Below are 115343 nucleotides of genomic sequence, written 5' to 3'. Positions count from 1 at the left end.
CGGGTTACACCATGAGCGACAGCATCGGCTCCAAGGCGGCAGGCATGGCCGAGCTGTACCGCGTGAGCGGCGTGGGGCAGTATTGCCCGCTCGACCTGCTGCCGCTGTACGTGCCGCCCGCCGCGTTCGCGATCCCGTTCTCGCACTACATGGATCATTTCGAGGCGAGCGGCGCGGCGGAGCTCCTGGCCGAGCTCGAGCAGGATCCCGAGTTCCGCGCCGATCCGCACGCGCACGCCGAGGGCCTGGCCGAGGTGCGGGCGCGGATGCTGGCGCACCCGGTGGACCCCGCGATCTTGAGCGAGGTCACGGGCGCGATCGAGCAGCGCTTCGGCGGCGACCGCGTGCGCCTGCGCAGCAGCAGCAACACCGAGGATCTCGCGACCTTCAACGGCGCGGGCCTGCACACGTCGACGAGCGGCGACCTGGACGCCGAGTCGAGCTCCATCGAGGACGCGCTGCGCACCGTCTGGGCGAGCCTGTGGAACACGCGCGCTTACGACGAGCGCGAGTTCGGCCACGTCGAGCAGGCGCGCGCGGCCATGGCCGTGCTGGTGCACCAGGCCTGGCAATCCGAGCGCGCGCAGGGCGTGGCGATCAGCCGCAACGCGCTCGACGCGACCCGCGACAGCCAGTACTACATCAACGCGCAGATCGGGGAGGCCTCGGTCACCAACCCCGCGCCCGGCGTGACCAGCGACGAGATCGTGTACACGCCGCCGCCTCGCACGATCAAGGCGGAGTACCACACGCGCTCGAGCCTGTCGCGCGGGCGCGACGTGCTGTCGTTCCCGGAGGTCCAGCGGCTCGGGTGCGTGCTCGAGGCCGTCCACGCGCATTACCGGCCGCTGGTGGACCCGGAGGGGGAGAACCGGCTGTACGCGATGCAGATCGAATGGAAGCTGATCGGCCCGGAGCGCCGGCTGCTGGTCAAGCAGGCGCGGCCCTACAGCTTCGGCACGCTGGAGGCGCCCGGCGACTGCCGCGAATACTAGAGCGACGGTCACCCGCTTCGGATACGGGCCCACCTCGACGTTTTCGGTGCTCAGCGCACCGGAGTGCGCTTGCGCGCCGAAAACGCCGATCTGGGCCCGTCTCCTGTGCGGGAGACCGCCGCTCTGCTCTGCATCTTGCAGAGGTGGGCGGAAACCGCTGTAGATCCTCTCATTCGAGGAACACCGTGATCGGCTGCAAGCTCATGGTGGCCGAGCGGTTCGCCGGATCCGTGAAGCAGGAAGGGTGATAGATGCCGTTCTTGGGGGCGATGGGGTCGCAATAGGTGTCACACGGGCCAAGGAGCTGGATCGCCCCGCACGGCTCGATGGAGCCAGTCGTCTCGTCGATGTGCCCGGCGGCGCAGTCACGAAGCGCCGCGCGTGAGCTCGCATCGTTCTCTGGAACATGGCAGGCATAGAGCGCCGGCGAGCTCCCGTAGATGTTGCCCCAGAACGCACCCTCCTCCCTCGTGAACGTGGACAGCTCCGGCGAGTTTTGTTTGTTGAGCGCCTTGGTGGGTCCACGCGAAGAGAGCACGACGGGGACCCTGTAGTAGTTGGTGCGCGCCGCCAGGCACGCCGAGATCCAGCGCTGTCCGTTACCATCCAGCGGGACCCACGCCCAGCTCCTCACGAGTCCGAGCACGCCTGTGTAGATCTCGTCGTGATAGACGCCAGAGGCGTCGATCCAGCCGAAACGGAACGATTGCGAGCTTTCGAGCGCGCACTCGACGACGTACCTCAGGTGCTCGCGTGAGAGGGCGCCGTCCGGCCCAGGGTCCAGGATCGCGGTCAGCGCCTGCGGGCCAAGGGCGATGAGGCTCAAGGCGCCGACCGCCAGCGCGTTGGGGTTCAGCGCGTTGGGATTGAGCGCGTTGGGGTTCAGCGCGTTGGGGTTCAGCGCATTGCCGGCCTCGAGCGCGCTCTGCGCTTCGCCCAAGGGCGCTTCCAGCCACTCTCCGTCCTCGCCGCATCCGGTTCCGGCCAGAACGATGAGCGGTATCAGACCTGCCATGGTATTTCGAGCCATATCAGTCCCCCACTGAAAGGCTGCAATTCTGGTAATAATGGCAGAGTTTACTGAGGGTGTCGAGCGAGCGGGTCGAAGTCGTGGCGTGACGTCCGATGGACAGACGTCTGGAGCGTGAGGGGGACTTCGATGGCGTGCTCTGTCCCGCCTGTTCCGCCCCCTGGTCGATCTCGGGTGCGTCATTGGCGGCGAGGAGATCGCGGGGCGCTCGGCGCCTCGGCGGTTCCGCCGGTGCTTGCCGAGCGTTTACAGGCGCGCCGTCGACCGTTAGTTTCGCGAGCAGCGAGGTGCCCATGTCCACATCTGCCGAAGGTCCGACGTCCGACGAATCCCTCACCCCCGTGCGCTGGGGCGTCCTCGGGGCGAGCAACTTCGCGTTGACGGTCAGCCTGCCCGGCATGAAGCGGGGGCCGCTGACCGAGCTCGCCGCGCTGGCGTCGCGCGACATCGACAAGGCGCGCGAGGCCGCGCGGTCGCTCGGGATCCCGAAGGCGTACGGCAGCTACGATGAGCTGCTCGAGGATCCGGAGATCGATGCCGTCTACAACCCGCTGCCCAACCACCTGCACGTGACGTGGACGGCGCGCGCTGCCCGCGCCGGCAAGCACGTCCTGTGCGAGAAGCCGATCGCGCTCAGCGCGAAGGACGCCGAGGCGCTCGTCGACGTCCAGCGCGAGACGGGCAAGCTGATCGCCGAAGCGTTCATGATCCGCAACCACCCGCAGTGGCAGCAGGCCAGGGACTGGGTGCGAGGCGGCCAGATCGGCGATCTGGTCAGCGTCCAGGCGGCGTTCTCGTATTTCAACCGCGACGCCACCAACATCCGCAACAAGAAGGAAGTCGGGGGCGGCGCGCTCTATGACATCGGCTGCTACGCGGTGAACACGTCGCGCTTCCTGTTCGGACGCGAGCCCGTGCGGGCGATCGCGCTCGTCGAGCGCGATCCCGAGTTCGGCACCGATCGCTTGACCTCGGGCCTTGTCGACTACGGCGGCGCGCACCTGACGTTCACGTGCAGCACGCAGGCGGTGGCCTACCAGCGCGTGAACGCGCTCGGTACCAGGGGCCGCCTCGAGATCGAGATCCCGTTCAACGCCCCCGCCGACCAGCCGTGCAAGGTCTTCCTTGATGACGGCTCGACGCTGAACGGCAGCTCGGCCAGGGTCACCTCGTTCCCCGCCGTCGACCAGTACCACCTGCAGAGCGAGGCGTTCTCGCGCGCCATCCGCACGGGGAGCCCGGTCGAGAATTCGATCGAGGTCGCGGTGGGCAACATGCGGGTCATCGACGCGCTCTTCCGTTCCGTCGAGAGCGGGCGCTGGGAGAGGGTCTAGCGGCGCGTCAGCGCGTGACGGCGCCGAGCTCCACGAAGGCTCCGTCGGTCATGACCACGAAGGGGCGCTCGTCGAAGGTCAGACCGCCCTTGCCGTCGTGGTCGACGATCTGCAGCTTGCCCATGCCGTAGCCCATCGGGCCGCGCGCGTAGTAGTGCGCCTGCAGGGTGTACCGGCTGGCCCGGTGCTCCCGGGGCGCGCGGATGGTGAAGCACTCGGGCCCGTAGCCGGTGGTCACGTCGGCGTAGAGGCGCCCGCCGCCTGGCAGCGTCGGGTCGCCGTAATAGGCGTGGCCGCCGCGGTCGTCCCGGATGTGGAAGTCGACGTCGTTGGCGTCGGTCTCCCAGTTCAGCACGAAGCGGAGCGAGGGCGCGCTCTCGAGCGCGGCGCCGGCCTTCGCGAGCCGGGCCAGGATGGCCGCCCGGCGCGCGGGCTCCACCTTGAGCCACGCCGCGGCGACCAGGCCGAGATCCTCGCGCAGGATGCCCTCCACGCCGGCGAAGCGCCCCGGCGGGTAGCGGCGCGCGACGCCCGCCGCGAGCGCGTCGAAAGCGGCGGCGTGCTCGCCCCGCTTGAGGCGGGCGAACGCGAGCAAGCGGTGGCTCGCGGGGTGGTCGGGGCGCTGCTCGCGCGCCTTCTCGTACGTGTCGACCGCCAGCTCGAGGCCGGCGCCGCCCGCGAGCCGCTCGAGGCGCGCGCCGGTGAAGCGGCGGAGGTCCGCGCGCGCCGGGAACAGATCGATGAGCGAGCCGTACGCGCGGGCGGCGCCCGGCGTGTCGCTCGCCGCCTCGAGCGCCTCGCCGAGCGCGACGAGCGCGAGCACGTCGCCGGGGGCCTCCGCGTGCCAGGCCCGGGCGTCGCGCACGGCGGCCGGCGCGTCGCCCCGGGCGAGGGTGTCGTGGATCTGCTTGAAGCGGCCGGTGTACGGCTCCGATCGAGGGGGCGCGGGGGCGTCGGGGACATCGGGGGCGTCGGGGACATCGGGGGCGGCCGGCGCGGGCGCGCCGCTCGGGGGCGGCGAGAACAGGAGCGGGTACACCACGTCGACGCTGCCGCCCTCGGGCGCGGGGAAGGTGAGGTCGCGGAAGGCGCGGACCACGCAGGAGACCGCGGCGCTGTCGGGCAGATCGGAGCCGCCGTCGCGCGCGTTGACGAGCGCGCCGCGCGGGTCGATGGTGAAGCGCACGATGACGCGGCCTTGCAAGCCCGCGTCGCGCTGTAGCCCGCGCTCGTAGCAGAGGCGGAAGCGGCCGAAGCTCTGGCGGACGATGCGCTGGATCACCTCCGGCGGGAGGCGGCCGCTCACCTGGGTGGCGCCCATGCGGACCAACGGCGCCCCGGTCCGGTGGCTGCCAGCGAGGCGGCCGTGCCCGCTGCCGAAGCCCTGGCCGGTGCCCGTGGCGGCCGACGCGGCGCTCGGCGCGGGCGCCGCGGCCCCGGCCGCGGCCCCGCTGCCGTGGCCAAGGGTGCCGATCTCGCCGAGGCCGATTCCCTCGCCGCGGCCGCCGCCGCCCTCGCTGACGCCCGACAGCCCGAGCCCGCCGGCGCCCCCGCTGACGACCGACAGCGCGACCCCGGCCGCGCCGGAGGAGTGCTTGCTGTCCGCGCCAGGAGGAGGCGCCGGCGGCGCGGGGGGAGGGCGCAGGGCGGCGCTCCCGCCAGGGGAAACGTCGGCGCTCTGCGCAGCGGAAACCTCGGCGCGCTTGCCAGGCGAACCGCCGGCGATCGGGCTTTGGGCCGGCGCGGGGGCCGGCGGCTTCCCGGCCTGCGACCGCGAGCGCCTCTGCACGGCGACGCGGCCGCCCTCCACGGTCAGGATGTCGGAGAGCCCTCGCCGGGCGATGTCGAAGCGCGCGTAGTCGTGCTCGGTCTCCAGCACGAGCAGCGCGGTGTACGGGCTCAGCACCCGGTGCGCGATCGAGAGATCGATGATCTGCTTGCGGATCGCGTCCTTGTCGCCCCCGGCGCCCTCTCGGGCGAGGAGGCCGTCGATCTTCGCCCGGGCCCACGAGCGCTCGAGCAGCGGGCGCTCCACGCCGCGGAGGTCGGGCGTCGTGGTGCGGCCGTCGACCGTGAGCCGGACGGGCAGCTCGGCCGGCACCTCGGCGTAGACGAGCGCCTCGTCGCCGGGCTGCACGCCGTTCAGGGTGCGGGGCCAGACCCAGCGCGCGCCCTCGATGTTCACCGCGATCCCCGAGCGCGTGGCCGAGCCGAGGCGCCGCTCGATCTCGGCGGCGCCGCGCGCGCCGTCGACCACGGCGCCGTCGCGGGGCAGGCCCGCCGCGACGAGCTGCCGCAGCGCGGCCTCGTCGCGGAGGCCGCCGAGCGCGACCGCGTCGAGCCGCTCGATCCCCGCGCCCCGCAGCGCCGCCGCGGCGCCGCGCAGCGCGCCCGGCGCGACCTCGCCCGCCGTGGCGATGCCGTCGGAGAGCAGCACGACGCGGCGCTGGCCGCGGGCGCGCGCGCGTTCGCCTGCCCAGCGGAGCGCGCGACCGAGATCCGAGGCGCCGAGCGCCTGCCGCTCGCGGATGCGCGCGAGCTCCGCCTCGCCGAACGCCGCGGCCGCGCCGTCGAAGACGGGGGTGACGGCCTGATCGTAGCAGGCGACGGTGAGCGGCGCGCCCGGGCCGCCTGCCTGGGCGACCGCCCGCGCGAGGGCCGCGAGCGCGCCGAGCTGCTCCTCGAGCCCGAGCGCGCGTGATGCGCTCGTGTCCACGAGGATCACCGCGGAGGCGAGCGGATCGGGCCGCGCGTCCACCGGAGCGCTCACGCGGGCGAGCACGAGCTCGCCGCTGCGCAGGCCGCCGCGCGCCTCGGTCGACGTGAGCCGCGCGGGATCCACCACGAAATCGGCCTCGGGCGCGGCGTCGTTCCGGCGCAGCGCGTGGACGGGCGCGGCGGCGCCGGCGACGGTGGCCTCGATGTCGAGGCGGCTCACCGTGGGCAGGCCGCGCAACGGGACGGCGAAGGGCGCGTCCGGGCGGAGCTCCTGGGAGTACGACAGGACGATGTGCTTCACGCCGCGCGCCGGGATGGGGAAGACCCGCGCGCTCACCTCGTTGCCCGCCGCCTGCTCGAGCAGCGCAGGGTCCTGCTTGCGGTGGAGGAAATCCTCGTACGCCTCGCGCGCGCGCTGGCGCTCGACGACCTCGCCCTCCTGCCACCGGTCGTCGATCTTCATGGCGAGGCGCCCGACGCTCGCGCCGGGCGGCAGCGTCACGCTGAAGGTGCCCTCGAGCACGCGATCCTCCGGGTTCTCGAAGGTGAGGTGCAGCTCGGCGAGCGCGAGCGGCGCCTCGATCACCGCGCGGCCGGTGAGCGCGACGAGGCGCAGCCCGGTGCCGTCCGCGGCGGTGAGCCGGAACGGCGCGGCCTCGGCGCGGCGCGCCGCGACGGCGACGGCCGGCGCGGCGGGCAGGGGGCGCGGCGCGGCAGGCCCGGGCGCGCGCGAGAGCGAGGCGGGGGTCGCTGGCGGCGAGGGGCTGTCCGCGCAGCTGAGGAGGGCAGGGACGAGGGCGGCGATCGCGGCGAGCGCAGCGCGGCTGCGGAGGAGGGCTCTAGGCACGGGGGATCTCCGGTCGTTGCGCGGTGGGCCGAGCCTGAGCGCGGGCCCGCCAGCGGTGGGGCAGGGCGATCGACAACCCGGGCGGGCCCGAGGTTCCCGCCTCGGCGAGCGCGGCCGAGCGGCGAATCCCACGGCGTGGTCGGTGCGGCGTGGAGACGCAGGGGACTTGCATCCTCTCGACGGACAGCATCACCGCGGGGGCGCGACAGGGGCGCCAGCGCCGGCATCGAGACATGTGTGCAGCGTGCGCTTGCACTAGATTGCTGCGCACCTCATGCAGCTCCTGAACCTCCCTCCCGCCGAGCGCAGCTCGCTGCGTGTGCCGGGCGCGCCGTCGAGGCGCTGCCGGCTCCTCCCCGTCTTCCTGCTGGCGCTCGCGGCAGCCGCGTGCGGTGGCGAGCGCGGGGGCCACGACCGTACGCGTGATGGCGGCGCCGGCGGCGACGGCGGCGCCGGTGGCAACGGCGCCGCCGGCGATCAGGGCGGAGGCGCCGGGAGCGCGGGCCAGGGCGGCGCGCTTTGCCACGACTACACGCGCTTCGACGCCGGGCGCCCCGTGGGTTTCCGGACGGAGGTGCTGCCGCTCCTGCAACGCTCCTGCGCGACCGGCGCTGCTTGTCACGCCGACACGCGCGGCGACCCGACGCGGCCCTACCTGGGACCGACCGCGAGCACGCCGCCGGCGCAGGTCAGCGCGGAGGAGCTCGCCGCCATCCGCGAGCAGAACGTGAACGTCGACTCCGGAGAGGCCTCCGGGATGAAGCGCGTGGCGCCGGGGGACCCGGAGCACAGTTACGTCATGCACAAGATCGATGGAACGCTCGAATGCGAGCTCGTCTTGTGCGACGAGGGCTGTGGCCTCGCGATGCCGCCGACGCTGAAGCCGCTCTCGGCCGACGAGAAAGACACCGTTCGCCGCTGGATCGCTCATGGCGCCGCGATCGATTGAGGAGGAGGCCGCCGGCGGTCGATGGCTTCACTGAAAAGGAGATCCGTCACGATGTCTCACAGGAACGGTTCGCTGTGGTTCACACGGTGCATGCTCGCCGCGGCGAGCGCTCTGGCAGTCCTGGGTTGCGGCGATGGCGATCACGAGCAGCTGCGGCCGGTCCCGACGCCCTCAGCGTTCCGCACGCTCCCCACGGTCCCCACGGGGGAGGCCCGGGAGCTCGATCTGCCGCGGGCTCAGCCCCCGCGCCGCTATCCCGACCTGCCCGAGGCCGTCAGCTCCTTCGGCGCCGCCCTCGCCGACGACACGATCTATACCTACGGGGGGAACCTCGGAGGAGGCTTTGCGGCCGAGCACCAGTCGACAGGGTTCCGGCGGCTCTCCCTCGCGCAAGGCGGCGCCTGGGAGGACCTCGGGGCCGTGGAGCACCTGGAGAGCATCGCGCTCGTGGCGCACGGCGGCTTCATCTACCGTATCGGCGGCCTCCGCGTGGACAGCGCCATCGACGAGCCGGAGGTCCTCACCTCGGTGGCGACGGTCCAGCGCTACGATCCGCGCGAAGGGACGTGGCAGGCCATGCCGGACCTGCCCGAGGGGCGCTCCGGGCACGGGGCCGTGGTGGTGGGGGACCGGCTGTACGTCGTGGGGGGCTGGACGCTCGCGGGGCCCGGCGAGCTGCTGACCCGGGGCGTCGTGCTCGACCTCTCGACGCCCGACGCGGCGTGGGTCCCCCTGCCCGAGGCGCCGTTCACGCTCCGCTCGCTGGGCGTCGCGAGGCGCGGTGACACGATCTACGCGCTCGGCGGCGTCGGCGAGGGGATGGCGTTCTCGGGCGAGGTCTACCGGTTCGACACGAAGACCGAGGCCTGGTCGCCGGGCCCGGCGCTCCCCTCGGAGGTCCCGATTGCGGGCTTCGGCGCGACGGCGTGCAACGACGAACAGGACCTCTACATCAACATCGCCGACGGCCTCTTCCGGCTCAACGCGGCGGGCGACGGCTGGGAGCCCGCGGGAGCCCTGGAGTTCACGCGGTATTTCAGCCCCCTCATCTGTCCTGGCGACGGCGAGGTGATCGTCCTCGGCGGGCGATCCGCGGCGGACAACGAGCTGACCGCATCCGTCGAGTCCGTCGACGTGGCGCAGTAACGGCCGCGCGCCGAGCGCAGGAGCGCCGGCTCATAAAGTGGAGCTGGCTCCAGTTTGCTGGAGTCGTGCAACCCGTCGGGCGTGCGTGAGGAGCGGGTTGGCCTCCCTGGCTTCAGCGCGTGACCGGGATCGTGCAGGAGAACGTCGTCCCCGCGCCGAGCTCGCTATCGACCGAGATCTGCCCCCCGTGCGCCTCGACGATGCCCTTGACGATGTACAGCCCGAGCCCCGCGCCCGCGCAGCGCGCCGCCCGCCCTTGCCAGTAGCGATCGAACAGGCGCGGGATGTCTTCGGGCCGGATCCCCGTGCCCGTGTCGCTGACGGACAGGCGCACATCGGGCCCCTGGCGCTCCGCGCCGATCGTGATCTCCCGTCCTTCGGCGGTGAACTTCAGGGCGTTGCCCACGAGGTTCGACAGCACCTGGAGCATGCGGCCACGGTCGCAGCTGAGCTCCAGGCCGCTCCCCGGAAGGAGGGTGTGGAGCTGGATCCGCTTCTGCTCGGCGAGCGGCGCGAGCATCTCGGTGACCTCGCGCACGAGCGAGCCCACCTCGCACGGCTGGATGTCCAGCTTCAGGCCCTTCGCCTCGATGATCGCGGCGTCGAGCAGCTCGCCGAGCATCTCGACGGTGCGCTCCGCGGCGCGCTTGATCTGCCGCGCCCGATTGCGGATCGCCTGCCCCGCCGCGTCCGCCGGGGCCGATCGCTCGAGCAGGGACGCGGCCAGGATGATCGACGACAGCGGGTTCCGGAGGTCGTGCGCCGCGATGGCCAGCGCCTCCTCGCGGAGCCGCCGCGCCTGCTGCTCGGCCTCGTAGAGGCGCGCGCGCTCCAGGGCCTGCGCGCACTGCAGGGCGAGCGTCGTCATGAAGCGCCGGTCGTCCTCGCTGATCCGGCAGGTGTCGCGGTACGTGACCCCGAGCACCCCGATGGTCACGTCGCCCAGCGTCATGGGGACGCAGATCAGGGTCTTGGCCCAGTCGCCTACCGGCGTGTCCGGATAGGCAGCCTGATACGCCGCGAGCGACTCGAAGATCAGCAGCTGGCCCGTGCGGATGCAGTCGACGACAGCCATGCGCGCGGACATCGGAATGCGGCGCAGGCGCGCGACCACGTCCTCGGGGTAGCCGGGCGCGCGGAGGACCTCGATCACGTCGTCCTCCGCGAGGAGCGCGACGTACCCCGCGTCGGCGTAGAGCGCGGCGAGCCCGAGCGAGAGGACCACCTCGGCCACCTGCGCGGGCGTCACCGCGCGCGAGAGCTCGGACGTGAACGTCTGGAGGCGCGCGACGCGCGCCTCCGCCAGCTCGACCCGGATGCGCGCGACGCGCTCGCAGGCGAGCGCCCGCTCCCGCGCCTCCTCGGCCCGCTTGCGGCGCTCGATCTCGTTCACGACCTCGACGACGTACAGCGGCGCCCCCGCGCGATCGCGGGCGAGCGAGCGCGTGACCGCGACCCAGAGCATCGACCCGTCCCGCCGCACGCAGCGCTCTTCGGTGGTGGAAGAGGGGATCTCCCCATCGCCCAGCGCATGGACGTGCCGGAGCGCTCCCTCCGCGTGGTCCGGGTGCCGGAGATCCCGGGCGCGGAGCGCAAGCAGCTCCTCGACCGTGTATCCGAGCAGCTCACAGAGCTTCGGGTTCACGCGGAGCAAGCGGTCGTCGAGGGAGACGTGGGCCATCCCCACCGCCGCCTGATCGAAGGCCGCGCGGAACCGCTCGTCGCTCGAGGCGCGCGCGACGTTCGCCGCGCGCGCCTCAAGCAGAGCGCGGACGGCCGTCATCAGGAGCCGGCTCTCGGTCGGCCATGCGCGCGAGCCGGCACGACAGCAATCGTACGCGGAACCGTACGCGGAGCCGCACGTCGAACCGAGCGTCGAATTCGACGTCGATGGCTGACCGACGGCCGCGTTGGGCCGGCTGGCGTGCAACACCGGAGTGGCCGCCGCGCCCAGCGCCGCCTGGAGGCGCTGGCAGAGCTCGCACCGCTCGCCGTCCGGCAGATCGACGCCGATGAGCACCAGGTCCGGCGGTCGATGGGCTCTTCGCAGGCTCTCCGCGACCGTCGCTGCAAGCTCGACCCGCAGCCCAGCGGCCTCGAGCGTGCGGCGGATCTCCTCTCGTTGGGCCTCGTCATGATCGACGATCAGGACGGTAGGTGCCTGCATACGGTCCGCGCTCTTCCTTGGGAGAATGGAGAATTGAAATAGCTCACTTCCTCGCGGCTCGCCTCTCGAGGAGGCGTGTCGAGGGTACGAACTGTGCAAGATCCCGGAGCAGAATCGCGGACGATGGCGGACGCAACCGCGCGCTCGAACGAGGGGTGGGCTCATGGCAGCGTGGCTGGAATCAGCGCTCGAGGCGGGGCGCCTCTATCGCTCGATCGGCGTCCTGGAGGCGGAGCAGCTGCGTCCTCACGTGCACCGCGCCTGGGTGCGCTCTCACGGGGGAGGGGCCGATCCGCGCCGCCCCAAGGCCGAGTTCCTGAGCGCGCTCGACACCGAGCGCCTGCGCGAGCGGCACCAGGACCTCATCCTCGCTTCCGAACCCTACCTTCACGCGCTCAGCCAGGCCTCGGGCGACGAGCGCCATGCGGTCATGGTGGGGGACGCGCGGGCGGTTCTCCTGGATGTCCGCGGTGACGAGCAGACGATTCACGGCCCCGAACGGGTGCCCGGTCCGGGCGCGTTGCTCGAGGAGAGCGTCTGTGGCGCGAACGGCGTCGGTACGGCGCTCGCCGAAGATGGCTATACGGAGCTCGTGGGGCCGGAGCATTTCATTCAGGGATTCCATGTCTTCACGTGCCATGGGCTCCCGCTCCGGGACGGCGATGGGGCGGCCATCGGCGTGCTCAGCGTCTCGGTCAGGAGACCCGAGATTGGCTGGCGTCTCCGCGAAATTATGCTCTGCGCCGCGCGCGCCATCGAGATGGATCTCCTCGCCATGCGGCTCGAGCGGGACATGGATCGTCTGCTCACTGCGCGGGACGTGCCCATAGAGGAGCTGCGGCGGTTGCTGCAGGACATCCTCCAGGCACGGGCCGCCGCGCGGCTCAGGATCGATCTCGCCGCGGATCAGCTCGCCGGGAGCGTCCTCGCCCAGACGCGCGATCTGCTCCACCTCGCCGCCAGCGTGCTGCGCCGCTTCCAGCGCTCCGCTGCGCTGTGGCGGGCGCTCGCGCTGGGCGAGGCGGCGGCGCCGCGCCCGGTGGCGCTCGACGCGCTGATCCGCGATCTCACAGAGCTGCTGGAGGTCGAGTCGGCTGTCTGCGACGTCACGACCAGCATCCAGGAGCTCGAGCCCGTGGTGGTCCAGGCGGACCACGACACCCTGGCGCGCGGGCTCTTTCGCGTGCTGGTGAGCGCCATCCGGGCTGCGCGCCGCGGCGCCGTGCACCTCGCGCTCCGGGCGAGGCCGACGGGCGGAGAGCTGTGCCTCACGCTCTCACCCGGCGCGGGGGTCGCCCCGCGCGCGCCGCGCCCCGTGCGGGTGCTGGTGCCGGCACACCCGGGAGCTCCGGAGCGCGCGGCGAGCGATCTCTCGGCGTGCATGGCCTGAGCCGGCACCATCGCCGATCGAACGGCGTCGTCCCGGCGATCCGATTCTTGCTCCGCGCGCCGCGAGCGTATCGACGCGCGTTATGCTCGCCCGTCTTTTCGCTTGGAGGAGGTCCAGCATGAGTCGATCAGCGCTTGTCAACGTCGGGTTCGCGGCAATGTTCCTTGCGGCGGCGCCGCTGCTCCCGGCGTGCGCCGTCGGTCCGGACGGCACGGAAGAAGCGGAGTCCACCGGCCGCGCGAGCATCGCCCTGGTGGCGCAGACCAACGGGCACGTGTACCGGCTGAGCAACGCGATCTTCAGGATCGAGGGGCCGATCGTCACGTACCTCGGCACCTCGGATGATCCGGGCGAGACGGTGCTCAGCGCGGCATTGCCCACCGGCGATTACGCGAGCACCCTGGAGCAGGGCTGGGTCTTGCAGCGCGATGACGGGGGCACGTTTGTGCCCGTGCAGGCGACGCTGCTCACCCCTCCCACCGTCTCATTCGCTATTTACGATGGGGCCGTCACGCCGCTGGTCTATCAATTCCAGACGGACGGCACGATCATCACCATCGGGGATGGGCAGCTGGACATTTCCATCGAGGTGACCGAGGTCGGCGGTGGCGGCGCGTGCACGCCGTTCGGCGCCGGCTGTAGCGGTGGCGAGTGGTGCGCCCCAGGAGCGCTGCTGGGAGGGGTTCCGGCCTGCCTCCCGGGAGGCACCATCCCCGTAGGAGGCACCTGTGGAGGCGTCGAGGGGTGTGTGTCCAACGCCGCGTGCGGCGACCTGACCGGGGAGGGCCTCACCTTCACCTGCATCGAGCTCTGCCCGGGGAGCAGCTTCGGCGCGCCGTGCGCCAGCGGCGGGAGCTGCGTCGACATCGGGTACCCGGAGTTCGGGATCTGCTTCTGAGCGGGGTTCGCGGCGATCGTCGCCGGGAGCGCGCGGGCAGCTTCCGGCGACGATCGCATCGGGCGGCGACCCTCCGTCGGGTCAGCGCGGAATGAGGTTGCGGCAGCCGCTGCCGCAGGCGTCCCCGTCGCGGTTGTTGCCGTCGTCGCACTCCTCCACGGCCTGGACGACGCCATCGCCGCAGTACTCGCCGAGCTTGCAGTCCTGCGCGCACTCGCCGTAGCCGCCGTCGTTCACGCCGTCGTCGCACTCCTCGCCCAGGCTGACGACGCTGTCGCCGCAGACGGGCTTGCACTCGCTGCGCGCCGTCGCGAAGCCCTGCAGCGTGAGCTTGAACGTCGATGCCGCGGTCTGGCGCTCGGCGTGGAACACGGCGATCTGGTAGACGCCGCCGTCCGTCAGGCCGAGGTCGACGTTCCGCGGCTGGATGACATCGTCTTCCTCCGTCGCGTAGGTCACCCTGCCTCCCCCGTTGGCGTTGATGACGAGGCGCCCGTTGACGGCGCTATGGATGCCGCCGACGTCGACCGCGAGGCGATCGTTGATGAACACCCACACATCGTCGTCGCCGGTGAAGTCGAGCTCGTACTGCTCGCCCGCGTTGTACTGGAACCAGTAGCGGATCTCGCTCGTGAAATGGAAGTTGTGCTTCGGGCTGCCCTGCTCCTTCAGCCAGTCGCCGCCGCCGTAGCTCGGGAAGATGTCGGCCGCGACGCGCTCGGCCGCCGGGGTGAACGGATCGTCGTCGACCGGGAAGAAAAGGGGGCTACCGTCGTAGGTCTCCTCGATATACCGCGCCCAGTAGACCCCGTCGCGCACGTTGCAGCTGTGGAACTGCTCGCTGTGGATGTCGCCGCACTGCGGGGTGGCCTGGGCCGACGAGGTGCACTCCTCGTCGTTCACCTCGTTGCCCACGTTGCCGCAATAGTGCTCGCTCTCCTGGGACAGCAGGGTCCACTGCTCGCCGTCCTCGCCCCAGCGGTTCACGAAGCGGCCGTCGCCGGTGTCCCAGAGCGTGAGGGTGGTGACCGTGGTGCTGTTGGTGCCGGGCACGTCGTGGTACCACTGGGCGAAGGTCTGCGCGCTATTGACCAGGCTGTTTGCGGTGGTCATGTACGTCGGCTTCTTCTCGGCGTCGAGCCGGGGCGCGACCATGTTGAAGACCGGCGTGCTGCGGCCGGGACCATCCGGCTCGAAGTCGGGGTGTGCCTCCTTGAAGTCGCGGAAGACGACAGGCACGGCCATCGATCCCGAGGGCTGGGGGACGGCGCAGGTGTAGCCCGGCTCCTCCGTGCACGTCGCGGAGCAGCCGTCGCCGTCGATGTTGTTGCCGTCGTCGCACTCCTCGCCCAGCACGAGGCCATCGCCGCAGAGGGACGCGCAGGAGCCCGAGGAGCAATCGGGCTCGGCCTGGCAGCTCGAGGAGCAGCCGTCGAAGGGCATCGTGTTGCCGTCTTCGCAGCTCTCCGCGCCCTCTTGCGTCTTGTCGCCGCAGGTCGTCGGCGTGCAGGCGCTCGGGCTGCCGCTGCACTTGAAGCCGACCTCCACCTTGCAGGTCGGCGAGCAGCCGTCGGCCGCCTCGGTGTTGCCGTCGTCGCAGAGCTCCGGGAACACCACGGAGCCGTCACCGCAACGCGCGATGCGCGTGCAAGCGACCCCGGGCAGCGGGCACGACCAGCCGAGCTCGACCGAGTGACAGTCCGCCGCACAGCCGTCATCCCCCACGGCGTTTCCGTCGTCGCACGCCTCGTCGTTGGTCAGGCCCCCGTCGCCGCAACGGAACGCGCTATCGCCGTCGCCGATGTCCGATCCGCTCCCCGTGGTGTCGCCGTCGCCGAGATCGCCGCCGGTGGTGGTGGTGGGATTGTCCCCGCCGCCACCGGGGCCACCGCCTCCGGAAGGGCGGTCGGCGCTCGCAGAGCAGCTCGCCACCAGGGCGGCGCAGCTCGTGATGAAAATGGTTGAACCAAACCACGAAGATCGAGGACGCATGACCTGCTCCTTCCGGTTGCCCGGGACCTCTCGGGATGCGTGAATTGGCGACAGTCTCCCACGCGGGTGCCCTGAATTCGAGCCCTTCCTGCGCGCGTCGCCGCCTCCAGGTCTGTTGGATAAGGCGACTCCCCCTGTGCGCGGACAAATCCTGAACCAGCGTCTCTTTCGCCCGAGGGCGGACCGCGTGAGGGACGTATACTCGCGCGCCGGCCGGCTCGCTCCTCCTCGCAGGGCGGCCCGCCCGTCACCGGACCTGGAGCGCTGCATGTCGCGATCGTCTGACTCGACCCGTCCTCCGGGGAGCGCACGCCTCCCCGGCGCGACCGCGCGCCCCCGGCGCTCCTGGCCCGGGTGGGCCGGCTTCTCCGGCCTGCTCCTCCTGGTCATCCTCGTGCCGTTCTTCCTCTTCGCCGACAGCCTCGAGGCCGCGGCGCGAAGGCTGCTCGCGGCGCCTCCTTCGCCCATTGCGACGGCGCTCGTCCTCGGCGGATTGCTCGCTGGCGATATCGTCCTGCCGGTGCCATCGAGCCTGGTGAGCACGGCGGCGGGCGGGCTTCTCGGCTTCTGGCGCGGGACGGCGGTCTCCTGGGCGGGCATGATGGTGGGCTCGGGGCTGGGTTATCTGGTCGGCGCGCGCGCGGGCGCGCCGGCCTTGCAGCGGATGGTGGGTGAGGCGGAGCTCGCGCGCCTGAAGCGGGCCGCCGAGCGGCACGGCCGCTGGTTCCTGCTCCTCTTCCGCGGCGTGCCCGTGCTCGCGGAGGCGTCTCTCGTCTTCGCGGGCGCGGGCCGCATGCCCTGGCGCGCGTTCGTCACGGTGACGGCCCTGGCCAACCTGGGCATCTCCGCGACCTATGCCGCGGTGGGCGCCTCGGCCGCGCGGCTCACGTCCTCCCTGCTGCTGCTCGCTGGGATGGTGCTCCTGCCGGGGCTCGCGCTGCTCCTCGTGCGCCTGCCGGAGCGCTGGCGGCGACCGCGAGGGGAGGGCGAGGGCCGCGGAAGAGGAGGGGAGTAGCGTTACCCGCTCAGCCGCCGGCACACCCGCCGCCGTCAGGATCGATGAAGGCCGGAGCAGCGCGTCGACGCGCCGACGCGCCGCGTGCCCCCGTGACAGGCATCGTGGCGAGTCGTGGTCTTTCAGCGTGTCTTTCCCATTGACGAGCTCTGCCGATGTCTCCTTCCGACGAATTTGACGCTGTGCGCAGGATGGATGACGCCGCGCACCTATCGAATGACGCTGTGCACCTGGCGAATGACGCTGCGCGCCCTGCGGGAGCGCAGGGCGCCCAGGTGGTTCGACAATTCATGTGCAATTTGAAAGTCAAGCGCCTCGTGGCGCTCGCCCCCTCGTGCAGCGCTCCTGCAGGATCCCGTTGGAGGAGAGCGCCTCCTGCGATCCGCCGTCGTGGGAAAACACCGCCCTATCGATAATTGGCCTCGGCATCGGGGGTGCGTCTCGTCTTGACCCTCTGTTTGGTGGCGGGTAACATGCGAGCCCGGTTGGCAACCCGTCGGTGTTGCTTGATTGCGAATTCTGCGCAGGGTCGACTGTAGAGCGCGACCAACCGTTGATCTGGCTGAGATTGTCTTACGGACGAGCCTTGGGGGTTGTCGCTCGAAGCAGTGCGCCGTGCTCTGAATTTGTGCTTAACGAAAGAACGAACCTATGAGAATCCGAAGAAGCCATATCTTCTTGTGTTCCTTCGCCGCCCTTGCTCTGATGGGCATCGCCTGCGGTGGTGATGGATCGACCGCGGCGACCGGGGGAGGGCTGACGGGCTCCGGCGGCGCGGGCAGCGGCAACGGCTCGGGTGCGGGCAGCTCGGTGGGCAACGGCAGCGGCGCGGGCACCACGGTGGGCAACGGCAGCGGCGCGGGCAGCTCGGTGGGCAACGGCAGCGGCGCGGGCAGCTCGACGAGCAGCGGCGACACCAGCGGCGCCGGCGCTGGAATCCCGAGCGGCAGCGGCAGCGGCAACCCGGACGCGAAGCCGACGCCGGACACCGACGACTCACCGAACGGGAGATTCCGCGTCAACCTCGACAACGGCCGCCTGACGCAGGACGGCACGGAGATCCAGGTTCGCGGCGGCAACTGGTTCGGGCTCGAGGGACAGGACGATCTCGAGCGCCCCGGCGCCATGGAGCTCTTCATCGGGTCGATGTGGTGGGCGGAGAACAACGCCCCGCGCACGATCGCGGACACGATGAAGGAGCTCACCAGCTCCAACCTCAAGTTCAACACGATCCGGCTCCCCATCGCGCCGCAGACCCTGGTCGCCAACCACCCGGACGGCAACTACAGCACCACCTCGCCCCGGATCAAGAACAACGACCCGGACGTCTACCCGTACGCCAACGCGTACGAGGCGCTCGAGGACTTCCTCAAGCAGGCCAGCGCGAACAATCTGAACGTCATCATCGGCATCCACTCCTGCTCGAACCACCTCGGGTGGCGCGCGGGCAGGCTCGACGATAACAAGCCCTACGTGGACAGCGATCGCGAGAACTACGATTACAAGGCGGACGACTACACCTGCCTTACGGGCGAGGACGCCTACAACTACGACAAGTGGCTCGCGGACATCCGTAAGATTGCGCAGCTGCCCAAGAAGCTCAACATCAAGAACATCATCGGCATCGATTGCTTCAACGAGCCGTGGAAGTACAGCTGGCCCGAGTGGGCGGACATGGCCAAGGCGTGCTACGACGTCATCGCCGAAGAGAACGACGACATGATCGCGGTGGTCCAGGGCGTGTCCGGCAGCCACCAGCCCGCGGGCGCCAGCGGCCTGACGCTGGAGCCGGAGCCCCACGGCGACGAGAACCTCAACCCGAACTGGGGTGAGAACTTCTACGGACAGACGGCCTACCCGATCCAGATCCCCAGGAATCGGCTCTGCTTCTCGCCCCACACCTACGGGCCTGCAGTGTTCGTTCAGAAGCAGCACGTCGATCAGTCCAAGCCCGAGTGCGTCGGGCTCGAGGACGAGGCGGCCGCCAAGGCCGGGTGCGGGCTCATCCTGGAGCGGAGCAACGCAGAGGCCGTCGCGAAGCTGGAAAAGCAGTGGGACGAGCACTTCGGGTTCCTGCACGACCAGAAGTTCTGCGTGATCACCGGCGAGTTCGGCGGCGTGAAGGACTGGCCGAAGAACGAGATGGACCCGGCGCTGGCCCAGCAGTGGGCGCACCTGCCTGCCGGCAAGCGCTACGACTGGGAGTGGCAGAACATGTACGTGGATTACCTCATCAAGAAGAAGATGACGGACTTCACCTACTGGTCCATCAACCCCGAGTCGGGTGATACGGGTGGTATCTACAACCACAAGTACACCGATGCGGACAAGTCGGGCTGGGGCACCTGGACGGGGCTGGACACCGAGAAGGTCGAGATGCTGGCCCGCCTCAAGTAGGCCGAGCCGCTGACGAAGAAGACCGCCCGCAGGCCTGGACCTGCGGGCGGTTCTCTTTTGTGACTTCAGCCCACCTCTGCACCATGCCGAGCAGAGCGGCGGTCTCCCGCACAGGAGACGGGCCCAGATCGGCGTTTTCGGCGCGCAAGCGTACGAAGGTGCGCTGAGCACCGAAAACGTCGAGGTGGGCCCGTATCCGAAGCGGGTGACCGCCGCTCTAATCGCAGCTGTTGTCGCGGGCGTTTGCCAGCGTGAGGTTGCGGAAGGTGCTGTTCTCGGCGCAGGGGTTCTCGTTGACGGCCGTGTCCGTGATCGTGAGGTTCTGGATCGTGATGTCCGAGGAGTTCGCGAACTCGGTGCGTGCGGCCAGGCGGATGTCGCCGCCGCCGTCGACGGTCCCGGACTCGGCGGCGATGTTCACGTTGTGGCAGTTCTCGATCAGGATCGCGTTGTTGCCTGTGTCGGCGAGATCGATCCGGTCGATCGTGACGCCTCCGCTCTCGGACACGCAGAAGATCCCGCGCCCGCCGCCGCGGGCGATGACCTGGCCGACGTGGATGTTGGTGGGGTAGCCGCTGCCGATGCGCCCCGCGCGGTTGGCGAGCCGGAACGCCGCGTAGCCGGTGCCCGCGCCCGCGTTCATGGCGTCGACCTTCCCGACCTCGGCGTTGGTCGTGTCGTTCAGGAGGAGGCCGCATTCCCCGGTGTCGCGCGCGATGACGGTGCCGATGCGGATGTCGTCGACGCCGTAGGTCTCGACGCCGTGAGAGCTGGTCCCCTCGGCGTAGACATGGTCGATCTCGATGTTCTTCACCTTGTTGGCGCGGTCCGAGCGCCCATGGTTGTCGATGCGGACGCCGAGCCCGCTCGAGACGCGCAGCTCGACATGGCCGAGGCGCAGGTTCTCGACGTCGCGGAAGAACATGGCGTAGAGCGGGGTGCCGCTGATCGTGACGTTCGGGATCTCGATGTCGGTCCGGCCGCGCGCGTAGATGGGCGCGTTGTCGCCGGAGCCGCTGCCGGTGACGTCGATCGTGCCGCAGACGTTGAGCACGGTGTAGCTGGGCACGTTCAGCCGCGAGCTGGCGGCGACGGTCCCGGAGCCCTGGACGAGGACGCTCTGCTTGCTGGTGCGGCCGGAGCTCAAGCTGTCGAGCGCCGCCTGCATCGCGGCCCGCATGTCGCCCCCGCTGTAGACGTTGCGGGCGCCGTTCTGCGCGATCCAGTCGGATCCGGATCGGGTCACCACGGCGTTGTAGCCGCTCGTGTCTCCGTCGCATGGATACGCCGCGTCACCACCTCCGCTGCCGCCCGTCCCCGCCCCTCCGGCGCCGCTCCCGCCTGTGCCGGCCGCGCTGGAGTCCGCGCCTCCGGTGCCGTTTCCGCCGGTGCTCGCCGCGCCGGAGTCTGCGCCTCCGCTGCCGGTGCTGCTCGTGGCGGCGGAGCCTCCCGAGCCAGCCGCGCCGGCGCCCGACGTCCCGCCGCTCGCGACGCCGCCGCCCGCGCCAGAGCCACCGCTGGCGGGCGAGCCCCCCGTCGCCGAGCTGCCGCTTTCGGGCGAGCCCCCCGTCGCCGAGCCGCCGCCGCTGCTCTCCGGGTCGCTGCCGGCGTCCGAGCCGCAGGCCGCTGCCATGAGCAATCCGATGAGTGTTGCGGGTATCGCTGAGAGGGTGCGCAATCGAGTCTTCATTCCAAGCTCCGAACGGTGAAAGAGACCTGGCGCCCCCTGGTCCGCGCTCGCGCTCGGGGCCCGGCGCCCAGGCCCCTGAGGGGCAGCGTCGAGCGTTGACAGGACCGCCGTCGCCAGGAGGGTGTCCACGTGGGGGCAAGACCAATCACCGCTCTCGACCGGCGACGAGTCGTTCGCGTGCGAGCGCACGATTGCAGTGTTGCGCGTCGCCGGATCGATGCTCGAGGCTTCCCCAGCCGCCCCGCCGCGATGCCGCCCGAAGCAGTCGGCGAGCCTGACGGTTCGAACGACTGATCCCCATCTCTCACCTCCCAGGGCGGATCGGGCGGCGCGCTCGCCGATCGGCGGCAGCGGCCCGCTGCCGTGTTCCGCGGCGCTCCCGGCTTGGATACGCTACTTCACGAGCTCCCCCGTCTCGTGTGTGCATCCGGGGCCGAGCGCGCTGCTCTTCGAAGCCCCGCACCCGCCATGTACCGTACCGCCGCTCCCCTGCCTCCCGAGCCGCCCCGCGAGTGGCAGCTCATCGTCGAGGCCTTCCTGTACGAGCACCTCTCCGTGCCCGAGGCATGGCTCGCGCGCGCCGGGGGCACCGTCGCGCTGCTCGTCGGCGCGCGGATGCTCGCGCCCGAGCACCACGGGGAGAACCGCGCCTGGCTGTTCGGCGATCTGCGGCGGATGGAGGGCCAGCGGCCGCCGCTCCTCGCCCCCGCCTCGTTCGGGCTGGAGCGCGTATGTGCGCCGGGCGAGGCGGAGGCTCTCCCGCGGCACGTCGCCGTGTGCCCCTGGCCCGACGCGGCGGGGATGACGCTGGCGGGCATCGCGCGCCACCTTCCGGGCTCGCGCTTCGAGATCGGCGCGGCGGTGGAGGTCGCGGCGCAGCTCGCGCGCGTGCGGCTCGCCGTGCCGCACGCGCGCTTCACGTACGCGCGCGTCATCGTGTTCGAGAGCGGCGAGGTGCGGGTCGCGCCGCCCCTGCCGGAGACGGAGCGCTCGGCCGCGCTGAGCGATTCCGGGTTCGAGTACCTCGACGACCTGGGAATCAGGGGCTCCCCGCTCCACAACCCGAGCGACCTCGAGCCGGCCTCCGGCGTCGCGTCGGCGCTCTTCGAGCTCGTCGCGGGCTTCGGCGAGGCGGGCGGCGTCGCGAAGCGCCAGTTCCTCCACGCCGCGAGCACGGCGCAGCCCGCGCACCCGCTGCCGTCGGACTTCGGGGTGCGCAGCCGCGAGGTCGACGCCCTCGTCGCGCGGGGCACCTCGGGCGAGGCGTCGCTCCCCGAGATCGCGCAGGCGCTCGCGGCGCTCAGCCAGGCGCTCGACGGCGCAGCCGCGCTCGGGCGCGCGGTGCGCGCGAGCGTCGCCGCGGCCGCGCCCTCGCCGCCCCACGGGCAGACGTGGAATGGAAAGCGTATTTACATGCTCTTCCCCGACGTGCAGGCGCTCCCTGTCGGCGCTGGCTGGCCGGGGCCCGAGCCCTGAAGAGATCGCGCCGCCGCGGCGTCTCGTGCGCCTCTCACATGCCTCTCGTGTGGCAGCCGCGGCTAGCCGCGGCCCGGCACCTCGTCGAAGCTGAAGAAGACCTGCTTGCCCATGGAGCGGGACAGCTCGACCATCTCGTCGGCTCCCTTCGAGGGGCCGCCGATCCGCAGGCAAGCGTCGCAGCGCGCGACGAGCCGGCGCGCGACGGGATGGAAGATCTCATTGAAAATCTCGTCGCCGATCTGCCGCGACCCGGCGTGCTCGATGAGCGGCAGCGCGAACCATTCGCCGAGGACGGGGAGGTGGCCCGCCCGGAAGAGGCGCACGGCCATGTCGTTCATCGCGCGAACGTTGGCCGCGATCAGGACCGGATCATCGCCCGTGCCGGAGCGATAGGGCCCGGCGACGAGGATCATGAGGGGCTGGGTGGGTTGCATCGTTGACCGTCAGGGGGCCTGCAGGTCGCGATCGGCGCTCGGGAACCAGCGCGTCGCGGCGCGGACCGCGTTGGTGGCCGCGCCGAGCCGAAGGTTGTCCCCGACCACGGTCAGGCACACGCTCTTCCGGTCGCGGTCCCGGTGATCGGGGCGGATCCGCCCGACCAGCGCGAGGTCTCGGTCCTGCACGCAGTGGAGCGCGCTCAGGCCCTCGCCGGCAGCGCCGGGGAGGTGCTTCACGAAGGGCGACTTCGCCGGATCGCTCAGGATGCTCGCGACCCGATCGAGATCCACCGGGCGATCGAACGTGACCCACGCGTTCTCGTAGTGGCCGACCGCGACGCCGACCCGACAGCACTGCGCGGAGACGCCGAGCTCCGGCATGCTCAGGATCTTGCGGCTCTCGAAGATGAGCTTCCGCTCTTCCGAGGAGTAGCCGCTCTCGTCGGTGCCGCCGTTGTGCGGGACGGTGTTGCCGGCGTAGCCCGACGGCTTGAACGGCAGGCCCAGGCGATCGAGGGCCTGGAAGCCGTCGCGCGCGTCCGCGAGGAACGAGTCCAGGGCGGCGATGCCGGCGCCGCTGACCGCCTGGTACGTGCTCACCGTGACCGCGCTCAGCCCGAACTCCCGGCGCAGGGGCGAGAGCGCGAGCATCAGCGGGATGGTGGTGCAGTTCGGGTTGGCCACGAGCCGGACCGAGTCGTCGACGATGCTCGAGTTCACCCCGGCGACGACGAGCGGCACCTTCGGGTCGGCGCGGTACGTGTTGCTCTTGTCGATCACGCGGTACCCGAGCTCCACGAGCCGCGGGACGTACCGCTTGCTGTGATCGTCATCCAGGGCCACGAACGCGAGGTCTCCGCGGGGGGCGTCCTGCGCCTCGAGGCGCGACGCACTGAGCACCTCGTACGACTTGCCGTCGAGGGTGAGCTCCTGGTCCCGGCTCGCGAACAGGGCGAGCGTCGCGCCGGGCCAGGCCCGCGCGATGAGGGTGATGGTTTCGCGGCCGACAAGGCCCGTGGCGCCGAGGATGCAGATTCGCATAAGTGCGCTCTTTACCAGACCGGGGCCCAGCCGACGAGGGGCGAGTGGCCGGGCGCAGCGGCGGCGTTCTGCCTACCTACCTACCCGGCCTACCCGCGCGGCGCGCCCCTTCCGCCCGCGCGCCCAGCCGCCGTCCCCTCGGCGGCCGGGGCGCGGTCCGCGCTCAGATGACCGTGCCCGGCGGGACGACGGCGTTCTTCGGGACGACGACGATGCCCTCCCGGGCCGCGTAGTACGGGGCGTCGGTGTCCGGCCGATCGGGGATGTTGCGGATCACCACCCCGTCGCCGATGCGCGCGTTCTTGTCGATGATCGCGCCGTCGATCGTGCACCCCCGGCCGATGCCGATGGGCGGCAGACCCCTCGTGCTCTCGGGGCCGTGGGCCTGGAACAGGGACTCGTAGTCCGCGCCCATCATGACCGTGTTCGACATGGAGACGTGGGGCCCGATGGAGGAGAGCTGCCCGACGACCGACCGGGAGATCTTCGACTCGATGATCCGGCTCCCCTCGGCGAGGAGCACCTGGTCGAGGACCGAGCCGGCGGTGACGTGGGCCGGGGGGAAGAACTGCGGGCGCGTGTAGATCGGCCGCTGCGGGTCGTAGAACGAGAACGGAGGATCGGAGTCCGTGAGCGCGAGGCTGGCCTCGTAGTAGCTGCGGATCGTGCCGATGTCCTCCCAGTACCCGTCGAACGTGTAGGTCATCATCCGATGGGTGTCGAGCGCCCGGGGGAGGATGTGGCTGCCGAAGTCGGAGGCGTTGTCGTGCTCGAGCATCTCGTAGAGCGCCTTCGCGCTGAAGATGTAGACGCCCATCGAGGCGAGCCACGGGTTCGCCGGATCGGGCACCTGCCGCACGTTGTCGAGCAGCTTCATGTCCTTCGGCTTCTCGACGAACTTGACCACACGCCCGGTGTCGTCGGTGTCCACGATGCCGAGGCGCGACACCTCGGCCGTCGGGACGGGGCGGACGGCGAGCGTGACGTCGGCCCGGGTCTCGCGGTGGTGCTCGAGGAAGGGCTCGTAGTCCATGCGGTAGAGGTGATCGCCCGAGAGGATCATGACGTCCCGCGGGTTCGGCGATTTCACCTCGACGAGCTGCTTGCGGACGGCGTCGGCGGTGCCCTGGTACCAGTCGCTGTGGGTCGGCGTCTGCTCGGCCGCGAGGATCTGCACCGCGCCGGCGGAGAAGACGTCGAATCGGTACGTCTGCGTGATGTGGTTGTGGAGCGAGACCGAGTTGAACTGCGTGAGGATGTGGATGCGGTTGAAGCCCGAGTTGAGGCAGTTGCTGATCGGGATGTCGACCAGCCGGTACTTGCCGCCGGTCGGGACCGCTGGCTTCGAGCGCAGCTTGGTGAGCGGGTAGAGGCGGCTTCCTACGCCTCCGCCGAGGATCAAAACCACCACGTCGTTGTGCTTCAAGCGGGTCTCCGCGAGGTGAGGGGGACGGTTCGACGCCCGGGACGATGGGCGCGGTTACACTATCAGGTGTGGCGCTACAATCGGGCTGCAGATCGCTCAGCGGCAGCGGGCTGGGCGGTCGCTCGGGCCGGGGGCTTCCCGGGCGATCGCCCCGGTCTGCTCCTCCACGCTGAGCGACGTGATCCGCGCGTCCGGCGAGGTGTCCACACGCACGGCCAGCGAGAGCGCGCCGCGCTCGCAGCGCAGGCCGAAGCGCGCCGCCGTGGCGCTCTCCACCACGGCGGAGCCGTCGAGCGCGCACGCCCCCACCCGCGCGCCGGCGTCGCGCAGCGCCTTTCGCAGGGAGGCGAGGTGAGCCTCCGGGAACCAGCCGGGCCTGAGCCTGCGATCGAGCGCCCCCGTGCGCGCGCGGCCGATGACCGAGGCGACGGCCTGGGCGGCGCGGCGCACGGGCGGGGAGGGCGGGACGACGCGCGCCTCCATGGCGCCGGTCGCCGCGAGCTGGCCGAGCACGTCCGCGTTGAGCGACTCGAGATCGGCGCCGGCGACGTTGGCGAGCGCGACGACGCCGACGCCCCGCTGCGGGAGGAGCGTCACCGACGCGGAGAAGCCGTCGATCAGGCCGTTGTGGAAGACCACGTGGCCGAGGTCGCAGTCCTCGCGCACGTGCCAGCCGAGCCCGGGGCCGTCGTCGCCGCCGGCGGCCGGGAACGCCGAGCCGTTGCGCGCCATCAGGTGCGACTCGCGCACCGTGCTCCGCCGCAGGGCCCCTGCCTCGGGCGCGTCGCGCGCGGGCCAGGCGGCGAGCTCGAACCCGACGAAGCGACCCATGTCGGCGAGGCTCGCGTAGAGCCCCGCGGTCGCCTCGGAGGCCCCGAGCCGCCAGGGCTGGATCGGCGCGACCGCGCCGTCGTCGACGCCGCGCGCGTGGGGCGACGCGAGCTCGCCGGGCGGCACCTGCGACGGGTCCCAGGCGGCGTCGCGCATGCCGAGCGGCCCGAGCACCGCGTCGCTCATGTAGCGCCGGTACGGCACGCCGGCGGCGCGCGCGACGACCAGCCCGAGGAGCGAATAGCCGAGGTTCGAGTAGGAGGTCGCGGTGCCCGGCGCGCTCTCGAGCCCGAAGCCGTCGAGCGTGGCCAGGATCTCCCGCTCGGTGACGTCGCGCGACGTCGACGCCGGGGGGAACACGCCGAGCCGCGGCAGGCCGGAGCTGTGCGTGAGCAGGTCGCGGACGGTGATCTGCCGCGCGTCGCGCGTCGGGTAGACGACGCCGGTGAGCGCCGGCAGGTAGCGCGCCGCCGGGGCGTCGATCGACAGCCGCCCTTCGTCGCGGAGCCGCAGTATCGCCGTCGCGGTCAGCGGCTTGGTGACGGAGCCGATGCGGAAGCGCGTGTGCTCGTCGACCGCTCCGCCCGCCGCGGCGTTCCGCACGCCGAGCACCGCCTGGATCGCGAGCTCCCCGTCGATGACGACGCCGAGCGCGAGCGCCGGCAAGCGCTCCCTCTCCGCGGCGCGCCGCGCGAGCGCCTGCACGTCGGCCGCCGCCGCGCGGAGCTTCCGCCCGCGCTCCGGATCGGGGAAGCGCGGCGTCGGCGCGGGCTCGCTGGCGAAGCGCTGGTCGAGCGGCGCCGCGGTCCCCTGCGCGACGGCCCGCGGCGCGGGCGCGGCCTGTGTGCACCCGCAGAGGAGCAGGGGTGACGCGGAGAAGACGGCCGCGGCGAGGAGCGCGGCGAGCCTGTCGTCGATCGTCCTCAAGTCGGAGCCATGACTCTCGCTCTTCGATCGCGACCCGACAATTCGAAACGGACCCGGTGGAAGGGGTCAGTCCTCGATTGTAGCGGTGGAGGTAGGCGGGGAGCACGACGTCCACGCAGCTCTGGGGTGGGGATCCCACGGTGTGATCCGCGCGGGGCCGTGACGGCGCGCGCGGGATCGGAGGCGCCGGCGGCAGTACGCGCCTACGCCCGCGCGAACCGCTCCTGGAAGGCCCGGTAGTTCGGCCGATCGGCGCTCCGGTCGTACACCGCGAACACCACGCGCGAGAACGCGCCGCGGAAGCGCGGGCGCTCGAGGCACCGGGCGAAGACGTCGGCGACCTCGCGCGGATCGTTGCGGAAGACGCCGCACCCCCACGCCCCGAGGACCAGGCACCGGTGCCCGTGCGCGCCCGCCGCGGCGAGCACCATGTCCGCGCGGCGCTCCAGGGCGGCCCGGATCTCCTGATCCGTGGCGTCGTCGCGCTGGAACGCCTCGCCGGCGTTCGGCGCCGGCGCCGTGATGATCGACAGCGCGAACGGCCGGTCGAGGAGGGCGTGCTGCTCGTCGCGGAAGAACGGCACGTCCGGCGAGTAGATGATGTGGTCGGTATAGAGAAAGCTCCCGCAGGCCCGGTTCTGGTCGTAATACTCGCGCTGCTCGACAAGGGACGCGTACAGCGCCGAGCACCTGGCGAGGTCCTCCTCCTGGGCCTTGGCCCCGCGCAGGAACCCGCCCCCGGGGTTCTTGGCGGAAGCGAAGTTGAGGGCCATGACGCGGGCCTCGCCCTCCTGCTCGATGAGCCGCCGCCCCGCCGCCCCCGTGGTCTCGCCGGTGACCTCGATCACCGCCGGGCCATCGCGGCGCTCCTTCGGCTCCCAGGCGTCGAGTGATCCGGGCCGGTAAAGCACGGTCCCCTTCACCGCGGCGAGCACGCGGTCGCGGATGCGAACGGTCGCGCCCGAGGGCGCGATGTACTCGCCACGACTCGCGATCTGCACGGTCTCAGCGGCGATGCCGGTCAGCTTCATGCGCCCAAGGATTGGCGAGCCGCGGCCGCTCGTCCAGCGAAACGCGCGGCGCGGGCGCGGCGGGGCGCGCAGCTCCCTCTGCCGGAGGCGCAGGCGGGCCGGCGATTTCCTCCAGTCAGCGTTCGCCCGCGCTCCCCTCCCTGCGCCGCGTCAGCGCCGCACGGAGAAGAGCGCCCACTGTCCGTCGCGCGCGGCGAGCTCGAGCCGCTCGTGGGCGAGCAGCGCGGGCGAGGGCGAGCGCAGCAGGACGTAGTCGAACCTCGTGAGCTCCGGGTGGCGGAGCCAGCTCGGGCCGAGCCCTGGCATCGGGTTCTTGCCGTCCACGTACTGAATGAAGTTCATCCCGTAGCCTGCATAGGAGCTGTTCGGCAGGCCGCCGTGGCGCACCGTGGCGATCTCCTGGATCGCGCGGAGCGGCTTGACGGGGAACGCCTCCGTCGCCCCCCACGCGTCGAGGGGCGCCAGCAGCGTTTGGCCGTGAGATAGCCTGTCGATGAGCCGGGAGGCGCCGACCGTCTCTCGGTGGAAGTCGACGAAGCGCCCGCAGAGGTGGAGGAGCAGGGCGCCGCCGCCGATCGCCATCGAGGCGAGGAGGCCCGCTCTCGGCGCGGGGCGCGCCGGCAGGCTCCAGGCGAAGGTGAAGAGCAGCGCGGCCATCCAGGGGTGCCGGTTGTTGATCCCCTCGACCCCGAGGCAATACGACGGGAGGACCAGGTGACAGACCACGCTGGCGAGCGCGAGCACGGCGAACGCGTTCGGGACCCGGTACCGGGCGGTCGGGGACTCGGGTGACGCGTGGGGCGCGGCGAGCTCAGCGGTGGCGCCGGCGACGATGAGCAGCGCGAAGAGGAGCACGTAGCCGACCGAGATCGGGAGGAGGACCCCGACGAACTCGGGGAGCTGCGCTGCGTTCTCGAAGAAGGGCGGCCACGCCGCGACAGGGCCGGGGACCGGGGCGCCGGAGGGCCTCGTGAGCACCGACATGCCCACCCAGACCGCGAACAGGGCGAGCGACGGCGTGAGCGGGAGCAGCGCCCGCCATCGCTCCCGCGGCCCCGGCGCCCTCCAGAGCGCCCAGAGCAGCGCGACGTCGAGGAGGAGCTGGGCCAGCGCGAGCGCGTGCCACAGGAGCAGGGCGACAGCGATCGCGGCGAGGCCGACGCCGAGGCGCGGGGTCGGGCGATCGAGCCATCGCACCGCGACGGCCAGGCCCAGCACGACGAGCGGAGGGGCCGTCGCGAACGCGAAGAAGCCGCCGCTCACCCAGTACGAGTGCACGAGGGGGAAGACGAGCAGCACGCACCAGCGATCCCGCCGGAGCACGCGGAGGAGGAGCATCGAGGCGGCGGGCAGGGCGACGGTGTACGCGGTGAGGAGGACCTTGCCCGCGATCTCGATGGAGCTCACGGCCGCGATCGCCCGCGCGAGGAGGATCGGCAGGACGAGCGGCGCGATGGGCCATCCTGTCGTGTAGGTGCCGTGAAAGGGCGAGGCGGGATCCCCGTGGTCCTGGAACGCTCGGACGAACGTCAGGAACGGTGGGTAATCCATCATCGGCAGGAGGTCGGTCAGCCAGAAAGGCACCGCCGCGAGGAGCGTCAGCGTGAAGACCGTCACTCCATGGGCCCAATGAGCCCAGGGGAGTCGTGCGCCGGGACGTTCCATGGCCTGGTCGAGGTGAGGGGATTACTCAGCGGGGCGCCGTCGAACTGCTCGGGCGCCATGTAGAGAAGAGCGTCGGGTGCATGATCTTGAGCGCGCGCCGCCGGTTCGTCTCGATGTGTGCGGCCTCGTACACGGCGCCCATGCCGCCGACGCCGATGACGGGCCCGAGGCGGTAGCGCCCCGCGAACACGGTGCCCTCCGCGAACGCGAACGTCATCGGCGGCCGCCTCCATCGGCGCGCGCGCCCCGCGGGGGTCGCCGCCGCGCGCGGGCGCGCCGCCATGTCCCTCTCCCCGGCATGGATGCCACGATTTTCTGTTCGCGCCGTGCCGTCAAGCCCTCGATCGCAGGCCGTCGCGCCGTACGCCACCCCGGCAGCGCGCAGCGCACGATCACGACGCCCGACGCTGCTCGCGCGATGGAACCAGCACGACGGCGGGACGAAGCCCCATCGATCGACCGCCTCGATCCGGTCCCGGCGGCGCGCGCTGCGCGCTCTGCTTCGATCTCGATACGCAAGTCCTTGCACAGGTGCGCAAGCACCCGCTCCACACGTGTGGACTCCTTCGCTCCGCGCTTGACCTCTGGACCGCAAAGTCACGCCATCGCGCGTGCGGCACGTCGCTTGCCAATATCGGACAGCGAAACCGGACGCCATCCGCGTCAGTACCAGCAGTCGAGTCGGCCCGGACCGCCGTGGGGGTCCCGTGGCGCCGTCCGGCGGAGCTCACTGCGGCGCTGCGCGCCCTCGCCTGACCCGAGAGGGAAAGGCATGAACGAGAGGTACTTGTATGATGAGTCATCTGTCTACGAAGTCTCTTGGTCTCCTCGTCTTGTCGCTCGCGTCGGTCGGGTGCGCCGCCGGCGCGCCTGGGGGAGCGGAGATCTCCGAGCAGGTCGGCGATACGGAGGTGAGCTTCGACGAGTTCGAGGCTCGCACCTACCGTGAGCCGGAGAGCGGCATCTACATCGTCGACGGCGACATTCCCGTCGAGGGCCTCGACGGGCTCGAGCGGTTCTATGAGCGCCACGTCCAGCGCGGAGCGCTCATCGTCGATCAGAGCCGTGGAAGGGACGTGAGGTGGAGCGACAGGGAGAAGCGGAACCTCAGCTACTGCGTGAGCGAGGCGTTCGGTGACGACCATGGCGCGGTGGTCTCCGCGATGGAGAGCGCCGCCGCGGCGTGGGAGGAGGTGGCGGGCGTCCGCTTCGTTCACAGCGCAGACCAGGACGACGCGTGTGATGCGCGCAACAAGAGGGTCGTCTTCGACGTGCGCCCGGTCGAGGGGCAGCCGTACTACGCGCGCGCGTTCTTCCCCGACAGCTCGCGCCGCGCGCGCAATCTCCTCATCGACTCGACCGCCCTCGGCCCGCTGGATCTCTGGACGCTCACGGGCGTCCTGCGGCACGAGCTCGGCCACGCGCTCGGGTTCCGGCACGAGCACACGCGGCCCGAGGCGGGCGCCTGCTTCGAGGACGACGGCTGGCGCGCCCTGACGTCGTACGACGCGGGCTCGGTGATGCACTATCCGTGGTGCAACGGCACGAACTGGGGCGACCTCGACCTGACGGAGCACGACGCGCGCGGCGCCGCAGCCCTGTACGGCCCGCCCTGCCGGTGAGCTCCGCCCCGCGGCGCGCGCTGCGTCCCGCGCGCGCTGCGTGCCGCGCGCCGCGCCGGCGGGAGCGCTGGCGAGGTAGGGAGCCCGAGGGGCCATGGCGCGCGCGCGCCGCGCGTGAGATCATGGCGCGTCATGGATGAGGTCGAGCTCGGCGTCCGGCGATACTCGGCCGAGGTGGTCGCGCACCGCCACGCGCACCACCAGCTGGTCTTGCCTCTGGAAGGCGCGATAGCGCTCTCGATGGACGGTCGAGAGCTCATGGCATCCGGGCTCTCGGGTGCTCTCGTCCCGTGCGGCACCCGCCACGCTTTCGCGGCGCCGGACCGGAATCGCTTCCTCGTCATCGATGTGCCGCCCGCCTCCGCGGAAGCCCTCGGCGCCGCGCCGTGGTTCGAGCGGATCGCCGGCGGGTCGATCGCCCTCGACGCCGCTGCCGCGCACCTGGTCCGGACCGCGGCGGACGAGCTCGACCGGGGCGGCTCGGTCGCGCTGCGCCGGCAGTGGGCGGGGCTGCTCGTGCTCACGCTGGCCGAGCGCGGGGCGCGCGGCGCGCTCGGCCCGATGCGCGCCCCGGAGAAGCTGCGCCGCGCGCTGCGCTTCCTCGAGGACCACGCGCACGAGCCGCTCACCGTCGCGGACGTGGCTGCCCGGGCTGAGCTGAGCCCGGGGCACCTCCACCATCTGTTCCGCACGGTCCTCGGGACGACGGTGCAGGAGCGCATCGCGGATCTGCGCCTCGCGCGCGCGACCGACCTCCTGTCCCGCACCGAGCTCGGGATCGCGGAGATCGCGATCCGCTGCGGCTATGCCGACCAGAGCTGCCTGACCCGCAGCCTGCGGCGCCGCCGCGGCGTGACCCCGGCGGCCCTGCGTCGCGCGGTCCGGGCCGAGAGTCGGGGCGAGCCGCGGCGCAGGCGAGCGTAGTCGCGCTGCAGGCGCGCAGCCCAGGCACAGCGAGCCGTGGCGCGGGCGAATGTCGCTGGGGCGCGAGCCCGTAGCCCCGGCACAGGACGGCGGAGCCTGAGCCAAGACGGCGGCCGGCCGGCGCGCCATGCTCGGCGCCATGTCGGACACGACGCACGGCGCCGCCCTAACGGACGCGGCGATGGCAGCGACGCCAGCGGCGCGCCCCTCGCGGCGAGCCGCCACCCTGGCGGGCGTCGCGGCGATCGGGCTCTGGGGCAGCCTCGCCCTGCTCTCGACCTCGGTGCGCAGGTTGCCGCCGCTCCAGGTGCTCTCGTCGACGTTCGCGGTCGCGGCGCTCCTCGGCGCGGCGCGGCTCGCCCGGCGCGGCGGGGGCGGCCTCGGCGCGCTGCGCCAGCCGCTCGGCAGCTGGATCCTCGGCGTGGGCGGGCTGTTCGGTTATCACGCCCTCTATTTCTATGCGCTCTCCGCGGCGCCGCCCGTGCAGGTCAGCATCATCTCGTACCTGTGGCCGCTGCTCATCGTCCTGCTCTCGGCGGCGCTCCCCGGCGGGCGCCTGCGCGGCAGGCACGTGGTTGGGGCGCTGCTCGGGCTCGCGGGCGTCTGGACGCTCGTCGCCGGCGGGGGCACCGTCCGCCTGAGCGCCACACACACGCCCGGTTACCTGGCCGCGCTCGGCTGCGCGCTCCTCTGGTCGACGTACTCGGTGCTCCAGCGCCGCTTCGCCGAGGTCCCTGCCGACGCCATCGCAGGCTCCTGCGCCGCGACGGCCGCCCTGGGCCTGGCCGGGCACCTCGCGTTCGAGCGCACGGTCGTGCCCACGGCCGGAGAGGCGCTCGGCCTGCTCGCGCTCGGGCTCGGCCCCGTGGGGGTCGCGTTCTTCGCGTGGGATCACGCGACGAAGCACGGCGACGTGCCGCAGCTCGGGGTGCTGTCCTACGGCGCGCCGATCCTCTCGACGCTGCTGCTCTGCGTCGCCGGCCACGCCGAGGCGAGCGCCCAGCTGCTCGCCGCCTGCGCCCTCGTGGCTCTAGGCGGCCTCGTGTCGACCGCGCCCGCGGCGAACGTCGGCACCGGCACCCGCGGGCCGTCGACGTTCGCACGCTGGATCACCCGCCCTCGATCGCGGCGCTGACGCGCCCGCGATCGAGGGCGCTCTCTTTCGTTGCGGCTCGTGGCTACGCGCGGCGTGTGGGGGTCGGCTCGTCGTCCAGCAGGCCCACGTTCGCGCTCGGCGTCGCGAACACCCCCTGCACGTCGTCGGCCGGAGCCCAGTGCCCCGCGCACATGAGCGCGCCCCCGGTGATCTCGGGCTGCGGCGAGAGGCGGGCCTGCACGTCGTCCGCGTGCACGCACACGTTGACGTGCACGCGCGGGTCCGCTTCCGGTCGCTGGGCCAGCGCCCGGTGCACGGCGGTCGCGAGCTCGATCGCTGCGCGCCGCTCCCGTAGCTCCCCGGCGGCGTTTGCCGGGAGGAGGCGAACGCCGAGCACCTCGTTGCCGGTGATCGACGCGAGGATGAAGCCTGCGCGCGAGAGCTGCGACTCGGCGATGTCGAGCACCCGACCGATGTCGAAGGTCAGCGCGTCGTCCAGCTCGCCGGCGTCGCCGCGGGTCCGGACCTCCAGGTAGACCGCCACCGCGGGGTGCGTCGGGTCGGGCCCGCTCGGCATGCCCGACGCGGGCCCGCCGATGGCGTCCCTGAGCGCGCGCATCAGCTCCTCGACCGAGCCAAAGCGCCGCTCCCGCCGCTTCTCCATGCACCGCAGCACCACCGCGTCGAGCTCGATGGGCAGCGGGACCCGCAGGCTCGGGGGCAGCGGCTGCTCCTCCAGGTGCTTCCGCACCATCTCGTCCATGTCGTGTGTGTGGAACGGCAACCGGCCCACCAGCATACGATGAAGGAGGACGCCAAGCGCATAGACGTCCACCCGCGCATCGATAGGACCGCCGAGGATCTGCTCTGGAGCCATGATGGATGGTGTCCCGGGCATACGTCCGGCGGTGGTGAGCCATGTCGACCCCTCCTCGGGCGCCATCATCTTTGCGATACCGAAATCGAGCAGCTTCACGGTACGTGGCGGGCTCGAGCAGATGAAGATGTTGCTCGCCTTCACATCCCTGTGAACGATGCCCGCTGTGTGCGCGGCTGCTAGCGCTGCGCACACAGGTTCCATCAGCTCCAGGGTCTCGCGTGGTGTGAGCCGTGTCTGGGACCGGATCAGCGCGTCGAGCGTCTGGCCCTCGAGGCGCTCCATGACATAGAATGGCTGATAGTTGTTCAGCTCACCAACTCCGTAGATTTCCACAATATTGGGGTGGGATATCGACCGCAGCACCTCGATCTCGCGTGCGAACCGATCGACCACGCGGCGAGAGTGGGCCACCGCCTCGCTCAGCACCTTGACCGCGGCGGGTCTGCCCGATTGGACGTGCCTCGCTCCGTAGACCACACCGCAGCCGCCACGCGCGATGAATCCTTCGAGGATGTACTCGCCCGCCAGGGTGCCCGGCGGGAACTCGCCGCGCGCGGTCGACCTCTCGAAATCCGAAAACGGCCTGGTCTCGTCTTCTTCGTCGCTCATCTGCTCCTCCGCGCCGTGCGTCGCGATGCGTCGCGGTGCGTTACAGCCCTGCTGCCAGCGAGCGCTCTGGATCGAACGCATCCTTTACTAAAGCGCTATGCAGAAGCATTTCGAAATGGTAACTTAAACTTTGCGGCTACTCGACCTTAAACGCCAAATCGCGGCGATGAAAAGGGGGACCGTCATGGTTCTTTGCTGTGCACGAAGTGTCGCGGTCTTCGCATTACCTCTGCTTACCGCTGCCTGCATCGGAGCCGAGATCGACGAGCAGGCGGAGGAGCTCGTCGGGGAGGCCGAGAGCGAGCTCATTACCGCGAACGGCGCCCTCCCGAACGCGATGATCCCGAACGCGATGATCCCGAACGCGCTGGTCCCGAACGCGCTGGTCCCGAACGCGCTGGTCCCGAACGCGCTGGTCCCGAACGCGCTGGTCCCGAACGCGCTGTCGGCCATCAAGAATTCAGGAGCCGCCGGCGTCGTGTCGAGGGAGCTCCTGCGCTACATCGTGAGCTGTTCGCTGCGCGCCGACCAGACGTTCTCGTTCTCGTGGACCGACAGCAGCGGGGTCGCCCACCCAGAGGTGTTCCGCGGCGACCTCGGCTACGCGCACTGGTGGGCGAGCGGTGGCATCAGCAACGATACCTATGTCCAGCATCAGATCTCGGCGTGCATCGCCGCGCGGGTAAACTGGTACGGCGTTTCGGTGAACATCTCCATGCGCAACAACGAGATGTCGTCGACTCCGGCGGAGCGTGCGGCCTATCCGGTGAGAGAGGGCGCGTTCTGGGGCAACATCTTCGCCGCGACACCCTATCTGGGGGCCTGCTACGATTCGGTGGGCTACGTTCGTGCGCGCCAGGTGCAACGCGACTGCGCGGCCGGCCACGTCGAGACCAACCCGACGACCGGGGAGGTCACTTGGCAGCAGTGTGGATCCATGGTGATCTGGGGCTCGTGCAATCAGCTGTGCAACGGGATCGACACCAACGCCGGCTTCTTCAGGGGGTGTGTCACGAACTATTTCGTCAACCCTTACGCTCGCACGGACCAGGTGGTGACCACATTCTTGACGGCCGGCCCCTAGGAGAGTGAATGGGCTCGGAAGCCCTGCGAGACGAGCAGCCGGAACGCGTGACCCAGGAAGCGGGGCGCTGTCCGGCTTGCGGGCGGCGGAATCAGGGCGCGTGCCCCGAGTGCGCGCAGTCCGCTCGGCCGCCGTCTGGCCAGTCGTCGATTCCTCCGGAGATCACGGAGGTCGTCCCCGTCGCTTTGCCTCGTTTCCCCGGCTACTGGACCCGCAGGACGCTGGGGCAGGGCGGCTTCGGCCTCGTCTTCGAGGCCGAGCCGGAGGGCGGTGGCGCGCGCGTGGCCATCAAGCTCGCGCGCGCCGATCGCCGCGGCACAGGCCAGCGCCTCCGGGATGAGGTCGAGGCGCTCTCGGCCATCGGTGCCCCCCACGTGCCGGCCGTGCACGCGTGGGGGGCGCTGGACGACGGCTCGCCTTACGCGGTGATCGAGCACATCGCCGCGCCCACGCTCGCCTCCCGTCTCGCGACGCGCCCTGCGCCGCAGATCGAGGAGGCCGCTCGGCTCGGGCTCGCCACGCTCGCGACCCTCGAGGCCGTGCACGCGCGCGGCTACGTGCACTGCGACCTCAAGCCCGAGAACATCCTCGTCGATGAGGCGAAGGCGACGCTCATCGACCTCGGCATCGCCCGCGTCGTGGGGTGGCGCTACGACGGGCAGGACGAGGACCTCGCCGTGGGGACGGCCGAGTACATGGCGCCGGAGCAGTCGGCCGGGTGGCCCGATCTCGACGCGCGCGCCGACATCTACGCGATGGGCGTCATCCTGTACGAGCTCTTCGCGGGCCGGCCACCGTTCTGGGGGCCGCGCGCGGCGGTGCTGGAGGACCATCGGAGCCGCAGACCGCCGCGCCTGTCGGCCAGCGCGGCCGTGCCGCGGGCGGTCGAGGAGGTGGTGCACCGCTGCCTGGCCAAGGAACGGAGCGAGCGGTTCGCGAGCGCGAGCGAGCTCCGCGTGGCGCTGGAGCGCGCGCTCCGGGACGAGGTCGCAGCGAGCGCGCCGGAGGGGTCGCGCTCCGCGGCCGGCATCGAGCGCCGCGTGATGGGGCTCCTGTTCTTCGAGAGCGCGGCCGATCGCATCGCGGTGCAGCGCAGGCTCCTGGCGCTCGGCGGCGAGCTCGCGCACGCCTCCGGCGCTCGTTACGTCGGCGTCTTCGGCCAGGAGGGGACGGCGAGCCCCGCGCGCCGCGCGCAGCGGGCGGCCGACGAGCTCCTGCGACGCGGGCTGTGCACGCGGGTCCTCATCGATCTCGCGCCTGTGTCGATCCAGGCGCGCCCGGATGGGACGCGGCGGTTCCTGAGCCCGCTCTTCTCGCGCGCCGAGCGGTGGCCGTCCGCCGCCGGGCCGCTGGGGCCTTTCCTCACGCCCGAGGCGTCGGCCGCGCTCCCCGAGCCGTCGCACGCCGCAGCGGGCGACGAGCTCCCGCCGGGCATCGAGGATCAGTCGCGGGACGCGACGCGCCCCGGCGGGTTCGTCGGCCGTCGCGACCTCCTCGAGCAGCTCACGCAGAGCGCCGAGGAGGCGCTCTGCATGAAGAAGCCCACGGTCGTCTCGGTGACGGGCGGGCCCGGCCACGGGAAGAGCCGCCTGTTCGTCGAGCTCGGCAAGCAGCTCCGGGAGCGCCAGCCGCACGCCCGGATCATCGAGCTGCGCGGGCAGGAGCCCACGAGCGGCGCCTCGGACGAGACGCTGCACGAGCTCGTGCGCAAGGCGCTCTGCGTGCCCGAGCAGCCCCCGGAGGGCGGTGTCCGCGGGGCGCTCCCGGAGTCGCTCGGTGCCGTGCTCGGCGAGGAGCTCCGCTTGGGGCTGGCGATGGCGCTCGGATGGGTGGACGAGCAGACGGGCGTCGACATCTTCCCCGAGCTCGAGGCGCTCCGGGCCGCGCCCGGCGCGCTTCGCTCGGCGCGCGTGCGGGCGGCGGGCGAGTGCCTGCGCCAGTGCGCGGCCGCGTCGCCCGTGATCATCCTCCTCGACGACGCGCACTTCGCCCACGACGCGACGCTCGCTGCGCTCGAGTACGCTGCGCTCGCGGACGAGGCTACGCCGCTGTGGATCTGCGCGATGGGGCGCCCGGCGTTCGCCGAGGCGCACCCCTCGTGGGGCGAGCGCGCCGCGCGACACGAGGCCCTGCGGCTCGAACCGCTGGACGACGAGAGCGCGCGGGCGCTCTGCAGGCGGCTGCTCCTGCCCGCGCGCGACGTGCCGGAGCCGGCGATCGATCGCCTGCTCGAGCGCTCGCAGCGGGTACCGCTCTTGCTCGTGGAGCTCGTGCACGGGCTCAAGCGCGAGGGGATCCTGCGCCGGCACCGGCGGGGCGACGCGTGGTACCTGGCGACCGACGAGCTCGAGCGCCTCCCTGTGCTGCCGTCGCTCGATCCGCTGGCACAGGCGGAGATCGCGGCGCTCGGGCCGGCGCTCGGGGCGCACGCGCGGCTCGTCTCGCTGCTTGGCGCAGAGGTGTCGATCGACGAGATCGCGGGCGTGCTGCGCCAGCTGGATCTCCGCGGCGACGGCGCGGCCTTCCCGCTCGATGCGCGCGTCGGGACCGAGCGGTTGCTGAAGGTGGGCGTGCTGGTCGGCGACCGGAAGGACCGGCTGCGCTTCCGCCACGCGCTGGTGCGGGAGGCGGTCGCGCAGGACGTCGCCGAGGCCGAGCGGCGGCGGATCCACCTGGCGGCGTACGAGCATCACCGCGAGGCGGCCCACGAGAGCCGGGAGCAGCGGCGGCTCAGGATCGCGCACCACGCGGCCGAGGCGGGGCTCGCGACGGTCGCGGAGGACGCGTACCTGGAGCTCGCCGAGCGGTCGCGGGCGCGGCACGCCTACGTGGAGGCGGAGCTCTACTACAGCCGGGCGCTCGCGCAGCCTGTCGAGGCGCCTGGGGTGCGGCGGAGGAAGGCGTATCGGGGCCGGGGGCTGATGCGTTACCGGCTGGGCCGCTACCACGACGCGCTCGGGGATCTCGATCGCGGGCGCACGATGGCGACCCTGGAGGGCGACGTGATCGAGCAGATCGAGATCCTGCTCGACGAGGCCACGGCGCTCGACTGGATGAACGACTACGGCCGATCGAAGCAGCGCGTGGAGGAGGCGAGGGCGCTCGCGCGCGGCGATCTGCCGCCCGCGCTGGCGGCGCGGCTCTCGATGGCGGTGGCGCGCTCGCTGAAGCGTGAGAGCCGGGAGGAGGAGTCGGCGCAGGAGTTCGAGCGTGCGGCGGCGCAGGCAGAGGGGCTGGGCGACGAGGGCTACGAGACGCTCGTGGTGTCGCTGCTCGTCCTGGGCTCGATCTACCCGGGGTTGGGAAAGCTGGACGAAGCAGGCGCGGTGCTGGATCGGGCGATCCGAATGTGCGAGGAGCGCGGCGATCTCCTGCACCTCGCATCGGTGATCAACGTCCGGGCGCTCCTGCGGGCCTGTCTCGGGGACAGCGCGGGGATGATCCTGGACTTTTGCCGACTGGTCACCGTCTCGCGCGAGCTGGGTCTCGGGATGATGGAACTCGTGAGCGAGTTTAACCTGGGAGAGTACCTTTACCTGATGGGCAATCTGGACGCGGCGACACCGCACGTCGAGCGGGCCGTATCGCTGGAATGCCAGCAGCGCGGGGAGGAGGCGCGCCCGGTGGTGCATCTCCTCCTGGCGAGGATGCTCCTCTACCGCGGCGAGGGGAGCAGGGCGCGGGAGATCATCGAGGCGATCCGGGTGCAGCAGGCGAAGGCCGTCGTAGCGGGGCGCGACGACACGGCGATGGCTCCCGCGGAAGAGGTGCTGTGGTCGATGGTCGATCTGGCGACGCGGGACGCGAGCGCAGAGGAGTGGGACGAGCTGGAGGAGCGATCTGCCCGGTTCTCGGTGGGGCAGGAGCAGATCGAGGTCATCGAGGCGCGCGCACGGGCCCTCTCGCGAGGAGACCGCCACGAGGAGGCGAAGGCGGCGCTCGAGCGAGCGATCGAGGTAGCCGGGCGGATCCCCAACGTCATGCGGGAGCGGCTCGAGCGGCAGCGAGGGAGCTAGCCCGGATGCTCCATGAGCCGCTCACGCCGGCTCGTGACCCACGGATTCAGCACCACGCGTACGAGAAACAGGCCTCCAGGTGGCTCGTTGCTTCGCGCAGCGCTCGCAGAAATTGACGCGATTCATTCGCCGACTCACCGCGGGACAGCCGCCGCGGCGCGGCGCGGTGGGTCCTCGCGGTGGGAGACGCCCGTGACGGCGCCCTTTGCGCCCGGATGCGCAGCGGGATCGCCCGTCGCGTCGAACAGGGCGAGCGCCCTCGAATAATCGAGCGCCGCCCCGGCGGTGTCGCCCCGCTCGCAGCGCAGATCGGCGCGCGCGTGGAGCACCGCGGCCTGGCCCGCGCTGTCCCCGAGCTCCTCGAAGAGCCGCAGCGCATCCTCGTAGTCGCGCTGCGCGCCCGGGAGCGCGCCCCGCTGGCGGCGCAGGTCGCCGCGGGCCTTGAGCGCGGCGGCCTCGCCGCGGCGATCTCCGCTGTCCCGGTACAGCAGGATCGCATTGCCATAGTCGCGCGCCGCGAGCGCCGTCTGCCGCTCTCGCAGGCGCAGGTCGCCGCGGGCCTGCCACGTGCGCGCATGGGTCTGCTCGCACCCGAGCGCCCGGAGGAGATCGGGCTGCGGGAGCACCTCGCGCGCGGCGCGGGCGCGTGAGCTCCCCCCGCGACGCTCATCGCGGCTGCTCGGCGGGGGCGAACGCAGCTGGCTGAGGACGCGCTCCTCCACGCCCTCGAGGATGTAGAGCGCGCGGTCGTAGGCGCGCGCGGCGCCCGCGAGGTCCCCCTCCCTGAAGCACAGATCACCCTGCGCCTTCAGCACGTTGGCCTCGCCCAGGCGATCACGGCAAGCCCTGAGGAGCGTGAGCGCGCACCCGTAGTCGCTCGCCGCCCCCGCCAGCTCGTCCTGGTCGAGCCGGAGGTTGCCGCGCGCGAGCAACCCCATCGCCTCTCCGGCCCGGTCGGACGCCGCCTTGAACAGCGACAGCGACCGCTCATGATCGCGCGAGGCGGCCGCGAGGTCCCCCTGCCGCCGGTGCACGTCGCCGCGGAGCAGGAGCGCCGTCGCCTGGCCACGCCCGTGCATGGCCGCCTCGAACCCGGCGAGCGCTTCGCCGTAGTCCGCCACGGCGGCCTCGAGCGCGCCCTCGGCGAGGCGCCGGTTGCCGCGCGCGAGCAGCTCCTTTGCGCTGCGGAAGACCTCGTCGTCGGCCGGCGGCGAGCTCCGCGCCGCCGCGCGCTGCGCGTTCGCGCGCACCGCCTTGCGGAGGACGTCGCGGTGACCCGGGCGGCCGCGCTCGCGAGCGGCCGGCGTCGCACGGAGCGTCCCGAAGGTGCCGCGCCGCTTGCTCGCGAGCTCGGCGCGACGCGCGCTCTCGAGCGCCGCGAGCGCGCGCTCGCGCAGCTCGGGGAGCGCGTCGCCTGAGAGCCGCGCCGCCTCGTCGAGCAAGCGCTGCTGGAGCTCGGCCGGGAGCCCGAGCTCGACCACCGTGCAGGCGTCGACGAGCGCCCGCGCCAGCACCTCGGCGCCGCGCTCGCCGTCCCGGAACGGCGCGAGGTCGAGGGCCGCGAAGAGCTCGCAGGCGACGCGCCGGCGCGACGCCGCCTCCGGCCGCCCCTCGGCCGCGGCCGTCCAGAAGAGCAGCGCCTGCATCGCGTCCGCCGACCCCCGGTGGAGCGCGTCCCAGCGCCTCGCGTCGGCCGCCGCGTCCTCGCGGGCCGCGGCGCGCACGGGGGGCGTCATCGTGAAGGTCTGCGGGCCCTGCTCGAGCGACACCACCCGCCCATGCACGAGCAGCTGGAGCGGCCGCGCAGCGGAGGGCGCCGGCTTCCCCGCCGCGGCGGCGACCACCTCCAGCGGAATGCCCGCCGCAGGCAGCACGGCGAGCGCATGCACCACCCGGCGCGCCTCCTCGCCGAGCGACTCCAGCGCGTCGCCGAGCACCAGACCCACGATCTCCCCCTCGGGTCCCCCCGGGTCCAGCTGCGCCGCGTTCTTCCGCAAATACGCCTCGACCGACATTCCCGTCCGCCGCAGCGTGGCTGCGGCGATCTCGATCGCGGCCGGCAGATACCCGAGCGCAGCGACGAGCGCATAGGCCCACTGGGCCTCCGCAGCGGGCGGCGCGTCCGTCCCCCATGCACCCTGGGAGAGGACGGACATCGCAGCGGATACGGAGAGCGCCGAGGCGCTGAGCTCGGCCATCTTCCGATCTCCGGACGTGGAGCGGAACCTCAACATATCGCCTCTGTCATTCCAGAAGAGCTGGTTGTCCGAGCAGGCGCCGTCCGGCTCTCGGCCCGCGGCGACATGCCTGCTGGCCCCCAATCAGCCTGGAGATTGATGTCTCGAAGCCTGTGTCGAGGAGCTTAGCGCGGCGCGCGACAGGCTCAACGGCCTTCCAGGTTTTCATGCGATCCCCGCGGCGGATTCGCGGCGAACCAGCCCGCGCTGGCACGCGTCCGGCAACGGCTCGCCGATCATGGGAAAGCGCGTTCGACGAAGCGGAACGACGGGATCCTGCGCCGGACGCTCGCTCCTTGTCGCCGGCTCGTATGTCCCCCGGTCGGGTCGAGGAGAGAAGATCCTGCCCATCTCCGCGGGCCCCGCGGCGAGGCGGGGGGCTCGGGCGGAAGGCCGTGGGCGGGAGATCCGGGTCGGAGACGAGATCCTTTATGTGACCGAGACGGGCACCGGCAAGCCCGCGGTGCTTCTGCCCAGCATGCTGATCGACGGCGCGACCTACCAGCCAGCGGTCGAGGCGATGGCGCGCCACGCGCGGGTGCTCGTCCTGGAGCTGCCCGGCTCGGGCCGCGCCTCGCGGCTCCGCGCGCCGTGGACCCTGGAGCGGTATGCGCGCTGCGTCGCCGAGGCCTTGCGGGCTTTGCGCCTCGAGCGCGTCACGCTGATCGGCCACTCGCTGTCTGGCGCCGTGGCGCTGATCGTCGCGGCGCTGTACCCCGAGCGGCTAACCGGGGTCGTGCTCGTCGATTCCATCGGATTCAACCCGCCGGGCTCGGTCCTTTCGCTCGTCCTCGCGCGCGCGGCCGAGGCGCTGCTGGCGCCTCGCTTCGTCGCGCGGGGGACGCCTGCTCTCCTCCACAACCTGCTCTTCCACGCGCGGAGCGCGCTGAGCCTGCTGCGGATCGCCGCGACCGCGGATCTGAGCGGCCACGCGGCGCGCGTGCGCGTGAGGGCGCTGCTCGCCTGGGGCGCGCGCGATCTCACGGTGCCGATCGGCTCGGCCCTCGCCATCCAACGCTTGATCCCCGACTCGACCCTTGTCGTCTCCTCGAAGGGAAGCCACGACTGGATCGTGGAGCGACCAGCCGAGTTCGCGGACGCGGTGGCGAGGTTCATGGCGTGCAGCGGCGGAGCAGCCTGAGCAGGGGGGTATCGTGGAGCGCCGCCATGCGCTACCCTTGTCGCGGCGGTCTTCGGCGTGAACCTCAGGGAGCATGGCGCGCGGCGCGAGCCGAGCCGCCATAGCAGGGAGCGGGGCTTGACTGGTTTGTGGCGCCTGCTGGAACAGGCCGCGAGGTGGGCGCGGCGCGCGACCCCGCTCCTCGCGCTCCTCGCGACGATGGCGCTGTGCCTCCCCGCCCGCGGCGAGGCGGCGGCGCCCGCCGCGGGCCCGGGCGGCGCGGCCGGAGCCCCCGCGCCGCCGGGTCCGCGGCCGCTCCCGCCGATCCCCGGCGCGGGCAAGGTCACCGTGATCGCGATCTCCGGGACGATCGATCTCGGCCTCTCGCCCTTCCTGGAGCGCGTCGTCGCCGCCCAGGGGGAGGGCGACCTCCTCGTGCTCGACATCAGCACGCTCGGCGGCCGCATCGACGCCGCGCTCGCCATCCGGGACGCGCTGCTCCGGGCGCGCGTCCGCACGGTGTGCTGGGTCAACCCGCGCGCGATCTCGGCCGGAGCGCTCATCTCGCTCGCCTGCGATGTCATCGCGGTCGCCCCCGGCGCCACCCTCGGCGCGGCGACGCCCGTGCAGATCGGCGAGGGCGGCGAGATGAAGCCTGTCGCCGAGAAGGTCGTTTCCTACATGCGGAAGGAGATGCGCGCGACCGCGGAGGCGAAGGGGCGGCGCGGCGACATCGCCGAGGCCATGGTCGACGCCGACGTGGAGGTCCCCGGCCTCGACGAGAAGGGGAAGCTGCTCACGCTGGACGGCGCGCAGGCGCTCGCGTGGGGCGTCGCCGAGGTGCAGGCCGGCACCGAGGCAGATCTCTTCGGCGCCCTGGGCCGCCCCCAGCCGGCGGAGATCATCCGCCCGCGCCCCAGCTTCGCCGAGGAGCTCGCGCGCTTCCTCTCGGATCCCACGCTCTCCGGGGTCCTCATGACCCTCGGGATGCTCGGTATCCTCCTCGAGCTCTATGCGCCGGGCCACGGCGTCCCGCTCGCCGTCGGGCTCTCGTGCCTCGCGCTGTTCTTCTTCGGGCACCACGTCGTGAAGCTCGCCGGCTGGGAGGAGCTCGCGCTCTTCGCCGTCGGCGCGATCCTGATCGCGGTGGAGATCTTGGTCCCGGGGCACATCGTCCCTGGGGTCGCGGGCGCCGCGTGCGTGGCGAGCGCCCTCCTCCTTTCGCTGCTCGATCTCGAGCGCGTGCCGGTCGACGTCGCCTGGCACGCCGGTTGGCTGCCGCGCGCCCTCGCCTCGGTGTGCGGCTCGCTCGCGGCGACGGCGGCGCTCGCCGTGGGCGCCGCCCGCATCGCGCCGAGGACGCGCTTCGGGCGGCGGTTCGTTCTGGACGCGGCGATCCGCGGCGTCGCCGTCGGAGGGCCTCCCGAGGGCTCCGCGGCGCCCGCGTCGCTCGTGGGCCGGCTCGGCACGGCCGCGACCGATCTGCGCCCCTCGGGCAAGGTCGCGCTCGACGGCCGCCGCGTGGAGGCGCTCTCGGAGCTCGGCTACGTCGAGGCCGGCGCCCGCGTGCGGGTGATCCGCGCGGAGGGGGGCCGGGTCGTCGTGAGGGCGGTAGCGCGCAGCGCGGACGAGGAGCGCGGAGCGTGACGCCCGCGCTGCTCGTGGTCGCGCTGCTCGTGGCGGGGCTCGTGCTGCTCGCCATCGAGGTGCTGGTCATCCCCGGCGTCGGCCTCGTCGGGCTCCTCGGCGGCGCCGCCGTGCTCGGCGCGGTCGCGCTCGCATGGGCGGCCCTCGGGATCGGCTACGGCCTGCTCGCCCTGGGCGCCGGCGTCTGCGTGACGGGGCTCCTGTTCTGGGCTGTCCCGAGGACGCCGGTGGGCCGCAAGATGGTGCTGCTCGAGACCCAGCGGAGCGGGCGTGGCCCGGACGCGCGGCTCGCCGCGCTGGCCGGCAAGGAGGGCAGGGCGCTCACGCCGCTCCGCCCCGCCGGCACGGTCGAGATCGAGGATCGCGCGGTCGATGTCGTGACCGACGGCCTCTACGTGGAGGCTGGCACGCCTGTGCGGGTCGCGAGCGTGGAGGGGAATCGGGTCGTCGTCGAGCCGCGCAAGCCCTAGAGAGCGCGCGAGAGGCGGCCCTTCACGGACAGGGACGGGTGGAGAGGGATATGGAGATCATCTCGGTCATCGTGATCGGCGGGCTCGTGCTCGTCGCCATCGTCGCGACGCTGTACATGGTGCCGCTCCGGCTGTGGGTCGCCGCGCAGGCGTCGGGCGCCGGAGTCTCGATGCTCACGCTCATCGCGATGCGCCTGCGCCGGGTGCCGCCCGATCAGATCGTCAACGCGCGGATCAGCGCCGTGAAGGCGGGCCTCGAGGGGGTGTCCGTCGACATGCTCGAGGCCCACTACCTGGCCCGCGGCAGGGTGGAGGCGGTCGTCAACGCGCTCATCTCGGCCGGCAAGGCGGGGATGGAGCTCGATTTCTCGCGCGCGGCCGCGATCGATCTCGCCGGCCGCAACGTGCTCGAGGCGGTGGCGATGTCGGTGAACCCGCGCGTCATCGAGACCCCGAAGGTCTCGGCCGTGGCCAAGGACGGTATCCAGCTCCTCGCGATCGCGCGCGTGACCGTGCGCGCCAACATCGAGCGCCTCGTCGGCGGCGCGGGCGAGCAGACGGTGCTGGCCCGCGTCGGCGAGGGCGTCGTCTCGACCATCGGCTCGGCCGACGACTACAAACACGTCCTCGAGAACCCGGATACCATCTCGAAGAACGTGCTCAAGAAGGGCCTCGACGCGGGGACGGCGTTCGAGATCCTCTCCATCGACATCGCCGACGTCGACGTCGGCTCCAACATCGGCGCGAAGCTCCAGACGGAGCAGGCCGAGGCGGACAAGCAGGTGGCGCAGGCCAGGGCGGAGTCGCGCCGCGCGCTGGCGGTCGCGCAGGAGCAGGAGATGAAGGCCAAGACGCAGGAGATGCGGGCGAAGCTCGTCGAGGCGGAGTCGACGATCCCGCTCGCCGTCGCGGAGGCGCTCCGCACGGGCAAGCTCGGCGTCATGGACTACTACAACATGCGCAACATCATCGCCGACACCGAGATGCGCCAGGGCATCGCCGGCACCACGGGGGGCAAGCCCGATCCCGCCGGGGAGTCGTGAGGTGCCGCCGCGCGACCCACCGAGCCCGCTCCTCGCGTGGCTCGGCCGCCGCGGCGCGCTCGTGCGGCGCTTCGTCCTGGCCGAGGTGCTCGGCCCGCCCCGGGCGTTATCGCCGCGCTCTGCGCGGCCAGAGAGCCGCGCGGTCTGCGAGCCGCTCCCCGACGACGCTGGACGGGCGCCATGCGTGACCTCGACCTCGAGAAATACGTCGGCGCCCTCATCGGAGTGATCTGGGCGATCGTCAAGCTAGCGAGCCTGTACGGGAGCCTGCAAGCCAGGCGCGCCGAGCGCGCTGCGCGTGCCGCCGCGCGGCCCGGCGGCGAGGACACCCCGCGGAGCGAACCAGCGCTCGTCGACGTCGCGCCGGGGAGCGATGCGGGGCCCGTTGATGTCGCGCCGCCGAGCGCTGCGCCGTGGGCGGGGATGCCGTTCGGCGCCCCGCGCGCGCCCGACGCCGACCGGCTGCGCGTGGTGCTCCTGCGGCTCGCCGAGCTCGAGCAGAGCGCCGCGGCGCTCGGCGACGTGGTGCGTCACGAACGGGCGAACCGGCGCTTCACGGACGTGCTCCTCGGGGCCGTCCCGCACGAGATCGGGAGCCTGCGCGCCGCCGTCGACGCGGGCCTCGCGGCGCGCGAGGCGGAGGCCGCGGCGGACACCATCGAGCTCGTCGTCGGCGAGATCGCGGTGCTCGTGCGCCAGCGCCGCGACCCGTCGCTCCTGCCCGATCTCGGCGACGCGGACGCCCTCGCCGACGCCTGCTACGCCCCCGTGATCGCGTTCGCGCGGGCGGAGGGGCTGCCGCTCCGGAGCGGAGCGCCGGCCACGCAGCTCACGGAGTTCGATCTCGCGATCTGGACGGGCTTCATCCCGACGTCGATCGCGCCCATCTTCCTCCCTGTCGACTTCTTCTCGACCCCGCTGCGCTGGCCGGCGCTCGCGCACGAGATAGGCCACGATTTCCTGGCCTCGGTCGACGGCCTCGAGCCGGCCCTGCGCCGCGAGCTCGGCCTGGGGGGTGAGCGGGTGCGCCCGCTCGCCCCGGACGGCGATCGCATCGGGGCTCCCGCGCTCAGGCGGGTGTTCGGCGTGTGGTTCGAGGAGATCTTCTGTGACGTCTTCGGCACGCTCATGTTCGGCCCCGCCTACGTGCTCACGATGAGCGAGCTGTTCTTCCAGGAAAACGAGCCGTACGCGTCCATCGCCGTCCAGACGGACGTGACCGGCGCGCGTTATGACGAGCACCCTCCGCCGCACCTGCGCGTGCTGATCGGGTGCATGGTCCTCGAGCGGGGCGGGCTCAACGAGGACGCGCGCGCCCTGCGGGAGGCGTGGGCGCGCCGCCACGTCGAGGTGAGCCTCGATGACCTGCTCTTGCCCGTGAGGGGCGCCTTTCGCCCCGTCCCGCTGGCGCCCTTCGCCACCATGGCCGCGTGGATCGTGGAGCGCCTCTATGCCGGCCCGCTCACCGCCCTGTCCGGCTTCGGTCTGCAGGACATCAGCGGGCTCGACTACGGCCCGCACGAGCGGAAGGAGGCGTCGCGCGCGCGCGACGCGCTGCTCGCCGGCCGGGTCCCCGCCGTCCTCGACGCCCGGGCGCTCCTCGCGGGCGCGGTCCTGGCGGCGCATCGGGCGCCCGCGCAGTCGCTGTCGATCCTCATCAGCGCGCGCGCCGCGATCCCGGCGCTCGGCACGAGCGAGCGACGGCCCGACGCGTTCGGGTCGCGCCTCGACGCGTCCAGCGTCGCGCTGGACCGCCGCACCGTGGCGGAGGCGCTGCTCTTCCGAGAGGTCCTGCTGCCGCCGCGAGCGCTTCGCACCCGCCGCCGCGCGCGCCTCTAGAGAGAGCGACGGTCACCCGCTTCGGATACGGGCCCACCTCGGCGTTTTCGGTGCTCAGCGCACCGGAGTGCGCTTGCGCGCCGAAAACGCCGATCTGGGCCCGTCTCCTGTGCGGGTGACCGCCGCTCTGCTGCCGCTCTGCTGCCGCTCTGCTGCCGCTCTGCTTGGTGCAGAGGGGGGCGGATACCGCCGTGGAGCGGGGCGCGGCGCGGATCAGATGGCGTCGAGCTCGGCCGCGCCCTGCGTGGGGTGAGCCGCCTGGATCGTGGGCGCCCGCGGCGCGGCGAGGCTGCCCGCCGCGATCAGGGGCAACGACGCCCGCGGCGGGGGGATGCTCTCCGAGCGGAGCTTCATGAGCTCCTCGCGCTGATGCTTCCACACGGTCCGGTAGCGGAAGAACGGCACGGCCGGGTAGAGGTGGTGGATCAGGTGATACGTCTGCCCGAAGAGCAGCACGTTGAACAGCGCGCTGTCGACCGCGCGCGTCGCGCTGTACCGGTCCTGCGTCGCGGTGATCGCGTGGGGGTAGTGAGGCAGGTAGTCGAAGGCGAACGCGAGGAAGAAGATCGCCAGCCGCGCCGGCAAGATCCAGTAGAGGAGCGCGAGCTGGCCATAGCCGAGCCCGAAGGCCAGCGCCACGAGCGCGAGCATGGCCGCGAGCGACGCGACCGTCTCGATCCGCTCCGCGCGCTTCTGCGCGTGGTAGGAGCGCAAAAATAGATAGTAGTAGTGGAGATCCTGTGTCGCCCAGCGGAGCGGCAGGAGGTACCACGGGCCGCGCCCACTCCAGTAGTCGGGATCCCGGTCCGCCTCGTTCGTGTGTTTGTGATGCTCGAGGTGGAAGTGACGCACCGCCAGGAACGGCGCCATGAGCAGCAGCCCGGACAGCCGCCCGATCACGCCGTTCAGCAGCGCGGAGCGCGCCAGCGACCGATGCGACGCCTCGTGCATCGGCGTGAAGGCGGCATACGCGGCGACCGCCGCCGCGAGCACGGCCGGAACGGTCGACACCGAGCCCGCGATGCCCGCGCAGACGGCCGTCGCCCAGAGGGCGTACGACCCGGCGAAGAGCGCCACCGTCGGCCACTCGATCGTCCGGGTCTGCAGCAAGCCGCTGTCGAGCGGCAGGACGCTCCAGAGCGCCGGCCGCCCGGAAGGTCTCCCCGACGGCCTGCCAGAGGGCCGCCCCGACGGCCTGCCCAAGGGCCGCCCCGACGGCCTGCCCGAGGGTCGGCTCGGGCCCTTCTCGTCGTTGTTCCTCGTGAAACTCCAGACGGCTGGCCGCCCCGATGGACGACTGAGTCGGTTCTCGTCGTTGTTCATGGCGCTCAAAACTCCCCGGGGAAGCTTCGGATCTTCACGTTGGTGACAGCGAACGGTGGACACCGGATCAAGCGCAAACGAACGTTCGACCACTCGGGACCGCGTTCCAGGGATGGCACCGAGAGGTCGTCAGGGGTTAGCGACCTCCAGAGCGAGGCCGTCCACGGCCATTCCCTCGGACGAACAGAGGATCGCCATGGGCGGTCCCACTGCGAGAGAAGGCGGGAGACGCTCGCAGACGAGCACGAATCCAATCTAGCAGCCTAGCAACAGGAGCACAACGGGACTTTCGGAGCGTTGCGTTGGGCTTTCTGGTTGGCTGGATTCCAGAAGCAGCGTCGTTTGTTTCGGTTTGCGACGGTTGCGTCGGTTGCGACGCTTACGACGCTTACGATCGTTGCGACCGTTGCGACCGACGCAACCGTTGCGTCGGTTTGCGATGACGTCGTCCGCCTGCGTCAGCTTGCGTTGGCTCGTAGCCGCGTTCGCGGCGGCGTGGGTTGGCGCCGCTGCCGTTGTCCGAGGAACAGGCCCGGAGCGCCGCGTTGACGCTGACGCTGACATCATGGCACGCGTCAAAACAGTGCGCTCGGCACATTCCGCTAGACATGGCCGTGTGTCGACGCGTTGCCGTCCCGCAGAATTGCGCTCACCTCGTGGGCACAACCCCATGCCAGCGTGTATCCCGAACCGCCGTGGCCGTAGTTGTGGATCACACGGCCTTCTCGCTCGACCCGCACGGTGCTCCGGTAAGGGCGCAGCCCGGCGCGTGAGCCGAGCAAGCGGCCTGGCTTGAGCCCGGCCGCGCGCACCCGCTGGAGCATTGCGTCAGCGAGCTCGGGATCAGGCGTCAACGGGCGATCATCGGGCGACGGGATGAAACAACCGCCAATCACGATCTCGCGACGCCTTGGGATGACATAAACGAGCGCCGACTCGTCCCTTTCATCACCCAGTGCGACATCTGGGGGGATCTCGCCTGGTTCGACGATCGCCACCTGGCCATAGATACCGATGAGCTCGCCGTCGCCGGTGAGCGCGCGCGCCCCGAGCCCGGTGCAATTCACGATGCAGTCGCCCTCGACCTCGGCGAGCGATCGCACGTGCTCGGTGCGCACTGGACAGTCGAGCTGCGCCTCCAGCCAGGGCAGGTGCAACGATGGCTCGATGCGCGGCGCCGTGAATCGCAGGCTGTACGGCGCGCCCAGCGGGTGGGGTCCAGGCTCGAGCGCGAGGTCCGGGGCGCTCGGAGCCCACCACGGCAGGCGCGTGTCGTCCGCCGCCTCGCGCGCGGTCAGGAGATCCACGCCCGCCTCCGGGTGTTCGTTCGCGATGCGCGTGAGTTCATCGAGGCTCCTCGAGGACCACGCGTTGACGCGCTCGGGCGGGTTCGCCAGGAAAGGATGCCACAGCGCCGCCGCGACCGCGGACGTCGTTCGCTCGCCGCGCGCCGCAGCGATCACCTGTACCCGGTGGCCGTCCCGCTGGAGGACGACCGCCGTGGTCAACCCGATCACCCCTGCGCCCACGACGGTGATCTGCTGCCCTTGAGCCTGGCCCCGCGATGACGCCACGATCGCGCGCTCTAGCACGCCTCGCCTCAGCGTCGACATCGCACACCACGCCCGGCGTCGAATCCGGTCTCGTGGACGTCCAGCGACGTCCCGTGATGTCCCGCGACGTCCCGCTGTGTCCCGCGACGCCCCGTGATGTCCCGCGACGCCCCGTGATGTCCCGCGACGTCCCGCTGTGTCCCGCGACGTCCGATCCACAACGGTTTCCGCCCACCTCAGCTACATGCCGAGCAGAGCGGCGGTCTCCCGCACAGGAGACGGGCCCAGATCGGCGTTTTCGGCGCGCAAGCGCACTCCGGTGCGCTGAGCACCGAAAACGCCGAGGTGGGCCCGTATCCGAAGCGGGTGACCGTCGCTCTAGATGTCTCGTGCGCAGCGGGCGCCGATGTTGTTGACGCGGTCGATGGGATAACTGAAGTCGCGGTTGCCTGCGCGCACGTCCGTCGCCGGCGCGCGGTAGCTCCCGCCGCGGGTGACCCGCGTCGCGTCGCGATCGCCGTCCACGCGATGCACGCAGTCGATGCACGGCGTGGGGAGCGCATCCCGCCACCAGTCCATCGTCCACTCCCACAGATTCCCGGCCAGATCCGAGTGCCCCCATCGCCCGTCGCCACGCGGCTTCGACCCGACCGGCAGGATGTCGCTCAGCGCGCAAGCCCCCGCGGCGCTCCCATCCCCCGTGCAGTTGTAGGAGGCGCGATCGCCGTCGATCCCGGAGCCCCAGGGGTAAGGTCGATGCTCGTCGCCACCGGCAGCCGCATAGTTCCACTCCGCCTCGGAGGGCAGGCGGCCGCCGTCCCACGCGCAGAACGCGAACGCCTCGAACCAGGTGATGCAATTGATCGGCAGCTCCTCGTTCGACCCGGGGGCGTCGGTCCACGTCCAGAGGCGATCGCCATTGCACTGCAGCGCCGCCCGGAGCCCCGCGGTGTTCGGCGCGAGCCGCGTGTTCCACCCCGCGATCCACCCGCTGCCGTTGACGTGGGGGTGCCGGCCAGCCCCGATGGCCGGCGGGCTCTCCTGCACGCCCTGCCCGGCATCCACGAACGCTCGGAATCGCCCGACCGTGATCTCGTACTTGTCCAGGCGGAAGTCGCTGACGGCCGCGGGGAACGCGTCGTCAGTGCTCGGCGTCCCGTCGTAGCCCCTCAGGAAAGTGCCACAGGGGACCATCCTGTTGCCGCAGCAGCTCGCGTCGCCCGGCCCGCAGCTGTCCCCGGCGCCCGGCCTGCCCCCCGCGCAGCTCGCAGGCATGACCATCACGTCCGTCGATCCGCACGTGTTCGGGCAACCCGGCTCCCCGCACTCGCATTGCATGCCGCCCGCGCACGTCACGCAGTCCCCGGTTCCATCACACTCCGCGCTGCCGTCTGCCCCGCAGGGGGTCCGCGCCGGCCTCGGCCGCTCTGCACACTCCCCCTCGCTGCACACCGCTTCCATGCAGGCGCTCTGCGCTGGCGGGCAGTCCTCCACCGGGTCGACGCAGCTATCCGTCGCACCGCCGCTGCTGCTGCTGCTGGCGCCGCTGGTGGTGGTGGTGGTGGTGGTGTCACTGCTGCTGGCGGTGGCGCTGCTGCCGCCACCGGCCCCGCTTCCACCGCTCCCGACGTCGTGGTCACCAGGGAAATCACGCACCTTCGGGCTGCAACCCGAGACGAGAGAGGTGGCCACGATGAGCGCCAATTTTCTCATGTACGGCATCCTACGCGACCGGGCGCACCCCCGTCGTGGTGGATGCCGTACCGGCCCGGAGCGTTGCAGCGCCCGACCTGCGCCGGGCGCCGAGGCGCGCCGGGTGGCCGGGGCGGTGGCCACCGTTCCACCGACGGCGGCCGCCGCGCTGCGGGCGCTGTGTCCTCGTCCGCGCCTCGTTCGCGCCTCGCCTGCGCGGCTCGGCGGCTGGACGGCGGCTGGAGCTCCGCTACTTGCGCTGCGCGGGGGCGGTCACGGTCGCGCCGTCCCCGGCGCGCCGGCTCGGCTCGATCTGGCCGACGTCGCGGACAGCGCCGTTGGCGGCGCTCGTGGCCATCAGCGCGTAAGCCCGCAGGGCAGGGGAGACCTTCCGGTCGCGGTTCGGCCTGAACGCATCGGCGCCGCGCGCCTCGGCGGCGCGGCGGCGGCGATCGAGCTCCGCCTCGCTGACGAGGACATCGATCGTCCGGGCGGGGATGTCGATCCGGATGCGGTCGCCCTCCTCGATGAGCCCGATGGTCCCGCCTTCGGCCGCCTCGGGCGAGACGTGCCCGATGCTCAGGCCCGAGGTCCCGCCGCTGAACCGGCCGTCGGTGATGAGGGCGCACGCCTTCCCGAGGCCCTTCCCCTTCAGGAACGACGTCGGATAGAGCATCTCCTGCATGCCGGGGCCGCCCTTCGGCCCCTCGTAGACGATCACGACCACGTCGCCCGAGCGGATCTGGTTGTCCCAGATCGCGTCGCACGCCGCCTCCTGCGAGTGGAACACCCGCGCGGGCCCCTCGAACTTCCAGATCTCGGGATCGACGCCGGCGGTCTTCACGATGCAGCCGTCCATCGCGATGTTGCCGTAGAGCACGGCGAGCCCGCCTTCGCGGCTGTACGCGTGGTCGACGTCGCGGATGCAGCCCTTCTGGGCGTCATCGTCGGTGTCGGCGAAGTACTTGTCTTGCGAGAACGCGACCGTGGTCGGCACGCCGCCCGGCGCGGCGAGCGAGCGCTTCTTCGCGGCGGCCGTCGCCGTGGGGCGGCGGATGTCGTTCTCGTCGATGGCCTCGCCCAGCGTGCCCGCGTGGACCGTGCCCGCCTGCCGGTGGATGAGCCCCGCGCGGTCGAGCTCGCCGAGGATCGTCAGCACGCCGCCCGCGCGGTGCACGTCCTCGACGTGGTGATGCGACGACGGCGCGACCTTGCAGATGTTGGGCACCTTGCGCGACATCCGGTCGATGTCCGCCATCTTGAAGTCCACCTGCGCCTCGCGGGCGACCGCCAGGATGTGGAGCACCGTGTTCGTCGAGCCGCCCATCGCGATGTCGAGCGCCATCGCGTTCTCGAACGCCTCGAACGTCGCGATGCTCCGCGGCAGCACCGAGGCGTCGCCGTCGACGTAGTGCCGCTGCGCGAGCGCGACGACGCGCTTCGCCGCCGCCTCGAAGAGCTCCCAGCGCGCCGCGTGCGTCGCGAGCAGCGTGCCGTTGCCGGGCAGCGCGAGGCCGAGCGCCTCGTTGAGGCAGTTCATGCTGTTGGCCGTGAACATGCCGGAGCACGAGCCGCAGGTCGGGCACGCGGACCGCTCCATCGCGGCGAGATCCGCGTCGGTCACCTTGTCGTCGCTCGCGGCGATCATCGGATCGATGAGGTCGAGCTTCCGGATGAGCGGCTTGCCGTCGCGGTCGTGGGTCCCGACGAGCTTGCCCGCCTCCATCGGACCGCCCGACACGAAGACGGTCGGGATGTTGAGCCGCATGGCGGCGAGGAGCATGCCGGGCGTGATCTTGTCGCAGTTCGAGATGCACAGCAGCGCGTCCGCGCAGTGCGCGTTCACCATGTACTCGACGCTGTCGGCGATGAGCTCCCGGCTCGGCAGCGAGTACAGCATGCCGGCGTGGCCCATCGCGATGCCGTCGTCGATGGCGATCGTGTTGAACTCGACGCCCCAGCCGCCCGCGGCGTCGATGACCTTCTTCGCCCGCTGGCCGACGTCGTGGAGGTGGACGTGCCCCGGAACGAACTGCGTGAAGCTGTTGGCGATGGCGACGATCGGCTTCTCGAAGTCCGCGTCCTTCATGCCGGTGGCGCGCCACAACGCGCGCGCCCCTGCCATGTTGCGCCCCTGGGTGGATGTACGACTGCGGTATCCGGCCATGCCAGGAACCTACTCCGTTCCGGCCTTCGCGCCTAGCCGGCAGGCGGGGCCGACGCCAGGGTACCGCCGCGCCCGCTGCGTCCACCGCCGCGCGCTGCGTGCGCTGCGTCCACAGCCGGCGAGGTCGTTCGAGCGGCCAAGGCGGCGCGCACCAGGTCTCTCGGGGCCTGGGCCGCGACTCCGGGCGTCACCGCAGCCCGGGGCCGGCCCTTCGATCATCGGCCTCGTGGCTTGGACCACCGATCCACGGCGACCATCGCGGCGCCCAGCCCGTCGATGTAGGTGCCGTGCCGGAACGTCGCGCGCTTGAGCGCCACGACCAGCGTGGCCAGGAGCTGGCGCGCCTCGTCTCGTTCTCGCCGCAGGTCCTGGACCTCATCCCGCGACGGCCGGTTGACGACCGCAGCTTGCCCGGCGTCGTTCGTGCCTGTCTGACTCGCTCTCTCGGACATGGGTCTCATCCTCCCATATCAAGTTAGCGCCGCGTCGCCCGCGCCATCAACCTCCATAGGAGGTATTTGAATCGGTGTTCGTATCCCGGCCCACGTCAGCTCAGGAGCGCGCGACGAGGGTGACGAGGCCGCGCGCGATCTCGCGATGGATGACGCGGAGTCCGGCCGCGTCGAGCCTGTCGCAGACCCAATCGGGGGCGAGGCGCAGCTTGCGATAGAAGCTCGCTGACAGCGTCCACCGGCCGTCCTCTCGGCCGCGCGTGTGAACGAGGTCGTGCACCTTGACGGTCTCGGGTTCGTACTCGAGGAAACAGGTCATGATCACATCCGCGGAGTCGTGGACTGGGATGAACCGGTCGGCGCCTACGAGCTCGCGGGTGAGGTCACGGAACGTGAGCGCGAGATGGCCGCCGGGCGCGAGTCGCCGGGCGCAGCCGGCGAACATCCGCTCCACGTCCGACTTGCTGCCGAGGTGGGGGAGCGTGTCGCCCATGCACACGGCGAGCGCGCAGGGGGGCCCCGAGCGCTCCAGCGCGTCGAGGAGATCCCCTCTCACGATCTCGACGGCGAGCGGCCCGCGGCGCGCCTCGAGCTCGGCGAGCAGCCTGTCCGACGTGTCCACGGCGGTCACCCTGAACCCGAGCTGCGCCAGCGCGAGGGACTGAAAGCCGGAGCCGCACCCGAGGTCGATGGCCTCGGGCGAGCCGCCGGACGAGCCTTCCGGGCGCAGGCCGAGGCGCTCGAACAGCGCCCGCTGCTCGGCGACCTTGGCGTCGTACTCCCCGAACATCCTTGAATAGTGCTCGGCGAGGAGCTTGTCGTAGTGATCGGCGACCGTGGGCATGGGCTCTGTTCCTCCGCGGCCATCCTACAGCGGCAGGTCCCGCCGGCGCACGCCTGCGCCGGCACGCGTCACACATGCACGCACGGGGGCTCACCAGAATCGACTGCGTCCGAAAATTTCTGCTCTGCTTTGACGAAGACATGATATCTTGGTTGAAACGCGACTCTTACTCCGACATCGATTTTCGGGTCGGCGGTGTTGGAAGGCACCGGGAAGGTTCCCGGAGCGAGGTTGGAGAGGGAGAGATCGCGTTGCTGTGCGCAGCTGGTTTCGTCGGACGGGTGGGAATGAGGTACGGCGGGCTTGGACCGAGCCAGCCTGTCGCTCGCGCGGGTGTTTCGCTCTTCGAGAGCGCGCCTCGCGAAGCGCGCTGATGGACCCGTCGGAGAACCAGCGAGGCGAGCCGGAGAGCCCAGGCAGGCGGTCACGCCGGGCGACCAGGCAGCCGGAACGACGGGCGAGCCAGAACGACAGGCAAGCCAGATGACCAGGTGAGCTCGGGCGAGCCGCGCCGCGCTCCTCGTGCGCCGCGCAGCCGGAGCCCGGTCGGCCTCGCCGACGCGGCCAGCACCTGAATCTGAGCGAGGCGCGCCCAAGCGCTCAGGTCGGCGAGAAGCTGACGAGACTGACGAGACTGACGAGACTGACGAAGCTCACGAGCCGCCGACAAGCGTGACGAACGGCTCATGACCGCAAACCCTGTCGAGATCGAGAAATGAGTTGCGGAAGGTGTCAGTCTGCGTCACGATGAGAAGTTTTGTGACTGCGGTGTTTGCGATCTTGCGGAGTTCACGCGGGTCGTGGGATCACGTCGAAGTAGCGAAGGAGCGTGGTGCATGAAGACGGTTGGTGATTGGCTCTCCAGGTGCTCGCGATCGCTCGTCGCCGCGGGCGCGGCAGCGCTCCTCTCCGCCGCGCCGACCGCGGCCTCGGCAGAGCACCCCGCCACGCCGCGGCAGGCTGCACCAACGGTAGCCGGCGCGGAGAGCGCGCCTACGGCAGAGCCCGCCTCGGCCCCCGGCGCGGGCGAGTGGGACACCTTCTCCGTGGAGGTCTATGGCAGGCTGGTCTCGCGCGCGGGAAAGGTCGCGACCCTGCTGCCGCTCGTCTCCACGACCGAGAAGCCGGTCGCCGCGGGGACCAAGGCGGTGCTCTTCCGCAAGGTCGAGGACCCCGACGGGCCGAGATCCACGAAATGGGTCGAGATCGCCAGGGTGACCATGAAGAAGATCGAGTCGACCGGCAACATGCAGCTCACCATCGACTCGGAGCCGCAGGCGCCGCCCGGCGAGAAGGGCAAGACGCCTGGCCACTTCGTGAAGGGCGCTCGGCTCAAGCTCGCGATCCAGTAGCCCGGCGCCGCGCGCGGCGGAGCACGCCGCGGGCGTGAGCCGGGTCGCACCGCTCCAAGGAGGACCGCGCGGTCGCCGCGAGCGGGGACGGTGGGAGGGAGTCGGCGCGGGGGGCCGCGGCCGAATGTCGCCGCCGTCGCACGACATTTTGGAACGCGGCGCCTCATCGTTGATAGAGTCGGCTTGCGGAGACGCGCGACGACGATGAACGCCCTTCGATCCTGGCTCTCGCAACTGAACCGCCCCGAGGTGACGGAGTTCGCCGTGGCCACCGGGCGCATGCCCAGCGTCAAGGTCTCGGGCGCCTTCCAGGCCGTCGATCCCGGCGCCCTCACCACGGAGGACATCCTCATGCTCCTCAGCGCGCTCGGCGGCGGCCGCCACATCGAGGCCCTCGGCGCGAAGCCGTCGCAGTGGCACATCCGCATCGAGGGCATCGGCGCCATCTCGGTCGTCGCCGCGCGCCAGGGCGACCTCGTGCACGCCCGCATGACGCGGATGCAGTCGTCCGGCGCGTCGGGGACCGCGGCCGCCGCGCCTCCCGCGCGCCCTTCGCAGCAGCTCTCCATGCGGGAGCACCTCGCGCCCGAGGAGGGGCAGCGCCCACCGCCGCGCGAGCAGGACGCGAAGCGCACGAGCTCCTCGGAGGTCGCGCTCGACCTCCGCTCTCCGCCGCCGCCTGCAGAGCCCCGCGCCAGCCGGCCCTCGGTGGCCCGCTTCGAGGCGCGCGCCGACGATGCGCCGGCCGCCGAGCGCGCCGCGCCGGCCGCCCGCCCGTCGGCGCCGTCCCCGGAGCCCCGCGCCGCCGCGCGCGTGGCCGCCGCGGGCGGGCGCGCGCGGCCCTCCTCCGCCGAAGTGCCGGCGGCCGCCCTCGACGGGTTGCTCGCCATGGCGCGCGATCAGGGCGCGAGCGATCTGCACCTCGTCGCCGGCCGCCCGCCGCTCCTGCGCGTGGCGGGCGAGCTGATGCCGCACGGCGAGCCGCTCGACCCGGCGGCCGTCGAGTCCCTCCTCTTGCCGCGCGTCCCGGCGCGCCTCTCGCAGGTGCTCGAGGTCGAGGGCTCCTGCGATTTCGCCCTGGAGCTCGGCGCGCTCGGCCGCTTCCGGGTGAACATCTCGCGCCACCGGCAGGGGTACAAGGGCTCGTTCCGGCTGATAGCGCGCACCATCCCGACCCTCGCGTCGCTCGGCCTGCCCGACGCCATCGGGCTCGCCACCCGCCACCACCAGGGCCTCATCGTGATCACCGGGCCGACGGGCCACGGCAAGACCACGACGCTCACCGCGATCGTCGACATCCTGAACCGCGAGACCAGCCATCACATCATCACGGTCGAGGATCCCGTCGAGTTCGTCCATGCGCGCGGCAAGGCGATGATCAGCCAGCGCGAGGTCGGCACGCACACCCGCTCCTTCGAGAACGCCCTCAAGGCCTCGCTGCGCGAGGATCCCGACGTCATCGTCGTCGGCGAGCTCAGGGACACGGCGACGGTCCGCATGGCGCTGGCCGCGAGCGAGACTGGCCACCTCGTCCTCGGCACCATGAACACCCCGAGCGCGGCGAAGACCATCGATCGGCTGATAGATCTCTTCCCGCCCGGCGATCAGCAGCAGGTGCGCGTCACCCTCGCGGGCGGCCTCCGGCTCATCGTCAGCCAGCGGCTCCTGCCGAGCGAGGGCGGCAGGCGCATGGTCGCCGCCGCCGAGGTCCTGCCCGGCTCCGTCCCGCTCTGGAACCTCATCCGCGACTCCAAGACGTTCCAGATACCGAGCCTCCAGCAGCGGGGGAAGGGCCTCGGGATCATCCGCCTGGACGACTCGCTGGCCGAGCTCGTCCGCGCCGGCAAGACCACGCTCGAGGCCGCGCTCAAGGTGGCGGAGGCCCCCGACGAGCTCGAGGCCGTCCTCGCCGGCAGGCGGCAGCCCATGCTCACGCCGGACAGGAGGCCGCCCGCCCCCGCGCCCGACGCGTCCAGGTCCGCGCCCATCGAGGCGGGCAAGGGCCTCTTCGAGCGCGCGGGCGCGCTCTTCGGAAAGAAGGGAGCGTAACGTGGCCCGGATCGACCGCCTCTTCGACGAGCTGCTCTCGAGGAAGGGCAGCGACCTGCACCTCGGCATCGGCTATCCGCCGCTCGTGCGCGCCCGAGGCGAGCTCATCGCCCTGCGCGACACGCCCCTCGACACGGCCGAGATGGAGGCGCTCCTCTTCGAGATCACGACCCCCGAGGAGACGCGGCGGATCGTCGACGAGCTCGATCTCGACTTCGCCTATTCTTACGCGGACAGGGCCCGTTTCCGCGCGAACTACTTCTACAAGACCACCGGGCTCGCGGCCGTCTTCCGCACCATCCCGAGCAAGATCCTCTCGCTCGACGATCTCGGCTGCCCCGAGATCGCCCGCCGGCTGTCCGAGCGGACGAGCGGGCTCATCTTGATCACCGGGCCGACCGGCTCCGGCAAGTCCACGACGCTCGCGGCGATGATCGATCACATCAACCGCTCGCGCGCCTGCCATGTCCTCACGATCGAGGATCCGGTCGAGTTCGTGCACAGCCCCATCAAGGCCCAGATCACGCACCGCGAGGTCGGCCCCGACGCGGGCAGCTTCGCGAGCGCGATCCGCAGCGCCGGGCGCGAGGACGCCGACGTGATCCTGATCGGCGAGCTCCGGACCAACGAGACCATGAAGCTCGCCTTGCAGCTCGCGAGCTTCGGTGTCCTCGTCTTCGGCACCGTCCACACGAACAGCGCCGCCGCGACGATCGACCGTATCATCAACGCGTTTCCCGCCGACGAGCAGCTCCAGGTCCGCGGCATGCTCGCCGAGAGCCTCGCCGCGATCATCGCCCAGCAGCTGCTCCGCACGAAGGACGGCACGAGCCGCGTCGCCGCCCACGAGATCCTCGTCGGCTCGAGCGCGCTCTCCGCGATGATCCGCGAGGGCAAGACGTTCCAGATCACGAACCTGATGCAGGCGGGCCGCTCCGCCGGCATGCAGACGATGGACATGGCGCTGGAGCGGCTCGTCAAGAAGGAAACCATCTCGGTCCAGGCGGCGCTGGAGAAGGCGATCGACAAGGACAGCTTCCAGAAGCTCTTCCCCGACGCGCAGGGGGCGTGACGCAGAATCGAGCCGCGGACGCGGAAGGGGGAGAGCGAATCGCTCGTCGTCTTCTCTGGGCGTCCTGGCGCTCTGTCTCGCTAGGACGCGACAGCCCCGCTCCTCGGCGGGCCTCCCGAGGCAGATGACGGTGCGACGTTCCGCGGCAGATCCACGGTGAAGCAGGCGCCCTTGCCCTTCTCGCTCGACACCTGGAGCGTGCCCCCGTGCGCCCGGACGATCTCGTTCGCGATGTAGAGCCCGAGCCCGAGCCCGCCGTAGGACCTCGACGAGACCGCCCGCTCGAACCGCTTGAAGATGCGCTCCATGTCCTCCGGCGCGATGCCGGGCCCGTGATCGCGCACGACGACCCGCGCCGTGTCGCCGCGCTCGGCGACGGTCACCTCGATGGGCCCGCCCTTGCCGAACTTGATCGCGTTGTTGAGCAGGCTCCTCAGGACCTGCGCGACGCGGAGCCGATCGAAGCGGCCGAGCACCGGGCGCCCCGCCGCGATCTCGATCCGGCAGCCCGCCCGCGACGAGGGCTCGCGGAGCTCGCTCACGACGTCGCAGGTCAGCGCGGAGAGGTCGACCTCCGAGAGATCGAGGTCGAGCTCATGGCGCGCAATCTGGTTCACGTCGAGGAGGCTCTCGATGAGCCGCTCGATCCGCTCGACCTGCCCCAGGCTCACCGCGACCATGCGCTCGAGCGAGGGGTTCACGATCTCGGTCGTCAGCTTCTTCTGCATCAGCGCGAGCTTCAGCCTGAGCGGCGTGAGCGGCGTGCGGAGCTCGTGGGACGCGACGGCGAGGAACTCCTCGCGGATCTGGACGGCCTGCTGCGCCTCGCGGTAAAGGCGCGCGTTGTCGAGCGCCATCGCGGCCCTGCGCGCGAGCTCCTCGACGAGCGGGGCGTCGGCCCCGGTATAATGCGGCGTCGCTCCGGTCCGCATCAGCGAGAGCACGCCGAGGCAGCGGCCGCGCGTCACGAGCGGCGCGTTCATGTACGCCGCGGGCGCGAGCTCGAAGAGCGCCTCCGGGCGCGCCGCGCCCGCGGCCCAGCGCCGCATCAGGCCGTCGCTCACGCGGCAGAGCTCGGCACGATCCGCGCCGAGGACACGGTGGGGATCCCCGGGCGCGCCCGGGGACGCGGCGGCGTCCCCGGAGGGCGCGGCGAGCTCACGCAGGCGCGCGGCCTTGGCCGGGGAGTCCGCCGCGACGGCCGCCTGCTGGAGCGCACCCGCGTCGTCGAGCACGTAGAGCGCGGCGCCCTCGGCGAGCTCGGGCACCGCGACCCCCGCGATCGCGTCCAGCGTCGCCTCGTAGCCGAGATCGGCCGCGAGCCGCCTGCTCGCCTCCGCCAGGAAGCGCTCGGCCATCTCCGCTCGCTTGCGCTCGGTGATGTCCGTCGAGATGCCGCAGACGGCATAGATGGCTCCAGCGGCGTCGTGCAGGGTGAACTTGAGGGACAGGTACGTGCGCGGCTCGTCGTCCACGAGGACGACCTCCTCCAGGTCGATCGGCCTGTCCGCATCGATCGCCCTGCGGTCGTACGCGGCGAACGCGTCCGCCGCCTCCGGCGCGAAGATCTCGTGATCTTTCTTGCCGAGTATCCGCGCTCTCGGCAGACGAACGAGCTGCTCGTACTGCCGGTTGATCAGGAGCAGGCGGCCTTCCAGATCCTTGACGTAGATGGCGGCCGGCGAGCTGTCGACGATGCTCTGGAGCAACGCCTCGCTCTTCTTCAGCGCCGCGTAGAGCGACGCGTTCTCGAGCGAGATGGCGGCCTGCGACGCGAGCAGCTCGAGCACCGCGAGCGTGTCCTGGGTGAACGCGCCTCGCATCAGGGCGTTCTCCAGGTAGAGGATCGCGTGGTGCCCCGAGCGCCGCGCGATCGGCATGCACAGGACCGATCTCGGCCGCGCCTGCGCGATGTACTCGTCCGCCGAGAACCGCGTCTCCGCCGCGTCGTCGAGGATGACCGGCTCGCCCGTCCGGACGACGTAGTGGACGACCGACAGCGGCAGCGCGGCGGAGGACGCGGGCGTGCGCGCCTCCCCGGCGACCACCTCCACGAAAGGCTTTCCTCCCTCGATCCTCGCCCTCGCCCGGATCGACGCTGTGCCGCGGCCGGCCTCCAGCAGGTAGCCCTTCTCCGCGCCCGCGTGCGCAAGGACGACCCTGAGCAGCGCCTCTTCGAGCCGGGGCATCAGGATCTCGCCCGAGAGGCTCTGAGACGCCCTCACGACGGCCAGCCGGTCGAGCTCCTCGGCCGGCATCGTGACCGTGCTCGTCGCGGCGAGCGGGCGCGCCGCGAGGTGCGGGAAGAGCCTGTCGAGCTGCTTCACCTTCCCGTCGGCGCCCCAGCGGGCATAGCAGCTGCGGGCCGCGCGGAGGTAGGCGTCGGCGATCAGGTCGAAGCCGCGATCACGGTAGAACGCGGCGGCGAGCTCCTGGCCCAGCGCCTCGCCATGGACGAAGCCGCTCGCGCGCGCGGCCCGGATGGCCTGCTCGTAGAGGCGCATCGCGGAGAGCTCGTCGCCCGCGACGCGCGCGATCTCGGCCGACACGAGCGCGTGGCGGTCTGCCTGGTTCGCGGGCTGGACCTCCGCCCAGCGGCGGAGATCCGCCTCGTGCGCCCTCAGGGCGGGGAGGAGCTCTCTTCGCTGCTCCTCTGGCAGGGCGCGGGCATGGCACGAGAGCGCGAGCGCGGCGACGTAGGCTTGCGTGCTGACGTGGAACTGGTCTGTCACGGTACCCAGCAGCTCGCCCGCCGCGCGCGACGCGGCCACGGCTTCGCCATGGCGACCGAACAGGAGCGCCGCCTGGGCGGCGTAGAGGCGCGCGTGGAAGCGCGTGATCCGCTCCGCCGCCCCGCGCGGCGGTCCCTCGATGTCATCGGCGCCCTCGCTGCCCCAGCCCGAATCGCGCCCGCGCAGGCGCTCCACGAACCGATGCACGACGGCCAAGGAATCGTGGACGACGTCGTACCGGGCCCGGCGCGCGAGGTCCATGTGGCGCTCGGCCTCGGCGACGACGTCCGCCAGCGGATCGCCCGCGGCGAGGCGCAGCGTCACGCCCTGAAACGAGCAATACGACGCGTAGAGCAGCGCACCGGTCTCGACGGCCTCGTCAAACGCCTTGTAGAGGAGGCCGACCACGTCCTGCAAGGGGCGGATCCAGGGGTCGATGAAGGTGCTGATCATATGGAGGATCTGCGCCCGGTTCCCGGCCCGGCCGCTGGTCTCCAGCAGCGCGCGGGCGAGCTCGCCGAAGCGGTAGCTCTCCCGGTAAAGGCCGAGGACGCGGCCGATGGTCCCGCCGAACGCGACGTATCCGGGTGGAGAAGCGTCCGAGTTGCCCGCGCGGAGGCTGAGCTGGACGATGCGGCACGCGATGAGGCTGTAGAGGTGCGGATCCGAGAAATAGGCTGACGGGAGCGCCGTCGACAGGGTGGCCGCCACGGCCAGCATGTCCGGATCGACCATGCGCGGCAGGCTGACGAGCTCCTCGATGCGGCGGTCGCACACCTCGCCCCAGACCTCGCGCGCCGCGCGCTCCACCGCGTCGCGCGTCGGGTGGAGCGGGATGTCGACGTCGAAGCGGCGCACGCAGGAGAGGGCGCTCTGCGCCGCTCGCTCGAAATCGGCGCGGGTCGTGTGGAGAACGATCTCGATGCCGTGGACCTCCGCAAGCTCGATCCGGCCACGAGCGCGCAGAAGGAGCACGTCGACGAGCCGCTCGGAGGCGGCGAAGTCGCCGCACAGGAAGGCGCAGCGCGCGCCCTCGCAGTGGAGATCGAACGCGAGCGCGCGCTCCTTGTCCCAGGCGTCGTCCCCGAGCAGCGCGATGCCCGCCGCGAGGTAGCTGGCCGCGGCTGCGTAGGCTGCAGAGGCCTTGGCTCGCCGGCCCGCCACCAGGTTGAGCCTGGCGATCCGGTCCTTCTCGCGCCGGTCGGTCACGAGGGCAGCGCCCAGGTTCAGGTGGCCGGCGATCTCGAAGACGCGCGCCTCGGCCGCGTCGGGAGGCGCGTGGGCGGCGAGCAGCCGCCCGATGCGGAGGTGCACCGCCCCGAGCTCCGCCTCCGGAATGAGCGCGTGAGCCGCCTGCTGGACACGGTCGTGGAGGAACCGGTACGTGTCGCCGGACCTGAGGAGCAGCCCCTCGCGCACGAGCTCCCGGTGGTCCTCGTGAATGGCGTCCTCGGACCGATCGCGGATGACGGCGAGGGTGCCGGCATCGACGGTATTCCCCACGCAGGCGGCCAGCGTGAGCGCCTTCTGGGCCGACGGGGAGAGGCGCTTGATCTTCGCGATCATGAGATCGACCACGTTGTCGGCGAGGCCCTTGCCGCGGATCGCGTCGATGTCCCACCTGAAGGCGCCTGCGCGCAGATCGACCTCGAACAGGCCCTCTTTGTGGAGCATGGTCAAGAACTGGGTGGCGAAGAACGGATTGCCGGCGGTCTTCTCGTAGACGAGGCGCGCGAGCGGGGCGGCGTCCTCTCCGCTCGTATGGACCGTATCGGCGACGAGCCGCTGCACATCCCGCTCGGACAGCCGAGCGAGCTCGATCTCGAGGAGCCTTATGCCGGCGCCCCGCGCGCGCTCGAGCATGCACGTCAGCGGGTGGAGCGGGCTCACCTCTTCATCGCGGTAGGCGCCGATCGCGAGCAGGCATTGCGTCTCGGGGTGGGTGATGAGGTGTTCGAGGAGCGCGAGGCTCGCCGGGTCTGCCCACTGGAGGTCGTCGAGGAAGAGGCAGAGTGGGCGCTCCTCCCGGCAGAAGGCGCCGACGAAGCGCCGGAACACCATCGCGAACCGGCTCTCCGTCTCGGTCAGCGGCAGCTCGGGGACGGGCGGCTGCTTGCCGAGGATGAGCTCCACCTCCGGGAGGACGTCGACGATGAGCTGCGCGTTCTTGCCGAGGGCCGCGGAGAGCCGCCTCCGCCACGCGTCCATGACGGGCTCGCTCCCGCTCAGGATCTCGCGCACGAGCTCGCGGAGCGCCTGGACGATCGTCGCGTAGGGCGCGTGTCGGCGCTGCTGGTCGAATTTGCCCGCCGCGAAGAGGCCCCGCTCCCGGACCGCCTTCCGGTAGAGCTCCTGGACCAGCGAGGTCTTGCCGACGCCGGCGTTGCCGGAGAGGAGGAGGAGCTCCGGAGCCCCGAGCCGCGCCACGCGCTCGAAGGCGGCGACGAGCGCGCCGAGCTCGCGCTCGCGGCCGTAGAGCTCCTTCGGGATCTCGAAGAGACCAGAGAAATCGTGCTCTCCGAGCGGGAATGGGTCGATGCGCGCGCGCGTCGTGAGCCCCTCGAGACATCGCTCGAGATCGAGCGTGAGGCCGCGCGCGCTCTGGTACCGATCCTCGGGCGCCTTGGCGAGGAGCTTCATGACGAGATCGGACACCGGCGAAGGGAGACCCGGGACGAGCTCCGATGGAGGCCGGGGGAGCACCGCGGCGTGACGGTGGACCCACTCCAGGGCATCGCCGGCCGAGAAGGGCAGGACGCCCGTGAGCATCTCGTAGAGCGTGACGCCCAGCGAATAGAGGTCGGTACGGAGATCGACCGCCCGGCTCGTGCGCCCTGTCTGCTCGGGCGCCATGTAGGCGAGGGTCCCCTCGATGACGCTCGGGCTCCGCGCGTCGCCGTGGTCCTCGGGGAGCAGGGAGGCAAGATCGAAGTCCGCGATCTTCACCTCTCCAGACATGGAATCGACGAGGATGTTCTGCGGCTTGATGTCCTTGTGGACGACCCCCTTTGCGTGGATGTCCGCGAGGGCTGTCGAGATGCTGGAGGCGATCGTCAAGAAACGTTTGAGATCCATCGGCGCCCCGAGCTCCCGATCGAGCGAGCGACCCCTGAAGTCTTCCAGGACGAGCGCCGGCCGGCTCCGGTAGGTGGTGAGCTCACAGGGCCTGATCGCGGACCGGCCGCTGAGCCTTCGCCCGATCTCGAGCTCGTGGCGCAGCCGCGCGGCGTCCCGGCCGTCGAGGGGCTCTGCCCGGGGGATCTTGAGCAGGACCGGACAACCGTCCTCGTTCCGGAGGCCGCGATGGACGACGAACCTGGTCCCCTCGCGGAGGATCTCCGTCACGGTATAGCGGTCGGGCGCGGGCATGTCGTTCGACCGGCGGCGACCAGGCCGCGCCGGGCGCGCTGCCCAGCCCGCCGCCGCGCGGTGTGATGATCATCCCGGCGCTCCACGGACCGACGTTTCGCAGAGAGCCATCGAGCGCTCTCCGCAGCGAAGCCACGGAGCGGCCCAGCGCAGCCTGCATGGGTTCGATGGTCCTGCTCCACCGCCGTCAATGTGCTGACCGGCGCGTTGACGGTCAAGCGAGGGGCCGCGTATCCTCGCTGCACCGATCCAATGCAACCTTCGACACAGGACAGCGCATCGCTCGACCTCGACGCCTATCTCGCCCGCATCGGCTACCGCGGCGCGCTCGCCGCCACGCGGGAGGTCCTCGACGCGCTTCACGCAGCGCACGTCTACTCCATCCCTTTCGAGAACCTCGACGTCCTGCTCGGCCGACCGATCCGCCTCGACCTGGCCAGCGTCCAGGCGAAGCTCGTCGGGGCGCGCCGCGGCGGCTATTGCTTCGAGCACAACACGCTGTTCGCCGCGGCGCTGCGCCGGCTCGGATTCAAGCTCACGACGCTCATCGCGCGGGTGCGGTTCCAGCGCAGCGATACGGGCCCTCGATCTCACATGCTGTCGCTGGTCGATCTGCCCGAGGGGCCGTTCATCGCGGACGTCGGCTTCGGCGGTCCGGGGCTCTTGCAGCCGCTCCCGCTCGTCGAGGGCGAGGGGCATGCGCGGGTGCTCGACGTGATCGGCTTGCGCCGGGAGGGCTCGTCCTGGGTGCTCGCCTCCAGGGCGGGCGAGGCGTGTCAGGACATCTACGCGTTCACGCTCGAGGAGCACCTCCCGATCGACTACGAGGTGGCGAACCATTACACATCCACGCACCCGAACTCGCTGTTCGTGAACAACCTCATCGTGGCGCTCCCGTCGCCGGAAGGCCGGGTGACGCTGCGCAACCGCGAGCTGGGGTTTTGGCGGGTGGACGGCGTCGAGCGCGTCTCGGTGCGCGACGACGCGCTCCTCGACGTCTTGAAAGAGCGCTTCGGGCTGGAGCTCCCGGCCGGGACGCGGCTCTCCTGCGCGGGCCTCGACAGCTGAAGGGACGGCGCGCCCTCCCCGGGGCCTGCCCGGGAGGCCGGGCGGGCGCGGCTCGCCGGCCGCGCCCGCCGCCCCTCGCGCCGGGGCGCTACCGGATCAGTGGACGCGCCCGATGCCGCGGCGGATGAACGCCGAGCGGCTCGCGGCCGCGCCGGCCGCCGCGCCGCCTGTCGGCGCGGCCCTGAGCGCCGCGAAGGTCGGGGCAGGCTCGCAGACCAGCGCCGACAGATCCTGATTCCGGCGCCTCAGATCGTTCAAGGTGCGCGGCTCACCGCTCACCGGGTCACTGACCGTGATCCCCGTCATGAAACCCGACAGCGACGCCTCGTTCCCGAGCGACCTCGGGTTCACGTGCAGGAACCCCGTCCCGGTCTCCTGCGCGCCGTGGCACCCATTGCAGGTGTTGAGCGAGAACTTGTGCCGCGCCTCGTTGTTGAGGATGCCAGGAGCGGTCCAGGCCGTGAGGTTGTTGAACGACGAGCCGCCGAGGAACGGGTTCCCCTGGAACGTGTCGGGCACCGTGTGCTGCTCCGCGATGATCGAGGCCTCGTTCTGGTTCACGAAATCAGCGAGCGTGGGCGATCCGTCGAAGCCGAGATCCGGCGTCAGCTTGACGGTCTCCGGCCGCAGGAAGCCCGTGTCGGGCGAGAGGACGAACTCGCGCAGCTCCCACGGCCCCGCGAGCGCGATCTCGTTCGTGCGGAGCTGCCCGAGCGAGCTCCCGTTCGGCTTGCCGGGCGCGGCGTTCCGGCCTGCGAACCGCGTGGTGATGTCCTGGAGCGCCGCGTTGTACGCTTCGGACGGGAAGGGCAGGCTGCCGAGGGCGTGCCAGTCGTTCGCCCAGTCGAGCACGTCGGCCTCGGTCGACGCGGGGAGCTTGTACTCCAGGATCACGGTGAACTGCTGCGGGAAGCCCTGGCTGACGACGCCGAACACGAACCTCCCTTCGCCGGCGTGGCCTTCGGCCAGGTTGCGCACGTCGATCCTGTTGACGATGCCGAGCAGCAAGAGCGGCGCCTGCTGCAGGTCGAGCGACCCGTCAGGGCTCCTCGGCCACTCGTCGAGCACGACCTGTTGGATCGCCGTGCGCGCCGGCACGGTGAAGCCGTTCACGACCTGATCGGTCAGCCAGGTGCTGAAGAGCTCCTCGACCATGGCCGGCGCGTCGGCGGGCGTGGGCGCCATGTCCTCCATCAGGCGCGCGAACGTCCATGCGCCCGTGCGGGGGTCGCTCGGCGGCCCATTGAACGTCGTGCGGAGGGGATCCTCGACCACGCTGAGGTCCTTCACGAAGATCTCTCGGCTCGTGCGGACGAAGCACCCCGTCGGCTCGGCCAGCTCGAAGTCGAGGGCCCCGGAGGCGACGATGAACTCGGGCGAGTTGAAGTCGATCACGGAGAAGGGGATCAGGTGGGCGCCGGGATCCGCGTCCTCGGTGCCGGTGACGGTGACGGGGAACGTCTCCGTGCTCCCGGGCAGGACGCCGGGGAAGAAGGAGGGATCGGCGGAGACGTCGATGCCCGCCGAGGGGCTGGAGATGTCGAGGAAGTAGTCGCGGCCGGGGCACGCGCCGACATCGTTGTTGGTGACGGCGATCTGGTACGCCACCGGCGTGTTCGGGGCGACCAGGCCGCTGCTCTCCGGCGTGACGACGGCCGTCGTGGGGCGCCTGAGGCAGGAGAGCTGGGCGATCTCGAAGGCGGTCGTCGGTGAGGCGGAGAGCCAGACCTCGTCGAGCACGCCGGTGAAGCGCTCCTTCTGCACGTTGTTGCCGATACGGATGGGCGCGTCGATGTCGTGGAGCGTGCCTGCCGCGCTGATCTGGCCGACCTGCTCGCCGTTCAGGAAGAGCCGCACGAATGTGCCGTCGTAGATCCCCGCGACGTGGGTCCACACGTTGGCCTGGATGGGGGCGCGGGAGGTGACCGTCCGCCCGTTGGTCAAGGTCACGGTGAACCGCGCCTGGCTGTTCCGGATGTCGAGCGAGAAGCTCGTCTCTCCGCCGCCCTTCTCCTGCACGATGGTCCGCGGCGTCGACCCTGTCACCGCGGTCGGATTGACCCACGCGGCGACGGCGAGGTTCTGTCCGAACGTGAAGCTGGCATCGTCGTCGACAAGGATCTTGTCGTTGTCCTGGTTGAAGGCGACGCCGAGACCGCTGACACCTTGAGCGCACGCCGCGTTGGCCGAGCGGGTGGCCGTGTTGCCGTTGCCCGACGAGTCGAACAGCGCCGTTGTCGCGGCGTTGCAGTCGTCGAGCTGCCAGAAGCCGACGGCCGGCGGCCCCACCGGGGGCGGATCGCCGGGGTCGCCGCCGCCGACGCCTACGCCGCCGCCGACGCCGGTGGTGGTGACCGAGCTGCTGGTGGAGCCGCCGACGCCGGTGGAGCTGGCGACCACGCTGGTGCCGAAGCCGCCGGTGCCGCCGCCGCCGACGCCGGTGGTGGAGGTGGCGACCGAGCTGCTGCCGAAGCCACCGGTCCCGGTCGCGCCGACGCCGGTGCCGACGCCGGAGGCGGTGACGCCGACGGCGCCCGGCCCGCTGGCCGCCGCTTCGAGAGCTAGTTCTGCATCGTTGAGTGAACCTTCATCGACGTCATAGCTTCCGCACGCGGCGCCCGAGGCGAGCAGGGCGAGGACCGCGGCCGAGCTGGTTTTGAGTGAGAGAGGATGGGTGAAGCCGAAGGAGAGGTTCCGCATCTGCGTTCTCGTGGGGTAAGAGTTGACTGCACGAGCGCCGTCCGGCCGCAGCTCGAGCTGCGGCCGGCGACGCGAACAGGCGTCTGTCTGACCCGACCGGGCTGTTCGGGCTTGGGCGCTGGTGCGGAGCACCCGATTGGCAATTGATATGCCCGGTCCCAGATCGTGATTTTCGCCTTGTCGCGTCGAACCGAGCGTGCCCGGGCATGTCGGCGGACTCCGACAATGGCACATCTGGCACACCCATTTTGCGACCCCAGGCGGGTGCTCGAGATCAAACAAGCACGCTTTCGACGCGTCCAAATGGTGCGCCGTGGCGCGCGGCAACGGGGGACAACAAGGTTCCTTTTCGTCGCCGCACGCCCGTCGCACTTCGTCCCGACCGCAGCTCCGCCGTCTCGCGGCCATCCATTGCGCCGCTTCTATATGCCGCGCCGCATCCTCCACGCATCGCGCCGCCGTCTCAATGCATCGCGCCGCCGTCGCGCTATGCCGACATCTCTCTATAAGGAGGTGGCCGCGGCCTAATAGGAGGACCGTGACCTATAAGGAGGCGGGCCGCGGACATCCCGTGTTGTGGCGGCTGGCGCGCGCCGCCCTTTGGCGCCGCCGCAGCTTCCGTGACCGAATCCCGGGCCGCAGCCGTCTCCAGCCCGCGCCCTCCGCAGCGCCGCTCCCGGCAAGTTTCCGCCGCGCGATCCTCTCCGCTCTTTCTCCGAGCTCTGATACATCCGTTAGCGGAGCTCTCCCGCACAGGAGACGGGCCCAGATCGGCGTTTTCGGCGCGGAGGCGTACTCCGGTACGCCGAGCACCGAAAACGTCGAGATGGGCCCGTATCCGAAGCGGGAGAGCTCCTCAGGAGAAGGACCAGCGGGGACCGCGGGGAGTATCTTCCAGCACGACACCTGCCTCGGTCAGCAGGTTGCGGATGGCGTCCGCCTTGGCGAAGTCCTTCGCCTTCCGAGCCTCCTGGCGCATCGCGATCAGCCGGTCGATCGCGGCGTCACCCCCGCGCCCAGCCGCGCCCTCGGCAGGGGCGAGCGCGTAGTCCGGAACGAGCTCCGGATACAGCGCCGGCTCGGCGATCTCCACCCCGAACACCGCGAGGTGACGCACGATCGCCCGGTAGACCGCGAGCAGCGAGGGGCGGTCCTCACACCGCTCGATCCCCGCCGAATAGAGCGCGCTCACGTAATCGAAAAATGCAGCCACAGCGTTCGGCGTGTTCAGATCGTCGTCCATCGCCTCGATGAAGCGCGCGATGAACCGCTCGGTGAGCTCCCCGAACTGGCCGTGAACGTACTGGTGGCGCATCCTCGGGAACCGCTCTTCCTCGGGTCGCTGCGACGCGTACGCGCCCGGGGCGAGGGGAGCCTCCGTCGCGCCGCTCAGCTTTTCGGCGAGGACCGTCGCGAGCTTCTTGATGCGCGCATAGCCCTGAGCGGATTGCTGGAGCAGCTCCCAGCCGAACGGGAGCTTGCAACGGTAATGCTGCGTCACGAAGAACCACCGCGCCTCGTCGTGCCCGTGCCTCGACAGGAGCTCCTCGACGGAGATGACGTTCCCGAGGCTCTTCGACATCTTCATGTCCTTGAGATCGAGGTGCTCCGGGTGCAGCCAGTAGCGCACCCAGGGCCGCCCGCAGAGCGGCTCGCTCTGCGCGATCTCGTTCTCGTGATGAGGGAACATGTTGTCGATGCCGCCCCCGTGGACGTCGAAATGGTCGCCCAGGAGCGCCGTGCTCATCGCCGAGCACTCGATGTGCCAGCCGGGGCGTCCGGTCGGCCACCCCTCCTCGCCGGTGCGCCAGCTCGGCTGGCCCGCGCCGGTCGGCTTCCAGAGGCTGAAGTCCGCCGGGTGCCTCTTCCGAGCGAAGTCCTCCTCGACGCGGCCGCTCGCCCCGACCTCCTGCTCGTCGACCTTGCGCCCCGAGAGCTCACCGTAGGACGCCCACGTGCCGACCTCGTAGAAGACCTCGCCGTTGACCGTGTAGGCGTGGCCCTTCTCGATCAGGCGCTTCGCCATGTCGACCTGCTCGTCGACGAAGTCGGTGGCGCGCGTGTAGACGGCGTAGTCCTTGATGTGGAGCTTGCGGCAGTCGCGCCGGAACGCCGCGATGTTCCGCTCGGCGACGTCGACGGCGCCCTCGCGCTCGCTCGCGCGCTGCATGATGCGATCGTCGATGTCCGTGTAGTTGATGATGCTCAGCACGTGATAGCCGCGGTACTCGAGGTAGCGGCGGAAGACGTCCCAGAAGCAGTAGGTGCGCGCATGGCCGATGTGCATCGGGGCGTAGACCGTGAGACCGCACGTGTAGATGCGCACGACCTTCGGCCGGGCGGAGACGAAAGGCTCCTTCTTCCTCGTGAGCGTGTTATGAACCTTGAGCGGCATCGGCCACCTGCGTGAGTGTGCGAGCACCCCCCGGGACCGCGTACGCTACCCTGGCCCCGCCGCCCGGTCAACGCGGAACCTCGCCGGTTTTCCCTGTGGTTTCGCGGTGTCTCGCATCGTTTCGCGTCGTCTCGCCACGTCTCCCCACATCTTGCGGCCGTCCTCCCTCCGGTCTACGCAACCGCGCATGCACATCACTTCAAGGACCTTGCTGTTCGTCCTCGCTGGCGCGCTCTCCGCCTGCGCGGGGAGCCCGCCGCCCGTCGAGAGCGCCCCGCCGCCCCCGCCGCCGGCCCCCGCGCAGGCGCCGCCGGCCGCCGCGCCGGCCGCGCAGCCCGAGGCGGCGACGCCCAAGGCGGACCCGGAAGCCGAGAAGAAGCAGGCGGAGCTCGCCAAGCTCGCCGAGGACACGAAGGCCATGGAGGCCAAGGCCGACAAGGAGGCGGCGCGGTTCGACGACGCGCTCAAGGCCGAGGTCAAGGCGCTCATCGCGGCCAACTACCCGAGCGCGGGCGCCGCGCTGCGGGCGGCGCTCAAGGGGAAGCACCGCGCCCCGGGCAACGCCGAGCGCGACGCCGCCCGGCACCCGGTCGAGAACCTGGAGTTCTTCGGCCTCAAGCAGACGAGCACGGTCATCGAGCTCGGGGCCGGCGAGGGCTGGTACACCGAGCTGCTCGCGCCGGTGCTCGCGAAGAAGGGCAAGCTCATCATCACGGCGTTCGATCCGAACGGCCCCGCGGACTCGCGCAACACGCTCTATGGCAAGCGTGTGAAGCGCATGATCGAGAAGTCGCCCGAGCTGTTCGGCAAGGTCGATGTCGTCGTGATCGATCGCGACAGCCCGAAGCTCGGGATCGAGGGCAAGGCCGACCTCGTCATCGCCATTCGCGAGGCGCACAACTGGCACCGGAGCGGCAAGTTCGACGTCTATGTCGCCGAGGCGTTCAAGGCGCTCAAGCCGGGCGGCGTCTTCGGCGTCGTGGCGCACCGGGCGAAGCCGGACGCCAACCCCGATGAGAGCGCGAAACAGGGATACCTCCCGGAAGCGTGGGTGATCCAGAAGGTCGAGTCGGCGGGCTTCAAGCTCGGCGGCAAGTCCGAGGTCAACGCGAATCCGAAGGACACGAAAGACTACCCGGAAGGGGTCTGGACCTTGCCGCCGAACTTCCGGCTCGGCGACAAGGACCGCGCGCGCTACGCCGCGATCGGCGAGAGCGACCGCATGACCCTCAAGTTCGTCAAGCCCGCCCGCTGACCCATCCTGCGCCCGGCGCTCGCGGCCCCGCGAGCGCCGGGGCGCTACGCGGGGGTCGCGGCGCGGCCCGGCGGCCGCACGAACACGCGGCGCATCGGGATCGTGGCGCCGGCGGCCCCCGAGACCCGGTGGGACAAGAAGGCGACGCCATCGAGCATCGCCGGCGACGCGTACACGCCCGGCTCAGCCGCCTCCGAGAGGCACGAGGAGAGCTCGAGGAGGTTCCCGCCCACCAGGGCGCCGTCCTCGGTGAGCACCACGTCGCCGGCGTGGAGGCAGAAGCGGACGCTGATCCTGGGATCGCGCTGGCCCGGCCCGGCGAGCCCCGTGTGCAGCGCGACGGCGGCCGCGATCGCGCGGTGGCGCGCCTCTTCGGTGCCGCGCTCGCCGCGCCGAAAGGGCGCCGCGAGCAGCGCGCTGGTGCTCGTGATCGCGAGCGGCGAGAACCCCGAGGGCGCGAGCGCGGCCACGGCGTCCGGGACCACGGCCTCGAATTCAGCCAGGAAGGCGTCGGTGGGGGCCTCGAGCGCGCGGCTCTCGGCGAGGACCTCGACGAGCAGCCCGATGGCGAGGCGCCGGATGTGCCCCGCCTCCACCGCGCCGGTCCGCGCGATCCGCGCCGTCGCGGCCCGCACGTCGCCCAGGAACGCGGTGACGTCCGGGTGGCGGCCGGCGGGATCCTTGCTCATGGCCCGCACGACGATATCGTCGAACGCCGGGTCGACCGGCGCGTGCAGGCTCGGGCGGGGCGGCGCCTGGTGCAGGTGAAGGTGGCGCAGCACCGGGTACGTGGTCGCCAGGAACGGCATGGATCCCGCGATCATCGTGTAGAGCAGCGCGCCGAGCGCGTAGACGTCGGTCCGCATGTCGACAGGCCGGTTGAGGAGCTGCTCGGGCGACATGAACGCCGGGGTCCCCACGACGTGCCGTGACGACGTGAGCGAGAGATCCGTCGGGCCGAGCAGCTTCGCGATGCCGAAGTCGAGCAGCACCACCCTGAGCTCCCCGCCGTGCTCGCACAGGATCACGTTCGAGGGCTTCACGTCGCGGTGGATGATCCCGAGCGCGTGGACCGCGGCGAGCGCGCTGCAGAGCGGATCGAGGATCGCGAGCGCCTCGTCCGCCGGGAGCCGGCCGCGCGCGAACAGGTGCTGCTCGAGGCTCTTGCCCTGAAGGAGCTCCATCACATAGTAGGGCCGCCCGTCGTCGAGCCGCCCGACCTCGAGGATCTCCACGACGCTCGGGTGCCGGATCCGCCCGATCGCGTCCACCTCGCGCTGGAAGCGGAGCACCACGTCGGCGCGCGAGATCAGGTCGGCGTGCATGATCTTGACCGCCGCCGGCGCCCTGCTCGTCGCGTGCACCGCGCGGTGGACGACGCCGAACCCACCCTCGGCGATGACGCCGTCGAGGAGGTACTCGCCTGCCCGCAGCGCCGCGGCGCGCGGGGCGCCGGGACCTGCGCCCTCGCGATCGTGTGTGTCGGGCGTGCGTTGTTTCCATGTCTGCGACGCGCCGATCGGCCGCTCGCCCGCGGGGGCGCCGGCCGGCGCCGCGACGGGGGACGGCTCATCGTCTTGGCAGGGGTTCTTCATGGGTGACACCCGCTGACTTCTACATGACAACCGCTGAGTTCGCGCATTACAGTACGCTTCGCTGTCGTCCAGCGCGACCTTCGGCTGCCCGCAGATCGAGCCCACTCATGCACCGTTGCCCCGTATGTCACGGGCGGCTCGCCGCTGACGCTCGGTGCGTCAGAGATGGTTTTACGCCGCCGCCCGGCGAGCACGACGCCGTGGAGGGCGCGGCGCCCGCGATCGAGGGCTTCTCCCTGCTCGGGCCGCTCGGTCATGGCGGCTTCTCCGACGTCTGGGCCGCGCAGCAGGACTGCGATGGATCGCCGGTCGCCATCAAGGTGGGGAGGCACGCGGCGTGGAACCTGCGAGAGCGGTTCCGGCGGGAGGCCGCGCTGCTCGAGCGCGTCGGCGTGCCGCACGTCCCGCAGCTGGTCGCTTGCGGCGAGCTCCCCGGGGGGCGGCCGTACCTCGCGATGGAGCGGCTCTTCGGCCAGACCCTCGCCGAAGAGCTGGCGGCGCTGCGCGCGCCGCTCGATCCGGACCGCGCCGCTGGGCGCGCGGACGCGATCCTCGCCGTGATCGAGGCGGCGCACGCGTGCGCCGTCATCCACCGCGATCTCAAGCCGGAGAACCTCTTCCTCCTCGGCTCGAGCGGCCGCGCGGTGCTGCTCGATTTTGGCCTGGGGAAGCTCGCGTCCGACGGCGAGCCGCCGGCCGCGTCCGCCGGCGTGACGCGCGCCGGCGACATCGTGGGGACGCCGGAGTACATGGCTCCGGAGCAGCTCCGGGGCGACGCCTCGCGGATCGACGCGCGCGCGGACATCTATGCGTTCGGCGTCATCCTGTTCGAGCTGCTCACCCTGCGCCCGCCGTTCGTCGGCGGCGAGACCGCCGTCGAGCATGGCCACCTGGCGCTGCGCCCGCCGCGCCCGAGCGATTTCGTGGACGTCCCCGAGGGGCTGGAGGCGCTGACGCTCGCCTGCCTCGCCAAGGACCCGAGCCGCCGCCCGGACAGCGCCGCCGCGCTCCGGCGCACCCTGCACGCCCTGCGCGCGCGGCCTCGCGCCGACTCGATCCCGCCTCCGTCCGCGCCGCGATCGCAGCGGCAGGACGACGGCGCCGCGGCGGCCGTCGCCGAGGGGCGGCAGCCGGTCGCGCTGCTCTTCGCGGAGGGCGGCGTGGGGCCGGTGATCGCGGCGATCGGCGGCCGCCGGGGGTTCGTCGCGCGGCAGCGGGGGCAGCGCTGCCTCGCCGTGTTCTCCGCGAGGGACGTCGACGATCCGGCCCGCGCAGCGCTGGCCGCGGCGCGCGATCTCGCGCTGAGCGGCGGCGTGCGCGTGGCGCTGCACCTCGCCAGCGTGCGCCTGCGCAGGGTCACCGGCGGGCTGCACGCCGCCTACGGCGCGCCGATCGAGCGCCCCGAGACGTGGTTGCCGGCCGAGCCCTGGGGCGGCCTCGCGATGACCGAGGAGTTCGAGCGCGCGCTGCCCGACGACGAGGTCGCCCCCACGCCGCAAGGCGACCCGGAGAGCCTGCGCGAGCCGGCGCTGCTCGGCCGCGACGACGTGCTCTCGGCGCTCGCGGCCAGCGCGACCGACGCCTTCGACGGGACGTGCCCCGGCCTGTTCACGCTCATCGGCGACGCCGGTCTGGGCAAGACGCGCCTCGCGGCCGAGGCGGCCAGCATCGCCGGCGTGCCGGTCCCGGACGTGCGCGTGGTGGCCGCGCGCGCGCTCCACCCCATCCACGGCGGCGCAGCGCAGGCCGTGCGCGCGCTCCTCTGCGTCGCGCTCGACGCGCCGAGGGAGAGCCCCGGAGACCCGCGGCAGTTCTGCGTGGATCGGCTCGGCGAGACGCTCGGCGGCGCGACGTGGGAGGCCGTCGCCGCGGCGCTCGGCTGGACCGGGCCTCGTGGAGGGCACCTGTCCGGGGAGGCCCGCAACGGCCTGATGCTGGCGCTCGCCGAGGCGCTCCGCCGCGGGGCGCGCCGCGGCCCCCTCGCCGTGATCCTCGACGACGCCGACCAGGCGGACGACGTGCTGCTCGACGCGCTCGAGTACGCCACGCTCGACGGCGAGGGCACTCCCCTCTGGGTGGTCGTGACCGCGCGCCCTCGCTTCGAGCAGGCCCGCCCCAGCTGGGGTCAGCGCAACCAGCGCCACACCCGCCTGACGCTCGCGCCCCTCGCGGAGGAGGCGGCGATGGATCTCGCCTCGCGCCTGCTCTTGCCGGCCGAGTACCCGCCGGCGGAGATCCTCCGCGGGCTGGCCGACTGGGCGGGCGGCAACCCGGACTGCCTGCGGCAGATCGTCCGCTCCCTCAAGCGCGCGGGCGCCGTGCGCCGGCGCGCCGGCGGCGGCTCCTACGTGGCGACCGCGGAGGTCGAGGCGCTGCCCCCCGCGCCGGCGTGGCAATGGCTCGCGGCGCAGAAGCTCGACGATCTACCGCCGGAGCTCGCGACGTGCGCCCGGGTCTGCTCGGCGCTCGGCATGTCGTTCGATCGCGCCGAGCTCGAGGCGGTGCTGGACGGCCTGGAGCGCGCGGGCGGCGCAGGAGCGATGGTCGACGCGGGCTACGGGCTCGCGGCCCTGGTCGAGCGGCGGATCCTGCTGCGAGACGGCGAGGGCCGCGGCGGCGGCGAGGACGACTGGCACGCGTTCCAGAACGCGGTCCTCCAGGAGGCGGTCTACGAGATGCTCGACCCGGCGCACCGCGCCGCGATCCACCGGAGCGCCCTCGCGTACTGGCGGGCGCAGGTGGCGGCCGGCTCGACCGACGGCCTCCGCGCGCTCGCGCGCCACGCGGCCGTGTGCGGCGAGCGCGCCGAGGCGGCCGACGCCTACCTCGCGCTCGGCGATCTCGCGTCAGCGCGGCACGACGCCGTCGAGGCGGACCAGCGCTACGACGCCGCGCTCCAGATCGCCGAGCAGGGCGACGCGCGCCGGCGCGTGCGCGCGCTCGCGGGCCGCGGCAGGAGCCGGTACCGGATGTGCCGCGTCCAGGAGGCGCGCAGCGATTTCGGCGACGCGCTGGCGCTGGCCGAGGCGCTCGGCGACGCGCAGGCGAGGGCGAGCCTCCTGCTCGAGGACGCGACCGCGCTCGACTGGGCCTTCGAGTTCGAGGCGTCGGCGCGGCGCGTGGAGGAGGCGCGGCCGCTCGTCGACGCGCAGGGCTCGCCCGAGCTCTCGCTGCGCCTCCGGGTCGCCGATGGTCGCACCTCCTGGCGTCGGGGGAAGATCGAGGAGGCGATCACGGAGCTCACCGCGTGCGTCGATCGCGCCGCCGCGCTGGGAGACTACGACGCGCGCGTCCCTGCCCTGAACATGCTGGCGTTCCAGCTCGCGAGCGCAGGTCGCCGCGAGGACGCCGAGCGCGCCTCCGAGGACCTGATCGCCCTGGTCACGGCGGCCGGCGATCGATTTCACCTCTGCGGGGCGTACGTCAACCGCATCGGGCTGTGGGCCTGGCGGTGGTCGCTGCCGGGCGCGATCGGCGACCTGCGCCGCGCCGTCGATCTCGCGCGCGAGATCGGCAATCCGTGGCTGGAGAAGCTGGCCTCGTACAACGTCGCCGTGCTGCTGCACTGGAGCGACAGGCAGCGAGAGGCGCTCGCGCTCCTGCGGCGCGCCCGGTGGCTGGAAGAGCAGGCCTCCGAGCGCCCGATGCCTCAGACGGCGATGCTGCTCGCGCAGATCCACCTCGCGCTCGACGAGTACGAGCAGGCCAGCCAGCTCGTCTCGTGGATCCAGCGATCCTGCGCCCTCGAGCCGGGTGATCTCGCGGAGTTCACCTTGCTCGAGCTCGTGCTCTCCGAGGTCGGGCTCCGGCCGGCCCCGCAGCCATCTCTCTCCTGGGGCGAAGCGATCCGGCTGGCGAAAGGCCAGCCGATCGCCGAGCAGACGCTGATGTTCCTGTACTGGCGTGCTCGCATGGCGCTTCGTTGTGGACATCTGCGTGAGGCGGAGGAGGCGCTCGCAAGCGCGCGGGAGCACCGCGGGGACAGCCCCCTATGGCTGTCCCGCTTCGTCGAGCTGGAGCGCACCCTGGAGGAGACATCGCGGACGCCGGACGTTCGTCCAGCCGTGTCGCAGTGACTCGATCCTGACTCGATAGGGCGCGTTCCGTTCGATATTCCGGCGAGTCCGTATAGGGGCAACAAACCTTCGTGTGCTAGTTTTCGGTATTGCATGTCTTCCTGGAAAATGAAAGACTGCTAATTTAAGTAAGAGCGCGATTGCTGGTCGGTGTCGGAGCCTGGCCTCGTGCGTGGCAGCGCGCCTTTCTCGGAGGAGAGCTGAATGTCATCGATCCGTTTCATTGCGGTTGGTCTGCTTGGCGCCGGTTTGTTCACGGCGGGATGCGCCGTCCCGTCGGACACCGACCCCGACGCTCCGTCGGACACCGAGCCCGTCGAGACGGCGGAGCTGCCAATACGGCGCAATGCCGTGCCCATCGGATGTAACGGCCTGCTCCCCAGCGACTTCTGGGCGCCGGCGAACCGCACTGCGTTCCAGGCGCTCGGCCGGGCTGCGCTCGTCGGCGCCAAGAACGTCGTGGTTCCGACGCCGCTGCTCGGCACCTCCGGCGGGAGCAGCGTGCTCGACTATACCGTGCGCTGCGCGCTGTCCTCTGAACAGGTCGTGTACGGTCCGGACGGCCGCAGGTTCTACGGCTCCTTCGGGTTCGCGCCGGAGTGGACGGGGCGTGGTCTCACCACCTCGGAGCAGCGCTGGGTCTCTGCGTGCATCTTCCAACACCTGAACGGCACCGGCGAGCATGTGGATATCTTTCTGGATGGCAGCCACCCGGCCCTCGAGTGCTCCTCGGACGAGGAGCCCTTCGCGGAGTTCGTCGTCCACGACGCCACGATGTACGGCAACGCGTTCCTTCCTTCGGCCATCGCCGGATATGCCTGCATCGATCCCGATCTCACCGGGGAGCTCTCGTCGCTCTCGCTGAGCTGCCCGCTCGATCTCGGCCTCCTCTCGCTGGAGCGGCTCTGTGGCCACGTGCCGACGTGCGGTATCGCCTTCCTCGGTCTCTGCGATCTGACCTGCCTGACGGACGCCGACGGCGATCAGACGTGCCACACGCTTCCGCTGCTCGGGCCTCTCCTGGGTCCGCTGCTCGGGCCGAGCTACTCGGAGACGATCCGGAGCTACGTGCGCGACAGCGATCTCCTGCCGCTCTACCCTGGCTGCGGCCTTCTCTGAGCGGCGCCTCCGTCGGGGGCCCGGCTGAAAGGAGGCGCGCCGCGCGCGCCGGTCACGTCCCGAGGCGCGTCTTCAGCTGCTGAATCGCGTCGGCGATCGCCTTGTCGTCGCGGAAGCAGCACGGATCGTTCCGCCTGCACCGCGCGCCGTGCAGCACCTGGAGCTCGAAGAGCATGCGCTCGTCCCCCTCGGCCGCGGCGCGGCCGAAGAGCGCCCGCTTGCCGCCGCAGCTGGCCTTGCGGAACGCGAAGAGGACGCGGAGCGCGGGGGTCGCGCGCGCCATCACGTCGGGCCGGGCCAGGATCTCGCTGGCGCGCCGGGCCGCCTTGGTGCCTCCGCGCGCGCGCACGAGGTCGAGCAGCACGTCCAGCCCGCCGCTGCCGAGCCGGTTCGTGAGCAGGTCGAAGACCTCGTCTGCCGCCGGGTTGTCCTCCTCGAACCCGATGCCCGCCACGGTGGAGAGCACCTCTTCGCGCAGGCCCCTGCTCAGGGCGAGCTCCGGATCGGCCTCGGCGAGGGCCAGCAGCGACCGCGCCCCGAGCACCCAGTTCCTGGTCGCCACCGCCCGGCTGAGCTGCGCGCGCGGGCTCGGGGCGCCGCGGGCGTCGTCCTCGGGCGCTGCGCTCGCCGACGCGGGGGGCGGCGCTGGCGGCGCCGGCGGGGGCTCGACGGAGGCGACGGCCGACGCCTCCGTGGTCGCCGCGGGTCGCCGGACGACGAGCCAGAGCGCGACGCCGATCGCGAGCGCCGCCAGGGCCGAGAGCGCCGCCGCGAGGGGCACCCAGCGCGCCGAGGCCGTGGGCCCGCGGTGCGCGCGTGCGAGCAAGGTCGCCCGGGGCCCCGGCCAGGCAGACGGCGCCTGCTCCCTGGGCGCCGCCTTCGCAGCCTGCGCGGCGGCCCCGCCCGCCGCGTTGGCTCCGCCCGCCGTGGCCTGGCCCGCCGCGGTGCTCGCGCCCGCCGCCGGCGCCGCCGCGCGCGTGATCGCCGCGAGCCCCTCATCGAGCGCCGCGATGGCGTCGGCCGCCGTCTGGAAGCGGAACGCCGGATCGTGTTCCATGAGCCGCATCACGGCCTGCTGGACCTCGTACGGCACCTCCAGATCCGGAGCGCGCACGCGGAGGGCCGGCGGCCCTCCCGGCCCCTGCTGCTTGAGCCGCTCGACCACGTTCTTCGTGTCGAAGGGGTGCTGTCCGGTGAGCATCTCGTAGAGCACGAGCCCGAGCGCGTACAGGTCCGCGCGCGCGTCCACCGCGTCCATCCCGCGCAGCGCCTCCGGCGCGAGGTACGCGAGCGTGCCGAAGACCTCGCCGGCGCTGGTCAGGGCGGGGCTCGGCGTCGCCGTCTTGCGGCTCTGGCTGGACAGGAGATCGACGTTCACCTTCGCGAGCCCGAAATCGATGAGCCTGACCTGATCGTGCGCGTCGAGCAGGACGTTCTGGGGCTTCACGTCGCGGTGGACGATGCCCTTCTCGTGCGCCGCCGCGAGCGCCGACGCGATCTGGCGCGCGATGCGGAGCGCCCGCGCGGGCGCGAGCCGTCCCCCCGCGATCGCCTCCTTGAGCGGCGTGCCCTCGACGTACTCGAGGACGAGGAAGAACGACGCGTCGTCCAGCTGACCGAAATCGATGGCGGCGACGACGTTCGGGTGCCGGATGTGCGCTCCCGCGACGGCCTCGCGCTCGAACCGCACCACGAGCTCCGGCATCCGCCGGGCCAGGGGCCGGAGCAGCTTGATCGCGACCTGCTTGCGGAGGTGCACCTGCTCGCCGCGGTAGACGGCGCCCATCCCGCCCTCCCCGATGAGCTCGTGGACGCGGTAGCGCCCCGAGATCAGGCTCCCGATCAGCGGGTCGCCGCCCGCGCTCCCGGCCGCCGCCGCCTCGATCGCCTCGATGTCCTCGGTGAGCGCCGAGCTCGAGAGCTCCTCCATGGGCTGCGCGGCCGGCGCGCCGAGCCTCGGGACCGTGAGGTCCTCGACCAAGGCCGAGCCGAGCGTCTCTTCGGATCGCGGCGTCTCCGGCATGCGGCGCAGGATATCAGGTCGGCCGGCGTCGCGGGGAAGCGGTGAGGAGGCGCTCTACGCGCGGGAGGGGCGCGGGGGCGCGCGACGCGGGCGGGGCGTCCGCGAGCGCGCGAAATTCACAGGAGGAACGAGACGCCCAGCGAGAACGCGGGGTATCCGAGCCGCATCGTGAGCGTCACCTTCTCCGTGAAGTGGAAGCGCCCGCCGACGAACAGGGCCGGTGCGACCCCGAAGACCCCGTCGCGGCCCACGTCGCCGAGATACAGCGACAGCCCCGGCTCGCCGAAGACCGACCACTTCCGGTGAAGCCAGAAGTTCCACTGCATCACGACCGAGCCGAACACGTAGTCCGAGGGCGCCCCGTACCGGTCGACCTCGGTGCAGATACGCGTGCCCGCGGGCCCGTTCTCGAAGCGGGTGCACTCGCCGCGGTAGTCCGCGTCCCCTCCGTAGTGGATGCCGTCAAGGCCGAAGCCGATCCCGACCGAGTCGTTGATGCGCTTGATGAAGCCGTCGGGCGCGATGTCGATGGTGGCGCGGAGCCCGGCGCCGAGGCCGTTCCCGGCGCCGGGGCCGCCGAGCGGCTCGAACGGCGTGAGGAGGAGGTGCGGCTCCAGCTCGACCTTGTAGTCGGGGCGATCGCCGGGGCGCTTGATCGTCATCTGCGCCTCGCCGACCTCGGTCCACCCGATCGTCAGCGCCGCGAACGAGAGCGCGGCGGCCAAAAGGCGCGGCGCGCGAAGCTGCGATGTCATCGCTCTCTGCATCGGTCTCGGTCTCCTCAGCATCCGCCGCACGAGCGCGAGCCGTTCGGGCACATGACCGCAGCCTCGCCGCCGGGGCAGGTGACGCGGCACTCGCCGCCCACGTTGTCGCAGAACACCTCGCATGAGCCCCGGCACTCGACCTCGCAGGTCGTCACGTTCCGGCAGGTCACGACGCTGCCCGAGCCGACGCTGACGCCGCACCGGCTCGTGTCATGGCACTCGTACCGGCAGTCGCGATCGCAGATGGCCCCGCACGCCGCCGTGTTATGGCAGTTGAGGTCGCAGTCGTCCCCGCAGGAGGCCGAGCACTCGTCGACATCGAAGCACTCGAACGAGCACCCGTGCTCGCAGACGGCGCCGCAGCGATTCATCTGGAAGCAGCGCTGGTCGCAATCGTCACCGTCGCAGCCCAGGTAACACTCGTCACCCTGGGAGCACTCGCACGCGTCGCCCTCCACGCAGCCGCCGCTGTTCCAGCAGCTCGCCAGGCAGAGGCTCGCGAAGAGCGTCAAAAAAGTCAGTGCATAGAAGCGCATGGCCGGGCGAGCATACCCGACCCTCCCGAAAATTGTCACGAAATCCGCGGAGCTACGCGCGGAGGTACGCCTGACGCCCGGCTCACCACCGTGTCCAGCGCGAGATTCGCCGCACCCGGGTAGAGCGCGTATTGTCGTTCGCGAGCCCGACCCGGTTCGCGACGTACGTGCTCAGGTGGGGGCCCCAGCCGCCGTCGTCGTGGGGCTCGTCCGCGTCCGCGCCGAGGTTGTAGTGCCAGCACTGCGCATAGTGCTGCGTGACGTTCTGAGACGCGATCGCGCAGTTCCCCGGGTCGGGATCACCGTCGTGGTCGTGCGACGACCACCCCGAGAGGAAATGGGAGAAGAAGACGTCGGCGTCCCCGGAGACGTGCAGGGGGCGGAGGAGCTTCATGGTCGTCGTGTCGATGCCCTCGGCGGTCGCGCGCATGACCTCCGCGACGGTGCCCTCGATATCCGCGATCTCGTCGCGGTACTCCCGGCCGACGAGGTAGAGGGAGCCCCTGTAGAAGTTCCGCTCGAGCGCCGGCTCGCCCTTGGTCCCGAGCCGCTGGGCATACGGGATGTCCCAGAACGACAGCGTCGTTCCCTCCGCCGAACCGACGCTGTTGTAGACGAGCGCCCACCCTCCTCCGTCCGTCTCCAGATCGCACACCACGGGGAACTCCGGATCTCCCCCGGCCCCGTCCAGATCGAGCGAAACCACGCCGCTCGGCGCGCCGCGGGGGACGTCGGCGCACCGGGCGTAGGCGCACCCCGCGTTGACCGCGCCGTCGCAGTCCTCGTCCTCGGCGGTGTCGCAGCGCTCGGCGGCGGGCAGCACCTCTCCGGCGCATGGGCCGTACCCGTTCCCTTCGTCGTCGCAGATCTTCACGCCGGCGCGGCAGGCTCCGCGGTTCAACGTGTCCGGCGGCCCACCGTAACAGGCCTCCTGGCGACCGGGCTCGCACCCGGCCCCGCCGCTCGAGGCCGAGCCGCCGCCGGCGCTCGAGGCAGAGCCGCCCTCGCCGGCGCTCCCGGCCGAGCCGCCGCCGGCGCTCGACGCCGAGGCGCTCCCGCCGCCTCCGGCGCCGTCGTCTCCGAACCTCCGCACCCTGGTCGAGCAGGCCGACACGGCGGTGAGCAACGCGATGGCCGCGCAGCAGGCTCCTGCGACCGAACCTTGGCCGAGCGACATGCGACCTCCGGGGACACAAACACACGCCACGCGGCCTTATACACCAGCCCCCCCGGCGCGCGCATCCGCCCCGCGCGGTCGGCTGCTCCGCCGCTGCGCGCCGGCACGTTTCCGACGCTTTTATTGGGCGAGGGCCCGTGGCGCGCCCTGGTCGCTTTGCAGCGCAAAGGCGATGGCGCTCTGGAGCGTGCTCTTGGTCAGGAGGCCCCCCAGGTCGAGCGAGAGCCCGACGAGCGTCTGCGCCACCGCTGGCCGGATGCCGGTCAGGATCGTCCGTGCGCCGAGCAGCTGCAGCGCCTTCGCGGTGTCGACGAGGCCGGCGGCGACCCGCGTGTCGATTTCCTTGAGCCCTGTCACGTCGAGGATGACCGCCTGCGCCTGGGTGGACTGGACTCCAGCGAGCGCGGCCGACATCACCTGATCGATCCGCTCCGAGTCCATCTGGCCCACGAGGGGCATGACCATGATGCGATCGGTGATCGGGATGAGCGGCGTCGACATCGCCTGCATCGTGTCGCGGAGCCGCGCGAGCGTCCGCTCGAGCCTGTCGAGCAGCTCCCTGTACGGCGTGACGTCGTGGGCGGTGCCATAGACGAGGCGGCGCGACGGCTCCTCGGCCGCGTCCAGGTGAGCGGTCCACGCGAGCCACCTGTAGGAGCCGTCCTTGCACGCGTACCGGTTGTCGAACTTGATGGTCGTGTGGCCCTGGAAGAGCGCGGCGGCCTCGGCGAGCGTGGCCTCGCGGTCGTCGGGGTGGACGAACTCGATGAACGGCTTCGCGATCATCTCCGAGGGGGACCAGCCGAGGGTGCGCTCCCAGGCCGGGTTGGCGTGGCGGAAGTACCCCTCTGCGTCCAGGGTCACGAGCAGGCCCACGGACACCCGGAACAGCTTCTCGTAGACCGTGGTCAGCTCCGCCGCCTGCGTGAGCTGCGCGGTCCGCTCCCGGTCGCTCGTCAGGTCGAGCGCCGTGGCGACCATGAGGCGTTCGGAGGGCGCTTCGGCCATGTCCACTCGGGCGGTCCAGCCGAGCCACCGGTACGAGCCGTCCTTGCACACATACCGGTTGTCGAACCGGCCGTTCGCGCGACCCTGGAAGAGGGCGGTGGCCTCGGCGAGCGTGGCCTCGCGGTCGTCGGGGTGGACGAGCTCGATGTAGGGCCTGGCCCTGAGCTCGTCGAGGGACCAGCCGAGGGTCTGCTCCCAGGCAGCGCTCAGATCATGGAAGTAGCCACGCGCGTCGGCGGTGGCCAGGAGTCCTGACGAGACCTGAAAAAGTCGTTCGTAGCTCAAGCCCATGTCGTCTCCCGCGCGGGCAGGCAGATGCGCGCCCGTCGTCGAGGCCGCCCGCCATCAGCGATTCTCCTGTCCGAACGCCGGCGAGCGCCCCGCGCGCCGCCTGGACAGAGCGCGCACGCGCAATCCCCAGGCGGCGCGACGTCGACCTCACCGCGCGTCGAAGACTGCTTGTCTACGAGAACGGCATATGTGTCAAGGGTATCGGGAGCCTCGTTAGCGGGCGTGCTGGGCCGGCTGCGCCAGAAGGGACGCCCGGGTCTGGCGAACACGCGCGCGCCCAGAGGTCGCCACTGTCATGTCGCCGAGGTTGCCAGCCCACGATGAGGCGAGTACGGTCCGCGCCCCAAAGGAGTGGACCATGACCGTCTCTGCGATTTTCAACCCGGCGCGCTGGCGTGAGGTCGATGGGTTCTCGTTCGAGGATCTCACCTATCACCGCGCCGTGGACCAGGGCACCGTCCGCATCGCGTTCAACCGACCCGAGGTCCGCAACGCGTTTCGTCCCCGCACCGTCGATGAGCTGTACACCGCGCTCGAGCACGCGCGCACGACCTCGGACGTGGGTTGTGTGCTGATCACCGGCAACGGGCCCTCGCCGAAGGACGGCGGCTGGGCGTTCTGCTCCGGCGGCGATCAGCGCATCCGCGGGAAGGACGGATACAAATACGAGGGTGAGAGCGCGGGGCAGGCCGACCCGGCGCGGCTCGGCCGGCTCCACATCCTGGAGGTGCAGCGGCTCATCCGGTTCATGCCCAAGGTCGTCATCGCGGTGGTGCCCGGCTGGGCGGCGGGCGGCGGCCACAGCCTCCACGTGGTCTGCGACATGACGCTGGCGAGCCGCGAGCACGCGATGTTCAAGCAGACGGACCCGGACGTCGCGAGCTTCGACAGCGGGTATGGCTCGGCGCTGCTCGCGCGGCAGGTGGGGCAGAAGAAGGCGCGGGAGATCTTCTTCCTCGGCCTCGATTACACGGCGGAGCAGGCGGCGGCGATGGGGATGGTCAACGCCGTCGTCCCTCACGCGGAGCTCGAGGAGGAGGCGCTGCGGTGGGGCGCGATCATCAACTCGAAGAGCCCGACCGCGATGCGGATGCTGAAGTACGGCTTCAACCTCCCTGACGAGGGGCTCGTCGGACAGCAGCTCTTCGCCGGCGAGGCGACGCGGCTCGCCTACGGCACGGAGGAGGCGAAGGAGGGGCGAGACGCCTTCCTGGAGAAGCGCCGCCCGGACTTCACCCGTTATCCCTGGCACTACTGACGACGACGTTCCGCCCACGCCACGCCCAGAGCGCACAATCGCGCTTGACACCGACATCCACTTCATCGATGGTGGCGGCGCTGTAAGATTCTGCGCGTGCCGTCTGGTCGCGCGACTTCAACTTCACCTGGAGATACGCATCATGCTTTGTTCTTTTGCTGCGAAGTCGGCTCGTCGGGACCGTTCCTGGCTGTGGTTGGGAGGGTCTCTTCTTCTGGCGCTCGCGGGCGGTCTCACCGCTGTTGGCTGCGGCGGCGATAGCCCCTCGGACGGCGCGGGCGGCGCGGGGGCTTCCGGCGGCGCGGGCGGCGCGGGGGCTTCCGGCGGCACGGGGGGTTCCGGCGGCACGGGGGGTTCCGGCGGCACGGGCGGCACGGGCGGCGAGGTGCCGATCGAGACGGTACCGCCGTCGGGCACCGAGCTGATCCGCGTCAACCAGGTCGGGTACCTGCCGGCCGCCGCCAAGGTCGCCACGGTCGTCGCCGCGGCCGACAAGCCGCATGCGTGGGAGCTCGTCGATGCCGGCGGCACGGTGGTCGACAGCGGAGCGACCCGGGTCGTCGGCGACGACGCGAGCTCCGGCGAGCACGTGCACACCATCGACTTCAGCGGCTTCACCACCCCCGGCGAGGGGTACACCCTCCGTGTCGGGGAAGTGTCGAGCCACCCGTTCGACGTGGGCCCGACCATCTACTCTCAGATGAAGTACGACGCGCTCGCGTACTTCTATCACAACCGCTCCGGCATCGAGATCCTGGAGCAGTACGTAGGCCCGGACCACGCGCGTCCGGCGGGGCACCTGCCGGACGAGGCCCCTTGCGGCGCGGATCTCGGCTGCACGTACACGCTCGATGTCACCGGCGGGTGGTACGACGCCGGCGATCACGGCAAGTACGTGGTCAACGGCGGTATCTCCGCCTGGACGTTGCTGAACCAGTACGAGCGCTTCGTCGCGCTCGGGTCCACGGCGGACGACTTCGGCGACGGCAAGCTGAAGATCCCCGAGAACGCGAACCAGATCCCCGACCTCCTGGACGAGGCCCGGTGGGAGATCGAGTTCATGCTCGCGATGCAGGTGCCGGAAGGCGAGGCCAGCGCGGGCATGGTGCACCACAAGATCCACGACCTGGAGTGGACCGGCCTGCCGACGCCGCCGCACGAGGATCCGCAGCCGCGCTTCCTGCGCCCGGTCAGCACGGCGGCGACGCTCAACCTGGCCGCCACCGCGGCCCAGGCCGCGCGCATCTGGCGCGAGCTCGATCCCGCGTTCTCGGCCCAGTGCCTCGAGGCCGCGACGCGGGCGTGGACCGCGGCGAAGGCGAACCCGAAGGTCGTCCCGGACGAGAGCGGCGTCGTGGGCGGCGGCGGCTATGGGGACGCCGAGCTGAGCGACGAGTTCTACTGGGCGGCCGCCGAGCTCTTCCTCACCACGGAGGACGCCGCGTATCAAACCGAGCTCGCGGCGTCGCCCTACGGCGACGAGCTCGCCGGCGTGGACGGCACGTTCAGCGCCATGACGTGGGGACAGGTCGACGGGCTGGGCGCCATCTCGCTCGCCGTGGTCGAGGCTCAGCACGCCGCGGCGGAGCGTGAGGCGGCCCGGACCAAGCTGATCGCCATCGCCGACAAGTACCTCGAGGTCATCGGCGCGGAGGGGTACCGGGTGCCCTTCAAGGCGGACGAGAGAGGGTATCCCTGGGGCTCCAACTCCTTCGTGCTCAACAACATGCTGGTCCTGGCCCTGGCCCACGACTTCACCGGCGCGCAAAAGTACTTCGACGGCGTGGCGTCGGGCGCGGACTACCTCCTCGGGCGCAACCCGATGGACAAGTCCTATGTCTCCGGCTACGGCGAGAACCCGCTCGAGAACCCGCATCATCGCTTCTGGGCGCACCAGCTGGACGCGTCGTTCCCTTCCGCTCCGCCCGGCGCGGTCTCCGGCGGGCCGAACTCCGGGCTGGAGGATCCGGTGGCGAAAGAGGCGCTCGACGCGACGGAGGACCGCGCGAAGTGCGTCCCGCAGAAGTGCTACATCGACCACATCGAGGCGTGGTCGGCGAACGAGATCACGATCAACTGGAACAGCCCGCTCGCGTGGACGGTGGCCTGGCTCGACGAGAAGGCCAGGGCGAGCGCCCAGTGACCCGGAGCGCGGTGGTGGGGCGCGTTGACTGAAGGTGGGGGCTTTTGAGCCGCCAAGGACGCCAGGGAAACCAATAATATTGGTGTTTTATGGCGCCTTGGCGGCTCCATCCTCCCGGCAGGGCGGGGGAGCTCCCCCACCCCCGGCGCGCAGGGTGGCCGCGCTGCGCCACGCCGGATGAGCGATTGGCCGCGACAACCGTCCAGCTTCTGCTAGGTTGCGCGGCTTTCATGAATCCAGACTCACCGCTCGACGCCTTGCCCGCGCCGCTCGCGGGCGCCCTCGCCCGCCGCGGCTTCACCTCCCTCACCTCCGTCCAACAGGCTGTCCTCGCCCCTGAGCTCGCCGGGCGGGACCTTCGTGTCTCGTCGCAGACCGGCTCCGGAAAGACCGTGGCCATCGGCCTCGCGCTCGCCCCCCGCCTCGAGCGCGCCCTCGCCGACCGCGCCGCCGCGGCCGCGCCCGACGGCGCGCCCCGGACTGCGGCGGCTCCGGCCGCGGTGATCATCGCGCCGACGCGCGAGCTCGCCGCGCAGATCGCCGGCGAGCTCAGCTGGCTTCTCTCGCCCCTCGGCGCGCGCGTCGCGTGCGTCACCGGCGGCACGAGCTTCGGCGCCGAGGCGCGCTCGTTGCGGCGCGACCCCCTGGTCATCGCCGGGACGCCCGGCCGCCTGCTCGATCACCTGGACCGCGGGACCCTCGACCCGCGCGGCGTCCTCGCCCTCGTGCTCGACGAGGCGGACCAGATGCTCGACCTCGGCTTCCGCGACGACCTCGAGGCGATCGTCGGCAAGATGCCCGAGGAGCGCCAGACCCACCTCGTGTCGGCCACCTTCTCCCGCGAGGTCCGCGCGCTCGCCGATCGCTTCCAGCGCGACGCGGTGAGCGTCGAGGGCACGCGCCCCGGCGCCGCGAACGGCGACATCGCCCACGTCGCCCACCTCGTGCTGCCGGCGGAGCGCGACGCGGCGGTCGTGAACCTGCTGCTCCTCGCGCCCGGCGAGCGCACGCTCGTCTTCGTGCGCACCCGCGAGGGCGCCGCCGAGCTCGCCGACAAGCTCACCGCGCTCGGCCTGCCCGCGCGCGCCCTGAGCGGCGACCTCGAGCAGCGCGAGCGGACCCGTACGCTCGACGCGTTTCGCTCGGGCGCCGTCACGACCCTCGTCGCGACCGACGTGGCCGCGCGCGGCATCGACGTCCCCGAGGTCGGGCGCGTCATCCACGCCGATCCCCCTGGCGATCCCGAGATCTTCACGCACCGGAGCGGCCGCACCGGCCGGGCGGGCCGCAAGGGGACGAGCGTGCTGCTCGTCGCGCCGTTCGCGCGAGAGCACGCGCTGAGGCTGCTCCGGCGCGCGCGCGTCGAGGCCACGTTCCGGCCGGCGCCGTCGCCGGACGACGTGCTCCGCGCCGCCGACGAGCGGCTCGCCGCCGAGCTCGCCGCGGCGCGCCGGGAGGGCGCGGCTGCGGACGACGCGGTCGCGGGCGATGCCGTCGCGGTTGACGCGGCCGCGGTCGACGCGAACGTGCGCGGCCCGCGCGAGGCGTCCGGCCCCGCGCCCGAGGCGCGGCACAGGCAGCTCGCCGCCCGCCTGCTCGCGGACATGGACGCGACCGAGCTCGTCGCGGCCCTCCTCGCGCGGGCGAAGCACAACGGCCCCTGCGCTCCGCAGCCCGTCACCGCCGTCGCGCCGCCCCGCTCCGAGCCGCCTCCGTCGCGCGCCCGGCCGCCGGCGCCGCCCTGGTCCGGGGCGCCGTCGCGCGCCCGGTCCTCCGCGCCGCCCTGGTCCGGGGCGCCGTCGCGCGCCCGGCCCTCCACACCGTCCTGGTCCGAGGCGCCGCCGCGCGCTCGCCCCGCCGCTCGTCAAGGCAACGGGGAGCAGCCCCCGCGCCTCCCCTTCGTGCCCTTCCAGGTCAACTGGGGGGAGCGCCACGGCGCCGACCCCCGGCGTCTGCTCGCCCTCGTGTGCCGCCGCGGCGGCGTGTCGAGCCAGCAGATCGGCGCGATCCGCATCGGCTCCACCGCGTCCGTCGTCGAGGTGGCGTCCCCCGCCGCGCCCGAGTTCGCGCGCGCGGTCAACCAGCCCGACGCGCGTGACGCGCGGATCCGCATCGTCCGCGCGAGCTCGATGCGCGTCGAGTAGCGCCTGCCCTGGCGCGGCGGACCGAGGCAGACGGCCGAGATCGCTCGCAACGGCAGGGGTTTCCTGATTTCTCGGAGACCTCGGGTGTTGTACAACGGCCGGGTGAACCGAAGCCCGAACAACAAGCCACCCCTACGCCGCCTCGCGAGCCCGGCCGCGGTGCTCGCTGCAGTGCTCGGTCTTGCGCTCGCCGCGTGCGGCGGCACCGTGCCTCCGCCGAACGACCAGCTCGCCTCGTCCCAGGCCGCCATCCGCGCGGCCGACGAGATGGGCGCCGGGTCCGACCCGCAGGCCACCCTCCACCTGAAGCTCGCGCGCGAGCAGCTCGAGAAGGCCAAGCAGCAGATGCAGGCCGAGGACAACGAGTCTGCCACGCGCCTCCTCCAGCGCGCCGAGGCCGACGCCGAGCTCGCGCTGGCGCTCGCGAAGGCGCGCTCCACGCAGGCCGAGGCGCAGGAGGCGCTGAAGCAGGTCGAGAAAATGAAGCAGGCGGGGGTCAAGTGAAGCGAGAGGTGATGGTGATGGCATCTCTGGTGAAGAACCCGTCCTGGCCTGCCCGGTCTCTCGCCCTGTGCGCCGCGCTCTACGCGGCGTCGGGGTGCGGCGCGGCGGTCCCGCCGAAGGAGCTCGTCGACGCCCGCGCGAGCTACAGGCGCGCGGCGGAAGGCGCCGCCTCGCGCCTCGCGCCCGCCCAGCTCGACACGGCGAAGCAGGCGCTCTCCCGCGCCGAGGGGGCGTTCGGCGAGGACGCCGAGGCCCCGCAGACGCGCGATCTCGCGTACATCGCCGACCGCAAGGCCCAGGAGGCCGAGGCGGCGGCGGCGCTGCTGCAGGCGCAGCGCGACAAGGCCGCGGCCGAGGACGCGTTCAAGGACCTCTCGCAGCAGCAGCTCGCCAGCGCGAGGGAGGCGCTGCACAGCGGCCAGCAGCAGATCGAGCGGGAGCGGCACGCGCGCGCCCAGGCCGAGACCGCGCAGCAGCAGGCCGAGAGCGCGCGGCTGCAGGCCGAGAGCGCGCGCACCGCGGCGGAGAAGGCCCGCCAGGAGGCCGAGGCGGCGCGGCGGGAGGCCGAGCGCGTCGCGAACGCGGCGCTCGCGAGCCTCAAGGAGATCGCCGCGGTGAAGGAGGAGAAGCGCGGCGTGGTCATCACGCTCTCCGGCGCGGTGCTCTTCGCCTCGGGCAAGTCCGATCTCCTGCCGATCGCCAAGGAGAAGCTCAGCCAGGTCGCGGCCACGCTGAAGGACCAGGGGTCGCCGCCCATCAGGATCGAGGGGCACACCGACTCGACCGGCTCCGCCCAGGCGAACCGCAAGCTCTCGCTGGAGCGCGCCGACGCCGTGAAGGCCCACCTCATCACGGCGGGGCTGCCCGGGGACAAGATCGCGACCGTGGGCCACGGGCCGGACCGCCCCGTGGCGGAGAACACGAGCACCGAGGGCCGGGCCAACAACCGGCGCGTCGAGATCATCGTCAATCCCACCACCCAGCAGTAGAAGCGCCTGCCGCACGGTTGTGCCGGGGGCGCCGGCGGTGATAAGCACGGCGCGTGATCGGACGCTTTTTCCGCCGGATCTGGCAGGAGTACGTCATCGACCTGCGCGACCGGCTCGACGCCGAGGCGGCGCACCACCGGGCCACCACGCCCGCGGGCGAGGTCACCCGCCGGATGGTGTGTGTGTTCCTCACCGTCATCGGCGTGCTCATCTTCGTCCGGTTCGCTGGCAACGAGAACGACACCCGCTGGATGGTCGACGGCCTGCGCGCCGTGGGCCTCGACGGCGCCGCGGCGAGGCTCCACGAGGCGCTGAACACGTCGCCGGATCGCCGCTTTCACCAGCGTATCGTCTGGGCGCTCGGCCGCCTCGTCGGTTATCTGATACCGACCCTCGTCGTCGCGAAGCTCGTGCTGCGGGCGCCGATCCGGAGCTTCGGCCTGCGCGTCCGCGGGACGGCGCGGCACCTGCCCGTCTATGGCTTCCTCTTCGCCGTCATGGCGCCGTTCCTCTTCGGCGCGTCGCTCTCGCCGGCCTTCCAGGCGAAGTATCCCTATTACAAGCTCGCGCCGGGCGAGGGCCCGTGGCCCTGGCTCTGGGCGTGGGAGGCGCTCTATGCCGCGCAATTCGTTGCGCTCGAGTTCTTCTACCGCGGCTTCTTCCTCCACGGGATCCGCCGCGCGCTCGGCTACTCGTCGATCTTCGCCATGATGGTGCCTTACGCGATGATCCATTTCGGCAAGCCGCTGCCCGAGGCGCTCGGCTCGGTGCTCGCCGGGTTCATCCTCGGCACGGTGAGCCTGAAGAGCGACTCCATCTGGGGCGGCTGCGCCATCCACGTCGTCGTCGCGACGTCGATGGACCTGCTCTCCCTGGCCCACCGCGGGCTTCTCTAGTTCCGCCCGCCCGAAGTCCGGCCAGGGTCGGACGCAGAGCCTGAGCGCGCCGGGTGACCGCTCGCCGGACTCGCGCAGCGTCCGCCGCCGCGCGTGGCCCTCGGTCCGAGCCCTGCATCACCGTCCGGGATGTGCGTCCCCGGTACGCGCCCGGGCAGACGAGCTCAACCTGAGTCATGGGTTCGCCAGGGGCAGCGTCATCCGAGGCGAACCATCGGACTCCGCGCAACGCTGTGATAGGAGGATCTGATGAAGTACCGCTGGGCGGCGGAGCCCTGGCATGGTGCGCCGCGCGGCGTGGCCGTGACAGCCGCCTGCGCGATCGGGATCGGCTCCGCGGCTCTGCTGGGGTGGTCGATGGGCGTGACCCCGCTTGTCTCGGTCGGGGAGGGTCTGCCGAGCATGGTGCCGAATGCCGCGGTCGCCTTCATCCTCTCCGGCGCCGCGCTCTGGATCCTGGGCGGGGAGGGGCGTCCGGCGCTGCTGCGCCGGTTCGGGCAGCTCTGCGCCGCCGCCGTCGTCGCGTTCGGCGTCGGCGTCCTCGCGGAGTATGCCTTCGGCTGGGAGCTCGGCATCGACACGCTGCTCTTCCCGAACACCGTCGATTTCCCGGGCCCGTTTCCCGGGAGGCCCCCGCCGAACACCCTTCTCTGTTTCATCCTGATCGGCGCGGGGCTCTTGATGCTCCGCACGGATACGCGACGTGGCCGGCCGATCGCGGAGCTGCTCGTGCTGCCGGCCGCGGCCCTCGTGCTGAGCGCGCTGACCGCGTACGTGTTCGGCGACGGCTATTTTTACGGGCTGCTGCTCCTGGTTCCGTTCACGGGCATGCCGCTCCACGGGGGGATCGCCCTGCTCGCGCTGTGCGCCGGGATCCTCGCGGCGCGGCCCGATCACGGGGCGATGGCCACGCTCAGGTCGAGCGCGCCAGGCAGCATCCTGCTGCGGCCCCTGCTGCCGTGCGTGCTCGCGCTCCCCCTCGTCCTCGGCCGTCTCTTCCTGGCGGGCATGGCGACGGGTGCGTACACGCTGGCGGCGGCGTTCTCGCTCGTCTCGGTCGTCACGACGCTGCTCCTCGGGATCGTGGTCTGGATGAGCGCGGTGCGCCTGAACCTGCTCGACGAGGCGCGGTGTCGGGCAGAGGCGGCGCGCGCGTTCCTCGCGACGCTCACCCACTCCTCGGACGACGCCATCATCGGCGGCGACCCTGACGGGATCATCCAGAGCTGGAACCCGGCCGCGGAGCACCTCTATGGATATGCCGCCGAGGAGGTGATCGGGCGGCCTGTGGCGATGCTCTCTCCCCCCGAGCGCGCTGGCGAGGCGGAGGAGAGCGTCACGCGCCTCCGTCGTGGCGAGCGCGGCGAGCATTTCGAGACGGTGGGCCGGGCCAAGGGCGGGAGGAGGCTCGAGCTCGAAATGACGATTTCCTCGATTTTCGATGAGGCGGGCCGGCTCGTCGGCTTCTCGAGGATTTGCCGTGACGTCGCGCGGCGCAAGGCGATGGAGGCCGAGCTCGCGAGCGCTCATGAAGCGGAGCAGCGCCACCGGAACGCCGAGGCGAGAGAGCGGCGGCGGCTCCAGGCCGTGATCGAGCAGATGCCCGAGGCGGTGATGCTGATCGACGCCGACGCGCAGCTCACCATGCTCAACCGGGTCGCGGCCGACTACCTCTGTGAGTCGGCCGAGGTGCTCGACCCCCGTGGCCGCCGGGCGCGCTTCGACGTGCGGAGTCCGTCGGGCGAGCCGGTGCCGTGGGACGAGCTACCGATCATCCGGGCCCTGCGCCGCGGGGAGATCGTGACGAGCGTCGAGGTGCTGTTCCGGCGCGCGGACGGCGCGCTCGTCCCGGGGCTCGTCAACGCTGCACCGGTGCGGTCGGACGACGGCGAGATCCAGGGCGTCGTCGCCGTCTTCCAGGACATCACGTCGCTCAAGGAGATGCAGCGGCAGCGTGAGGAGTGGACCGGCGTGATCGCGCACGACCTCCGCCAGCCCATCCAGAGCATCGCGACGGCGAGCGAGCTGCTGCGCGTCCGGCTGGGCGGTGACGTGCCCCCCGACAGCGAGAAGCAACTCGCGAGGATCGCCGTGTCCGTCGACCGCATGAGCCGGATGGCCGACGATCTCCTGGACGCGACGCGCATCGAGGTGCAGGCGCTCAAGCTTGAGCCTCGCGCCGTGGCTCTGCGCGCGCAGCTCGTGGAGATCGTCGAGAAGGCGGCCGGCATGACGGCTGGCCACACCGTGCGCGTGGAGATTAAGGACGAGCTTCTGCCCGTGTGGGCGGACGCGGGCCGCCTCGAGCAGATCATCACGAACCTGCTCTCGAACGCCGCGAAATACGGGGAGCGCGGGCGAGAGATCGTCGTCGCCGTCCGGGCCGCCGGGGGGGCGGCGCAGATCGAGGTGAAAAATTGGGGGCCCGGCATCCCGCCGGCGTCGCTGCCGCTTTTATTCAAGCGCTTCACGCGCACGCCCGAGGGCGAGGCGCGCCGCGTGCGTGGGGTCGGCCTCGGGCTCTACATCACGAAGGGTCTGGTCGAGGCCCACGGAGGGACGATCTCCGTCGAGAGCTCCCCCGGCGCGACGACGACGTTCCGCTTCACGCTGCCGTTCGCTGCCGAGGCGGCGTGCAGCGGGGAGGTCTGAGATCAGCAGGAGCCTCGTCTCGGTCTCCAGGAGCAGCTCAGGCCAGGGTCCTGCCGCCGTTCACGGACAGCTTCTGGCCCGTGATGAACTCGGCGGCGTCGGACGCGAGGAAGGCGACGGCCTCGCCGATGTCGTCCGGCGTGCCCATGCGCCGGAGCGGGTTGCCCGCCCGGTAGGCCTCGATGGCCTCGGCGCTCGCGCCCTCCTGGATGTGGCGCTCGACCACGACCCAGCCCGGGGACACCTGGTTGACGGTGATCCCGTGCGGGCCGAGCTCCATCGCCCACGAGCGCGTGAGGCCGAGCTGCGCGCCCTTCGCCGAGACGTAGCTGGAGAACTCGGGGACGCCCTGCTCGAAGACCTCGGACCCGACGTTGATGATCCGCCCCGACCGGCGCTCCTTCATCCCCGGGACCACCGCCTTCGCGAGGAGGACCGGGCTCTTCACGAAGAACTCGAGCTGGTCGAGGCAGTGCTTCCAGGTCAGGTCCTCCAGCTTGACGAACGGCTGCGGGCCCGTCGCGTTGATCACGAGCACCTCGACGGGGCCGAGGCGGGCCTGCACCTCGCCCACGAGGCGGGCGACGTCCTGCTCGTCGCGCACGTCGGCCCGGAACGCCTCGGCCTCGCCGCCGCCCTGGCGGATGTCCTCGACCACGCGCGCCGCCTGCTCGCCGCTGCCGAAGTAGTTGACCGCCACCCGCGCGCCCGAGGCCGCGAGCTTGCGGGCGATGGCCGCCCCGAGGCCGCGGGAAGCGCCGGTGACCAGGGCGACTCGTTTGGATAGTTGGTGCGCCATTCAGGCTCCTCCAGGAGATGGGTGGCCGCGGTTCGCTCGCCGCTGCGAAGGAGATCGGCCGCACAGGCGCGCCTCCAGGGGGCGTCCCTGCCGCGCGGGCGCGGACCGCTCGCCGCGCGGCAGAGGCCGACAGAGGGTCGAGGTCGGCCACCCCCAGCTGTAAACGAGCACGATCCAGCGATACAAGATTTTTCCTCGTTGAAGCTTGATAAGAGGTCTTTCCAGCAGCAAAGTTGAATTTTTTCAATTCAATCGCTGCTGGGCCCACCGGGGATGGTGTACGCTGGGCCACATGAACAAGCGTGCGATCCGGCAAGCCTTGCGGCTCCTGGTGATGCTCGCCATGGGGCCTGTGTTCTGTGCGGCCGTCGGGATCACGGTGATCCACGCGTGGCTCGACGTGCGGCGCAGGCCGCCGGGGCGGCGCCCTTTCGCGCGCGCTGGGGTGCGGCATCGCCGCCTGCGCCTGCGCGAGCAGGCGCCGCTGTGATCGGCGCGGCGCCTGCTCTGCGTGGCGGCGTGGCGAGGTCGCGCCGCGGCGGCGCGGCTCACCGTACGAGGAGGAGCCAGGCCAGCGCCGCGGCGGTCGAGGCGAGCGTCACCGGGACACCCACCCTGGCGTAAGCGCGGAAGCCGATCTCGCGCTCGGCGCCCACCGTCTCCACCACGATGATGTTGGCCACCGAGCCCAGCAGCGTGAGGTTGCCCGCGAGCGTGGACACCAGCGCCGTCGTGATCCACGCGAGGTGCGGATCGGGCTGGCTGCGGATGTACGAGTCCGCCAGGAGGATGAAGGGGACGTTCGAGACGATCTGGCACCCGACGAGCATCGCGATGCTCAGCCCGAGCAGGCCCATCGTCGGCCCGGCGGGGAGGAAGGGGCTGGCCGCGCGCAGCGCCTGCTCGGGCATGCCGGTCTTCTGGAGGCCCGCCACGACGATGAAGAGGGCCCCGAAGAAGACGAGCACGGTCCACGACACCCGCTCGAACAGGGCGTTCGCGTCGCGCCGGTGGAGCAGGATGACCGCGGTCGCGCCGCCGATCGCCGTCCACGCCAGGTTCGCGCCGAGCACGAACAGCGCCGACACGACCGCGATGCAGGCGAGCGGCGCCAGGGCGCTCGGCCGGGCGCCTCCCGCCGGCGCGGGCTCGGGCGCGGGCTCGGGCGCGGGCGTCCGCACCGAGATGCGGCGCCGGAGCAGCAGGTGCAGCGTCACGGCCGTGACGGCGAGCCCGATCAGCGCGGCGGGGCCCGCCTCCAGCAGGTACGTGCGGTACGAGATGCCGGAGAGGTGGCCCACGAGCATGTTCTGCGGGTTGCCGGCGAGCGTGAGCGCGCTGCCGGCGTTGGCGCCCATCGCGAGCGCGAGGAGGTACGGCGCCCGCTCGAGCCCCGCGCGCCGGGCGGTCCGGTCGACGAGCGGCGCCAGCATCACGCAGACCGAGTCGTTCAGCAGCACCGCGGAGGCGAGCCCGGAGCCCACCGTGACGAGGTAGAGCAGGCGGACCGGCGACAGGTCCCGCTGCGCGACCCACGCGGCGGCGCGCTCGAACACCCCCGCGGCGTCGAGCGACGCCGCGAGCAGCATCATGCCGAGCAGGAGGCCGATGGTGTTCGGCTCGATCGCCGAGAACGCCTCGCGCGGGTCCAGGCCGGCGCCCGGGTGGATCGCGCTCAGGAAGACCATGGCGCACGCGCCCGCGAGCGCGCCGGCCGGGCGTCCGATGGGCAGGATCGACAGGCGCCGCGCCGCGATGAGCATGTACGTCACGGCGAATACGAGCAGGACGGACCACACGGCGCGGATCTAGAGTGGTCGGGGGGGATCCTGTCAAACTGAATGCCAAGGCATGGGCAGGCAGCTCTCGACCCCCACCGCGATCCTCCTCGGCAGCGCCATGATCGCCGCCGCGGTCTACCTCGGCCTTCGCCACGGCCCAGCCGGCGTCCCCACGGACCCGCGCCCCGCCGGGGGAGCGCCCTCGCCGCCTGCCGATGCGGCGTCCGCCGCGGGGTCGGCGGCTCGGGCGTCTGGAGCGGGCGCGCCGGTGCGCCCGCTCCAGGCGCCGGCGCCGCGGCCCGCGCCGAGCGTGCCGCGCGACGAGGTCGCGACGCAGGCCGCGCGGGCGCTCGAGGCGCACCGGCCGGCCCTGATCGAGCGCTGCTACAAGCCGGCGGTCGCGGCGCAGCCGGCGCCGCGCGGGGTGAAGTACGTCTTCAATCTCACGTTCGACGCGCAGGGCCGGCAGCTCGCGCGCGGCATCATCGAGGATCGCGAGGCGTCGAGCCCCGAGGTCACGGCCTGCGTGGCCGCCGCGCTCCCGGCGGTCGCCGTCGCGCCGCCAGGGGCGAACGTGCGCGTCGATGTCCCGTTCTCGCTGCCGTGATCGAGGGGAGGGCCGGGCTCGGGCCCGCCGGCGCCGGGGGCGAGCGCGGCGCCCTTGACGCACCCGCCTGAACGCCCGATGCCGGAGCGGTGACGCCCGACCAAGCCTTGAAGGAAGCGGCCACCGGCGCCCTCCGCCCCGTCTACCTCGTGCTGGGGGAGGAGCGCTGGCTCGTCGATCGCGTGGTGAGCGCGATCCGGGAAGCGGCGGCCAAGGGGGGCATCGCCGGCTTCAACGAGGACAAGTTCACCGCGGGCGACGCGCCTATCGAGTCGATCCTCGGCGCCGCCCGCATGCTCCCGATGATGGGCCCGCGCCGCTTCGTGCTCGTCCGCGGCGTCGATCGCTGGGAGAAGAAGGACGAGGGCGACGACGGCGAGGGGGACGACGACCGCGGCGCGAGCGGCGCGGGCGGTAAACGGGGCGTGTCGAAGCAGCTGAGCCCGCTCGACGCGCTCGCGGAGTACACCAAGGCGCCGTCGCCGAGCGCCGTCCTCGTGCTCGTCGCGACGAAGCTCCACGGCCAGCGCCGCCTCGTCACCGCCGCCAAGAAGGGCGATTTCCTTGTCGCGTGCGAGCCCCTGAACCGCCGCGCCTTGCCCGGCTTCATCGCGACCGTCGCCCGCGAGAAGGGCAACCCGATCGCGCCCGACGTGGCCGATCAGCTCGCCGAGCTCGCCGGGCCCGAGCTCGGCTACGTGGTCGACGCGCTCGAGCGGCTCTCGCTGTACGTCGGGCCGAAGCAGCCGATCACCGAGGACGCGATCGCCCAGATAGTCATCCGCATCCGGCAGAGCACCGTCTGGGAGCTGATCGACGCGCTCGGGAAGCGGCGCCTCGACCGCGCGCTCGCGGCGCTCGCCGACGCCTACGATCCGCGCGACGGCGGGCTGCGGCTGCTCGGGGCGGTCTCGTGGTCGGTGCGGCAGATGGTGAAGTTCGAGTCGGCGCTCGCCGGGGGCGCGAGCCAGGCCGAGGCCGCCCAGCGCGCGGGCGTGGCCCCCTTCAAGGCGAACGACGTGGCGCAGTCGGTCCGCCAGCTCCCGAAGGGCGCGCTCGCCGGCTGGATGCGCGTGCTCGCGGAGACGGATCTCGCGCTGAAGAGCAGCCGCCGCCCGGCGCAGGCGGTGCTGGAGGCGATGCTGATGGAGATGTGCGCGCGCTGAGCGCGAGGCCGCGCGGGGGGGAGGCGCCGCGCGCGGCCGGCGTGCGAGGGGCTCGGCGCTCTGCTGACCCTCTATTTGCATCAGCAACCTGCCCGCGTCCCGTCGGCGAAGGCGCGCTTGAGCGACGGCCGCACCAAGCCGTCCTGTTGCATCGCGACGCGCTCCTCTGCGAGCGCTCGGTCGGGTGATCTCGAGGAGCTGCCGGCGCTGCAGGTCCACGATGTCCACCGAAGCGCGTCTCACGAGATGCGACCGTCGGAGAACGCAATGCGGAGGATCTTCGGTCGCTCGGGCAGCTCCACCCGCCAACAGGCGCCGTCGCGCTCTACCGTGACCTCTTCTGGCTTGGGTTCGTAGCTCCGAGTCAGGTCGCGTCCACGCTGGTGCGCCCCTTCGCGATCGACGGGCCCAGGGACTCCATAAGAGCCAAGCCTCCGAAGGTAGTCTGCAAGTTCGGGATCGTTGGCTTGTCGTGCAAGCGATTCGTACCCGGCGAGCCGCGTGACCACGTCCGGAAAAGCGTCGCGACCTGCCGCCGTGGCGGCGGTGTTGCGCGCCCAGCAACGGACGAGCCCGAGGACGTACTCTCGCTTCGGGCAAGCGGGCTCTCGGGCGACCTCGAGCAACCCCGGAACGAAGTCTTCGGTCATGAGCGCCAGATCTTCGTCCTCGCTGCTGATGAGCCACCCGTTCGTGTACGCCCAAAGTCGAAGCGCTGCTTGGCTCCAACATTCGGGGAATCCGTGGGCCCAGTCGGCAAGGTCTACCCGGCAAAGCTCATCCCACAGTCGACCGAATGCCGGGCTGAAGTCGTCGGGGGTGGAGGAACCCGTCGTGCTCTGCCAAGCGGACGGCGTGACCTCACCTGCTTCGAGGGCTTCGCGCAAGACTTGGGTCACCCGCGCGCTCGACGGGTCGGAAGCGAGGCTCTGTCGCAAGCGTTCGATGTCGAATCCTTGCGGCTCCGCGAACGGGGACAACCTTCGAAGCGCTTCCTCCAGGGTCATCGAGGGGTCATCGTACAGCCTACCGGTGCCAACTCGAACCACGGCGTAGCGCCGCTTGCGGCGCCCGGAGATCGTTTCGTGAGCGGATGAGCATTTCCTCGCCGAAGCCGCACGGGGCGCTGAGCGCGGCGGACCTCGAGCCGACGACCCCGCAGTGAGCGACCGAGATCGTGGTCGCCTCGACGTGTACCGCTAACGTTGCAGGTGATGAGCGGGCCGGAGCTCGGTGACCGCCTCGCGCTCCGGGGATCGACGCGCTCACTCCTCGACGCTGCGCCGCACAGCGAAGGCGAGGCCGCAGCCCTCGATCTGCTCGCGATGGATCACGCCCATCGGCGAGAGCCCTTGCTCGTCGACCCGCCGGCCCACGCGCAGGAGGACCTTCTTCGCCGCGAGATCCACGAGCGAGACGCGCGCCGAGCTCGCGGACGTTTTGAGCTCGGCCGGGCTGTCGGCCACGATGATCAGCACCTCCGCGCCGGCCGCCTTTCTCGCCAGCTCGATCGGGGAGTGATCCAGCTCCTTGCGGTGCCTCTTCACCGCCGCGACGTCGCGGGCCGCGCGCACCGAGCCCTCGAACACGGGGCCGAGCACCGCGAGGCCGAGCCGCGCCTCGGCGAGCCGGCGAACGTTCGCTGTCTCCTCGTCGACCTTGGTCCCGCCGAAATACACGCCTCGCACCTTCGTGAGCAGATCGCGCTCCGAGGGCGAGGGCGGAGGCTTCAGGAGGCACAGGAGGAACGCATCCTTGTCGGATCCGCGCGCGGCGTCGTCGATCCCGCGAGCGTCGCGCAGCTCGGCGCGAGGAGCGCGCACGTACACCGCGGGCCGGCGGAGCAGGGCGTCGAGGGCCCCTGGAGCGCGGAGCGAAGGGTCGACGACATCGGAGGGGTCCCCGTCGCCCGCGGCCTCGCCGATCCAGCGATCCGTCGCCTCGACGAAGCCCTCGTGGCCCGCCGGGAACTCCGCGCGGCGCTCGTCGAGCACGGCCAGCAGGGCGCGACGCTCGGCCTCGACGGCGCGGCGATCCTGGACGTACATCGCGATCGCGAGGAGGACGATGGCCGCCGCCGCCAGCAGCGTGAGCAGCCGCGCGCGCCCGAGCCGCTTGTCGCTCGCGAACGTCCCCTTGATCCCGGCGCGAGCCGCGTGATGGCGCGCGCGCGCCCGGTGGCTGGCGGCCCGCTCCACGCGCGCGCGGAGCGCGGGGTTCATCCGCTCCGTCGTGAGGAACGTCGCCACGTCAGCTCTCCCCGGAGGGACCCGCTAACGCGGAGTCCCGACCCACGACGGAGGAACCCGCGAACGCGGAGTCCCGACCCACGACGGACAGCGCTCGGGAGGCGGGCTGGTTGCGATCGATGTTGCGATCGATGAGGCCCTCGAGCTCGCCGCGGGTCACGCCGAGCCGGGCCGCGGCCTGGGCCGCGAGCGAGGTCGCGGCCACGCCGTCGACGAACTGGTACGTGGGCTTCTGCGCCGCGTCGAGCTCCACCTGGACGAACCGGAGGTTCCTTATCGCCTTCTCCCGCTCGAGCCGCGCCGCGAACGTCAGGAAATGCGTGGTGATGAACGCCTGCGGGCGGAGCTTCTCGAGCAGCGTGACGACGAGCTCGAAGATCTCCTCCCCCTCGGACGGGTTCGTCCCCGAGCAGAGCTCGTCGAGGATCACCATCGCTCCCGGGCCGAGCTCCTCGAAGAGCGCGCGGATCCGGAGGAGCTCCATGCCGAGCCGCCCCTCGCTCTGATCGAACTTCGTCTCCTGGATGAGCGACACCACGAGCCCCGGGACGCGGGCGACGCTCGCCCTGCGCGCCGGCACGAACATGCCCGCCTGCGCGAGGAGCTGCGTCAGCGCCACCGACTGGAGCAGGCGCGTCTTTCCGCCCGAGTTCGGCCCCGTGACAAGGAGCGTCGTGTCGGCCCGATCGGTCACGACGTCGCACGGCACCGCCTTCCCTCCGCCGGCGACGAGGAGCGGATTGAAGAGGCCGAGGAGCGCGCGCTCGCCCTCCGCGGCGGACCGGAGCTCCGGCAGGCAGACCTCGAGCCCCGCCGCTTCGGCGAGATCCCGGAAGCCGAGCGCTCCCAGGTAGACCTCCATCTCTCCGACGAGCGGGACCAGCTTGACGACCTGATCCTCGACGCCCTCGAACACCGCGTCGACGAGCCTCGCCATGACCTCTCCGTCGCCGAAGCTGTACCCGCGGAAGAACATCTCGAGCTTCGCGAGCCAGCGCCGCACCGGCGACAGCACGAACGGGTTCTCCTGCCGCTCCCGGACGGTCACGACGTCGAAGCCTCGGATGCGGCCGTCGGCGCCGACGCGGATGTCCAGGCGGAGCGTCGCGAGGTGCTCGTCGTAATCGAGGAGATCCGCCATCGATCGATATCCCTCGGTCGCCTGCACCGCCTGGCCGAAGTCGCGCAGCCGGGAGAGGCCCGATCGCGCGCCCTCGAACGACCCGCTCATCAGGTCGAAGACCTCTTTGACGATCGCGAGCACGTCGAGCTGCCGCCGCGTCGGATCGAACTTCTTCCCTGCCACCGCGCCCTCGAGCGCGCCTCGCATCCGGCACGAGGCCGTGTAGAGCCTCTCGAGCTGCGTGCGAAACGTGGGTGAGCCCGAGAGCTCGTGGAGGATCCCCCTCCGGAGCTCGGTCACGCGCGTGTCGCTCGGGGGCCGGGAGAGGACGCGGAGGATGAACCCTCGGTTGACGACGGCCTCGTGCCCCCCGACGCGGACGCGGAAGCACCGGGCCACGAGCTCCTCCAGGAACAGGTCCGGCGCGAAGCTCTTCGGATCCCACGTGGAGGGCCCGATGGGCGCGCGATCGAGCGCCTGGCTGAAGAGCCCGCCGGAGACGCCGCTTGTGAACGCGAACGAGAGGGACTGTCGCAGCTCGTCGAGATCCGTCCGCGCGGGCGGGTCCACGAAGAGCAGGCTGGGGATCTTGTCCGTGGACGGGAGGGCGGGCGCGTGGGGCACCTCGGGCGCGTGGGGCCTACCGGGCTCGGGCGGGCGGGCAATGCTCTCGGTGGGGACCTGCGCGCGGATCGGGTGCATGAGCAGACGACCCGCGCCCGCGGGAAAAGTTCCCCGTCTCCCGCGAAACCCCGCGTTTCCCCCGGTGCCGCCGTGGGACCGCCTTCGCGACCGCGCTGATGTACCCTCGGGCGAGCCGCCCATGACGACCGCAGCCCCCTCACCGCCCGCTCGCCCCGTTTCCGAGATCCCTGTTGCTCCCTCGATCCCGCTGCTCGGCAGCCTGCCGTGGATGGCGATCGACGCCGCGGGCTTCCTGGAGCGCGTCGCCATCGAGAAGGGGCCGATCGCCCGGATCCCGTTCGGGGCCGCGGGCATGGTGATGCTCACCCACCCGGACGACGCTCGCTACGTGCTCCACGATGCGGCCAGGAAGTACTTGCGCGGCGACAAGTCGAGGGAGACCGTACAGCCCGTCTTCGGCAACGGCCTGGCGATCAGCGATCCGCCGTTCTGGCTACGGCAGCGGCGCATCATGCAGCCGAGCTTCTCTCGCGCGCGGATCGCCAGGATGACGGCGGCGATGAACGCGGTGGCCGAGCGCCACCTCGCGCGCCTCACCGATGGCCAGGAGCTCCACGCCCACGATCTCCTGCTCGGCATCACGCGCGACGTCATCGTGGAGACGATGTTCTCGCAGCAGCTCCCGTCGGACATCGCCACGCTCGACGGCGCGCTCGCGGAGATCGACCGCTACATCAAGATCCGGATGCTGCTCCCCTTCAGGGTGCCGCTGTCCTGGCCGCTGCCCTTCAACGTGCGTATCCGGGAGGCGACCGCGGCGTTCGACAGGGTGGTGTACGGCATCATCGACCGGCGCGAGCAGGGCGGAGAGCGGCCGGGGGACCTGCTCGACGCGCTCCTCGACGCGCGCGACGAGGAGACCGGCGAGCGCATGTCCCGGAAGGAGCTGCGCGACGAGGTGCTGCACATCTTCTTCGCCGGGCACGAGACCACGGCGAACGCGCTGACGTGGGCGACGGTCCTGTTCACCTTGCACCCGCACGAATGGGAGCGGGTGCGAGGCGAGGTGGACAGCGTGCTCGGAGGTCGCGCGCCCGAGGCGGAGGACGTGCCCAGGCTGACGCGGACGGCCATGGTCCTGCGCGAGACGCTGCGGCTCTACCCGCCGGCCTGGATGATCGTCCGCGAGGCGGTCGAGGACGACGAGATCCGCGGTTATGCCATCCCGCGCGGAACGTCGGTCCTGATCTCCCCCTTCGCGATGCACCGCCACCCGTCGTTCTGGCCCGAGCCGCGCCGCTTCGATCCGGAACGCTTCGCGGGCGACCCGGCGACGACGGGCGCCGGCAAGAACTGGGCATACATGCCGTTCGGGGGCGGGCCGCACGTATGCATTGGCAACCACTTCGGGCTGACGGAGATGGCGATCGTGCTGGCGCGGCTCGCGCAGCGGGGGAGGCTCGTCGCGCTGCGGCCAAAGGAAGCGCGACCGCGCGGCACGACCGCGCTCGGGCCGTCTGGCCGGGTGCCGGCGCGATTCGAGGCGCGGAGCGCCGCGGGCGGGCATTGAAGCCGATCGACCACGACGGACGGGGAGCGGTCGAGGAGAGACGGTCAAGCAGAGGATGGATGAGAGCGAACCTCGTGGGCCAGGGGAGATCGTGATTGACGCCGGGCACCCCGTCCCTCATCTCACCATGGCCTGCGCCACGAGCTTCCTCGTGGCAACAGCAGCAGCCAGCTGCTCAATCCGGGGCGGATCCCCCAGAGAGGCAGACTCCGCATGGGCCGGCGCCGTTTCGCCCTCTTCATCTGCGCGCTCCTCGCCGCGGCCGCCGGCCTTGCAAGGCACGTGGTCTGCGGCCGGGCCGCCACGCCGCTCGACCGGTTCCTCGCCTTGTCCACGGTGCTCACCGGGGTTGGCGACCTCGCCCGGGACCACGCGCAGATCTACCTCGACTGCCTGCTCGCACGTCCGGAGCAGGCCGCGGCGCTCGCGGACCTCTATACCAGGGCGGGGCTCGTCGGCGACGCTCCGGCGTGCCCCCTCGATGACCTGACCGCGCGAGGCGTCTTCGCCGACGCGCGCCTGCGGGCGCTCGCGGACGAGATCCTCCTGTTCTGGTACACGGGCCAGTACGACGCGGCCGACGGGCGCGCGCTGGCGACCTACGAGGGCTCGCTCGCGTGGAGATCGCTCCCTTACACAAGCGCACCGGGCATCTGCGGCGGGGCGATGGGGTCCTGGGGAGAGCCGCCCGCGGGGTGAGGCGGCGGGGCGCGCTGCCGCCGCCCGGACGGAGCTCGGTATGGGGGACAGGCTGCAAGCGGATGTGATCATCGTGGGCGCGGGCATCGCGGGGACGCTGGCCGGCTACCGGCTCGCGAAGGCGGGCGCCAGGGTGCTCGTGCTGGAGTCGGGGCCGCGGGTCGACCGCGACAAGGCCGTCAGCGCCTACCGGAGCGCCGTCGTCAAGACGCTGGACGCCCCCTTTCCTCGCTCCATGGCCGCGCCTGCGCCCAGCGAGAGCGCTCCCCACGGGTACTACGTGCAGGAGGGCCCGGACCTCTTCAAGAGCACGTACCTCCGCGTCGTCGGCGGGACGACCTGGCACTGGCTCGGGACCGCGCTCCGCTTCCTCCCCGACGATCTCCGGATGAAGACCCTTTATGGAGTCGGCGTCGACTGGCCCATCGGGTACGACGTGCTCGAACCCTGGTACGTCGAGAGCGAGATCGAGATGGGCGTGGCCGGCGATGACAGCCTCGGCTCGCCGCGCAGCACGCCTTACCCCATGGCGCCCATCCCCCACAGCTACTCGGATCTGCGCATCGCCGACAGGATCTCGGCCCTCGGCTATCCGGTGACCGCGACGGCACAGGCGCGCAATAGCGCCGCGTACGACGGCCGGCCCGCGTGCTGTGGCAGCAAATCCTGCATCCCCATCTGCCCGATCGCGGCTCGCTATGACGCCTCGATGCACGTGAAGAAGGCCGAGCTGGCCGGCGTGCGGATCGTGGAAGAGGCCATCGCCACGGCCGTCGGCATCGGCCCTGACGGGCGCGTGTCGCGTGTCCTGTTCAAGCGCCCGGACGGCACCGATCACGAGGCCTCGGGCAAGGTCTATATCGTGGCGGCGCACGGGATCGAGACGCCCAAGCTGCTCCTGATGTCCCGGACCGACGCGCTGCCGGACGGGGTCGCGAACAGGAGCGGCCAGGTGGGGCGCAACCTCATGGATCACCCCATCCAGCTGAGCTGGGCGCTCGCCGCGGAGGCGCTCGGTCAGCCCCGCGGACCGCTCTCGACGGGGGGAATCGACGCCACGCGGAACAGCGCCTCTCGGGGGGTGCGCGCCGCGTTCCGGGTGGAGCTCGGCAACAGCGGGTGGCAGTGGCCGATCGGCGGGCCCGAGGTCGCCGCGGCCGATCTCGTGCGCAAGGGTCTACGTGGCCAGCAGCTCGCTGCCGAGCTCGCGTGGCATTGCACCCGGCAGCTCTGCGTGTCCAGCTTGATGGAGCAGCTCCCCGATCCCGACAACCGCGTCACGCCTGCCTTCGATGAGCGCGACGCGCTCGGGTTGCCGCGGCCGCGCCTTCATTACCGGATCGACCCCTATACCCGCGACGGCATGACGGCCGCGCGCGCGATCCACGACCGGATCTTCGACGCGCTCGGGGCCACGCTCCGCGAGCACCGGCTCGATCACGAGGGCGCCGGGCACATCATGGGCACCTACCGGATGGGCGCCGACCCGAACACCTCGGTGGTCGACCCGAACCTGCGCGCGCACGACCACGACAACCTCTACCTGCTCGGCAGCGGCGTCTTCCCCACCGGCGGCGCCGTGAACCCCACGCTCACCATCGCCGCTCTCGCGCTGCGCGCCGCGCATTCCATCGCGACCGCGCTCGGGCGCTGACCCCGGGCGTCGCGATTCGGGCTCGACCTTGGAGCCCTGATCAGGAGCATCGGCGATGCGGTCGAGCACATGGGTGGTGTGCCACGGCCGGCGTAACCGGCCACCGGCACCACCTGATGATGGGCTCGGTCGAGCCCGACGAGCCGGAGGCGCAGGAGCTCGCGGACAAGCTGCTCGCGCCGCTCGCGAGCTGGCGCGTCGGGCCGAGCGGCCGGGGAGCCGCCCGGAAGAACGGCAAACCCGAGGGCGAGCCCGCGGCGCCTGTCCCGCCCGGCGCGCCCGTTCCGCCCGATGAGAGCGTCCGCCGCCGCTCGGGACCCGTCCAGACCGCAGAACAGAGCGTCCGCCGCCGCTCGGGGACGCCTCTCGTCGGGTCGCGGCGCACGACCTCCGCGGGATCCGATCGCCCGCGATCGATGTGCTCGACCGTGAGCGTCGGCGGGGGCGTGACCCACGGCGGCTCTCCGGTTCGCGCTCGGCGGGGTCCAGGTCTGGCGCGGCGCGGACGTCGGCGCGATCCTGAAGCCCGCCCCGTCCTTCGAACGCCCCGTGGCCTGTGCTAGCGTCCCGCGCCCGCGAAGGAGGTCCCTTGCACGCACCGAAGATTCTCCGGATCCGGATCGAGAAATTCCGGCGCATCCAGGAAGCGCTGGAGGTGGAGCTGACCACGCCGCGGGGAGATTCAGTGCAGCAGGCCGTCTTCGCCGGGCCCAACGGCTGCGGGAAAACCAGCGTGATCGAGGCGGTGCTCCTCGGCCTGGGGATGGGCCCGCTCATCGTGCGTGACCTCGAGCGCTCCCGCAGGGAAGAGCACTGGCGTGTCCTCGTGCCCGAAGGTGCCATCATCGAAGTAGACGTCGCCATCGACGGTGCGAATCCGACCACCTGGATCCGCACGGCGGACAAGCACGTCCACCGTCTTCCTGACGGCGCGGAGGAGCCGATTCCTCCTCAGTGGTTGCAGTCTCTGGCCGTCGAGTACTTCTCTTCCTGGCGCGCGCCGGAGCTGGTAGGCCCGATCAAGCCGCTCGTCGGGCGCGGCGGGCGTCCCATCGACAACGAGACCAACCGCCTGTGGCGGCTCAAGCAACGGATCAATGACGAGCGCGCGCGAGGGGGGTACAAGGGGACCCTGCCGGGGTTCGGAAGGGCGGATGCTTGGCTCAACCGGCTCAACGATGCGTGGAGCCGCTTCCACGGGGACGACGGCACCCGCATCGACGCCCAGATCGTCGATCCGGACGATGAAGAGCTGCTCGCCGATCTCTTCGTGGTGACCGACGACGGGAGAAGGATCTGCTCCATCGACCAGATCAGCTCGGGCGAGATCGAGCTCCTCTCCTTTGCGGGCTGGATCATCCTCAACGACTGGAAAGGCGGCCTGCTCGTCATCGATGAGCCCGAGCTGCACCTGCATCCGCAGTGGCAGGCGACGATCCTCCCGGCCCTCCACGCGCTCGCCCCGGACGTGCAGATCCTCGTTGCCTCGCACGCCGATGCGGTCTGGGATCAGACGGCCAGCTACGCGCGCTTCCTCCTCGTGCCGGACACGGATCCCCGCTCGCGCGCATGGCGCGAAGCGCAGCCTCTTCCGCGCACGCAAGAGGCGTCATGAAGCCGTCGTCGGACGTGACGGGCCTGTACCGAAATTTCCCGGCCTATCTCTGGGTCGAGGACGAGGAGACGCGCACGTACCTCCAGACGGCGTGGGAAGGCGAGTTGCACATCAAGGTACTCGTCGCCGGTGGTCACGGGCACCTCCACGCCGTCGTGAATGCCGCACGAAATGACTACAATACGCACGTCTTTGGCTTTCGCGATCGAGACTTCGGCGGTTCCAATCGGGCACGGTGGAACGAGGACGCGGTGGTGGTCCTGACGGCGGATGTCGTCGAGATCGAGAACCTCCTCCTCGACCCGGATGCCATCGCTGCTTGCCAGGTCAACACCTCCGGCCTCAACGCAGCGCAGGTCGAGCAGGAGCTCACGATGCTCGCGACGCCGCTCACCTGGTGGATGAGCTGCCGCCGTACGATCACCGAGATCCGCGATGCGGTGGTCGACGATTTTCTCGAACATCCGCGGAGGGATCGCGTCAAATCGCAAGGGGACGCCGAGGCTGCTATCACCGGTAGCCTCTGGTGGGCGCGGGTCCTGCCCACGCTCCAGCCAGACTGGGGCAACGTGGCCACGATCGCGAGGAAGCTCACGGATCACGAGGCCAGCTACCGCGCGATGCTGAGCACCGGCGCCTGGCGGCAGGAGTTCTCCGGGAAGGAGATCCTCCGCGACCTCACGACCAGGATCTGGACCAGAAAGCGTCCGAAAGACCCCGAATGTCGGCTCACGTTCGTCCAGGAGATCGCCAGAGCTCAGCTCGATCTGAATCGGGTACCGCAGGAGATCCGCGAGCTGCGAACCGCAATCCGGCGTCGCATCGGTCACTGAGCACAGGTTCTCGTTCGGCGGACCTACGCGGGTTTGACCTCCACGCACCCGCCGCCCCACGTGTCAGAGAACTCGCCGCGCCATCCGATCCTCTTCCGGAGGATCAGTCGACCATTGGCGTGATCTCGCGGAGACACCCTGTCGCATCGGAGCCGCAGCGGTCGGGCGGCCGCTCGCCGAGAGATCTCGGATCTCAACCGAGCAGCGCCTCGAGCGCGCCCCTCGCCCGGAGGTCGGTGAAGCTGTGGGTCGGGGCGCATGCGGCGAGCTCTGCGAGGGCGTAGGTGCCGGTGGCCACGGCGATCGACTCGGCGCCGATCGCCCGGGCCGCCGCGATGTCCTTCGGGGTGTCGCCGATGACGACGACGCGGCACGCGTCGAGCGGCGCCTCGAGCATCGCCGCCCCGCGCGCCGCGCCGATGCGCAGGAGCTCGTCGCGGCGCTCGTGGTCGCAGCCGAAGCCGCCGAACGCGAACCGCTCGTAGATGCCGACCCGGGTGAGCTTCGCCTGCGCCCCGGCGCGGACGTTCCCCGTGCCGAGGCCGATGGCGCACTTCGCGCGCCGGGCGGCGGCGTCGAGCGCCTCGATGACGCCGGCGTGGACCCGGGTGTCGCCGGCGAGCGACATCTCCTGCGCGAGGATCTCGACGTAGATCGCGAGGAGCGCGTCGATGGCGTCCTCCGTGGCCTCGCGCCCGACCGTCTCGAGCCCTGTCCGGATGATGGCCCGGTCGGTCATGCCGGCAAACGAGAACGCCTCGCACGCGTCGCGCCGGTCGGCGTACCGGGCGAACGCGCGCTCCATGGCGCGCCGGCCTGCGCCGCCGGTGGAGAGCAGGGTGCCGTCGATGTCCCAGAGGAGCACGGAGGGGCGCATGTCCCCATGGTATAGACCGGCGCCGCCCCAGGGCGAGCGCGGAAGGGCGGCGGGCGCGACGGCCTCGTCGCGGCCTCGCCTGGCGGCTCGGCCGGGAGTCGTCGGCGTCATCGTGGGTCGACCGGCGCGGGGACTTCCGGCGGCTGGTTGAAGGCTCGCCGCGTCGCCCGCCCCGCGCGAGCTCACCCAGATTGGGAGCTTCCGGAGCGTCGGCTGACCCATCGGCTGACCCAGACCCAGGTTGAGGAGCTGTCAGCTCGCCCCGTCAGCTCACCCAGGTTGAGGCGCCAGCTCTCTGCGTAGCTCTCTGCGTCGCATCGGCTGACCCAGGTTGAGAATTCTGGGAGCGATGGCGCATCAAACATGAGAAAATAATGCCGCTCGATGCAATGCGACGAGCTCGCCTTGATGTCGACCCTACATAATGAGTGGTTCGAACGCAGCTGTGCGGTGATCTCGGGCGCCAGCTGATCCAGGTTGAGGACACAGTCAAAATTTGGGGGCAAAAGCTCATTTGGTGTGAGAATTTTTGTTCGCTGAGCGCAATGCGCGTTGTTGGCCCTGGCGCCTTCTTGTCGCGTCGTTCGTCCTCACATCTTCTCTTGGTGTCGAGCGTTTCGAGCGCAACCGTGCGGTGATCTCTGGTAGGAGAGGCGCTGGAAATCGAGAGAGCGCGTTGCCCGAGCGCCCGTGCCAGGCCCTCGACCCTGAGCCCGAGGCGCTCCACGCCTGCGGCGCCCTCGCGACCTGCGCAGGGCGCCCTCGCCGCGCGGAGGAGACCCGGAAGACAAGACCATGCGACGCCCGCTGCTCAGCCCGATCACCGCGATCCTGCTGCTGCTCACCTGCCCAGCACCGGCGGCGGCAGCGCCCCTCCCGCGGCGGCCGCCGCCGACCGGGCCGGAGCGTGAGATGCTCGACGAGGCGAAGCGGCTCCTGGACGAGGGGCGGCTCGCGGACGCGCGCGACATCCACCTGACGCTGTGGGGGCTCACGAAGAGCGCCTCCGATGCGTTCCGCGTGGGGATGCTGTCGTTCAGGCTGCACGACTTCGACAGGGCGGCGGAGTTCCTCTCGATCTACTTCGACATGGTCGGCACCCCCGACGCCCCGAAGATCTGGGTGCCCCCGGGCTTCAAGGAGAGCTACGAGCTCGCGAGGGCCAATTTCGCGGAAGCGCGGCGGCACGTCGGCGCGCTCGATTTGCGCGTGAGCGAGCCTGGCGCCGCCGTGCTCGTGGACGGGCGGCAGATCGGTGTGTCCCCGCTCCCGCGCCCCGTGTACGTGGCTCCCGGCCAGCACCGCGTGAGCGGACAGCTCGCCGGGGCGCAGCGCGAGGACGTGGCCGCGGTCGACGCGGGCGGCGAGAGGACCGTCTGGCTGACGTTCCCGCGCTCCCGAGCCGAAGCGCCAGCGCATCCTCCGGTGAGCAAGGTGGCCTCGCGGCCCGTCGCGCCACCGCCTCCTTCCACGCGCAGCCCCGCGCTCCGGTGGTGGACTGTGGGCGCGCTCGCGGCCACGTCGGCCGCCCTCGCCACCGTCGGGGCCCTCTCGGTCGTGGAGGCCAACGACGCTGCCGAGGAGCGGGACGCCGCCTTTTCCCGGGCGGAGCGGGAGGTCTTCCATTGCCGGCCGGGGCTCCCTGCCTGCGACGCATATGCCGACGCCGATGGGCGCACGAAGACGTTCACGGCCCTGTCCGTGGGCGCCTTCGTCGGTGCGGGTCTTTCGGCCGGCGGCGCCGTGGCCGCGGGGTTCCTGCTCGCGCCACAGGCAAAGGTCCGTGTGGAGGCCGCGGGGTCCGCCCCGGGCCTGGGGCTCTCGTTCTCGTGGTAGCGCCCGAGCTCCGCAGAGACGTGCTCCCGCGCGGAGAGCCGACTTCATCTTTCTGAATGGCAGTTCATCTTTGGTGGAGAATTTGCGGACGTTGATCGCAATGCGAACAGCACGCGTCGATCGACGCATGGCTGGGATCTCCACGATCCTCCGGACGAGGAGGCCTGATATCATGGCTCCAATGTGGCAGCGCGGGCTGTGCGCTTCCGGCGCGGTGTTCCTGGGCTGCTTGCTCTGGGCTGCCTGCAGCGGTGACGCCTATGTCGATGTGGAACAGGAACCTCTCTGCGATTCAACCGCAGACTGCCACCCCAAGCTGAGCGGAACGCAGTGCATCGACGGGCGCTGCCGGTGTCCGGACCCGGAGGAGGCGCGCTGCTGCGAGCCCGGTGCGAGGGAGGAAGACGGCGATTCCTGCAAGCGGGAGTGTCGGCCCATCAGCGAGTGCAACGCCATGCTGTGCAAGACAGCCGAGGATTGCCCGAAGCCTGCGGACCCCCGCTGCGGCGAGGCCATGTGCGACGCGGAGGTCTGCAGGCTCGCCCTGCGAGAGCGATTCCCTAACCAGCGGGCTGGCGATTGTGTGACCCTGCGCTGTGACGAGGCTGGGCGGGTGGTCGCCGAGGCCGACGACGGCGACGTCTTCAACGACGGCAACGAGTGCACGATCGACGCATGCGTGCAAGGGGTCAGCGT

78 protein-coding genes (2 of these 78 running past the window's edge) are annotated in these 115343 nt (G+C 71.6%); 43 read left to right on the top strand and 35 right to left on the bottom strand.

Features of this window, described 5'->3' with window-relative positions:
* Nucleotides 1–995: the end of a PEP/pyruvate-binding domain-containing protein gene (locus WMF39_RS29480; protein ID WP_437739818.1), read on the top strand. Its footprint begins 2011 nt before the window's first position; the window shows 995 of its 3006 coding nt (coding positions 2012–3006); its start codon lies off the left edge, out of view; the stop codon is at nucleotides 993–995.
* A gap of 169 nt (nucleotides 996–1164) precedes the next feature.
* Here the strand turns inward: WMF39_RS29480 and WMF39_RS29475 are convergent, their stop codons facing one another.
* Nucleotides 1165–1935, bottom strand: a complete 771-nt coding sequence (locus WMF39_RS29475) for a hypothetical protein (RefSeq protein ID WP_437739817.1) — start codon at nucleotides 1933–1935, stop codon at nucleotides 1165–1167.
* 383 nt (nucleotides 1936–2318) lie between these two features.
* On the opposite strand from WMF39_RS29475, the gene WMF39_RS29470 reads away from it, so the two are divergent.
* Nucleotides 2319–3359: a Gfo/Idh/MocA family protein gene (locus WMF39_RS29470; RefSeq protein ID WP_437739816.1), complete on the top strand. Its 1041-nt coding sequence runs from the start codon at nucleotides 2319–2321 to the stop codon at nucleotides 3357–3359.
* A gap of 7 nt (nucleotides 3360–3366) precedes the next feature.
* Here WMF39_RS29470 and WMF39_RS29465 read toward each other — a convergent pair whose 3' ends face one another.
* The gene (locus tag WMF39_RS29465) at nucleotides 3367–6924 is read right to left on the bottom strand and encodes an AgmX/PglI C-terminal domain-containing protein (RefSeq protein ID WP_437739815.1); all 3558 of its coding nucleotides are present in this window, start codon (nucleotides 6922–6924) and stop codon (nucleotides 3367–3369) included.
* Nucleotides 6925–7198: 274 nt separating this feature from the next.
* Here WMF39_RS29465 and WMF39_RS29460 point away from each other — a divergent pair, with 274 nt between their 5' ends.
* The gene (locus WMF39_RS29460) at nucleotides 7199–7873 is read left to right on the top strand and encodes a hypothetical protein (RefSeq protein ID WP_437739814.1); all 675 of its coding nucleotides are present in this window, start codon (nucleotides 7199–7201) and stop codon (nucleotides 7871–7873) included.
* A 51-nt stretch (nucleotides 7874–7924) separates the two neighbouring features.
* Nucleotides 7925–9019, top strand: coding sequence for a Kelch repeat-containing protein (locus tag WMF39_RS29455; RefSeq protein ID WP_437739813.1), 1095 nt, complete (start codon nucleotides 7925–7927; stop codon nucleotides 9017–9019).
* Nucleotides 9020–9131: 112 nt separating this feature from the next.
* Here the strand turns inward: WMF39_RS29455 and WMF39_RS29450 are convergent, their stop codons facing one another.
* Nucleotides 9132–11186, bottom strand: a complete 2055-nt coding sequence (locus tag WMF39_RS29450) for an ATP-binding protein (RefSeq protein WP_437739812.1) — start codon at nucleotides 11184–11186, stop codon at nucleotides 9132–9134.
* Between the two features lie 163 nt (nucleotides 11187–11349).
* Here WMF39_RS29450 and WMF39_RS29445 point away from each other — a divergent pair, with 163 nt between their 5' ends.
* Together WMF39_RS29445 and WMF39_RS29440 are read left to right on the top strand one after the other, a co-directional pair.
* Complete coding sequence (locus tag WMF39_RS29445) at nucleotides 11350–12576, top strand: sigma-54-dependent Fis family transcriptional regulator (protein WP_437739811.1); 1227 nt, start codon at nucleotides 11350–11352, stop codon at nucleotides 12574–12576.
* 118 nt (nucleotides 12577–12694) lie between these two features.
* Entirely contained in the window at nucleotides 12695–13474 is a 780-nt protein-coding gene (locus tag WMF39_RS29440) for a hypothetical protein (protein WP_437739810.1), read from the top strand.
* A gap of 81 nt (nucleotides 13475–13555) precedes the next feature.
* On the opposite strand, the gene WMF39_RS29435 is transcribed toward WMF39_RS29440, so the two are convergent.
* Nucleotides 13556–15466, bottom strand: a complete 1911-nt coding sequence (locus tag WMF39_RS29435; RefSeq protein WP_437739809.1) for a DUF4215 domain-containing protein — start codon at nucleotides 15464–15466, stop codon at nucleotides 13556–13558.
* A 268-nt stretch (nucleotides 15467–15734) separates the two neighbouring features.
* Here WMF39_RS29435 and WMF39_RS29430 point away from each other — a divergent pair, with 268 nt between their 5' ends.
* Together WMF39_RS29430 and WMF39_RS29425 are read left to right on the top strand one after the other, a co-directional pair.
* Nucleotides 15735–16481: a TVP38/TMEM64 family protein gene (locus tag WMF39_RS29430; protein ID WP_437739808.1), complete on the top strand. Its 747-nt coding sequence runs from the start codon at nucleotides 15735–15737 to the stop codon at nucleotides 16479–16481.
* 651 nt (nucleotides 16482–17132) lie between these two features.
* The gene (locus WMF39_RS29425) at nucleotides 17133–18878 is read left to right on the top strand and encodes a glycoside hydrolase family 5 protein (RefSeq protein ID WP_437739807.1); all 1746 of its coding nucleotides are present in this window, start codon (nucleotides 17133–17135) and stop codon (nucleotides 18876–18878) included.
* Nucleotides 18879–19095: 217 nt separating this feature from the next.
* Here WMF39_RS29425 and WMF39_RS29420 read toward each other — a convergent pair whose 3' ends face one another.
* A complete protein-coding gene (locus WMF39_RS29420) occupies nucleotides 19096–20511 on the bottom strand; it encodes a right-handed parallel beta-helix repeat-containing protein (protein WP_437739806.1) in 1416 nt (471 codons plus the stop codon).
* A 525-nt stretch (nucleotides 20512–21036) separates the two neighbouring features.
* Here WMF39_RS29420 and WMF39_RS29415 point away from each other — a divergent pair.
* The gene (locus WMF39_RS29415) at nucleotides 21037–22044 is read left to right on the top strand and encodes a hypothetical protein (protein ID WP_437739805.1); all 1008 of its coding nucleotides are present in this window, start codon (nucleotides 21037–21039) and stop codon (nucleotides 22042–22044) included.
* 62 nt (nucleotides 22045–22106) lie between these two features.
* On the opposite strand, the gene WMF39_RS29410 is transcribed toward WMF39_RS29415, so the two are convergent.
* The 7 genes from WMF39_RS29410 to WMF39_RS29380 all read right to left on the bottom strand — a co-directional run bounded on the left by WMF39_RS29410 (nucleotide 22107) and on the right by WMF39_RS29380 (nucleotide 29622).
* Nucleotides 22107–22481: a DUF4406 domain-containing protein gene (locus tag WMF39_RS29410; protein WP_437739804.1), complete on the bottom strand. Its 375-nt coding sequence runs from the start codon at nucleotides 22479–22481 to the stop codon at nucleotides 22107–22109.
* A 9-nt stretch (nucleotides 22482–22490) separates the two neighbouring features.
* Nucleotides 22491–23525 carry an aspartate-semialdehyde dehydrogenase gene (locus WMF39_RS29405; RefSeq protein ID WP_437739803.1) on the bottom strand — a complete coding sequence of 345 codons (1035 nt, stop codon included), beginning with the start codon at nucleotides 23523–23525 and terminating at the stop codon, nucleotides 22491–22493.
* A gap of 163 nt (nucleotides 23526–23688) precedes the next feature.
* Nucleotides 23689–24951 (bottom strand): glucose-1-phosphate adenylyltransferase, encoded by a 1263-nt coding sequence (locus WMF39_RS29400; protein WP_437739802.1) that lies wholly within the window; start codon nucleotides 24949–24951, stop codon nucleotides 23689–23691.
* 96 nt (nucleotides 24952–25047) lie between these two features.
* On the bottom strand, nucleotides 25048–26709 hold the full coding sequence (locus WMF39_RS29395) for a serine hydrolase domain-containing protein (RefSeq protein ID WP_437739801.1): 1662 nt from the start codon (nucleotides 26707–26709) through the stop codon (nucleotides 25048–25050).
* Between the two features lie 203 nt (nucleotides 26710–26912).
* Nucleotides 26913–27740 (bottom strand): TIGR02452 family protein, encoded by an 828-nt coding sequence (locus tag WMF39_RS29390; RefSeq protein ID WP_437739800.1) that lies wholly within the window; start codon nucleotides 27738–27740, stop codon nucleotides 26913–26915.
* A gap of 150 nt (nucleotides 27741–27890) precedes the next feature.
* On the bottom strand, nucleotides 27891–29357 hold the full coding sequence (locus WMF39_RS29385; protein ID WP_437739799.1) for a hypothetical protein: 1467 nt from the start codon (nucleotides 29355–29357) through the stop codon (nucleotides 27891–27893).
* Between the two features lie 73 nt (nucleotides 29358–29430).
* Entirely contained in the window at nucleotides 29431–29622 is a 192-nt protein-coding gene (locus WMF39_RS29380) for a hypothetical protein (RefSeq protein ID WP_437739798.1), read from the bottom strand.
* Nucleotides 29623–30199: 577 nt separating this feature from the next.
* Between WMF39_RS29380 and WMF39_RS29375 the strand changes: the two genes are divergently transcribed.
* The 3 genes from WMF39_RS29375 (at nucleotide 30200) to yddG (ending at nucleotide 33086) form a co-directional block, all read left to right on the top strand.
* Complete coding sequence (locus WMF39_RS29375) at nucleotides 30200–31027, top strand: matrixin family metalloprotease (protein WP_437739797.1); 828 nt, start codon at nucleotides 30200–30202, stop codon at nucleotides 31025–31027.
* A gap of 132 nt (nucleotides 31028–31159) precedes the next feature.
* A complete protein-coding gene (locus WMF39_RS29370; RefSeq protein ID WP_437739796.1) occupies nucleotides 31160–31951 on the top strand; it encodes a helix-turn-helix domain-containing protein in 792 nt (263 codons plus the stop codon).
* 181 nt (nucleotides 31952–32132) lie between these two features.
* A complete protein-coding gene (gene yddG / locus WMF39_RS29365) occupies nucleotides 32133–33086 on the top strand; it encodes an aromatic amino acid exporter YddG (protein ID WP_437739795.1) in 954 nt (317 codons plus the stop codon).
* 43 nt (nucleotides 33087–33129) lie between these two features.
* On the opposite strand, the gene WMF39_RS29360 is transcribed toward yddG, so the two are convergent.
* A complete protein-coding gene (locus tag WMF39_RS29360) occupies nucleotides 33130–34536 on the bottom strand; it encodes a serine/threonine protein kinase (protein WP_437739794.1) in 1407 nt (468 codons plus the stop codon).
* A 184-nt stretch (nucleotides 34537–34720) separates the two neighbouring features.
* Between WMF39_RS29360 and WMF39_RS29355 the strand changes: the two genes are divergently transcribed.
* A complete protein-coding gene (locus WMF39_RS29355) occupies nucleotides 34721–35620 on the top strand; it encodes a hypothetical protein (protein WP_437739793.1) in 900 nt (299 codons plus the stop codon).
* A gap of 8 nt (nucleotides 35621–35628) precedes the next feature.
* On the top strand, nucleotides 35629–39636 hold the full coding sequence (locus WMF39_RS29350) for a protein kinase domain-containing protein (protein ID WP_437739792.1): 4008 nt from the start codon (nucleotides 35629–35631) through the stop codon (nucleotides 39634–39636).
* A gap of 134 nt (nucleotides 39637–39770) precedes the next feature.
* Here WMF39_RS29350 and WMF39_RS29345 read toward each other — a convergent pair whose 3' ends face one another.
* Nucleotides 39771–41834: a hypothetical protein gene (locus WMF39_RS29345; RefSeq protein WP_437739791.1), complete on the bottom strand. Its 2064-nt coding sequence runs from the start codon at nucleotides 41832–41834 to the stop codon at nucleotides 39771–39773.
* A gap of 472 nt (nucleotides 41835–42306) precedes the next feature.
* On the opposite strand from WMF39_RS29345, the gene WMF39_RS29340 reads away from it, so the two are divergent.
* The 5 genes from WMF39_RS29340 to WMF39_RS29320 all read left to right on the top strand — a co-directional run bounded on the left by WMF39_RS29340 (nucleotide 42307) and on the right by WMF39_RS29320 (nucleotide 47992).
* Nucleotides 42307–43014, top strand: a complete 708-nt coding sequence (locus WMF39_RS29340) for an alpha/beta fold hydrolase (RefSeq protein WP_437739790.1) — start codon at nucleotides 42307–42309, stop codon at nucleotides 43012–43014.
* Nucleotides 43015–43131: 117 nt separating this feature from the next.
* Nucleotides 43132–44640, top strand: a complete 1509-nt coding sequence (locus WMF39_RS29335) for an NfeD family protein (RefSeq protein WP_437739789.1) — start codon at nucleotides 43132–43134, stop codon at nucleotides 44638–44640.
* Nucleotides 44637–45110 carry an NfeD family protein gene (locus tag WMF39_RS29330; protein WP_437739788.1) on the top strand — a complete coding sequence of 158 codons (474 nt, stop codon included), beginning with the start codon at nucleotides 44637–44639 and terminating at the stop codon, nucleotides 45108–45110. The genes WMF39_RS29335 and WMF39_RS29330 overlap by 4 nt, the downstream gene beginning before the upstream one ends.
* Nucleotides 45111–45160: 50 nt before the next feature.
* Nucleotides 45161–46153: a flotillin-like protein FloA gene (floA, locus tag WMF39_RS29325; protein ID WP_437739787.1), complete on the top strand. Its 993-nt coding sequence runs from the start codon at nucleotides 45161–45163 to the stop codon at nucleotides 46151–46153.
* Between the two features lie 180 nt (nucleotides 46154–46333).
* Nucleotides 46334–47992 carry a hypothetical protein gene (locus WMF39_RS29320; protein ID WP_437739786.1) on the top strand — a complete coding sequence of 553 codons (1659 nt, stop codon included), beginning with the start codon at nucleotides 46334–46336 and terminating at the stop codon, nucleotides 47990–47992.
* Between the two features lie 213 nt (nucleotides 47993–48205).
* Here the strand turns inward: WMF39_RS29320 and WMF39_RS29315 are convergent, their stop codons facing one another.
* The 6 genes from WMF39_RS29315 to WMF39_RS29290 all read right to left on the bottom strand — a co-directional run bounded on the left by WMF39_RS29315 (nucleotide 48206) and on the right by WMF39_RS29290 (nucleotide 56023).
* Nucleotides 48206–49315 carry a fatty acid desaturase gene (locus tag WMF39_RS29315; protein WP_437739785.1) on the bottom strand — a complete coding sequence of 370 codons (1110 nt, stop codon included), beginning with the start codon at nucleotides 49313–49315 and terminating at the stop codon, nucleotides 48206–48208.
* Between the two features lie 602 nt (nucleotides 49316–49917).
* Complete coding sequence (locus WMF39_RS29310) at nucleotides 49918–50889, bottom strand: FAD-dependent oxidoreductase (protein WP_437739784.1); 972 nt, start codon at nucleotides 50887–50889, stop codon at nucleotides 49918–49920.
* A 357-nt stretch (nucleotides 50890–51246) separates the two neighbouring features.
* The gene (locus tag WMF39_RS29305; protein ID WP_437739783.1) at nucleotides 51247–52581 is read right to left on the bottom strand and encodes a formylglycine-generating enzyme family protein; all 1335 of its coding nucleotides are present in this window, start codon (nucleotides 52579–52581) and stop codon (nucleotides 51247–51249) included.
* A 229-nt stretch (nucleotides 52582–52810) separates the two neighbouring features.
* Nucleotides 52811–54727: a dihydroxy-acid dehydratase gene (gene ilvD / locus WMF39_RS29300; RefSeq protein WP_437739782.1), complete on the bottom strand. Its 1917-nt coding sequence runs from the start codon at nucleotides 54725–54727 to the stop codon at nucleotides 52811–52813.
* 215 nt (nucleotides 54728–54942) lie between these two features.
* Nucleotides 54943–55179, bottom strand: coding sequence for a hypothetical protein (locus WMF39_RS29295; protein ID WP_012237958.1), 237 nt, complete (start codon nucleotides 55177–55179; stop codon nucleotides 54943–54945).
* 100 nt (nucleotides 55180–55279) lie between these two features.
* Nucleotides 55280–56023, bottom strand: a complete 744-nt coding sequence (locus WMF39_RS29290) for a class I SAM-dependent DNA methyltransferase (RefSeq protein WP_437739781.1) — start codon at nucleotides 56021–56023, stop codon at nucleotides 55280–55282.
* Nucleotides 56024–56859: 836 nt separating this feature from the next.
* Between WMF39_RS29290 and WMF39_RS29285 the strand changes: the two genes are divergently transcribed.
* From WMF39_RS29285 to WMF39_RS29275, 3 genes are all read left to right on the top strand, one after another.
* Entirely contained in the window at nucleotides 56860–57375 is a 516-nt protein-coding gene (locus WMF39_RS29285) for a hypothetical protein (protein ID WP_437739780.1), read from the top strand.
* A 204-nt stretch (nucleotides 57376–57579) separates the two neighbouring features.
* Nucleotides 57580–59424 (top strand): type IV pilus twitching motility protein PilT, encoded by a 1845-nt coding sequence (locus tag WMF39_RS29280; protein WP_437739779.1) that lies wholly within the window; start codon nucleotides 57580–57582, stop codon nucleotides 59422–59424.
* Nucleotide 59425: 1 nt separating this feature from the next.
* Complete coding sequence (locus WMF39_RS29275; protein ID WP_437739778.1) at nucleotides 59426–60496, top strand: type IV pilus twitching motility protein PilT; 1071 nt, start codon at nucleotides 59426–59428, stop codon at nucleotides 60494–60496.
* A gap of 80 nt (nucleotides 60497–60576) precedes the next feature.
* On the opposite strand, the gene WMF39_RS29270 is transcribed toward WMF39_RS29275, so the two are convergent.
* Nucleotides 60577–66597, bottom strand: coding sequence for an AAA family ATPase (locus WMF39_RS29270; protein WP_437739777.1), 6021 nt, complete (start codon nucleotides 66595–66597; stop codon nucleotides 60577–60579).
* Between the two features lie 252 nt (nucleotides 66598–66849).
* Here WMF39_RS29270 and WMF39_RS29265 point away from each other — a divergent pair, with 252 nt between their 5' ends.
* A complete protein-coding gene (locus WMF39_RS29265; protein ID WP_437739776.1) occupies nucleotides 66850–67665 on the top strand; it encodes an arylamine N-acetyltransferase family protein in 816 nt (271 codons plus the stop codon).
* Between the two features lie 96 nt (nucleotides 67666–67761).
* Here WMF39_RS29265 and WMF39_RS29260 read toward each other — a convergent pair whose 3' ends face one another.
* Nucleotides 67762–70365 (bottom strand): LamG-like jellyroll fold domain-containing protein, encoded by a 2604-nt coding sequence (locus WMF39_RS29260; protein ID WP_437739775.1) that lies wholly within the window; start codon nucleotides 70363–70365, stop codon nucleotides 67762–67764.
* An 856-nt stretch (nucleotides 70366–71221) separates the two neighbouring features.
* Nucleotides 71222–72760, bottom strand: coding sequence for a cysteine--tRNA ligase (gene cysS / locus WMF39_RS29255; RefSeq protein WP_437739774.1), 1539 nt, complete (start codon nucleotides 72758–72760; stop codon nucleotides 71222–71224).
* A gap of 187 nt (nucleotides 72761–72947) precedes the next feature.
* On the opposite strand from cysS, the gene WMF39_RS29250 reads away from it, so the two are divergent.
* Nucleotides 72948–74015, top strand: coding sequence for a class I SAM-dependent methyltransferase (locus WMF39_RS29250; RefSeq protein WP_437739773.1), 1068 nt, complete (start codon nucleotides 72948–72950; stop codon nucleotides 74013–74015).
* A gap of 44 nt (nucleotides 74016–74059) precedes the next feature.
* Here WMF39_RS29250 and WMF39_RS29245 read toward each other — a convergent pair whose 3' ends face one another.
* A complete protein-coding gene (locus tag WMF39_RS29245) occupies nucleotides 74060–75610 on the bottom strand; it encodes a serine/threonine-protein kinase (protein ID WP_437739772.1) in 1551 nt (516 codons plus the stop codon).
* A 200-nt stretch (nucleotides 75611–75810) separates the two neighbouring features.
* Between WMF39_RS29245 and WMF39_RS29240 the strand changes: the two genes are divergently transcribed.
* Both WMF39_RS29240 and WMF39_RS29235 read left to right on the top strand, forming a co-directional pair.
* On the top strand, nucleotides 75811–79686 hold the full coding sequence (locus WMF39_RS29240; RefSeq protein ID WP_437739771.1) for a protein kinase domain-containing protein: 3876 nt from the start codon (nucleotides 75811–75813) through the stop codon (nucleotides 79684–79686).
* A 204-nt stretch (nucleotides 79687–79890) separates the two neighbouring features.
* Nucleotides 79891–80805 carry a hypothetical protein gene (locus tag WMF39_RS29235; RefSeq protein ID WP_437739770.1) on the top strand — a complete coding sequence of 305 codons (915 nt, stop codon included), beginning with the start codon at nucleotides 79891–79893 and terminating at the stop codon, nucleotides 80803–80805.
* A 52-nt stretch (nucleotides 80806–80857) separates the two neighbouring features.
* On the opposite strand, the gene WMF39_RS29230 is transcribed toward WMF39_RS29235, so the two are convergent.
* The 5 genes from WMF39_RS29230 to WMF39_RS29210 all read right to left on the bottom strand — a co-directional run bounded on the left by WMF39_RS29230 (nucleotide 80858) and on the right by WMF39_RS29210 (nucleotide 86607).
* The gene (locus WMF39_RS29230; protein WP_437739769.1) at nucleotides 80858–82828 is read right to left on the bottom strand and encodes a protein kinase domain-containing protein; all 1971 of its coding nucleotides are present in this window, start codon (nucleotides 82826–82828) and stop codon (nucleotides 80858–80860) included.
* A gap of 116 nt (nucleotides 82829–82944) precedes the next feature.
* Nucleotides 82945–83583, bottom strand: coding sequence for a hypothetical protein (locus WMF39_RS29225; RefSeq protein WP_437739768.1), 639 nt, complete (start codon nucleotides 83581–83583; stop codon nucleotides 82945–82947).
* Between the two features lie 26 nt (nucleotides 83584–83609).
* The gene (locus WMF39_RS29220; RefSeq protein ID WP_437739767.1) at nucleotides 83610–84131 is read right to left on the bottom strand and encodes a hypothetical protein; all 522 of its coding nucleotides are present in this window, start codon (nucleotides 84129–84131) and stop codon (nucleotides 83610–83612) included.
* An 82-nt stretch (nucleotides 84132–84213) separates the two neighbouring features.
* Complete coding sequence (locus WMF39_RS29215; protein WP_437739766.1) at nucleotides 84214–85308, bottom strand: fibrinogen-like YCDxxxxGGGW domain-containing protein; 1095 nt, start codon at nucleotides 85306–85308, stop codon at nucleotides 84214–84216.
* A gap of 120 nt (nucleotides 85309–85428) precedes the next feature.
* Nucleotides 85429–86607 carry a PAS domain-containing protein gene (locus WMF39_RS29210; RefSeq protein WP_437739765.1) on the bottom strand — a complete coding sequence of 393 codons (1179 nt, stop codon included), beginning with the start codon at nucleotides 86605–86607 and terminating at the stop codon, nucleotides 85429–85431.
* A 358-nt stretch (nucleotides 86608–86965) separates the two neighbouring features.
* Between WMF39_RS29210 and WMF39_RS29205 the strand changes: the two genes are divergently transcribed.
* From WMF39_RS29205 to WMF39_RS29175, 7 genes are all read left to right on the top strand, one after another.
* Complete coding sequence (locus WMF39_RS29205) at nucleotides 86966–87865, top strand: 1,4-dihydroxy-2-naphthoyl-CoA synthase (RefSeq protein ID WP_012237941.1); 900 nt, start codon at nucleotides 86966–86968, stop codon at nucleotides 87863–87865.
* 196 nt (nucleotides 87866–88061) lie between these two features.
* The gene (locus WMF39_RS29200) at nucleotides 88062–90008 is read left to right on the top strand and encodes a glycoside hydrolase family 9 protein (RefSeq protein ID WP_437739764.1); all 1947 of its coding nucleotides are present in this window, start codon (nucleotides 88062–88064) and stop codon (nucleotides 90006–90008) included.
* Between the two features lie 230 nt (nucleotides 90009–90238).
* Nucleotides 90239–92152 (top strand): DEAD/DEAH box helicase, encoded by a 1914-nt coding sequence (locus WMF39_RS29195; protein ID WP_437739763.1) that lies wholly within the window; start codon nucleotides 90239–90241, stop codon nucleotides 92150–92152.
* A 102-nt stretch (nucleotides 92153–92254) separates the two neighbouring features.
* Nucleotides 92255–92656 (top strand): DUF4398 domain-containing protein, encoded by a 402-nt coding sequence (locus tag WMF39_RS29190; RefSeq protein WP_437739762.1) that lies wholly within the window; start codon nucleotides 92255–92257, stop codon nucleotides 92654–92656.
* Nucleotides 92657–92673: 17 nt separating this feature from the next.
* Nucleotides 92674–93645, top strand: a complete 972-nt coding sequence (locus tag WMF39_RS29185; RefSeq protein WP_437739761.1) for an OmpA family protein — start codon at nucleotides 92674–92676, stop codon at nucleotides 93643–93645.
* 53 nt (nucleotides 93646–93698) lie between these two features.
* Entirely contained in the window at nucleotides 93699–94541 is an 843-nt protein-coding gene (locus WMF39_RS29180; RefSeq protein ID WP_437739760.1) for a CPBP family glutamic-type intramembrane protease, read from the top strand.
* 249 nt (nucleotides 94542–94790) lie between these two features.
* Nucleotides 94791–97193, top strand: coding sequence for a PAS domain S-box protein (locus WMF39_RS29175; RefSeq protein ID WP_437739759.1), 2403 nt, complete (start codon nucleotides 94791–94793; stop codon nucleotides 97191–97193).
* 37 nt (nucleotides 97194–97230) lie between these two features.
* Here the strand turns inward: WMF39_RS29175 and WMF39_RS29170 are convergent, their stop codons facing one another.
* Nucleotides 97231–97992, bottom strand: coding sequence for an SDR family oxidoreductase (locus WMF39_RS29170; RefSeq protein ID WP_437739758.1), 762 nt, complete (start codon nucleotides 97990–97992; stop codon nucleotides 97231–97233).
* A gap of 292 nt (nucleotides 97993–98284) precedes the next feature.
* On the opposite strand from WMF39_RS29170, the gene WMF39_RS29165 reads away from it, so the two are divergent.
* Nucleotides 98285–98482, top strand: coding sequence for a hypothetical protein (locus tag WMF39_RS29165; protein ID WP_437739757.1), 198 nt, complete (start codon nucleotides 98285–98287; stop codon nucleotides 98480–98482).
* 58 nt (nucleotides 98483–98540) lie between these two features.
* On the opposite strand, the gene WMF39_RS29160 is transcribed toward WMF39_RS29165, so the two are convergent.
* Nucleotides 98541–99791: an SLC13 family permease gene (locus tag WMF39_RS29160; RefSeq protein WP_437739756.1), complete on the bottom strand. Its 1251-nt coding sequence runs from the start codon at nucleotides 99789–99791 to the stop codon at nucleotides 98541–98543.
* 52 nt (nucleotides 99792–99843) lie between these two features.
* Here WMF39_RS29160 and WMF39_RS29155 point away from each other — a divergent pair, with 52 nt between their 5' ends.
* Together WMF39_RS29155 and holA are read left to right on the top strand one after the other, a co-directional pair.
* Nucleotides 99844–100380 carry a hypothetical protein gene (locus WMF39_RS29155; RefSeq protein ID WP_437739755.1) on the top strand — a complete coding sequence of 179 codons (537 nt, stop codon included), beginning with the start codon at nucleotides 99844–99846 and terminating at the stop codon, nucleotides 100378–100380.
* Between the two features lie 89 nt (nucleotides 100381–100469).
* Complete coding sequence (gene holA, locus WMF39_RS29150; protein ID WP_437739754.1) at nucleotides 100470–101546, top strand: DNA polymerase III subunit delta; 1077 nt, start codon at nucleotides 100470–100472, stop codon at nucleotides 101544–101546.
* A gap of 239 nt (nucleotides 101547–101785) precedes the next feature.
* Here the strand turns inward: holA and WMF39_RS29145 are convergent, their stop codons facing one another.
* The 3 genes from WMF39_RS29145 to WMF39_RS29135 all read right to left on the bottom strand — a co-directional run bounded on the left by WMF39_RS29145 (nucleotide 101786) and on the right by WMF39_RS29135 (nucleotide 105620).
* Nucleotides 101786–102553 carry a hypothetical protein gene (locus WMF39_RS29145; protein ID WP_437739753.1) on the bottom strand — a complete coding sequence of 256 codons (768 nt, stop codon included), beginning with the start codon at nucleotides 102551–102553 and terminating at the stop codon, nucleotides 101786–101788.
* A 258-nt stretch (nucleotides 102554–102811) separates the two neighbouring features.
* Nucleotides 102812–103795, bottom strand: coding sequence for a hypothetical protein (locus WMF39_RS29140; protein ID WP_437739752.1), 984 nt, complete (start codon nucleotides 103793–103795; stop codon nucleotides 102812–102814).
* Nucleotide 103796: 1 nt separating this feature from the next.
* The gene (locus tag WMF39_RS29135; protein WP_437739751.1) at nucleotides 103797–105620 is read right to left on the bottom strand and encodes a MutS-related protein; all 1824 of its coding nucleotides are present in this window, start codon (nucleotides 105618–105620) and stop codon (nucleotides 103797–103799) included.
* 121 nt (nucleotides 105621–105741) lie between these two features.
* Here WMF39_RS29135 and WMF39_RS29130 point away from each other — a divergent pair, with 121 nt between their 5' ends.
* The 5 genes from WMF39_RS29130 to WMF39_RS29110 all read left to right on the top strand — a co-directional run bounded on the left by WMF39_RS29130 (nucleotide 105742) and on the right by WMF39_RS29110 (nucleotide 111934).
* Nucleotides 105742–107133: a cytochrome P450 gene (locus WMF39_RS29130; protein ID WP_437739750.1), complete on the top strand. Its 1392-nt coding sequence runs from the start codon at nucleotides 105742–105744 to the stop codon at nucleotides 107131–107133.
* Nucleotides 107134–107346: 213 nt separating this feature from the next.
* Complete coding sequence (locus WMF39_RS29125) at nucleotides 107347–107832, top strand: sugar dehydrogenase complex small subunit (RefSeq protein WP_437739749.1); 486 nt, start codon at nucleotides 107347–107349, stop codon at nucleotides 107830–107832.
* Nucleotides 107833–107872: 40 nt separating this feature from the next.
* Complete coding sequence (locus tag WMF39_RS29120) at nucleotides 107873–109486, top strand: GMC family oxidoreductase (protein ID WP_437739748.1); 1614 nt, start codon at nucleotides 107873–107875, stop codon at nucleotides 109484–109486.
* A gap of 589 nt (nucleotides 109487–110075) precedes the next feature.
* The gene (locus WMF39_RS29115) at nucleotides 110076–111101 is read left to right on the top strand and encodes an AAA family ATPase (RefSeq protein ID WP_437708213.1); all 1026 of its coding nucleotides are present in this window, start codon (nucleotides 110076–110078) and stop codon (nucleotides 111099–111101) included.
* Nucleotides 111098–111934, top strand: coding sequence for a hypothetical protein (locus WMF39_RS29110; RefSeq protein ID WP_437739747.1), 837 nt, complete (start codon nucleotides 111098–111100; stop codon nucleotides 111932–111934). The genes WMF39_RS29115 and WMF39_RS29110 overlap by 4 nt, the downstream gene beginning before the upstream one ends.
* 193 nt (nucleotides 111935–112127) lie before the next feature.
* Here WMF39_RS29110 and WMF39_RS29105 read toward each other — a convergent pair whose 3' ends face one another.
* Nucleotides 112128–112811, bottom strand: a complete 684-nt coding sequence (locus tag WMF39_RS29105) for an HAD family hydrolase (RefSeq protein WP_437739746.1) — start codon at nucleotides 112809–112811, stop codon at nucleotides 112128–112130.
* Nucleotides 112812–113606: 795 nt separating this feature from the next.
* On the opposite strand from WMF39_RS29105, the gene WMF39_RS29100 reads away from it, so the two are divergent.
* Entirely contained in the window at nucleotides 113607–114647 is a 1041-nt protein-coding gene (locus WMF39_RS29100) for a hypothetical protein (protein ID WP_437739745.1), read from the top strand.
* A gap of 454 nt (nucleotides 114648–115101) precedes the next feature.
* Nucleotides 115102–115343: the start of a hypothetical protein gene (locus tag WMF39_RS29095; RefSeq protein ID WP_437739744.1), read on the top strand. The gene runs 544 nt beyond the window's last position; the window shows 242 of its 786 coding nt (coding positions 1–242); its start codon is at nucleotides 115102–115104; its stop codon lies beyond the right edge, outside the window.

Source organism: Sorangium sp. So ce1504 (assembly GCF_051521635.1).
GTDB lineage: Bacteria > Myxococcota_A > Polyangia > Polyangiales > Polyangiaceae > Sorangium > Sorangium cellulosum_B.
The sequence above is the reverse complement of the archived record's forward strand: the minus strand, read 5'-3'. Positions and strand labels throughout refer to the sequence as shown.

Coding starts and splice junctions, on each gene's coding strand:
- WMF39_RS29345 (WP_437739791.1), bottom strand. CDS start 41,834: ATGGCCGAGCTCAGCGCCTCGGCGCTCTCCGTATCCGCTGCGATGTCC.
- WMF39_RS29125 (WP_437739749.1), top strand. CDS start 107,347: ATGGGCCGGCGCCGTTTCGCCCTCTTCATCTGCGCGCTCCTCGCCGCG.
- WMF39_RS29375 (WP_437739797.1), top strand. CDS start 30,200: ATGAGTCATCTGTCTACGAAGTCTCTTGGTCTCCTCGTCTTGTCGCTC.
- WMF39_RS29270 (WP_437739777.1), bottom strand. CDS start 66,597: ATGCCCGCGCCCGACCGCTATACCGTGACGGAGATCCTCCGCGAGGGG.
- WMF39_RS29425 (WP_437739807.1), top strand. CDS start 17,133: ATGAGAATCCGAAGAAGCCATATCTTCTTGTGTTCCTTCGCCGCCCTT.
- WMF39_RS29120 (WP_437739748.1), top strand. CDS start 107,873: ATGGGGGACAGGCTGCAAGCGGATGTGATCATCGTGGGCGCGGGCATC.
- WMF39_RS29360 (WP_437739794.1), bottom strand. CDS start 34,536: ATGAGCGACGAAGAAGACGAGACCAGGCCGTTTTCGGATTTCGAGAGG.
- WMF39_RS29305 (WP_437739783.1), bottom strand. CDS start 52,581: ATGAGAAAATTGGCGCTCATCGTGGCCACCTCTCTCGTCTCGGGTTGC.
- WMF39_RS29185 (WP_437739761.1), top strand. CDS start 92,674: ATGGCATCTCTGGTGAAGAACCCGTCCTGGCCTGCCCGGTCTCTCGCC.
- WMF39_RS29315 (WP_437739785.1), bottom strand. CDS start 49,315: ATGAACAACGACGAGAACCGACTCAGTCGTCCATCGGGGCGGCCAGCC.
- WMF39_RS29290 (WP_437739781.1), bottom strand. CDS start 56,023: ATGCCCACGGTCGCCGATCACTACGACAAGCTCCTCGCCGAGCACTAT.
- WMF39_RS29195 (WP_437739763.1), top strand. CDS start 90,239: ATGAATCCAGACTCACCGCTCGACGCCTTGCCCGCGCCGCTCGCGGGC.
- WMF39_RS29285 (WP_437739780.1), top strand. CDS start 56,860: ATGAAGACGGTTGGTGATTGGCTCTCCAGGTGCTCGCGATCGCTCGTC.
- WMF39_RS29320 (WP_437739786.1), top strand. CDS start 46,334: ATGCGTGACCTCGACCTCGAGAAATACGTCGGCGCCCTCATCGGAGTG.
- WMF39_RS29415 (WP_437739805.1), top strand. CDS start 21,037: ATGTACCGTACCGCCGCTCCCCTGCCTCCCGAGCCGCCCCGCGAGTGG.
- WMF39_RS29445 (WP_437739811.1), top strand. CDS start 11,350: ATGGCAGCGTGGCTGGAATCAGCGCTCGAGGCGGGGCGCCTCTATCGC.
- WMF39_RS29440 (WP_437739810.1), top strand. CDS start 12,695: ATGAGTCGATCAGCGCTTGTCAACGTCGGGTTCGCGGCAATGTTCCTT.
- WMF39_RS29205 (WP_012237941.1), top strand. CDS start 86,966: ATGACCGTCTCTGCGATTTTCAACCCGGCGCGCTGGCGTGAGGTCGAT.
- floA (WP_437739787.1), top strand. CDS start 45,161: ATGGAGATCATCTCGGTCATCGTGATCGGCGGGCTCGTGCTCGTCGCC.
- WMF39_RS29110 (WP_437739747.1), top strand. CDS start 111,098: ATGAAGCCGTCGTCGGACGTGACGGGCCTGTACCGAAATTTCCCGGCC.
- WMF39_RS29295 (WP_012237958.1), bottom strand. CDS start 55,179: ATGTCCGAGAGAGCGAGTCAGACAGGCACGAACGACGCCGGGCAAGCT.
- WMF39_RS29470 (WP_437739816.1), top strand. CDS start 2,319: ATGTCCACATCTGCCGAAGGTCCGACGTCCGACGAATCCCTCACCCCC.
- ilvD (WP_437739782.1), bottom strand. CDS start 54,727: ATGGCCGGATACCGCAGTCGTACATCCACCCAGGGGCGCAACATGGCA.
- WMF39_RS29405 (WP_437739803.1), bottom strand. CDS start 23,525: ATGCGAATCTGCATCCTCGGCGCCACGGGCCTTGTCGGCCGCGAAACC.
- WMF39_RS29280 (WP_437739779.1), top strand. CDS start 57,580: ATGAACGCCCTTCGATCCTGGCTCTCGCAACTGAACCGCCCCGAGGTG.
- WMF39_RS29355 (WP_437739793.1), top strand. CDS start 34,721: ATGGTTCTTTGCTGTGCACGAAGTGTCGCGGTCTTCGCATTACCTCTG.
- WMF39_RS29350 (WP_437739792.1), top strand. CDS start 35,629: ATGGGCTCGGAAGCCCTGCGAGACGAGCAGCCGGAACGCGTGACCCAG.
- WMF39_RS29380 (WP_437739798.1), bottom strand. CDS start 29,622: ATGACGTTCGCGTTCGCGGAGGGCACCGTGTTCGCGGGGCGCTACCGC.
- WMF39_RS29455 (WP_437739813.1), top strand. CDS start 7,925: ATGTCTCACAGGAACGGTTCGCTGTGGTTCACACGGTGCATGCTCGCC.
- WMF39_RS29100 (WP_437739745.1), top strand. CDS start 113,607: ATGCGACGCCCGCTGCTCAGCCCGATCACCGCGATCCTGCTGCTGCTC.
- WMF39_RS29215 (WP_437739766.1), bottom strand. CDS start 85,308: ATGTCGCTCGGCCAAGGTTCGGTCGCAGGAGCCTGCTGCGCGGCCATC.
- WMF39_RS29175 (WP_437739759.1), top strand. CDS start 94,791: ATGAAGTACCGCTGGGCGGCGGAGCCCTGGCATGGTGCGCCGCGCGGC.
- WMF39_RS29420 (WP_437739806.1), bottom strand. CDS start 20,511: ATGGCAGCGGCCTGCGGCTCGGACGCCGGCAGCGACCCGGAGAGCAGC.
- WMF39_RS29210 (WP_437739765.1), bottom strand. CDS start 86,607: ATGGGCTTGAGCTACGAACGACTTTTTCAGGTCTCGTCAGGACTCCTG.
- yddG (WP_437739795.1), top strand. CDS start 32,133: ATGGCAGCGACGCCAGCGGCGCGCCCCTCGCGGCGAGCCGCCACCCTG.
- WMF39_RS29225 (WP_437739768.1), bottom strand. CDS start 83,583: ATGACATCGCAGCTTCGCGCGCCGCGCCTTTTGGCCGCCGCGCTCTCG.
- WMF39_RS29135 (WP_437739751.1), bottom strand. CDS start 105,620: ATGCACCCGATCCGCGCGCAGGTCCCCACCGAGAGCATTGCCCGCCCG.
- cysS (WP_437739774.1), bottom strand. CDS start 72,760: ATGCCGCTCAAGGTTCATAACACGCTCACGAGGAAGAAGGAGCCTTTC.
- WMF39_RS29390 (WP_437739800.1), bottom strand. CDS start 27,740: ATGAAGCTGACCGGCATCGCCGCTGAGACCGTGCAGATCGCGAGTCGT.
- WMF39_RS29450 (WP_437739812.1), bottom strand. CDS start 11,186: ATGCAGGCACCTACCGTCCTGATCGTCGATCATGACGAGGCCCAACGA.
- WMF39_RS29105 (WP_437739746.1), bottom strand. CDS start 112,811: ATGCGCCCCTCCGTGCTCCTCTGGGACATCGACGGCACCCTGCTCTCC.
- WMF39_RS29370 (WP_437739796.1), top strand. CDS start 31,160: ATGGATGAGGTCGAGCTCGGCGTCCGGCGATACTCGGCCGAGGTGGTC.
- WMF39_RS29460 (WP_437739814.1), top strand. CDS start 7,199: ATGCAGCTCCTGAACCTCCCTCCCGCCGAGCGCAGCTCGCTGCGTGTG.
- WMF39_RS29145 (WP_437739753.1), bottom strand. CDS start 102,553: ATGACCCTGGAGGAAGCGCTTCGAAGGTTGTCCCCGTTCGCGGAGCCG.
- WMF39_RS29235 (WP_437739770.1), top strand. CDS start 79,891: ATGTCATCGATCCGTTTCATTGCGGTTGGTCTGCTTGGCGCCGGTTTG.
- WMF39_RS29230 (WP_437739769.1), bottom strand. CDS start 82,828: ATGCCGGAGACGCCGCGATCCGAAGAGACGCTCGGCTCGGCCTTGGTC.
- WMF39_RS29260 (WP_437739775.1), bottom strand. CDS start 70,365: ATGCGGAACCTCTCCTTCGGCTTCACCCATCCTCTCTCACTCAAAACC.
- WMF39_RS29265 (WP_437739776.1), top strand. CDS start 66,850: ATGCAACCTTCGACACAGGACAGCGCATCGCTCGACCTCGACGCCTAT.
- WMF39_RS29220 (WP_437739767.1), bottom strand. CDS start 84,131: ATGCGCTTCTATGCACTGACTTTTTTGACGCTCTTCGCGAGCCTCTGC.
- WMF39_RS29130 (WP_437739750.1), top strand. CDS start 105,742: ATGACGACCGCAGCCCCCTCACCGCCCGCTCGCCCCGTTTCCGAGATC.
- WMF39_RS29245 (WP_437739772.1), bottom strand. CDS start 75,610: ATGAAGAACCCCTGCCAAGACGATGAGCCGTCCCCCGTCGCGGCGCCG.
- WMF39_RS29165 (WP_437739757.1), top strand. CDS start 98,285: ATGAACAAGCGTGCGATCCGGCAAGCCTTGCGGCTCCTGGTGATGCTC.
- WMF39_RS29435 (WP_437739809.1), bottom strand. CDS start 15,466: ATGCGTCCTCGATCTTCGTGGTTTGGTTCAACCATTTTCATCACGAGC.
- WMF39_RS29250 (WP_437739773.1), top strand. CDS start 72,948: ATGCACATCACTTCAAGGACCTTGCTGTTCGTCCTCGCTGGCGCGCTC.
- WMF39_RS29155 (WP_437739755.1), top strand. CDS start 99,844: ATGGGCAGGCAGCTCTCGACCCCCACCGCGATCCTCCTCGGCAGCGCC.
- WMF39_RS29410 (WP_437739804.1), bottom strand. CDS start 22,481: ATGCAACCCACCCAGCCCCTCATGATCCTCGTCGCCGGGCCCTATCGC.
- WMF39_RS29170 (WP_437739758.1), bottom strand. CDS start 97,992: ATGGCGCACCAACTATCCAAACGAGTCGCCCTGGTCACCGGCGCTTCC.
- WMF39_RS29430 (WP_437739808.1), top strand. CDS start 15,735: ATGTCGCGATCGTCTGACTCGACCCGTCCTCCGGGGAGCGCACGCCTC.